The organism is Caldovatus aquaticus (assembly GCF_019458025.1).
Taxonomy (GTDB): Bacteria; Pseudomonadota; Alphaproteobacteria; order Acetobacterales; family Acetobacteraceae; genus Caldovatus; species Caldovatus aquaticus.
This window is the reverse complement of sequence record NZ_JAHZUY010000008.1, coordinates 1-90,565: the sequence shown is the minus strand read 5'-3', so window position 1 is coordinate 90,565 and position 90,565 is coordinate 1. Positions and strand designations below refer to the sequence as shown.

Below are 90,565 nucleotides of genomic sequence, written 5' to 3'. Positions count from 1 at the left end.
GTTGCCACCGCCTCGGGGGTGGCGCGGCCGCGGGGGCGCCCCCGCCGCCGCCCGCATGAGACGGGTCCAACGAGGGAAGACGACCATGCCCGACGGCAAGCCTCCGTTCCGCGCGGACCATGTCGGCAGCCTGCTGCGCCCGCCCGAGCTGCGCGAGGCCCGCGCCGCCCGCGCCGCCGGCCGGCTCGACGCCGCCGCCCTGCGCGCGATCGAGGACCGCTGCATCCGCGAGGCGATCGCCAGGCAGAGGGCGATCGGCCTCCGGGCCGTCACCGACGGCGAGTACCGCCGCGCCTTCTGGCATTTCGACTTCCTCGCCCGGCTCGGCGGCGTCGAGATGTACGAGGCCGAGCAGGGGATCCAGTTCAAGGGCGGCCAGACCAAGGCCTACGCCCTGAAGGTGACGGGCCCGATCCGCTACCTGCCCCACCCCTTCGTCGAGGACTTCCGGTTCGTCGCGGCGAATGCCGGCGACGCGGTGCCGAAGCAGACCATCCCCTCGCCCTCCGTCCTGCACTATCGCGGCGGGCGCAAGGCGGTGGACACCCACGCCTATCCCGACATGGAGGGGTTCTTCGCCGACCTCGGCGCCGCCTACGCCGAGGCGGTGCAGGACTTCGCGCGCGCCGGCTGCCGCTACCTCCAGCTCGACGAGGTGAACATCGCCTATCTCTGCGACCCCGAGCAGATCGCCATGCTCAAGGCGCGCGGCGAGGAGACGGAGGGGCTGCTCGATCGCTACGCGGCGCTGATCAACCGCGCGATCGCGGGGCGCCCGGCGGACATGGTGATCTCCATGCACCTCTGCCGGGGCAATTTCCGCTCCATGCACATCGCCTCCGGCGGCTACGACCCGGTGGCGGAGGTGCTGTTCAACGCCATCGACGTGGACGCCTACTTCATGGAGTACGACACCGAGCGTGCCGGCACCTTCGCCCCGCTGCGCTTCGTCCCCAAGGGCAAGACCGTCGTGCTCGGCCTGGTGACGAGCAAGACCGGCGCGCTCGAGGACAAGGACATGCTGAAGCGGCGGATCGACGAGGCGGCGAGGTACGTGCCGATCGAGCAGCTCGCGATCAGCCCGCAATGCGGCTTCGCCTCGACCGAGGAGGGCAACCTGCTGACGGTCGAGGAGCAGTGGGCGAAGCTCGCCCGCTGCGTCGAGGTGGCGCGCGAGGTCTGGGGCGGGGTCTGACCCGGGGCGCCGCCGCGCGCGCAAACCAAGCCGTCGCGGCGCGGCGCCCGCCGGCTGCGCGCCTCGGCCGCCGCCGGCCGCCCGGGGCGGGGGCGGATCGCATCGCGGCCCCGGTCGCGGCGCGCGCTCGCGGCGGCGCGATCCCGGGAACGCGCGGCCGTGCCGGCGGGTCCGCGCACGCCGGACTCGCCCCCGCCGCGGCCTGCGGGGTATCCTCGGGCACCCGAGCAGCGCCGCCGCGCGGCGGGCTGGCGCCTCCCGGGCCGTGCCAGGGCTCCTGCATCTTCCGGGGCGTCCCGATCGCACCTGCGGAGGGCCTGCCGAGTGTCACTCCTGGACGCGACACGCGCCGCCGCGAGGAGGGCAATCCCCCGAGGCCGCGCCGGGACGGGCGGCCCGCCGGGCGGCGAGGACGGAAGGCCACCCCCGCCCGCCGCCTTGCCGTCCCTTCGCCAGCGCCTGCTGGTTCTCGCCGCCCTGGCGCTGCTGCCGGCCTGGGGCTTCGCCGGCTTCGCCGCCTGGCGCTATGCGCGCGCCGAGCGGGCGCATCTCGAGCGTTCCGGCCGCGACGTCGCCCGCACGATCGCCGGCGCGGTGGACAGCGAGGTTGCCGCCCTCCGCGGCGCCCTGCGCGCGCTCGCCGCCTCGCCCGCGCTCGCCGCCGGCGACCTCGCGGCGTTCCGCCGGCAGGCCGAGAGGCTGCGGCCGGGCGAGCACGTCCAGGTCCTGCTCGCCGATCCCGCCGGCCGGCCGCTCCTCGACACGCGCCTGTCGGAAGGCGCAGCCCTGCCGCCGCGCATCGGCGATCCGGACCTGGTCCGGCGCGCCCTCGAGGGGGACGCGGTCGCGGTCTCGGGCGTGTTCCCGGGGCCGGCCTCCGGCAGCCCGGTCGTCGCGCTCGCCCTGCCGCTGCGCGACCCCGCCACCCGCGAGGCGCGCTACGTGCTGCTGGCCGGCACCGACGCGGTGCCCTACTGGTCGCCGCTCCTGCCCCGCGCCGGACTGCCGGAGGGCTGGATCGCCTCGATCGCGGACGCCGGCGGCACCATCCTGGCGCGCCATCCCGCGCCCGAACGGTATGTCGGCCTCCCCGTCCACCCGGACGCACTCGCCGCCGTCGCGGCGGGCGCGGCGCGCGAAGGGTGGGCCGCGGGGGCGAGCCGCGACGACCAGCGCGTCTATGTCGCCTACGCGCGGCTGAGCCAGGCGCCGTGGACCGCCCTCGTGGGCGTTCCCGGCGAGGCGGTGGACGGCGCGCTGCGGCGCGCGATGCTGCCTGTCCTGCTCGGCGGCGGCGCGCTGTTCGCGGTCACGCTGGCCAGTGCCGGCCTCGCCGGCACGCAGCTGGCGCGCTCGCTCGGCGGGCTCGCCGCCGCCGCCCGCGCGCTCGGCCGGGGCGAGACGCCCGGTCCCGGCGCCGCCGGACCGGCGCCGGTGCGCGAGGCGGCGCTCATCGCCGCCGCGCTCGCCGAGGCGGCGGCGGAGCGGCGCGCGCACGAGGCCGCGCTCGCCGCCGGCGAGGCGCGGCTCCGCGCCGTCATCGAGGCGGTGCCGGTCGGCGTGCTGATCGCCGCGGCGCCGGACGGGCGCATCGTCGCCGGCAACCCGCAGGCCGAGCGCATCCTGCGCCAGCCGATCCCGTCCTGGCCGAACGTGGACGCCTTCGGCGAGCGGATCGCCTTCCACGCCGACGGGCGGCCCGTCGCACCCGGGGAGTTCCCCCTCGCGCGAGTCCTGCGCGGGGGCGAGGCCGACGCCGCGCTCGAATGCCTCTACCGCCGCGGCGACGGCACCGACGCGTGGCTCCGCCTCGTCGCCGCGGCGATCCGCGACCGGGCGACGGGCGCGCTCACCGGCGCCGTCGCCGCCATCCTCGACGTTGACCGCGAGCGCCGCGCCGACGCCGCGCTGCGCGACCTGAACGTCTCGCTCGAGCGGCGCGCGGCGGCCCGGACCGCCGAGCGCGACCGCCTGTTCCAGCTCTCGCTCGACCTGTTCGGCGTGCTCGGCTTCGACGGCCGGATCCGCGAGACGAATCCCGCCTGGTCGGCGGCGCTCGGCATGACCGGGGAGGAACTGCGCGCCACCCCCTGCATGGAGCTCGTCCATCCGGAGGACCGCGCGGCGTCGCGCGCCCAGGTCGCCCGCCTCCTCGCCGGCGAGCGCGTCGAGTGGTTCGAGAACCGGGTGCGGCGCGCGCACGACGGGACGTGGCGCCGCTTCGTCTGGACCGCCGTGGCCGAGCCCCCGGGCGCCGAGGATCGGGTCTTCTACTGCGTCGGCCGCGACGTGACGGAGGAGCGGGCGCGCGAGGAGCAGCTCCGCCAGGCGCAGCGGATGGAGGCAGTGGGCCAGCTCACGGGCGGCGTCGCGCACGACTTCAACAACCTGCTGCACGTCATCTCGGCCAATCTCGAGCTGCTGCGCGACGCGGCCGAGGCCGCGGGCGAGCGCGCCCGGCGCCGCCACGCGGCGGCGCTGGATGCCGCCCGCCGCGGCGCCTCCCTCACGCGCCAGCTCCTCGCCTATGCCCGGCGCCAGCCGCTCGAGCCGCGCGCCTTCGACCCCGGGCGGCTGCTGCGCGAGACGGCGGAACTGCTGCGCCGCACCCTGGGCGAGACGATCCGGGTCGAGACCGTCGTCGAGGGCGGGCTGTGGCCCGCCTTCGCCGATCCGGGCCAGATGCAGAACGCCCTGATCAACCTCGCCGTCAACGCGCGCGACGCGATGCCCGAGGGCGGCACGCTGACGCTCGAGGCCTGCAACGCCTACCTCGACGACCGCTACGCCGCGGCGCATGCGGAGGTCGCGCCCGGCCAGTACGTCGTCTTCGCCGTCACCGACACCGGCACCGGCATGGCGCCCGAAGTCGCCGCGCGCGCCTTCGAGCCGTTCTTCACCACCAAGGAGGAGGGCAAGGGCACGGGGCTCGGCCTTGCGATGGTGTACGGCTTCGCCAAGCAGTCCGGCGGCCACGTCAAGCTCTACACGGAGGTCGGCCACGGCACCACGGCGAAGCTCTATCTGCCGCGCGCCCGCCCGGAAGCGAGGGTCGAGCCGGAGGCGGCGGCCGGGCCGGACGCGGCCGCGGCGGCAGAGGCGGCGAGGCGCGCCGGCGGGACGGCGGAAACCGTCCTCGTGGTGGAGGACGACCCCGCGGTGCGCGCCACGGTCTCCGAGATGCTGCGCGACCTCGGCTACCGGGTGCTGGCGGCGCCGGACGGCGCCGCCGCGCTGGCGCTGCTCGAGGGCGGCGCGCCGATCGCCGTCCTGTTCAGCGACGTCGTGATGCCCGGGCCGGTGCGCGCGCCGGAGCTGGCCCGGCGCGCGCGGGAGATGCGGCCCGGGATCGCGGTGCTGTTCACCTCCGGCTACACCGAGAACAGCATCGTCCATCAGGGGCGGCTCGATCCGGGCGTCCGGCTGCTGTCGAAGCCGTACGCGCGCGGCGACCTCGCGCTCCGGTTGCGCGCCGCCCTGGCGGAAGCGCGGGGCAGGACAGCGGCGGCGAGGGAGAGCGACGGCGCCTGAACCGTTCGGCTTCCCGAGGCGCCGCGATCGCAGAGGTGATGCCCGGCCCGGCGGCGGAAGGCTTGCGGTGGCCGCGGCGCGCGATGTATCCGACTCCGCGGGCATCCCGCCTCCCGGAAAGGCCGCCGCGTGAACCCGCCCCCGCGTCCGGAGCCCGCCTCCGCCGACGTGCCGCTCGAACGGGATGTCTTCCTGCGCCGGCTGCTGGGCGAGCTGGCCGGCACCCTGCAGGAGGTGGTCGGCATCGAGGAGGCGTCCGGCTACATCAGCGTCGTCGGCGCCGCGGTCGGCGAGCACATCAACGCCGCCTATCGCCGGGCGCTCTCCGTCGAGCGGCTTTCGCGCGAGCAGGTCTCCGCGGTCCTGGTTGACCTGAAGCGGCGCATCCGGGGCGACTTCTTCGTCGTCGAGGAGACCGAGGACCGCATCGTGCTCGGCAACCGCGCCTGCCCCTTCGGCGAGTTCGCGCGCGGGCGGCCCTCGCTCTGCATGATGACCTCCAACGTGTTCGGCCACATCGTGGCGCAGAACCTCGGCTACGCCGCCGTCGGCCTCGAGCGCACCATCGCCCGCGGCCACGACGGCTGCCGCGTCGTGATCCACCTGCGCGCGTCGGCCGACGTCCCGGACGATGCGCGCGAATATTTCCGGCGCGATGACCGGAGCGATTGAGGCGGGCATCGCCGCCGTCCTGCGCGCGCTGCCCGAGCCGGCGCTGGTGGTCGAGCCGGACGGGCGGATCGTCCTGGCCAACGCGGCGGCGGCCGCGTGCTTCGGGCCGGACCTGGCGGGGAGCGGCCAGGGGGGCGGCGCGCTGGCCGCCCTCTGTCCGGAGGACGACCCGGCCGTCCTCGAGCGCCTCCGCGCCTACCTCGACCGCTGCGCCGGGACGCGCGCGCCCCTGCCGGGCGGGCTGGCGCTGCGTCGCGCCGACGGCGCGGTGACGCGCTTCCGCTGCTCCGGCGCGCTGGTCGTGCCGCCCTCGCCCGAGGGCGGGACCCGACCGCGCCTCCTGCTCCGCTTGGTCCCGAGCGGCGACGAGCGCTTCGCGGCGCTGGCGAGCCAGCTGCGCGCGCTGCACGCCGAGATCCGCGCGCGCCGGCGCATCCAGGCCGCGCTCGAGGAGGCGCTGCGGGAGCGCGAGACGCTGGTGCGCGAGCTGCACCACCGGGTCAAGAACAGCCTGCACATGCTGTCCGGCATGCTCGGCGCGGCGCGGCGCGACGCCCAGGCGGCGGAGACGAAGGCGATCCTGGCCGAGGTCGAGAACCGGCTCGCCGCGATCGGGACGGTGCACCAGATGCTCTACGGCGCCGGCAGCCTGGTCGCCGTGCGCGCCGACGAGGTCGTCACGGCGCTCTGCCCGCTGGTCCTCCGCGCCCTCGGCGCCGACCGGCGCCGGGTCGAGGTCGAGGCGGCGCCGCTCGAGGTGCCGAACGACGTTGCCGTTCCGCTCGCCCTGATCCTCAACGAGCTGCTGACCAATGCGTTGAAGCATGGCGGGGGCGGGGTGACGCCCGGTGGCGTCCGCGTGCGTCTCGTGCTGCCGGACGGCGATGGCGGGGGGCTGGCGCTCGTGGTCGAGGATGACGGCCCCGGCTTCGCGCCGGCCGTGGCGGCCGGGCGGCGCGCCTCGGGCCTGGGGCTGGTCCACGGCCTGGTGCGCCAGCTCGGCGGCAGTTTCGTCGTGGAGTTCCGCTCCGGCAGCACCGGCGGCGGAGCGCGCTGCGTCGTCCGCCTCGGGGCGCGGCGGATGCGGTAGCGGGCGGCAGGGAGAACGCCCGGAGAAGGAGGGAAGGCCGGCATGACCATGCGGATGGGAGCGGCGGCCGGCGGCGCGTCCGGGACGGTTCCCGCCGGCGCCGCGGCGCGTCTGCCCGAGGGTGGCGGCCGGCCGCCGCCGAGGCAGGACCCGGACCGGGCGGCAGGCCCCGGCGCGGCGGGACGGGGGCGCGTGCTGATCGTCGAGGACGAGTATTTCGTCGCCCTCGCCAGCGAGGACACGCTGACGGAGGCCGGATTCGCCGTCGTCGGCGTCGCCGCGACGGCGGAGGACGCCGTGGCGATCGCCGCGGCGGAGCGGCCGGACATGGTTCTGATGGACATCCGGCTCGCCCCTGGCGGAGCGCGGGACGGGATCGACGCCGCCGCGGAGATCCTCGCCCGGTTCGGCATCCCGAGCCTGTTCGCCACCGCCTACGCGGACCTGCCGACGCGCAGCCGGGGCGAGCAGGCGGCGCGGCCGCTCGGCTGGCTGATCAAGCCGTACGCGGCAGAGGACCTGGTGGCCGCGGTGGCCGCCGCAGTGGCCGAGGCGCGCCGGCGGGGCGCCCCCTCCGGCCCTTCCCCGTAGAGCGGTCGCGGACGGCGGGAAACAGCCGGGAGCGCGAATCCGCTCGAGGGGCAAGGGCCGGAGCCTCTGCCGGGAGCCTGGCCGGTCGGAAACGGCTGCAGCGCGCGACCCGCCGTGGCTACCCGGGGCGCTGCGCGGTGTCGCCGGCCTCGCGCGGTCCGGCCGCTCCCTCCGTCGGCCGGACGGGGCTTCCGGCGGCGCGGGCGGCCCGCGCGAGGCCGGTCGCGACGGTGCGTCCGGCGCCGGACGCCGCCGGGGCCGGCGCCGGCCGGGGCGGTGGCGTCGCCGGGCCGCTGATCACGTCGAAATCGTAATCCGATCGGGGATGGTGCATGTCGGGCCTCCTGTCGGGGGCCGCCGCACCTCGCGGGCGATGCTTGGTCGGGTCAGGGGGAACGGGAACCGAAGACCGCCAGCGGGCTTGGCGGCTTCGGGATCGGCGTGGGGCGCGCGCGTCCTAGGCCGCCGGTGGGTACCGGCGGCGCCAAAATCGCGCGCTGCGGTCGCCGCGCCTGCGCGGCATCGTCCTGACCATGGCGCCAGATAAGCCCGCGCGGCGCCCCGAGGCAAGAGGCGGCCGCGGCCGGAGGACGCGGCGCGGGCGCCGGGCCGCCCTCAGTTCGGCGTGGCGCCGGCCTCGCGCACCACGGGGGCCCACTTCACCGTCTGCTCGCGGATGTGGCGGGCGAGATCCTCCGGCGTGCTGGGGGCCGGTTCGAGCCCGTGGCGGGCGAGGCTCGCCACGATCGCCGGATCGCGCAGCGCCTCGCCCATCGCCGCGTTGAGCCGCTCCACGATCGGCCGCGGCAGGCCGCGCGGGCCGAGCAGCGCGTACCAGTTCGCCAGCTCGTAGTCGGGCAGTCCCGCCGCCTCGGCGATGGTCGGCAGGTCGGGCACCAGCGCCGAGCGCCGCGCGGTCGGCACGGCGAGCGCCCGCAGCTTGCCGGCCTCGATGTGCGGCAGCGTCGTCGCCGCGGTGGCGATGGCGAAGTCCACCTTGCCGGAGAGGATGTCGGTGATGAGCTGGCCGCCGCCGCGATAGGGCACGTGGATGGTGCTGATGCCGGCGAGCCGGTCGAGCAGGGCGCCGCCGAGATGCCCGGCGCTGCCGACGCCGGAGGAGCCGTAGGCCAGCGTGCCCGGCCGCGCCTTCGCCGCGGCGATCAGCTCGGGGACGCTGCGCCAGGGCCGGTCGGACGGCACCACCAGGATGTTGAGCACGTCCACCGCCAGGCTGATGGGAGTGAGGTCCGTCTGCACGTTGAAGGGCAGCCGCTGCATCGCCGGATTGATCACCAGCGACGAGATGGTGCCCATGAGCAGTGTGTAGCCGTCGGGCGCGGCGCGCACGACCGCCTCGGTGGCGAGGCTGCCGCCGCCGCCGGGCCGGTTCTCGACGACGATCGGCTGGCCGAGGCTCGCCTGCAGGTGCGGCGCGAGGGTGCGCGTGGTGAGGTCGGTGCCGCCGCCGGCGACGAAACCGACGACGATGCGGATCGGGCGGCTGGGCCAGGCGGCGTCGTCGCTTCCCTGCGCCGCGGCGTCGCGGGGCGCGGCACAGGGAAGCGCGGCTGCGGCGGCACCGGCGGTGGCGATCACGCGGCGGCGGGCGATCATGGCGGTCCTCTCCTGCGGTGCGGATCCTTCGGGGCGAGCAATACTCTCCCCTCGCGCCGCCGGCGAGGGTGCGCGCGCCGTCGCAGAGCGAGGGCGGCGACGCGCCCTTGAACCCGCGCGAGAGGAGCGCGATGCCCGTGCATCGCGGCCCGGGTGGCGGCCGGCGCGCGGGGGTGTTCGTGTCGGCATCGCGCCGCGCCGTCGCCGTTGCGCGCTGGACGTCCGCTTTACCGCCATCGGGCGCGCGCAGAAGGGGGCGCCGCGCCCTTATTCTCCATGCGCGAATTCCGCCACTGGTCGTGCCCATCGCAGCGGAGGGATGCCGCAGGCGCTCATGCTCACGCTGCCGGGGCGGCGGGCCTTGCCTCCCTCGTCGGGGCCCTCGCCATCGACGACGGAGCGACCGGCCGCCCGTCTATCTCGCGCCCAGCGCCTGGGTGCCTGGGTCGAGGACGTGTCCTTCGCCTTCTGGCTCTGGCTGATCAAGGCGCTGCGTCCCGCCTGCATCGTCGAGCTCGGCACCCATTGGGCGTGTCCTACGCTGCCTTCTGCCACGCCGCGGAGCGCCTTCGCCTCGACACCCGCGCCTATGCGGTGGACACCCGGCGGGGGGACGCCCATGCGGGACATTACGGCGAGGAGGTGTTCGCTGCCGTCTCCGCGCTCAACGCGACGCGCTGGTTCGGCTTCTCCACCCTGGTCCGCGCCTAGCTCGACGCCGCGCGCGCAGTCCGCCGTCGGCGAGATCGAGCTGCTGCACATAGACGGGCTGCACACCTACGAGGCGGTCGCTCACGACTTCCGCGCCCGGCGCGACGCCGTCTCGCCCCGCCGCGGCGTGGCTCTGTTCCACGCCGCCGATGCGCGCGCGACTTCGGCGTCCGGCGGCTCTGGCGCGGGCTGGCGGAGCAGCATCCGCACTTCGAGTTCCACCACGGCTGCGGCCTCGGCGTGCTTGGCCTGGGCGACGACCTGCCGCCGGCGTTGACCGCGCTGTTCGATCTGCGGTTCCTGCCGGAGCGCGCGGACCGGCTGCGCGCGCTGTTCGCGGCGCGCGGCGCGGCGGTGCGCCAGGTCCAGACGCTTGCCGAGGCCGAGGCTCGGCTCGGCGAGGGCGGGGTGCCGGACGCGGCCGGCAACGGCGATGCCCAGCCCGCCGCGCAGGCTCTGCCGGAGCCGCGCACGGCGATGCCGCGGGCTCTGCAGAACGAGCGCGACGCGCTGGGAGCGCAGCTCGCGGCGACGCGCCGGCATCTCGATGCCGTGCTCGCTTCCACCAGCTGGCTCCTGACGGCGCCGCTGCCCGCGGCGGCGGAAGGCGCAGCGCCGCGTGCTCGCCTCGCGCGGCGCGTCGCGCGGTTCGCCGCCCTCGCCCGGGGCAGCCGGCTCGCGGGCGGACCCCGCGAAAGGCGGGTGCGGACGCGAGAGCCGAGATAGCCGCGCGAGGGAGCTCCGCCGCAGCGTCGCGGCCGCGTCCCGTTGCGGCGCTCGGCGCTATCGCGGGGCCGGCGGGCCCAGTCGCCGCCGGTCACGCGGCGCGCGCCGGCGCGCGACGAGCCGCTTTCGGCGCCGGGGTCCGGCTGGCGGTTGCCGGCAGCCCGTGCGGCCATCTTGTTCCTGGCCCGCCGCGAGCCCGCGGAGCGTTGTCGCCCGATCGCGCGCGACCACGGCACCGGGGTATCGCCTCGGTCGCGCGGAGCCGCCGCCCGGCCTGTGTCCCGGCCGGGCGCGATCCGCTCGATCGGGGCAGGGAAGCATCCGACGCCGCTCAGGCCCTCCCCAAATCCCCCTGGCTCGGCCCGGCCGGCTTCCGCGCCGGGCGCCATCACCGCCTTCTGCGGTCGCGCCGCGCGAAGAGGGCGGCTTCCCGCGCGCGATGACCACAACCGGGGCCGATCCCGCTGGGCCGGCGGCGTGCCCGGGACGCGCTCCCGCCCGTGGCCGCGCCGCGGCGGGCCGCTCGCCGCCTATCTCCGGCGCGCCGCCGCCTCCGCGACCGGTGCCTCCGGCCCGGCGATGCCGGCCGCGGCGAGCGCGCGGAGCACGATCCCTTCGGTGAGGAGCTGCGGCAGCGCCTCGGGCGCGCCGCCGCCGGCCGGATAGAGCAGGTAGAGCGGCACGCCCTCGCGCCCGTGCGCACGCAACAGGGCGCCGACCGCCGGATCGCCGCGCGTCCAGTCGGCCTTGAGGCAGGCGACGCGGCCGGCGGCGAAGGCCGCGCGCACCGCGGCGGCGCGCAGCGCCACGCGCTCATTGACCTGGCAACTGATGCACCAGGCGGCGGTGACGTTGACGAAGACCGGCCGCCCCTCGGCGCGCAGCGCGGCGAGGCGCGTCTCCGACCAGGGCTCGGCGCCGTCTCCCTCGGCCGGCTGCGCGGCGGCGGAGGCGGCCGGGGCCGTGCCCAGCCCGGGCAGCAGGGCGGCGGCCCCGAGCGCGGCAGCCAGGGCGAGCCCGGCGCCGAGGCGCCGGCCGCGCGTCCCGCCCGCACGCTGCGCCGCGCCGAGCGCCCAGGCGGCGAAGCCCACCAGCACGCCGCCGGCGAGCGCAGCCAGCACCCCGTCCGGCCCCGCCTGCTGCGCCAGAACCCAGACCAGCCAGGCAGCGGCGCCGAACATCGGGAAGGCGAGCCCCTGGCGCAGCCGCTCCATCCACGGCCCGGGCCGCGGCAGGGCGCGGGCCAGGGCCGGCGCCGCCGCCAGCACCACCGAGGGCGCGGCGAGGCCGAGGCCGAGGGCGAGGAACACCGCGAGCGTCGCCGTCGGCGCCATCGCCAGCGCCGCGCCGACGGCGGCGGCCATGAAGGGCGCGGTGCAGGGGGTGGCGAGCAGCACCGCCAGCACGCCGGTCGCGGCGCTGCCGAGGAGCGTGCCGCGGTGGCGCGCCGCGACCTCGCCCGCCGTGCCGGCCGCGGCCGCCACCGCCGTGCCGCCGTGGCCGAGCGCGAAGACGCCCGCGAGGTTGAGACCGACGGCGAGCATCAGCCAGGCCATGGCGGCGACGAAGGCCGGCGCGGTGAACTGGAAGCCCCACCCCGCCGCCGCCCCCGCCGCGCGCAGCGCGAGCAGCACGCCCCCGAGCGCCGCGAAGGCGGCAACGACACCGAGGGCATAGCCCAGCGCCTCGCGCCGCACCGCGCCTCGCGCCGCGCCGGCGAGGCGGGCCAGCCCCAGCGTCTTCATCGCCAGCACCGGGAAGACGCACGGCATCAGGTTGAGCAGCAGGCCGCCGAGCAGCGCCAGGCCGAGCGCCTGCCACAGCGCCAGCGCCGGCGGCGGGGCGGCGGGCGCGGCGGCCACGGGCGCCGCCAGGGCGAAGGCGGCGCGCCGGCCGCCGCCATCGGTGATCGCCAGCACGCCGGAGAGGGTCCCGGGCGGGGCGTCGGCGCTCTCGGCGCGGGTGAGGGCGAGGGCGAGCCCGCCCTCGCGCACGGCGAGGCGCTGCGGCGCGGCGTGGTCGAGCGCGCCGGGCGCCTCGGGGAAGAAGAACGCCTCGCGCACCGTGGCCGGCGACAGGCCGTGGCCGTCGAGGAGGAGCCGCGCCGCCCGGCCGGAGCCGGTCTCGACCCGGGCGGCCCAGGGCGCCGGGCGGGGCCGGGCCGCCTCGGCGGCGGCGAAGAGCGCAGCAAGGGCGGGATCGGGACGGGCCGCGGCCGCGACCGGGAGATCGAGGCGGAAGCGGCCGCTTTCCGGGATGCAGACGTGCTCGCAGACCAGCCAGGTGGCCTCGGCCTCGACCGGGAGGGAGGCGCCGGGGGCGAGCCCCGCCGGCGGGGTCACGCGCAGCGGCAGCAGGACCTCGCCCTGGTAGCCGAAATTCACCAGCGGACCGTAGGGGATGCGCTGCGGGGCGGGCCACTCGATCGGGCCGGCGGCGGCACCGGTGGGCAGGGCCAGCGCGATCTCGGGCGGTGCGCCGGCGTCGCCGGCGTTCTTCCAGTAGGTGTGCCAGCCGGGGGCGAGGCGCAGGCGCAGGCCGAGGCGGAAGGGCTCGCCCGGGGCGATCGCCTCGGTCTCCGCGACCAGGGTGGCGGTGGCGCGGGGGGAGGCGACGGGCGCGCTTTCGCGCCCCGCGGCGGGGGGCGGCGCGGCGGCGAGGGCGAGGAGCAGGGCCAGGGCGACGGCGAGGCGACGGCGCATCGTGGCGGAGAGAACGGGACGCGGGCCCCTCAAGGCAAGGGCCCCGTCGCGCGGGGCTGGCCTGCGCCGCGGCGGCCCCCGCCCGAACACGCGCCGGCTGGCGCCGCCGGCCGCTCAGCCTCCGCCCAGGAAATCGCGCGTCCAGGCGGCGTACCGCTCCTCCCGCATCAGGCGCGCCAGGAAGCCGGGCGGCGGCAGGCCGGGGAGGTCCGACGGCTTCACGCCGTCGCGCAGCGCCCGCAGCGTCGCGTGCACCGCCTGCGCCGCGGCGGCGATCGGCTGGTGCCCCTGCAGCGCGATCCGCACCCGGTGCGCGGCGAGCAGGGCGCGGTCGGCGAGCTCGCCCTCGACGCTGCCGAGGATGAGCGGCAGCCGCGTCGCCTCGGCGATCGCGGCGAGCTGCGCGCGGGTCCTCACGCCGGTGAAGAACAGCGCGTCGGCGCCGGCCGCCTCGTAGGCCCGGGCGCGGGCGATCGCCTCCTCGAGCCCCGCGATCTGCGCCGCGCCGGTGCGCGCGACGACGAGGAAGGCCGGGTCGTCGCGCGCGGCGAGGGCGGCGCGGATCTTGCCGAGCCCCTCCTCGCGCGGGACGAGCTGCGGCTTCGCGGCGCCGTAGGGCCGGGGCAGCAGCGTGTCCTCGATGGTGGCGGCGGCGATGCCGGCGGCCTCCACCTCCTGGACGGTGCGCATCGCGTTGAGCGCGTTGCCGTAGCCGTGGTCCGCGTCCACCAGCACCGGCAGGTCGGGCGCGGCGCGGCCGATGCGCCGGCACTGCTCGGCGAACTCCGTCAGCGTCACCAGGATCAGGTCGGGCGCGCCGAGCACCGCGAGCGAGGCGGTGGAGCCGGCGAACATGCCGAGCTCGAAGCCGATGTCCTCCGCGATGCGGGCCGAGAGCGGGTCGTACACCGAGGCGGGATGGAGGCACTCCGTGCCGGCGAGAAGCGCCCGCAGGCGGGCGCGGCGGCGGGTGGCGGCAGTGGTCATGGCGGCGGCGGGCCCCTGGCGATTCGGTTCGTGCGTCACTCTGCCGGAGGCGGGGAGGCGGGGCGAGGGAAGGGCGGAGCGGGTGTTTGGCGACGGGAGGGAGGCCGGGGCACGGGGAGTCGCGGGGCGGCGATCGGGACAGAAACGCTCCATGGCAGCGCAGGACAGGCCGCCATGCCCCGCCCGGCCCTCCCCGCCGTCCGCCGCACCGCCCCCCCTCCCCGGCCGCGCCGCGCCGGACTTCCTTGCCGTCCGCCACCTCGTAGTGCGCCGCGGCCGGCGGCTGGTGCCCGCCGGCCTGCTGCGGCCGGAGGGCGGCACGCTGCGCCGCGCCCGGCGAGCCGGCGCTGATGGTCCGGCGGCCGCTGCCGTTCCCCTGCCGCGACGGGCTCGGCAACGGGACCTTCGGCCTCGATCGCGCCGGCGCCGGCCGGCTCGCGGCGCGCCGGGGCGGGGCGGCGCCCGGTTGCGGCCCATGGCGCGCCCGGCGCGGTGGAGATCGAGGCGCGTGCGGCACGGCTGCGGGCCGCAGCGCGGTGCGGCGAGACGGACGGTTCCGCCGCCTGGCGGGAGGTGCTGGCGCTGCGGCGCGACGCGGCGCTGCGCGCGCTGGATGCGGCCCGCGCCGGGACGCCGCTCGCCCGCGCGTCCGGCCATCTCCGGAGCCCGGCGGTGGCGCGGCGCCGGCGCGAGGCGGCGTTCGTCGGCGTCCTCTCGCCCTCGCCCCAGCACATCGGGCACGAGCTGGCGCGCCTCGACGCGGCGGGGCGCTGAGCGCGGAAGGGCGCGTTCCCGTTGCGTCCCGCGTCGGGGCCGCGGGGCGGCCGGCCCTTGAACGCAGCGCTCGCGTTTGCGACAGAAGAGGCCCATGAGCGGCGAGGTCGTCCGATTCTTCCGGCCCGGGCCCGACGACACGATCTGGGCGGTGGTGGCCCGGGTGGGTAAGGCGAGCCGGGTCGCCGAGATCTATCCGAGCCGCGCCGCCGCCCTCGCCGACCGCGACTGGCGCGAACAGCAGGTGCGGGCCTATGCCGCCTTCCTGCGGAGCTGCCGGCGCCCCGTGCCCTGCTACAGCGTGGCGCCGATCCGGCGCGCGGACCTGCCGCGGCGCTGGCGGCCGCTGCCCGCGCTCGGCTTCCTCCAGGGCTGACCCGCGGGCCGCTTTCCGGACGCGGCCGGTGGCCGCGGGACGCGCACGGGGCCGCCTCAGGCGCCGCCGTGCACCACGCCGAGCTCCAGCGCGGCGCGGTGGAGCCTGGCGGCGAACTCCGCCTCCGGCCCGAGGTCGGGCGGCGGCGGCAGCGCCTTCATCGCGTCGAACAGCGCCGCGCTGGCCGGGATCAGCACCCCGCAGGTGACGGCGAACTGCGGGTCGGCCTCGGCGACACGCGCGGCGAAGGGGAGGCCCGGCCGGGCGACCAGGGCGAGGGTCTCGTCCATCAGCCGGACCGGCGCGGGCGCGTCCATCTCCTCGAGCACCACGCCGCCCTCGGGGTGCAGGTCGCGCACCTTGAACAGCGACAGGCGCGAGGCGCGCAGCGCGGCGAGCAGGCGGGCGCGGTCGGAGCCCGGCTCCGGCGCCGGGCGGAGATGCGCGGCGTAGCGGTCGATGCCGCGCGGCAGCCGCCCGGCCGCGGCGTAGAGGCCGAGGTCGTAGAGCAGCACCGCCGCCGCCTCGTGCGGCACCGCCGGCTGCCGCCCGTCCCACAGGCCGAGATAGCGGGCGTAGGCGAGGAGGCTCGGCCGCGGCACATGGGCGAGCGCCGCGGTCTGCATCTCCATTCGCAGCGCGGCGAGGCGTCGGTAGCGCTCGGCCGGCGACAGCGCGGGCGTGGCGGGGGAAGTGGCGGGGGAATCAGACGGCAGGGGGCGTCACTCCGAGGCGGCGCGCGGTGGCGAGGATCGAGTCCCAGGTGTCGCGCTGCAGCGGCACGCCGTTGGCGAGGCGTTCGGCCCGGGTGCGCGCCTCCGGTTCGCCGGGGAGGAGCACCTCGCCGCCCGGCGTGGCGGGGCGGCTCGCCTTGACCCAGTCCACATAGGCGCGGCCGGCGCGCTGGAATTCCTCCTCGGTGCCGAAATGCGCGGGCGAGAGGTAGATCGAGAGCATGCCGTTGGCGATCCGCCCGCGCTCCTTCACCGGGCCGCAGGGGCCGCCGCCGGTCAGCGCGCCGGCGAGCAGCTCGCACATCAGGGCGAGGCCCGAGCCCTTGTGCTCGCCGAAGGCGCGGATCGCGCCCCGGCCGTTGGCGGGGTTGCGCGGGCCGGTGCGCTCGTAGGGGCCGTAGAGCGTGTGCGGGTCGCCGGAGAGGCGCCCGTCCGGCTCGATCAGCGCGTCGGCGGGCAGCGGCTTGCCGCCGTTGGCGGCGACCAGGACCTTGCCCTCGGCGACCAGGGAGGTGGCGAAGTCGAGCACGACGGGACGGCCCGCGAGCGGGACGCCGATGGCGATGGGCGCGGTCGAGAAGCGCCGCTCCACCCCGCCGAAGGGGGCGACCAGGCAGGAGCCGGCGACGTTGACGAAGTGGATCGAGATCAGGCCGGCGGCGACGGCGCGCTCCGCGTAGTCGCCGACCCGGCCGATGTGGCCGGCGTTGCGCAGGCCGACGAGGCAGGTGCCGTGCCGCTGCGCCCGCTCGATGCCGAGCGCGACCGCCTGGGGGGCGACGGTCTGGCCGAAGCCGAACCTGCCGTCGAGGAGGAGGAAGGTGCCGCCGTCGGTGACGGTCTCGACCGTCCGGCCCTTCACGACGTAGCCGGATTCCAGCCACTCGACGTAGCGCGGCACGCGGGCGACGCCGTGGCTGTCGTGGCCGGCGAGGTTGGCGCCGAGGAGGTGGGCGGCGATGCGCCCGGCCTCGGCGGCATCGCAGCCGGCGGCGAGGAAGATGTCGCGCACCAGGGCTTCGAGGGTGGCGGCGGCGATCCGCGCCGGGGCGGCGTCAGTGTCCATGAACGAGCGATCCCGATTCCGTCACGCCGCGCGGGTTAGCAGGCCGCCGCGGCCGCGTCACCCCGCCGCCGCGCCGCGTTCAGGGCAGCGCCGCGATCCTGCGCGCCCCGGCCGCGAGGTGGCGCATGTAGGTCGGCGTCGTCAGCATCTCGGAGATGCAGACATGCGGCGGCAGGGTGGCGACGAACACCGCCATGGCGGCGATGTCCTCGGGCTGCAGCAGGCGCGCGAGCTCCTCGGGCGGCACCGGCTCGGGGCGCTGCTCGAGGATCGGGGTCGCGACCTCGCCCGGGCAGATGCAGGTGGAGCGGACGTTGTGGATGCCGTTCTCCTGGTTGATCGCCTCGGAGAGCGCGACCAGGCCGTGCTTGGCGGCGGTGTAGGCGGGGCCGGAGAGGAAGGAGACGCGCTTGCCCGCCATCGAGGCGATGTGGATGATCAGGCCCCCGCCCTTCGCCTTCATCCCCGGCAGCACCGCGACCGAGGTCATGAAGGGCGCGGTCAGGTTGCCCTCGATCATCATCCGGATCGCCTCCGGCGTGAGCTGGTGCAGGTAGCGCCGCTTCAGGTTCACGCCGGCGTTGTTGACCAGGATGTCGGGGGTGGTCCCGAGGGAGTCCGCGAAGGTTGCGAGCGCGCGCGCGATCTGCGCCGCGTCCGTCAGGTCGGCGGGCAGGACCAGCGCGCTGCCCGCGGGCATCATCTCCGCCGTCTCGCGCAGCGGCTGCTCGCGGCGGCCGGTGAGCGCGACGCGCGCGCCCTCGCGCGCGAAGGCGAGGGCGATGGCGCGGCCGATCCCGGAGCCGGCGCCGGTGACCCAGGCGGCCTTGCCCGCCAGCCGGTTCCCGCTCACAGGACGCGCCCGGACTGCGGATCGATCAGGTGCATCTGGTTGAGGTCGGCGGCGAGCGGCATCTTCCGCCCGAGCTCGACCGGCACCGCGGGGTCGAGCCGCGCCGTGACCTCGGTGCCGTCGAGGGAGAAGATCATCATCGTCTCCATCCCCATCGGCTCGATCACCTCCGGCGCCGCCTCGACGAGGGCGATGTTCGGGCGGTCGAGGTTCTTGGGCTCCGTCAGGTGCTCCGGACGCAGGCCGAACAGCACCTCGCGCCCGGCGAGCGGGGCGTAGCGCTGGGTGCGCTCGGCGGGGACGGGCAGGACGATCTCGCCGGGCAGGTGCAGGCGCAGCGCCCCGGCGCTGTTCTCGAGCCGCGCCGGGATCATGTTCATCGCCGGCGAGCCGATGAAGCCGGCGACGAAGCGCGTCGCCGGGCGGTGGTAGAGCTCCTGCGGCGTGCCGACCTGCTCGATGTTGCCCTGGTTCATCACCACCACGCGGTCGGCGAGCGTCATCGCCTCCACCTGGTCGTGGGTGACGTAGACGGTGGTGGTGCGCACCGTCTGGTGCACCTTCTTGATCTCGACGCGCATCTGCACGCGCAGCTTGGCGTCGAGGTTGGAGAGCGGCTCGTCGAACAGGAACACCTTGGGGTCGCGCACGATGGCGCGGCCCATGGCGACGCGCTGGCGCTGCCCGCCGGAGAGCGCCTTGGGCTTGCGGTCGAGCAGCTCGCCGATGTCGAGGATGCGCGCGGCGTTCTCCACCCGCCGGCGGATCTCGTCCTTCGGGAAGCGCCGCAGAGTCAGCCCGAAGGCCATGTTCTCGTACACCGTCATGTGCGGGTAGAGGGCGTAGTTCTGGAACACCATGGCGATGTCCCGGTCGCGCGGCGGGATGTCGTTGACCACCGTGCCGCCGATCGCGATCTCGCCGGCGGTGATGTCCTCGAGCCCCGCGATCATGCGCAGCGTCGTGGACTTGCCGCAGCCCGAGGGGCCGACCAGGACGACGAACTCGTGGTCGGCGATCTCGAGGTTTATGCCCTTCACCGCCTGGACGCCGCCTTCGTACTCCTTGACGACCTTGCGCAGCGATACCTGAGCCATCTTCGGACGGGATCCCCCCTCAGCCCTTGGTGGCGCCGGCGGTCAGGCCGGCGATGTAGTAGTCCATCAGGAAGGCGTACACGAGCAGCGGCGGCGCCGCGGCCATGAGCGCGCCGGCCATGATCTTGCCCCACTGGAAGGTGTCGCCGCGGATCAGGTCGGAAACGATGCCGACGGTCAGCACCATGTTCTCGGAGCTGACCAGGAAGGCCATCGGATAGAGGAACTGCGCCCAGGAGACGGTGAAGGCGAAGATCGTCGCCGCCAGGATGCCGGGCAGCGCCACCGGGATGAAGATCCTCCACAGCATCTGGAAGTGGTTGGCGCCGTCGATCAGCGCCGCCTCGTCCAGCTCCTTCGGGATCGAGCTGAAGTACCCGATCATGATCCAGGTGCAGAACGGCACCGTCAGCGTCGGGTAGATCAGGATCATCGCCAGCAGGTTGTTGTAGAGGCCGAGCCCGCCGATGATCTGGAACAGCGGGATGAACAGCAGCGTCTCCGGCACCAGGTAGGTGAGGAAGACGCCGGTGGCGAGCGTGGCGCTGCCCCAGAACCGCATGCGGGCGAGCGCGAAGGCGGCGAGCGTGCTGATCACCATGGTGACCGCCACCACGACCAGCGTCACGATCACCGAGTTGCGGAAGTGGAGGAGGTAGTTGCCCTGCTGCAGCAGCTCCCAGTAGTTCTCGAGGGTCGGGCGCCGCACGACCCAGGGGTTGCCGGAGAGATCGGCGATCTCGGCGCTGCTCTTGAGGCTCGTCACCAGCATGTGGAAGGGCGGCGTCAGGAAGAACAGCACGAACACCGCCAGCGCGACGTAGGCGCCGATCAGTGCCCAGCGCCGCTCGCGCCGGATGCTGCCGACCTTGCGGTAGGCGGGCGCGGCGGCGCCCGCGGTGGTGAGGGAGGCCCCGCTCATCCGGCCATCTCCTTGGAGCGGCGGGTGACGCCGCGCAGCACGAACACCGCGAACACCGCGAGGATCGGGAACATGAACAGCGACACCGCGGCGCCGAGCGGGATGTCGCCCGACTGGATGCCCACCTGGAAGGCGTAGGTGCCGAAGATGTGCGTCCTGTCCTGCGGCCCGCCGTTGGTGAGGATGCGCACGATGTCGAAGTTGGCGAAGGTGACGATCAGGCTGAACAGCACCGTGATGGCGATGATGTTCTTCATCATCGGCACCGTGACGTAGCGCAGCTTCTGCCAGCCCGTCGCGCCGTCGATCGCCGCCGCCTCGTAGAGCTGGTCCGGCACCGACTTCAGCGCCGCCAGGTACATGATCATGAAGAAGGGCGCGCCGTACCAGACGTTGACCAGGATCACCGCGAAGCGTGCCCATCCCGGCTCGCCGAGCCAGGCGATGGGCGGCGCGCCGATCCCCATCAGCATCCAGTTGATCGCCGAGTAGGTCGGGTCGAACAGCCACCACCAGGCGAGCGTCGAGATCGCCGGCGGGATCACCCAGGGCACCAGCAGCATGCCGCGCCACTTGCGCTGCCCCTTGGCCGGCAGCGCGTGCAGCACGTGGGCGAGGATGAAGCCGATCAGCGCCTTGGCGATCACCGCGCTGACGGCGAAGATCACGCTCTGCCAGACCACGAACTGGAAGGTCTCGCGCGTCAGCAGGAAGGCGAAATTGTCGAGGCCGACGAAGCGCGTCATGCGCTTGTTCAGCATCGAGAGGTAGATCGCGTAGAAGAAGGGATAGGCCACTAGCCCGCCGATCACCGCGAGCAGCGGCAGCGTCATCAGGAAGGCGAGCGTGGACCGCCGCCGGGCGATCCGCCGCAGCCTGCCTGGGCGGGACGGGGCGGCCGCGGCCGGGACCCCGGGCGCCGCGATGACGTTTCCACCGGTCATGCTTGCCTCCCTGGCCGCGCGATGCCTGATGCGCCCGGGGGCGGCTGCGCCCCCGGGCGGCATCGCGTCAGCCGCGCTTGTAGCCCTCGATCTCCTGCTCGGCCCAGGCGAGCACGCGCTCCATCGGCTCGTTGTTCTGCACCATGCGGGCGATCATCTTCGCCTGGATGCCCTGGTTGTACATCTGCACGGCGATCTCCGCCGGCGCAGGAGCGAAGGCGATGTTCGGCACCGCCTTATGGTGCGGACGAATGGGATAGTTATATACAGTGCCGAGCGGCGGCTCGACCTTCCGCCAGGTGTCGATGTCGTCGAACATGCTGGCGAAGGGCGGGATGTCGTAGCCGACCGAGGCGTCCACCAGCTTCTGCACCTGCTCGAGCTGCGTGAGGTGCTCGATCAGCGCCTTGGCCGCCGACTTGTTGCGGCTGAAGCTCCACAGGCCGTAGAAGTAGGGCAGGTGCGGAACGGGGTGGCTGACCGGGCCCGCCGGGCTCGGGAAGTGCCAGGTGTTGCGCGCCACTTCCGGCGCGTCGCGCCGCGCCACCGCCCAGGCCGAGGGCGGGTTGAAGATCAGCGCCGTGCGCCCGGCGATCAGCGCCCGGTTGTTGGTGGCGTCGTCCGCGGCGAACATCTCGCTCGGGATGTGCTGGAACAGGCGCTTCGCGTAGTCCAGCGCCTGCCGCACCTTGTCGTTGTTGCGCACGGTGATGTTGCCGCGCGCGTCCACCAGGTCGGCGCCGAAGCTGCGGAACATCGCGCCGATCCAGTCGGTAGCGTCGGTGAAGGTGCCGGCCGGCAGGGCGAAGGGGAACCCCGCCTCCTTGCACTTCTGCGCCGCGACCAGGAAGGTATCCCAGTTCCAGTTCTCGGCCCCGGGGCCGAGCCGGTTCTCGGCCGGGTACATCGCCTGCACGTCGATGCCGGCGTGCTGCTTCATCAGGTCGATGCGCGCGGCGGAGCCCTTGTACTGGGTCCCCGCGGTCTGCGGCACCGCCCGCCAGGTGCCGTTGATCTTCGCCAGGTACTCGGAGGCCTGGTTCACCGGGCCGTACTTCTGGATCAGCCGGCCCATCACGTCGTCCATCGGCTCGAGCAGCCGCTGCTGGTCGTGCACCTGCCAGGTGGGGAAGGAGAGGATGTCGTGCCCCTGCCGCGCCTGCGCCTCGGCGGCGATGGTCAGCAGGTTCTTGTTGCCGACCGAGGTGATGAAATCGAGGGTCACCTCGACCCGGTTCTTCTGCGCCCATTCGTTGACGATGGCGCGCATCGCGGCGTTGGCCGGCTCGCCCACCCAGTGGTCCCAGAAGCCGAGCGCCAGCCTGCCGCCCGCGGCCTGCCCGAGCACCGCGGGCGCCGCCAGGGTGGAGGCGGCGATGCCCGCCGCGCCGGCCCGCAAGACGCCGCGCCGCGTCGTTCCGCCGATCGCTGTCATTCTTGTCTGTCCTCCCAGAGGGGCCGTCGGCCCGGGTTAGCGCCGGAGGAAGTTAGGCGGCTGCGCACCCCCTTGGCAACCTGGTCCCCTCCGTTCCGCCGCCCCGCCCCACCTCTTGCCGGTCCTCGCGCCGGGAGGGACGATGCGCCGCATGAGCGATACCCACCGCTGCGACGCCATCGTGGTCGGCGCCGGGATCGCCGGCGCGACGGCGGCGGCGCATCTCGCGGAGACCCATCCGCGCCTCGTCCTCCTCGAGGCCGAGGACAGCGCGGGCTACCATTCCACCGGCCGTTCCGCCGCGCTCTGGATCCTCAACTACGGTCCGCCCGATGCGCGGGCGCTGAGCGCGGCGAGCCGCAGCTTCCTCGAATCCCCCCCGGCGGGCTTCAGCGCGGCGCCGCTGACGCGGCGCAGGGCCGTCGTCTTTCTCGCCCCGGAGTCGCAGCGCGCCCATCTCGCGGAGATGGTCGCCGCCGGCGAGGGCCTGGAATGGGTGGACCCGGCCGAGATCCGCGCCGCCGTGCCGGCGCTGCGCCCGGACTACGCCGTCGCCGCGGCGATCGAGCGCGACGCCTTCGACATCGACGTCGCCGCGCTGCACCAGGGCTTCCTGCGCCAGGCGCGCGCGCGCGGCGGCACCCTCGCGCTGCGCCAGCGCGCGGCCCGGATCGCGCGCACGGGCGGCGCGTGGCGGGTGGAGACCGGGGCCGGCGCCGTCTTCGCCGCGCCGCTCCTCGTCAACGCCGCCGGGGCCTGGGGCGACGCGGTGGCGCGCCTCGCCGGTCTCGCTCCGCTCGGGCTGCAGCCGAAGCGCCGCACGGCGCTGATCGTGGACCCCGGCCCCTACGACTGCGCCGACTGGCCGCTGCTCAACGACGCCGACCACACCTGGTACGTCCGCCCCGAGGCGCGGCGGAAGCTGCTCGTCAGCCCCGCCGACGAGACCGACACCGAGCCCTGCGACGCGCAGCCCGAGGAGCTCGACGTCGCGATCGCGATCGAGCGCATGCGGCAGGCGCTCGACATCCCGGTGACGCGGGTGGAGCACCGCTGGGCGGGCCTGCGCACCTTCACGCCGGATCGCAGCCTCGCCATCGGCGCCGGCGAGGCGGAGGGCTTCTTTTGGATGTGCGGCCAGGGCGGCTACGGCATCCAGACCGCGCCGGCGGCGGGGCGGCTGCTGGCGGCGCTGGCCACCGGGCGCGATCCGGGGCCGGAGCTGGCGCGCGTCGTGCCGCTGGTGGACCCGCGGCGGTTCGCGCGAGGCGGCGGCGCGCGCTGAGTCCTGCCCGCCGCGGCCTCCCCGGCCGCATCGGGGCGCGCGGCCGCTCCCGCGCGTGGCGGCCCGGCCGCCGCTCAACGCCCGTGGCGCGCCAGCGCGGGGATCATGCGCGCCGCCACGTCGTCGCGCCGCACCAGCGCATGCCAGAGCGTCGCCAGCACGTGCAGCGCCACGAGGCCGAGCATCGCGTTCGAAAGCACCTCATGGACCTCCTTGAGGCTGCGGCGAAGACCGAGGGGGGCGAGCGGCGTCGGGATCTCGAACAGGCCCAGGACCGGCAGCGGGCGGCGGCCCGCCATCGCGGCGAGCAGGCCGGTGAGGGGCAGCAGCAGCATCAGGGCGTAGAGCGCGAGATGCACGGCCGGCGCCAGGCGTTCCTCCCAGGCCGGCCCGGTGGGGACCGGCTCCGCCGCGGCCGGACCAGCCGGCCGCGGCCACCGGCGCGCCAGGGCACGCGGCAGCACCAGCGCCAGCACCGCGAGGCCGATCAGGGCGTGGCTACCGCTCAGCGTGACCTGCAGGAGCCCGCGGCCGACCTCGTCCATCACCTGCCCGAGCACCCAGGCGAGGCCGATCGCGGCGGCCATGGTCCAGTGCAGAGCGATGCTGAGGCGCGAGTAGCGTGGGGCCATCGGCGGGTCTTCTGCGCGCCGGGCGGGCGGGCCCGGCGCGCAGGGTTATGGCCCGAGTCGCAGGTGCGCCTCCTTGATGTGATGCAACCCCGTGTGACGTATTGTCACGGTGGCGGCGCGGCGGGCGCGCCCGCTACGCCGCCGGCGGCGGAGGGCTCGCCGGCCGCCCGCGCTCGCTGCAGGCCCAGGCATGGCCATGGACGAGGCCTTCGTCGTAGGGCTCCCCGGCCGGCGCGGCAGGCCTGAGGATCACCGGGGCGGGCCCGAGGCTTGGCCTCGCCTTCTCCCGCGCCCAGTCGTGGCCGTGCACCAGGCCCTCGTCGTAGCGGTCGTCCGCCATGGTCCGTCCTCCTCGGTGCCCGTGATGCGCGCGGCGCGGCGCTACTTCGCCGGCGCCGCGGCGTCGTGGAACTGCGCCGCCTCGGTCGAGTGGGCGAGCGCCGTCGTGCTCGACCGCCCGCCGCCGGCCGCGGTGGCGATGGCGTCGAAGTAGCCGACGCCGACCTCGCGCTGGTGGCGGACGGCGGTGAAGCCCTCGGCCTCGGCCGCGAACTCGGCCTGCTGCAGCTCGGAATAGGCGCCCATGCCGCGCTCCCTGTAGGCGCGGGCGAGCCTGAACATCGAGAGGTTCAGGCTGTGGAAGCCGGCCAGCGTGACGAACTGGAACTTGTAGCCCATCGCCGCGAGCTCGGGCTGGAAGCGCGTCGCCGCCTCGACGCCCATCTTGCGCTGCCAGTTGAAGCTCGGCGAGCAGTTGTAGGCGAGCATCTTGCCGGGGAACTCGCGGTGGATCGCCTCGGCGAAGTCGCGCGCGTCGTCGAGGTCGGGCTCCGAGGTCTCCCACCACAGCAGGTCGGCATAGGGCGCGTAGGCGAGGCTGCGGGCGATGGCGTACCGCTTGCCGACGCCGGGCCTGATGCGGAAGAAGCCCTCCGGCGTGCGCTCGCCGCTGAGGAAGGGGCGGTCGCGCTCGTCCACGTCGCTGGTAAGAAGCTGCGCGCTCTCCGCATCCGTGCGGCAGAGCAGCACGGTCGGCACGCCCTCGACGTCGGCGGCGAGGCGGGCGGCGTTGAGGGTGCGGATGTGCTGGGCGATGGGGACCAGCACCTTGCCGCCGAGATGGCCGCACTTCTTCTCGGAGGCGAGCTGGTCCTCGAAGTGCACGCCCGCGGCGCCGGCCTCGATCATCGCCCGCATCAGCTCGTAGGCGTTGAGCGTGCCGCCGAAGCCCGCCTCGGCGTCGGCGACGATCGGGGCCATCCAGTAGGTGTCGTCGCCCCTGCCCTCGAGGTGCGCGATCTGGTCGGCGCGGCGCAGCGCGTTGTTGATCCGCCGCACCACCGCCGGCACGGAGTCCACGGGGTAGAGCGACTGGTCGGGGTAGGTCGCGCAGGCGGTGTTGGCGTCCGCCGCCACCTGCCAGCCGGAGAGGTAGATCGCCTGCAGCCCGGCCTTCACCTGCTGCACGGCCTGCATGCCCGTGAGCGCGCCGAGCGTGGCGACGAAGGGCTCGGTGCGGAGCAGGTGCCACAGGCGCCGCGCGCCCATCTCCGCCAGGGTGTGGCGGATGCGGAAGGAGCCGGCGAGGCGCGCGACGTCGGCCGGGGTGTAGTCGCGGCGGATGCCGTCGAAGCGGCCGGGCTCGGGGTTGGGGAAGCCGCCGGCGGGGGTGCCGTCCGGGGCGTGGGCGGGGTTCGGGGCGGGGCGCATCCGCGGTCTCCGTGATGGCGTGCGGTGCGTGAAGAATTCACATTGCGGGTGCGAAGTTCAGCCCCAGATTCGGTCGCGATGCCGCAAGGCGGTAGAGGTTTTCACTGGCCTTCCCCGCGATCTGTAAAGGATGTGAAGATTGGCGCGCCCCCTCATCGGCCGCACCGTCCGCCGCCTGCGCCTCGAGCGCGGCCTGACGCAGCAGGCGCTCGCCGCCCGCCTCGGCATCTCGGCGAGCTACCTGAACCTGATCGAGCACGACCAGCGCGCCGTCACCGCCGCGCTGCTGATCAAGCTGACCGAGGCGCTGGGCGTGGACCTCGCCGCGCTCTCCGGCAGCGCGGAGCGCCAGCTCGAGGCCGGGCTGCGCGAGGTGCTCTCCGACCCGCTGCTCGGCGTCGAGGCGGTGCCGGAGGCCGAGGTGGCGGCGGCGGCGGCGAGCGCGCCGAACCTCGCGCGCGCCGTGCTCGCCCTCTACCGCGCCTGGCGCGTGGCGCGCGAGGACGCGAGCGGCATCGCCCTGCCCTCCGGCCGGCGCCTGCTGCTGCCGACCGAGGAGGCGCGCGACTTCTTCCACGAGCACGCCAACCACTTCCCGGCGCTGGAGGCGGCGGCGGAGGCGATCGGGCGCGAGCTCGGCGCGGCGCCGGCGGAGCTCAACCACGCCGTCGCCGAGCGGCTGCGCCGCCGCCACGGCCTCACCGTCGCCGTCGGCCCGCTGGAGGGGGCGCTGCGGCGCTACGACCCGGCGGCGCGCCGCCTCGCGCTCGCCGAGACGCTGCCGCGCGAGAGCCGCGGCTTCCACATGGCCTTCCAGCTCATGCTGCTCGAGGCGCGCGAGGCGGTGGAGGCGGTGCTGGCGCCGGCCGCGCCCTCGACGCCGGAGGCGGCGGCGCTGATCCGCATCGGGCTCCTCAACTACGCCGCCGCGGCGCTGCTGATGCCCTACGGCGCCTACCTCGCCGCCGCGCGGGCGCTGCGCCACGACGTCGAGGCGCTGGCGGCGCGCTTCGGCGTCAGCTTCGAGCAGGCCTGCCACCGGCTCTCGACCCTGCAGCGCGAGGGGGCGCGCGGCGTGCCCTTCTTCTTCCTGCGCGTCGATCCGGCGGGCAACGTGGACAAGCGCTTCTCGGCGGCGGGCTTCCCCTTCGCGCGCTTCGGCGGCTCCTGCCCGAAGTGGATCGTGCACCACGCCTTCGCCACGCCGGGCACGCTGCGCGTGCAGGTGGCGGCGCTGCCGGACGGGGCGGCCTTCCTCTGCTTCGCGCGCACCGTCCACGGCCCGGCGCCGCGCTGGGGCGAGCCGCCGCCGGTGCACGTGGTGGCGATGGGCTGCGACGTCGCCCGGGCGGGGGAGGTGGTGTACGCGGACGGGCTCGACCTGGCGCGCGCCGCGGTCGGCATCGGCCTGTCCTGCCGCCTGTGCGACCGGCCGGACTGCCGCAGCCGGGCCTTCCCGCCGCTGGCGCATCGCCTCGCCCTCGACCCGGCGGAGGAGGGGGCGGCGCCCTGGCGGTTCGAGGCGAAGCGGCGCTGAGCGGCGGACGCGGCGGGTCAGTGGGCGTGGCCGGCGGGCGCCGCCGCGGCAGGGCGCGGCGCCGGCCGCCGCGCTGCGGCCGTGGCGGCCGACCGGCGCGCGGGGGCGGCAGTCGGCGCGGGCGCCGCGGCCGGCGCCTCCGCCGCGTGGCCGCCGGCGTGGCCGGGCGCGGCGGCGTGCCCCTCCATGCCGTGGATCATGGAGGGATCCACGCGCACCGCCTCGGGATCGCCCGGATAGGCGGCGATCACGCGCCGCATCAGCGCGATCTCCTGGCTCTGGTCGGCGATGATGCCGACGTTCAGCCACTTCAGCACGCCGTTGCGCGCGTTCGGGTCCGCGTTGTAGGCGCGCGCCATGTCGAGCGCGGCCTGGTGGTGGATCGTCATCGCCTTGGCGAACTGCACGTCGCGCTCGGTCACCGGCCCGTCCGCCAGCGCCTCGGCGATGCCGGGCAGCGGCGCGCGTCGGAAGCCCCAGATCTGGCCGAGATTCTCAGTCGCCAGCGGCCGCAGCGCGAGCCGCACGAAGCCGAGGTCGGCGAGGCGCGGCCGCTCCTCGATCCGCCGCGCGATGTCGTCGAGCAGGGCGATCTCGTAGGCCTGGTTCTCGATGATCGCCTGGGCGAGGCGGCGGAGCACGGGCGAGGAGGCGTTCGGGTCGGCGAGATACGCCCGCGCCATGGTCAGCGCCCCGGCATGGTGCGCGCGCATCGCGGCGACGTAGCGGCGGTCGGCCTCGGCGGCGGCGCGCGCCGCCTCGGCCGGGTCGGCGCCGGGCGGCAGGATCAGCACGTCGAACCAGATGGAGGGGACGGGCGCGTCGCCCGGCGCGTATTCCCGCAGCGGGTCGGTGGCCTGGTCGGCGCGGGCGGGCGGGCCGGCGAGGGCGGCGAGCATGGCGGCGGCCGCGGCGAGGCCGGCGCGCCGGCGGCCCGGCGCGGCGGGGGAACGGGCGGCGGTCATGGCGGCGGTTCTCCGTCTCCGGACTTCGGCGGCTCCCCGGAAACGCCGGGAGCCGCGGGCGCCAGGACATGGCGGTTCCCACGGTGGGAAGGTCAAGGCCCGCTGCGGCTGACGCGGTGCGCGGCCTGCCCTAGCCTGGGCGCCGTGCGGAGGGGAGGAAGGCGCCGATGCTGACGGTCTGGGGCCGCAGGAATTCGATCAACGTCATCAAGGTGCTGTGGGGGCTGACCGAGCTCGGCCTGCCCTGCGAGCGCATTGACGCCGGCATGGCCTTCGGCCGCGTCAACGACCCGGACTACCGCGCGCTGAACCCGAACGGCCGCGTGCCGACGCTGGTGGACGGCGACTATGTGCTGTGGGAGTCGAACGCGATCCTGCGCTACCTCTGCATGCGGCACGGCGGGGCGAAGGGGCTCGCGCTCTATCCCGCCGACCCGGGGGCGCGGGCGAGCGTGGACCGCTGGCTCGACTGGCAGCTCTCGACGCTGAGCCCGGCGGAGCGGGGGCTGTTCTGGGGCATGGTGCGCACGCCGCCGGAGAAGCGCGATATGGCGCAGGTGCGGGCGGCGATGCAGGCGGCGGCGGAATGCTGGGCGATCCTCGAGGCGCAGCTCGCGCGGCACGGCGGGCCGTACGTGGAGGGGGCGGCGTTCACGCTCGCCGACATCGCGCTCGGCGCCTATGCGCGGCGCTGGTTCGGCGAGGAGGTGCGCATCGAGGGCATGCCGGAGTTCCCGGCGCTGCGCGCCTGGTACGAGCGGCTGGGCGAGCACGAGGGCTTCCGCCTCTGGCTGGGGCCGCGGCTGACGTAGGCGGAACGGCGGCCGGGGGCGCGGCGGGCGGGCCTCACCCCTCGAGCCGCGCCGGCAGCGACAGGAAGCCGCGGAACCGCGCCCGCCCGCCGCGCACCGGGGCGCCGTCCAGCGCGTAGCGCGGGAAGCGCTCGAGGAACATCGAGAGCGCGACGCGCGCCTCCAGCCGCGCCACCAGGAGGCCGGCGCAGATGTGCGCGCCGCCGCCGAAGCCGAGATGCGGGTTGGGCCTGCGCGCGACGTCCAGCCGGTCCGGGTCGGCGAACACCTCCGGGTCGCGGTTCGCCGCGCCGATGCAGAGCGTGATCAGCGCGCCCTCCGGCAGGTCCACCCCGCCGATCCGCGCCGGCCGCACCGCGCGCCGGTTGCCGAACTGGTTGGAGGACTGGAAGCGCAGGAACTCCTCCACCGTGCTCCGCATCAGCGCGGGGTCGGCGAGCAGGCGGGCGCGCTCGCCCGGCCATTCGCAGAGCAGGTGCAGCGCGTTGCCGATCAGGTTGGTGGTCGTCTCGTGCCCGGCGTTGAGGAGGAAGATGCAGTTGTGCAGCAGCTCGTGCGCGGTCAGGCGCTCGCCGGTCTCGGCCTCGCCCATGATCAGCCGCGTCAGCACGTCGCGCGCCGGGTCGCCGGGGCGGCGGCGCGCGGCGACGAGGGTCTCGAGCCAGGCGAGGAACTCGCGCACCGCCCGCTCGCCGCGTTCGCGCCGCTCCGGCGTCAGCACCGGCTCGAGCGCGCCGAGGATGGCGAGCGACCGGCCGCGCAGCGGCCCCCGTTCCTCCCGCGGCGCGTCGAGGAGGTTGCCGATCACCTCGACCGGGATGACGGCGGCGAAGTCCTCGATCAGGTCCACCCGGCCGCCGGGCTTCGCCGCCATCGCGTCGAGCAGCCGCGCGACCAGGGCGCGCAGCCCCGGCTCCATCGCCGCGACCGCGGGCGGGGAGAGGGCGCCGCCGATCAGGCGGCGGACGCGGGTGTGCAGCGGCGGGTCGTTGAAGACGAGGCTGGTGGTGTGGTGCTCGTAGAGCGGCCCGCCGCCGAACTTCGCCCCGAACTCCACCTTCTTGTCGGAGCTGAAGGTGGCGGTGTCGCGATACACGGCGGAGAGGTCGGCATGGCGGGTGAGGAACCAGGTCCCGTCGGGCAGCCGGTGCACCGGCGAGAGGCGCCGCAGCGCGCGGTAGGTCGGGAAGGGGTCCTCGTAGAACTCCGGCGGCAGGGCGCGCAGGTCGAAGCGGCGGACCAGCTCCGCCTCGTCCGGCGCGCCGGGGGCGGCGGCGCTCACGCCTTCACGTCCATCGCCTGCCGCAACCCGTCGGAGAGCAGGTTGAAGCAGATCGAGGTGACGAAGATGCAGGCGCCCGGCAGCACCGCGACCCAGGGCTGCACGTAGATCGCCGTGCGCAGCGTGTTCAGCATCAGGCCCCACTCGGGCTCCGGCGGCCTGGTGCCGAGGCCGAGGAAGGAGAGGCCGCTCGCCAGGATCATGCTCACGCTGATCAGGCTGGTCGCGTAGACGAAGATCGGGCCGAGCACGTTGCCGAGCACGTGCACCCGCACCACGGTGAAGGCTCCGGCGCCGGAGGCGCGCGCCGCGTCCACGAAGTCGAGGCTGCGCACCCCGGTCGTCACGCTCTCGGCGACGCGGATGATCGGCGGGATGAAGACCAGGGTCAGCGCCAGGATCGCGTTCAGGATGCCGGCCCCGAGCGCGCCCGAGATCGCCACCGCGAGCAGCACCGAGGGGAAGGCGTAGAACACGTCGGTCACGCGCATGATCGCCATGTTCACCTTGCCGCCGGCGTAGCCCGCCAGCACGCCGAGCGTGGTGCCGACGACGAAGGCGATCGCCACCGGCAGGATGCCCATGAACCAGGAGAGCCGCCCGCCATAGAGCAGCCGCGTCAGCATGTCGCGCCCGAGCTCGTCGGTGCCGAGCGGGTAGCCGGGCGTGCCGATCGCGCGCAGGCGGCGCAGCATGCTGCCCTGGTAGGGATCGTGCGGCGCGAGCAGCGGCGCGAAGAGGATGGCGAGCAGCATCGCGAGCAGGATCAGCGCGCAGGCGATCGTCACCGGATCGCGCCGCAGGCGCTTCCACACGCCCGCCCAGTAGCCCTGGGAGCGGACCGGCGCCTGCCGCGCCTGGACCGCGAGCTCGGCCTCGGCGGCGGTGGCGGGGCGGGTGGTCGTCGTCGTGCCCATCGGCGCCTCCCCCTCAGGCCCGCCGGATGCGCGGGTCGAGCGCCGTCTGCATCAGGTCCACCGCCAGGTTCAGCGCCACGAAGAACATGGCGAGCACCAGGATCGTGCCCTGCAGCACCGGCAGGTCGCGCTGGAAGATCGCGCTGTTGAGCAGCAGCCCCGTCCCCGGCCAGGAGAACACCGTCTCCACCAGGATCGAGCCGCCCATCAGGTAGCCGAGCTGCAGCCCCATCACGGCGAGGGTGTTGGGCGCCGCGTTCTTGACCACGTGCAGGAACACGCCCCGGCGCGTGAGCCCCTTGCCGCGCAGCGCGACGACGAATTCCTGGTTCATGATCTCGGCCACGATCCCGCGCACCGTGCGCGTCACGATCCCCATCGGGATCACCGAGAGCGTCACCGCCGGCAGCACCAGGTGCTGCACGTGCTCCCAGTCCCACGCCCAGTCCGACGAGCCGCCCGGTCCCGCGCCCATCGCGGGCAGCCAGTTGAGCTGCACCGAGAAGATCACCACCAGCACCATGCCGAGCCAGTAGTGCGGCACCGACACGCCCGCCACCGCCGCGCCCACCGCCACGCGGTCGAGCAGCGAGCCGCGGAAGGTGCCCGCCAGGCCGCCGAGGACGCAGCCCAGCGTGAAGCCGAGCAGCGCCGCCGCCACCGCCAGCGTCAGCGTGTTGCCGATCGCGGTCGACAGATCCGACCACACCGTCCGCCCCGTCGCCAGCGAGCGGCCGAGGTCGCCCTGCGCCACCTTCGCCAGCCAGATGCCGAACTGCACCGGCAGCGGCCGGTCGAGGCCGTAGTCGCGCCGCACCTGCTCCACCACCTCGCCCGGCGCGTCCGCCGGGACGATGGCGTTGATCGGGTCGCCCGGGGCGATCTGCACCAGCATGAAGCAGACGAAGCCCACCGCGAGGGCGATGGGCACGGCGTAGAGGATGCGGCGGATCAGGTAGCGGATCATCGGTCCCTCGATGGCCCCGGCGCGGCGCTCGGCGCGCCGCGCCGGCGGCCGCTGGTCACTGCTGGATGTAGGGGTAGCGCAGGTCCACGAACCAGTTCTGCGGCTGGACGTGGCCCCTGACGCGCGGGCTCATCGCACGCGGGCCGACGTCGTGGGCGATCCAGATGAACAGCGCCTCGTCCACGCCCGCGGCCTGCAGCCGCGCCAGCGCGGCGTCGCGCGCCTCCGGCTCGAAGGCGTTGCGCGCCTCGGCGACCAGACGGTCGAAGCGCGGGTCGTTGAAGTGGCCCCAGTTGTTGGAGACGGGGGGCGCCATCCTGCTGTCGTAGAACCGGACCAGCCCGAAGAACGGGTCCATCGCCGAGTAGGAGACGTTGATCGCGTGCGCCCCGCGCGCCGTTGCGTGCTGGCAGCCCTGGCGCCAGTTGGTGAACAGCGTGTTCCAGTCCACCACGTCGAACTCGACGTTGACGTGGAGCGAGCGGAGGTCCTGCTGGATGAACTCGTTCATCGCCAGCGGCTGCATCTGCCCCGAGCCGCTCGCGGAGATCTGCACCCGCAGGTTCAGCGGCCGCTGCGGGCCGTAGCCCGCCTCGGCGAGCAGCCGCCGCGCCTCCGCCTTGTCGGTGCGGATCCGGAAGGAGGGGTTGCCCCACCAGGGATGGCCGGGCGGCACCGTGCCCACCGCCGGCACCATCATGCCGTTGAGGAGCTGCTTCAGCCCCTCGCGGTCGATCGCGAGGTTCAGCGCCCGCCGCACGCGCACGTCGCGCAGCGGCGAATCGCCGACGAAGCAGGGCTGCCAGGGCCAGACGTGCGGCTGGACGTTCTGGAAGATCTGCATCCCCCGCGCGCGGAGCTGCGGCACCGCGTCCGGCGCCGGCGCCTCGATCCAGTCCACCTGGCCGGAGAGCAGCGCGGCGGTGCGGGCGTTCGGCTCGGGGATCGGCAGCAGGACGATGCGCTCGGCGCGCGCCTTGGGCTCGCCCCAGTAGTCCGGGTTGCGCACGTACTCGACCCGCTCGCGCGGCACGAAGCGGGCCATGCGGAAGGGGCCGGTGCCGGAGGGATTGGCGGCGAAGGCGTTCCAGGTGGCCTCGGCGGTCGGGTGCTGCTGGCGCAGCCGCTCCCAGTGCGCCGGCGAGGCCATGAACAGGTTGGTCAGGTTGATCGGCAGCAGGCTGTCGGGCTCGGAGGTGTAGAGCGCCACCGTGTGGTCGTCCACCTTCTCCGCCCGCCGCAGCGTCGGCATGCGCGTCGCGGTCAGGCCGACCTGGCGCGGGTCGTAGTGCGGCGCCTCGCGGTCGAGCACCTTGCGCACGTTCCACACCACGGCGTCGGCGTCGAACGCGGAGCCGTCGTGGAACCTCACCCCGCGGCGCAGGCGGAAGATCCAGCGCGTGCGGTCGTTCGGGTCCACGCTCCACTCGGTGGCGAGGCCGGGGATCACGGTCGAGGGCCGCTCGCCCTGCGACAGGTCCCACATGGTGAGGCTGTCGTAGAGCGGGATGCCGGTGAAGCGGTTGCCCTCGAAGCCCTGGTCCGGCTGGCCGTGGGTGAGGGGGATGTCGGCCGCGGTCATGCCGATGCGGATCGTGCCCTGGGCCCGGACGGGGCCGGGCGCGGTGGCGGCCGCGAGCAGCGGCAGGACGCCGAGGCAGGCGGAGAGCAGGAGGCGGCGGCGTGGGCTCATCTGCGAGGATCCTCCCGAGGGCCGGTGTCTTGCCGCGACGCAGCAAGGCCCATGCCGCGCCGGGGGAGGGCGGATGCTACACCACCGCAGCGGGGCTTTGCCCACCCCGTGGGCAGGGCTGCCCACCGATGCGGCGCGCGGCGCCGTCGCCCTTGCGGCGGCGGCCCGGGCGGGCGCCAATGGCCGGTCATGAAGCTCCTCCTGCTGAACGGCAACACCGATCCCGCCATCACCGGCCTGCTCATGGCGCGCGCGGCGGCGGCGCTGCCGCGCCTCGGCCTCGGCGGGGCGACGCTGGTGCCGGAGACGGCGCGCTTCGGCGCGCGGTACGTCGCGAGCCGGGCCGCCGCCGCGATCGCGGCCCATGCGGTGCTGGAGCGCATCGCCGAGCGCATCGGCCCGGCCAATCCGGACCGCTTCGCCGGCGTCCTGCTCGCCTGCTTCGGCGATCCCGGGCTCGAGGCGGCGCGGGAGCTCTGCCCCGTGCCGGTCGTCGGCATGGCGGAAGCGAGCCTGGCCGCCGCCCTGCGCGTGGCCGGGAACCGTCCGGTCGCGGTGCTGACCGGCGGCGCCGCGTGGGTGCCGATGCTCGAGGAATTCGCCCGGCTGCGCGGCCTCGGGCCGGAGCGGGTGCGCGTGCGGAGCGTGCCGCCGGCCGGGGACGCGATCGCGCGCGCTCCCGAACGCGCCCTGGCGATGCTCGCCGAGGCGGCGCGGGAGGCGGCGGAGGGGGCGGGCGCGGTGGTGCTGGGCGGCGCCGGCCTGGCGGGGCTGGCGGAGCGGATCGCGCCCCGCCTGCCCGGGGTGCCGCTCCTCGACAGCCTCGACTGCCTGCTGGCGGAGGGCGTGACGGCGGCGCGGCGGCCCGCGGATGGGACGCCGCCCCGCCCCGCCCCGGTCGCGACGACGGGGCTCTCGCCTGCCCTGGCGCGCGCGCTCGGCGCCGGCGCGCCCGGCGGGACACCGGCGCGCCAGGGTCCGGCAGCAGGTTGAGGAAAGGGCGGGGCGGGGGCCGTGTTCGGCGGCTCCCCTCCTCCCCGGCGCCCCTCCCGGCGCAAGCGGCTTCAGGCCGCGGCGCTTCGGCGACGCCGGGGGAGCGGCGCGTGCCGGCCTTCTCGACGCGCCGTTGCCCTCGCGCCGCCGCGCCGTGGCGGGCGGGCCGAGGGCGCGAGCGGATCGCGCATGGCGGGAAACGGCCGGGGGGCGCCTCCCCGCGCCAGACACGAATTTGGTTTTGGATCCGGTGCCTCGAGCGGCGTCGCGCGCCGACGGCTGGCGGCGCGGCGCGCGCCGCTTGCGGACAGGCCGCCTCGACCCGTCCGCCGGCCGCGGCACACCGCGGCGGCTCCGCGTGTCCCGGTCACGGGCCGGCCGCCTGCTCCGCCCGCGGCCGGCCCAGGGGCGCCGAGGAGGCGAGGGGGACTACCCCTCGCTCTCGTCCTCTTCCCCGCCGGCCTCCTCGACCGCGATCAGGAAGACGGCGAAGCCGTCGCGATCGCCCTCGGCCGCCTCGCCCTCGGCGATGGCCTGCGCGAAGGCCCGCTCCCAGCGGGAGGTCTCGTCGGGGGAGGCGTTCCGCACCGTGAGTTCGCTCTCGCCGTTCCAGACGGGGCGACCTGCCTCCTCGAGCTCCGCGAGATCCGGGGCGATGGCGGAAGTCACCAGCTTCTCCGCCCGGCCGAGGTTCTGCTGCGCGAGGACCGGAACGGGCCGTCCCTCGACGGCCAGGGTGAACAGAGGCATCAGGACAACTCCCATATCCAGGTTCCCGGGTGTCGTTCCGGCGCCCCGGGATCGCGCCGACGCGGCGGCGATGGTCCGGCATCCGTCCGACTCGGGGCGGGGGGGCGGTTCGCGCGCGGGGCAGTGCCGTTCCACGTCTCCGGGGGGCGCGTCCTTCCCTGGCCGTCGCCGCGTTTGGCCCCCGTCCGCCCGGAGCCAGTCCGCACGGGCTGGCCCCAGAGGAACCCGCGGCGCGGCCTCCGGTTGCGCCCCCGCTTGCCATTCCCCAGCCCGCGGCCCGTGCCGTGTCTTGTTCGGTCATGCTAGCGTCGCCGCCCGGCCGCCGCCCGGCCGCGCGGATCGCACCTCGCGGGCCGGCGTGAACGGGCGGGAGCGCGGATCCCCGCGACAGCCACCGGCCGCTGGCCGCCGCGGAAGCGGCCGCGCGGGGGGAACGGAAGGCGAAGGAGGGAGAGCGGGGCAGGGCCCGGCCCGCGCCTTTCCCGGCCGGCTGTGCGGCCCTCGCGCCCCGCTAGGGGGCGGCTCCGACCGGCCGCCCGGCCGCGGCGGCGATCTCGGCCAGCAGCCGGTCGTGCTGGCCGAGGTAGCGCGGCGAGAAATGGAACGGCTCGACGCGCCGCGCACCCGCCGCCCGCGCGATCTCGCCCGCGGCGCGCGTCGTCAGGTGCCGCCGTTCCGCGGCGAGCGCGGCGTCCGCGGCGGCGAAGGGCGCCTCGATGAACAGCGTGTCGGCTTCGCGCGCGAGCGCGACGGCGGCGGCGCGGTTCGCCGGGGTGTCGGCGAAGTCCGTCAGGTAGGCCACGCGCTGCCCGGGCGTGACGCTGACCAGGTCGCGGAGCGCGCCCAGCGGCAGGCGCGGCGCCGCGGCGGCCTCGGCGGCGCGGGCGAAGACCGGGACCGGATGGTCGTCCGGGCGCCCCTCGGCCACCGCCGCCTTCAGGCCGGCGAGCCAGGGCCCGGTGGGCAGGCCGCGCGCCTCCAGCCGGCTGCGCCAGACGTTCAGGTGCTCGGCCTCCTCGAGGGCGAAGCCGAGGCAGGGGGTGCCGTGATCGAGCACGGCGGCGCGCAGCCGCAGCCGGCCGAGGCGCAGCACGGTGCCGTCCGCCGCGGCCGGCAGGGGCGGCAGCGGTTCCGGCCGGAAGGCCCCGTGCAGCCGGAGGAGGGTGCGGGGCCAGGCGCCGGGGGCGGAACCCGTCACCTCGATCGCTTCGAAGACGAGGTCGTTGCCGATGCGGTCGGCGAGGTTCCAGGTGTAGGACTGCAGGCGGTGGTGGAGGCGCTGCGCGAAGCCCTCCGGCCCGACGACGGGCAGGCGCTTGGCGCGCCCGACCAGCAGCCGCAGCAGCCGGTCGAAATCCGCCCAGTGGTCCATGTGGGCATGCGAGATCGCGAGCAGGCCGACCCGCAGCAGATGGCGCGGGGCGAGGGCGGAGAGGTCGCCGCAGTCGAACAGCACCGCCTCGGGCAGGTGCAGGGCCTCGACGTAGAGGGCCGGGTCGCCGCCGCGTCCGTTCACGAGCCGCGGGTGCAGGGTGGGCCGCATCGGGCGGCAGGGGTGCCACGCCGGCGGCACGGCGTCGAGGCGGGGCGGCGCGGTCGTGCTGCGGCGCGTGCGGCCGCGGGATGCCTTGCGTGTCGGCGCGCCGCGCGCAGTGGCGCGCGCGGTGCTTGGCTGCGCTGCTCCACAACGGCGGGCCGCGGATGGCTGGAGCGGTCCGCGCGTGTGCCTCTACTCTGAGTGCGCCGGGGCCGCCGCGCTCTCCCGCCGAGCGGCCCGGCCGCGGCCGGCGCCGCAGGCCCGCGCCGCGGACCCACGCAGCCTGCGCGGAGGCCCGCCATGCCCGACTCTCCCGCACCCCGGCCCGCCGAGGACCGCGCCGGAATGCGGCGCCTGCACCGGCTGGACGAGGGGGAGGCGCTGGCGCCGCTGCTCGCCGCCGCCGCCCTGCCGCCGGAGATCGGCCGCCGCGTGCGCGAGCGGGCGCTCGCGCTGGTGCGGCAGGCGCGCGCGGCGCACCGGCAGGGCGCCGACGTCTCGGCCTTCCTCGCCGAGTTCGGCCTCGACACGCGCGAGGGCGTGGCGCTGCTCTGCCTCGCCGAGGCGCTGCTGCGCATTCCCGACGCCGCGACCCAGGACGCGCTGATCGAGGCCACGCTCGGCGAAGGCGACTGGCAGGCGCATCTCGGCCATGCCGACAGCCTGGCGGTGAACGCCTCGGCCTTCGCCTTCCTGCTCAGCGGGCGCGTGCTGCAGCTCGACGAGAGCCGCGCCGTGCCGGCGGCGATCGCGCGCGCGGTGCAGCGGCTCGGCGAGCCGGTGATCCGCGCCGCGCTGCGCCAGGGAATGCGGGTCCTGGCGCGCCAGTTCGTGATGGGGCGCACGATCGAGGAGGCGCTGGAGCGCGCCGCCGGCGCCGAGGGCCGGCGCTGGCGCTACTCCTTCGACATGCTCGGCGAGGCGGCGCGCACCGCCGCCGACGCCGAGCGCTACTTCGCCGCCTACCGCACCGCGATCGGCGCGGCCGGGCGGGCCTCCGCCGGGCTCGGCCCGGTCGCGGGGCACGGCGTCTCGGTCAAGCTCTCGGCCCTGCACCCGCGCTACGAGCCGCTGCAGGCCGACCGCTGCGTGCCGGCGCTGATCGGCGCCCTCGGCGCGCTGGCGCGCGAGGCGAAGGCGCAGGGGATCGGCCTCACGGTGGATGCGGAGGAGGCGGAGCGGCTGGAGATCTCGCTCGACATCCTCGAGGCGGTGCGCGGCGAGACGGCGCTCGCCGGCTGGGAGGGGCTCGGCCTCGCCGTGCAGGCCTACCAGAAGCGGGCGCCGGCGGTGCTGGAGTGGACCGCGGCGCTGGCGCGGCGGAGCGGCCACGCGATCCCGGTGCGGCTGGTGAAGGGCGCCTACTGGGACGCGGAGATCAAGCAGACCCAGGTGCAGGGGCTGCCCGACTATCCCGTGTTCACGCGCAAGGCGGCGACCGACGTCTCCTGGCTCGCCTGCGCGCGCCGGCTGCTCGAGCTGCGCGGCCTCCTGCGGCCCGCCTTCGCCACGCACAACGCGCTGAGCGTCGCCTACGTGCTCGAGCTCGCCGAGGGGCAGGAGATCGAGATGCAGCGCCTCTACGGCATGGGCGAGGCGCTCTATGCCCCGGTCGTGGCGCGCGGCGAGGCGCCGGTGCGCGTCTATGCGCCGGTCGGCTCGCACGAGGACCTGCTCGCCTACCTGGTGCGGCGGCTGCTCGAGAACGGCGCCAACACCTCCTTCGTCCACCGCCTGGTGGACCCCGAGGTGCCGGAGGAGGCGATCGTCGCCGATCCGGTGGCGGCCGCGCGCGCCGGGCCGCCGCGCCATCCGCGCATCCCGCTGCCGGCCGCGCTCTATCCGGACCGGCGCAACTCCCGGGGGCTCGACCTCGCCGATCCGGCGGTGCGCGAGCCGGCGCTCGCCGCCGTGCGCGCGGCGGCGGGGCGGCCGTGGAGCGATCCCGCGCTGCGCACGGGGACGCTGCGCGAGATCCGCAGCCCGGCCGACCGCGCGGCCCTGGTCGGCACGGTGTGGGAGGCCGGCCCCGCCGACCTCGACGCCGCGCTCGCCGCCGCCTCCGCCGCCTGGCGCGGCTGGGATGCGCTGGGCGGGGCGGCGCGCGCGGCGGTGCTCGAGCGCGCGGCCGATCTGATCGAGGCGCACCGCTTCGACTTCCTCGCCCTGCTCGCGCGCGAGGCCGGCAGGACGCTCGCCGACGGCAACGCCGAGGTGCGCGAGGCGGCCGATTTCTGCCGCTGGTACGCGGCCCGCGCGCGCGAGTGGTTCGGCCCGCCGCGCGAGCTGCCCGGCCCGACCGGGGAGCGCAACACCTGGGCGCTCGGCGGCCGCGGCGTCTTCGCCTGCATCTCGCCCTGGAACTTCCCGCTCGCGATCTTCACCGGCCAGGTCGCGGCGGCGCTCGCCGCCGGCAACGCCGTGGCGGCGAAGCCGGCGGAGCAGACGCCGCTGGTCGCCGCGCTCGCCGTGCGCCTGCTGCACGAGGCCGGCGTGCCGCCCGCGGTGCTGCACCTGCTGCCGGGCGAGGGGGCCACGGTCGGCGCGGCGCTGGTCGGCGATCCGCGCATCGCCGGCGTCGCCTTCACCGGCGGGACGGAGACGGCACAGCACATCGCGCGCGCCCTCGCCGCGCGCGGCGGGCCGATCGTGCCCTTCATCGCCGAGACCGGCGGGATCAACGCCATGGTGGTGGACAGCAGCGCGCTGCCCGAGCAGGTGGTCGCCGACGCGCTCGCCTCCGCCTTCAACTCGGCGGGGCAGCGCTGCTCGGCGCTGCGCCTCCTGTGCCTGCAGGAGGACATCGCCGACCGCGTGCTGGCGATGCTGGCCGGGGCGGCGGCGGAGCTGCGGCTGGGCGATCCGCTCGACCCCGCGACCGACATCGGCCCGGTGATCGGCGAGGCGGCGCGGGAGGAGCTGGAGGGGTGGTGCCGCGGCCTCGGGGCGCCGCCGCTGTTCGAGGTGCCGCTGCCCGCGGGGCTCGGGCGCGGCACCTTCTTCGCCCCGCGCGCCTATGCGCTGGAGTCCGCGCGGGCGCTGACGCGCGAGGTGTTCGGGCCGGTGCTGCACGTGGTGCGCTGGCGCAGCGGCGCGCTCGACCGGCTGCTCGACGACATCGCGGCGAACGGCTACGCGCTGACGCTCGGCGTGCACAGCCGGATCGCCTCCGTGCAGCGCCACGTCGCCGAGCGCCTCAGGGTCGGCAACACCTACGTCAACCGCAACCAGATCGGCGCCGTGGTCGGGGTGCAGCCCTTCGGCGGGCACGGCCTTTCCGGCACCGGGCCGAAGGCGGGCGGGCCGGTGACGCTGATCCGCTTCGCCACCGAGCTCGCGGTCAGCGTCAACACCGCCGCCGCCGGCGGCAACGCCGCGCTCCTGGCGATGGACGGGGAGGGCGGATAGGGCGGATCGCGGACGGCCGGGAACGGCCGGAAGCGCGAATCCGCCCGGCGGACGACGAGGCGGGGCCGCGGCTGCGCGCACGGCCGGGCGGAAACGGTTCCCGCGGGCGGCGCCGCGGCGTCAGCGCCGTTCGAAGTCCACCGCCTCGTCGGTCGGCAGGCCGAGCAGCAGCCGGCGCAGGCAGTCGAGGCCGAGCTCGGCGGCGCCGAGACGGATCCACTCGCGCCCGCCGAACAGCCGCGCCTCGCGCGCCACCGCCGCGCCCGCGGGCCCGGCGATGCCGACGCAGACGGCGCCGCCGAGCTCGCGGCGGTCCTCGCCGGGATCGAGGGCGATCAGCACGGCGAGCGCATGGCTCGCCCCGCTCGCGGCGGCGAGCGCGACGGCGGCGGTGTGGGCGGCGGCGGGCGTCACCCCCGGGGCGGCCGCGGCGGCAAGGCCGAGCGCGGCGCGCAGCGCGGCGAGGTCGGGCGCGATCACGCCGCGCCGGAACACGCCCTCGGCCGCGGGCAGGGCGGCGAGGCGCTCGGCGATGCGGCCCGCGGTCAGCGTCTCGGCCACGGCGAGCGTGCCGGAGCGGGCGGCGAGGGCGCCGAGCACCACGCCTTCGAGCGTGGCGTCGTCCTCGGCGATCAGGTAGTTGCCGAGGCGGCGGCGCACCTCGGCGATCACCGGCGCGAGCCGCGCCTCGGCCTCCGCCGCGTCGGCCCCGCGCGCCATCAGCTTGGTCTCGAGTTCGGGGTAGTGCGCCTGGAAGCCGAGCTTCACGCCGCCGCCCGGCCCCGCCAGCGCCTCCACCCCGGCGAGCATCTGGTCGGCGCGCGATTCGCCGATGCCGAAGGAGTGGAAGCGCTTGAGCCGCGTCGTCCCCGGCATGCCGCTCATCGCGAGCAGGCGCGGGATCACCTGCTCGTCCAGCATCCGCCGCATCTCGCGCGGCACGCCGGGGGTGAAGAAGAAGCGCGCGCCGCCGATCGCGAGGGCGAAGCCGCAGGCGGTGCCGATCGGGTTGTCGAGGACCTCCGCCCCCGCCGGCAGCATCGCCTGCTTGCGGTTGTTGGGCGGCATGGGGCGGTTGCGGCGGCGGTAGAACTCCTCCATGCGCGCGAGCCAGGGCTCGTGCAGCACGAGCTCCACCCCGGCGGCCTGGGCGGCGACCTCCTGCGACAGGTCGTCCACCGTCGGGCCGAGGCCGCCGTTGACGATCACCGCCTCGGCCCGCGCCGCGGCCTGGCGGAAGGCGGCGAGCAGCGCCGCGCGGTCGTCGCCGACCGTGGTGCCCCAGGAGGCGGAGAGGCCGACCTCCTCCAGCCGCCGGGCGATGTGGCTGTAGTTCGTGTTGACGGTCTTGCCGGTGAGGATCTCGTCGCCGGTGCAGAGGATCTCGATGCGCATCGGGGCGGTCCTCAGCGGCCGAGCGCGGCGCCGATGCCGGCGAGCAGCTCCATCTGCCGCTCCTGCTCGCCGGCGAAGCGCAGCACGAGGTGGCTGGCGCCGGCGGCGACGAAGCCCTGCAGCCAGTCGCGCGCGCCCGCGGGCGGGCCGGCGTAGCAGGCCTGCTTCTTGCGCATCGCGTCGGAGCGCTGGCCGTAGTAGCGGGCGAGGAAGGCGTCGAGCCGCGCCTCGGCCCGCGCCGCGTCCCGGTCCACGGCGAGCGTCAGGTAGGCGGCGCCGGTGAGCGCCTCCGGGGCGCGCCCGGCCTCGCGCGCGACGGCCTGCATCTGCGCCCAGGTGGCGGCGTAGTCGGCGGGGCTCGGCCCGTTCGGGAACCAGCCGTCGAAGTGGCGGCCGACGCGCCCGATCGTCGCCGGCACCGCGCCGGCGAGCCAGATCGGCGGGCCGCCCGGGCGGTGCGGGGTCGGGCCGAGCACCGCCTCGCGCACCGTCCAGCGGCCCTCCCAGTCCACCGGCTCGCCGCGCCAGAGCGCGCGGCAGAGGCGCAGGCCCTCGAGCATCCGCGCGGCGCGCTTCTCGAACGGCACGCCGGCGGCCGCGAATTCGGCGCGGATGTTCGGCACGTCGGAGCCGATGCCGACGCCGAGGATGAGACGGCCCTCGGCGATGCGGTCGAGGGTCGCGACCTGGTGCGCCAGCACCACCGGATTGCGCAGCGCCGGCAGCAGCACGGCGGTGCCGAGCGCGACGCGGCGCGTGCGCGCCGCCGCCGCCGCGAGCAGGGTCAGCGGCTCGTGCCGCGGGCGGGCCAGCAGCGAATCGCCGACCCAGACCGAGTCGTAGCCGAGCACCTCGGCGCGCTCGGCCAGCGCGAGCAGGGGCGCGGCCTCGTGCCGGCCCTCCATGACGCTCTCGCGCGTCGGCACGAGGTATCCGATGCGAATCGCCATGCAGTGCCTCCGGTCGGGACGGCCCGTCGCGCGGGCGCCGGATGCTTATGCCGCCGCGCGCTCCGGCGCCAGGGCGGCCCCCGCGGCGCGCCGCCGCGCGCCTCGCCGCGGCACGCCGTCGCCCGTCGGGAACCCGCGCGCCACCCCTGGCGGCGGCGCCGCGATGAGGCAGCATGCCGGGCATGGTGACCTCCCTCCTCGAGTCGCTCGGGCTCGGCGCGCTCTGGCCGTGGCGGGCGGCGTTCGTCGCCGGCCTGGCGGCGCTGGCCTGGGGGCTGGTCTTCCGCCTGGCCGGCGGCGGCCGGCGCGGATGGTCCGCCGCCGCCGCCGCGGTCGGCCTCTGCGCGGGCTGGCTGTCGGTGCTGCCGCCGGTCGCGGCCAGTCCGCGTCAGCTCGTCGAGCGCCTGCCGCTGCTGGTGCTCGCGGCCTTCGCTGGCGGCCTGGCGGTGGAGGCGCTGCGGTCGCTGTGGCCGCGGCTCGCCGCCGCGGTGCTTCCGGCGTGCGGCGTCCTCGCGATGCTCGGCTGCGGCTGGTGGATGGCCGGCGCGCCGGTGGCGCAGGCCGATCTCTGGCGCGCCGCGCCGGTCGCGGCCGGCGTCGCGGCCGGCGCCGGGCTCGCGCTGTGGCGGCTGCGCGATGCGTGGCGGGCGGCGGCGGTGGCGGCGGCGCTTGCGGCGGGGCTGTGGGCCGGCCGCGCGGCGGCCGGGCCGGGCGTGCTGCTGGCGGTGGCGGCCCTGCTGGCGTCGGCGGGGGCGGCGCTGGCGGTGCGCGCGGCGGATCTCGGCGTCGCCGCGCGCGGCACGCTGGCGCTCGGCCTCGCCGCGCTCGCCGCGCTGCCGGTGCTGGCGCGCGGGCGGGCGGCGGACTGGGCGGCAGCGGCGGCCCCGGCGCTGGCGATGCTGCTCGGCCCGGCCATCGGCGGGCGGCTGCCGGGGCGGCGCCTCGGGCCGGCGATCGGCTGGGTGGCGGCGGCCGCGCCGGCGGTCGTCGCCGCCGCCTTCGCCGCGTCCCGAATTCCTTGACAATGGCCTTGCGGCGACAGGTCGGGCGGACCTAGTTACGCGCATGCCGACGCCCTCCCTGGTGCGCTGGATGCTGCTCGGCCTGGGCGGCAGCGCCGTCCTCGCGGGGGCGTCCCTGCTGGCGCCGGATCTGCGGCGCGCCGTGACGGTGGCGCCCGACGCCGCGCTTGCGCCGCCGCCAGCGGCGCCGTCGGCACCGGACGCGGAAGCGCCTGCCGTGCCGCCGCAGATGGCGGCGCTCTCCTCTCCCGCGGCCGGGCCGGCGACGGCGAGCGGCGCGCCGGCCGAGGCTGCGCGTCCGGCGGCCGGTCCCGCCGCCGCGCTTGCGCCGTCCGGGCCGCGGCTCGGCGACCCGCCGCGGTTCGACGTGGTGCGCGTGGGCGCGCGCGGCATCGCGGTGATCGCCGGGCGCGCGCAGCCGGGCGCCGAGGTCGTGCTGTTCGACGACGAGCGCGAGATCGGGCGCACGCGCGCGGACGCCCGCGGCGAGTGGGTGATCCTGCCGGCCGACCCCTTGCGTCCGGGAAGCCACGCGTTGCGCCTGCGGGCGCGGCTCGCCGGCGAGGAGATGGCGGGTCCGGATACTCTCGTCGTCCTGGTGCCGGAGCCGCCTCCCCTCGTCGCGGCGGCGCCGGCGCCGCAGGGCGCGCCGGCGCCCGAGCGGGGGCCGCCGCTGGCGCCGCCGCCGGCGGGCGCTCCGGAGGCGCCGGCGATCGCTCCTTCCCTGCCGAATCCGCCGCCCAACTTCGCGGCACGCGACGGCGCGGCTGCCCCGGTCCGATCGGGCGATGCGGCGCCGGCGCCCGCCGGCCCTTCCGGGACTGCGACGGGGCCGGGCGCCTCCGGGCCCTCCGTCACGGCGGCGACGCCCTTCGCCGTGCTGCTGCCTCCGCCTGCGCCGCTGGCGGGCGCGCCGGGCGCCGGCGGCGCGGATGCGGCCGCGCCGCGCGTGCTGCAGGCGTCCTCGGGCGGGCCGGCGCCCGCCGGGCCTGCCGGGGCGCCGGCGCGGGCCGGCACCGGCGCGGCGCCTCGCCTGGCGCTGGAAGCGGTGGAATACGACGAGTCGGGCGCGATGCGCTTCAGCGGCACCGCGGCGCCGGGCGCGGCGGTGCGCCTCTACGTGGACCAGCGCCATGCCGGCGACGCGCGCGCCGACGCCGCCGGACGCTGGGCGTTCCTGATGACCGAGGCGCCGAGCTTCGGCGTCCACACCTTGCGGGTCGACCAGGTCGTCGCCGACGGCACGGTGGCGGCGCGCATCGAGCTGCCCTTCCAGCGGGATCGCGTTCCGCCCCCCGACCTCGCGCGGCGCGGCCGCGAGGCGGCGGCCGCGGCCGGCGGCGAGGCCGCGGGTGCCGGCGCCGCCGCGGGAGCCTCGCCTCCCGTCGCCCAGGCCGGCCGGATCATCGTGCAGCCGGGCCACAACCTCTGGCGCATCGCGCGCGAGACCTACGGCCGGGGCGTGCGCTACACGATCATCTACCAGGCCAACCGCGAGCAGATCCGCGATCCCGACCTGATCTACCCGGGCCAGATCTTCGCCCTGCCCGCGCCGGAGGCGGCCGTCTCCGCCGCCGGCCAGCCGGCGCCGGCGGAGTCGAGCCGGTCCAGGTAGGGGTCGAGGGCCAGGGCGAATCCCACCAGGGCGGCGATCAGGCCGGTCGCGGTGGCCGGCACGGCAAGGCGTGCCCTGGCCTCGAAGCGCACGCGATGGTCGGGGGTGAGGGCGACCCGCCAGCCCGGCGGCAGCGTCGGCCCGAGCGCGCCGAGCGCGGCGAAGGCCGCGCCGCGCCCGCCCGCGCCCGCCTCTGCCGTCGAGGGGATGCGCCCCGCGGTCGCGGCCAGCCGCAGCTCCCCGGGCCCCTCGAGCGAGGCCTCGCAGCGCCGGCCGCGCCAGGCGAAGCGCAGGCGCGGCGGGTGGCGATGCGGCGCCCGCGGCGCCAGCACGCCGTCCTCGCCGACGACGAACGGGCCCAGGGTCAGCGGGGCCGCGGCGGGCGGGGGAGCGGGGGAGCGCGGTTCCGCCGGCCGGGCCGGCGCGGCCGGCGGCGCATCTGCCGGGATCAGCATGGCGCCCAGGGTTGTCCGGTCCTGGTGAACGCACCATAACCGCCGCCCATGGCGCTCGGCGATTCCCTGCGGCTGGTGCTGGCCCCGCCGCATCCGGCCGGCCATCCCTTCCTCGCGATCGGCGCGGCGGCGATGCTGCTCGGCTGGCTGCTGCTCGGGGACTGGCTGGCCTGGCTCGGCCTCCTCTTCACCCTGTTCTGCCTCTACTTCTTCCGCGATCCGGAGCGGGTGCCGCCGCCGCGGCCGGGCGTGATCGTGGCGCCGGCGGACGGCAAGGTGGTCTCGATCGCGCCCGCCGCGCCGCCGCCCGAGCTCGGCCTCGGCGCGGCGCCGCGCTGGCGCGTGGCGATCTTCCTCTCCGTCTTCGACGTGCACGTGAACCGTGTGCCTGCCGACGGCACGGTGACGCGCATCGCCTACCGCCACGGCGCCTTCCTCAACGCGAGCCTGGACAAGGCCTCGGAGGAGAACGAGCGCAACGCCATCGCGATCGCGCTGCCCGACGGGCGCGACCTCGCGGTGGTGCAGATCGCGGGGCTGATCGCGCGGCGCATCGTCTGCGACCTGCACGAGGGCGAGGCGGTGCGGGCCGGGCAGCGCCTCGGCCTCATCCGCTTCGGCAGCCGCACCGACCTCTACCTGCCCGAGGGCGTGCGGCCGCTGGTCGCGGAGGGCCAGACCATGATCGGCGGCGAGACGGTGATCGCCGAACTCGCGCCCGGGCGGGGCGGGGAGGGCGCATGAGCGGCAACGGCGGCGGCGCCGGCGACCGCGGCGGCGAGGGGCGCGGCGCCGGGACGGAAGGACGCGGCGGCGTGCCCCTGCGCCTCGATGGCACCGCGGCCGAGGGCGTGCGCCGTGGCATCGGCATCCGCCGCCTGCGCCGCCGCCTGCGACCGCGCACCCGCCCGCGCTTCGAGGGGCAGAGCTTCAACCGCCTGATCCCGAACATCCTCACCCTGGTCGCGCTCTGCGCCGGGCTGACGGCGATCCGCTTCGCGCTGGAGGCGCGCTGGGAGCCGGCGGCGGGGCTGATCGTCTTCGCCGCGGCGCTCGACGGGCTCGACGGCCGGCTGGCGCGCCTGCTCAAGGGGACCACGCGCTTCGGGGCGGAGTTCGACAGCCTGGCGGACTTCCTCTCCTTCGGCGTGGCGCCGGCGCTGCTGATGTATCTCTGGACCATGCAGGAGGGGCGCGGCCTCGGCTTCGTCCCCTGCCTGCTGTTCGCGGTGTGCAGCGCGCTCCGGCTCGCCCGCTTCAACGCCGCGCTCGACGCCCCGGGACCGGTGCCGCTGACCGGGCCGCCGCCGAAGCCGGCCTATGCGCAGAGCTTCTTCACCGGCGTCCCGGCGCCGGCCGGGGCCGGGCTCGCGCTGTTCCCGCTGTTCGCGGCGCTCGCGCTCGGCGGGTGGGGGATGCCGGCGCTCGCCGAGGCGGTGCGGCATCCGGTCTTCGTCGGCCTGGTGCTGGTGGTGGTGGCGGCGCTCATGGTGAGCACCCTGCCGACCTGGAGCTTCAAGAACTTCAAGGTGCCGCGCGAGCTGGTGCTGCCGCTGCTGCTCGGCATCGGCCTCTACGCCGCCTTCCTGATCGCCGATCCCTGGGCGGCGATGGCGCTGGGTGGCCTGATCTACGGCGGCATGCTGCCCTTCTCGGTGCGCAGCTACCGGCGGCTGAAGCGCGAGGCGGAGGCGATGCTGGAGCCGGTCGTGGTCGTGGAGCGCGGCGCCGCGCCCTGAGGGCGGCGCCGGGGCGCGCGGCCCCGCTGCTTCGGGGCGGCTTCGGGAGGCGGCGGGCGGACGGCTGGCGTCGACGCCGGCGGCCGCAGGCGCGGCCTCGCGCGCCTCCTCGGGTCGCCTCGCGCAACCGCCGCCGTTCCTCGCCGCCGCGCCCGATCGCGAAAGCCTCGCGGGTGATGTCCGCGCCGGGGGGCGCCGCGACCGCGAGCGGATCGCGGACGGCGGCAGCCCCGGGGAGCGGGAACCGGCCGCAGCTGCCGTGGCACGGGGGCGGCGATCCGCGCGCCGGCGGCCCGTCCCCGCCGCCAGGCGGTTCGCGCCGTCCGCGATCGGCCCTACCGGCGCCGCGTCTCCACCACCACGCCCTCGCGCCGCAGCGCCTCGATCTCCGCCTCCGTGAAGCCGTGCCGCGCCAGCACCTCGCGCGCGTGCTCGCCGAAGCGGGGCGGCAGCGAGCGCGCCCCGCCCGGGGTGCGCGAGAGCTTGATCGGCGTGCCGAGCGCCCGGTACCAGCCGATCTCCGCCACCATCTCGCGGTGCGCCGTGTGCGGCGCGGCCATCGCCTCGTCCACGTGCAGCACCGGGCCGGCGGGGAGGCCGGCCTCGAGCATCCGCCGCGTCAGCTCGTGCCCGTCCTCCCCGGCGAAGCGGCGCTCCAGGATCTCGGTCAGCGCGGCGCGGTTGGCGACGCGCGCGCCGTTGGTGGCGAAGCGCGGGTCGCGCGCCACCTCCGGCATGCCGAGGAACTCGCACAGCCTGCGGAAGGCCGGATCGTTGCCGGCGGCGATGAAGATCTCGCAGGTCTTCGTGCGGAACTTGGAGTAGGGGACGAGGTTCGGGTGCGGGTTGCCGGTCGGCACCGGCCGCTTGCCGGAGAGGAAGTAGTTGGCGGCGTGCGGGTGCAGCAGCGCCATGCCGCAGTCGTGCAGCGTCATGTCGCAGAACTGGCCGCGGCCGGAGCGCTCGCGCTCGTGCAGCGCCATCAGGATGGCGATCGCGCTGTAGAGGCCGGTGGCGAGGTCCACCACCGGGTTGCCGAGCCGGGTCGGGCCGGAGGTCTCGGTGCCGTTGATGGACATCAGGCCGGTCATCGCCTGCAGGATGGCGTCGTAGCCGGGAAACCCGCCCAGGGGGCCGTCGGCGCCGAAGCCGGAGACGCGGCAGTGGATAAGGCGCGGGAAGCGCCGCGAGAGCACCTCCTCGTAGCCGAGGCCCCACTTCTCCATGCTGCCGGGCTTGAAGTTCTCGACCAGCACGTCGGCGCCCTCGAGCAGGCGCAGCAGCACCTCGCGCCCGGCGGGCTTCGAGAGGTCGAGGCCGACGCTGCGCTTGTTGCGGTTGACGCCGAGGAAGTAGCTGGCGTCGCCCTCGTGGAAGGGCGGGCCCCAGTCGCGCGTCTCGTCGCCCTGCGGCGGCTCGAGCTTGATCACCTCGGCGCCGTGGTCGGCGAGGATCATGGTGCAGTAGGGGCCGCCGAGCACGCGGGTGAGGTCGATCACCTTGAGCCCGGCGAGCGCGCCCGGGGACTTCGCGAGGCCCTTGCCCTGTGGGGCGGCGGCGGGAGGCGCGTCGGTCATGCGGCGGATTTCCTGTCGAACACGCGGGCGCAGAACTCGGGATAGGGCTCGAGCATCGTCTCGCGCACCGGGCCGCGCAGCAGGGCGAGTTCCTGTTCGGTCGGCTCGGGCGTGGGGGGCACGTGCGCGGGGATGTCGAAGTCGAAGCCGGTCGCGGCGCGGACGCTCTCCACCGTCTCGCCCGGGTGCAGGCTCAGCAGGGAGAAGCGCGCGCGCTCGGGGTGGAAGCGGAAGACGCAGCGCCCCGTCACCAGCGCCTGCGCCGTGCCGCGGCGGTACACGCCGGGCGGCGAGACGCCGGGGGCGGAGACGATGTCCACCCGCGGCACCAGCACGCGCGGGGAGTGCTCCTCGCGGAACAGGATGGTGCGCGGGGTGAGGAAGTACATGAGGGCGCTGCCGAAGCTGCCCGGGAAGCGCGCCTCGCGGCCCGGCCATTCGCCGGTGCCGATCAGGTTGATGTTCGCCTGCCCGTCGATCTGCCCGCCGCCGAGGAAGAACAGGTCTATGCGCCCCTGCCCGGCGAGGTCGAACAGCTCGCGCGAGCCCTCCGAGAACGGGTTGGCGGTGCGGCGCTGCTGCAGCGAGACGCGCAGGGGGTGGCCGAGCGCGCGCACCAGGAAGCAGGCGGCGGCCGGGATCGGCGAGGCGGCGCCGATCGCCACGTGCCGCGCGGGCGGCGCCTCGGGATCGAGGACCAGGCGGGCGATGGCGACGGCCAGCCGCTCCTCGGGGCGGATCGCGGCGGCGCTCATGCGGCGGCGGCCGCGGCGGAGGCGCCGGCGAGGACGTAGCGGGCGCAGTACTCGCGGAAGCCCTCCTCGGTGCGCGCGAGGCGGGCGTATTCGGCGAGGTGCGCCCCGTCCGGGGCGTAGGCGTCGAGCAGGCCGCAGGGCCAGGCGCCGCGCTCCGCGACCGCGACCGCCGCGACGTAGAGCGCGCTGATCACCCCGGGGGCGAGGCGCTCGTCCTCGAGCAGGTTGCCCGCGACGACGCGCTCGACGGTGACGAGGGAGCGCCGCGCGGCGTGGGCGGCGGTGGCGATCTCGCGCCGGCGGCCGACCCAGACGTTGCCCTCGGCGTCGGCCATGGCGGCGTGGAAGATCGCGATGTCGGGCCGCAGGGCGGGCAGCAGGACGATCGGGTCCTCCGCGCCGGGCGGGGCGAAGGGGTTGGGCGCGACCTTCCAGTCCGGGCGGTGGGCGAGGATGTCGCTGCCGATCAGGCCGCGCAGCGGCATGAAGGGAACGCCCTTCTCGGCCGCCTGCAGCATGGTGTGGATGGCGGGGCAGGTGGCGTCGCGCAGGCGCAGCGTGCCGGCGCGGACGGCGGCGGTGAAGCGGGGGGCGAAGCCGGCCTCGCCGAGGGTGACGGCGCTGGTCTCGACCTCGGCCACGCAGCCGGCGCCGATCAGGAGGTCCGCCGCGTAGCCGAGGATCGGCACGCCGAGCAGGCGCAGGCCGCGCGCGCCGCGGCGTACCAGGGCGCGGGCGAGGGCGGAGGCGGGCAGGGAGTAGTCCGGCGGCATCGCCACCAGCGCGCCGTCCGGCACCTCGGCGGCCAGGGCCTCCAGGCTGATCGGGGTCATGCGGGGGTCGCTCGTCGCCTCGTTCCGGGTCGGCGGTTTCTACGCCGGGCCGGCCGGGGCGCGAAGGGGCCGGGGCCGCGTGGCCGCCGCGGGCCTCGCCTGCGCGCGCCGCAAGCCGGCCCTCCCGCCGGGGACGGCCGGGCGGCCCGCTAGCCCAGGGTCGCCTCGGGCCGGTTCCGGAACACGATCGAATTGTGTATGAACGGCTTCGTTCGGAGCCTGCCCGGCCCTGGGGGACCCTGCATGGTAGCGCCCATCCTGTCCCGGTACCGTTCGGGCCTCGTCGCCGGCGTTCTCGCCCTGGCCCTGCCGGCGTCCGCGGCCACGGTCTCCACGTCCTGGGTGTCGCTGACCAGCAACAACCAGGAGGAATGCCTGGCGATCGGCCTCGCGGCGGTGCAGGCGCTGGGCTTCCGCGGCAGCGTCTCGGGCGACCGGCAGGCGGTGTTCGGCTGGCGCAACGACGAGACGCTGACCGTGCGCTGCATCGCCACGCACGAGCTCGCGGTCGTCTTCGCCTACACCCACGACCGCAATGCCGACAGCGGCCCGCTGGTCGAGCGGGTGGGCGCCTTCTACCGGGCCCGTGCCGCGGAGGCCGCCCGTGCCGCCGAGGAGCAGCGCTGGCTCTCGCTGCAGCAGCAGAGCCAGCGCGACGGCGACGGAAGGCGGGCCCGGCGCTGACGGCGCCGGCGGCGAGGGCGAGGAGCGCGAGGGCGAGCGGGGGCGCCGGCCGCGACCGAGGCGCGGCGGCGGCTGACGGGCCGGCTTGGCGGACGGGCGGCCGCACGGCCCCGCCCGCCCGTCGCCCCCCGGCCAGGACCCTGCCGCCGGGCGAGGCCGGGCGGCAGTCAGCCCAGGACCCGCGCCAGCAGCTCCGCGGTCCGCCCGTTGGCGATGGTCGCGGCGCGCGCGTCGTAGGAATGCCCGCCGACGCGCGCGAAGGCGTGGTCCACGCCCGGATAGACGTGCACCGTCACCAGCGGATGGCCCTTCAGGGCCTCGAGGATCGCCTTCTGCGCCTCGGGCGGGACGAACCGGTCCTTCTCGGCGATGTGCATCAGCAGCGGGGCGCGGATCGCCGGCGCCTTGTCGAGCATACCCTCGATGCCGACGCCGTAGTAGCTGATGTTGCAGTCGGCGTCGGACTCCACCGCCATGCGGTAGGCGAGCCGGCCGCCGAGGCAGAAGCCCATGGTCGCCGCCTTGCCGTTGGCGCCCGGCAGCCGGCGCGCGACGGCGAGCGTCGCCTTCAGGTCCTCGATCGCCTTGTCCTGGTCCAGGCCCTTCATCAGCGCGAAGGCGCGCTCCCACTGCTCCTGCCCGGCGTCGGGGTCGAGCTGCACGCCCGGCTGCTGGCGCCAGAACAGGTCGGGGGCGACGGCGAAGAAGCCCATCTCGGCGACCCAGTCGGAGAGGGCGCGCATGGTGCGGTTCACGCCGAAGATCTCCTGGATCATCACCACCGCGCCCGCCGGCTTCGTCTTCGGCTCGGCCAGGTAGGCCGCGAACTCGCCGCTGCCGTCGGCGGCGCTGATGCGGATCTCGGGCATCTCGCTCTCCTCTCGCTCTCCTCCCCGGCCGCCGCGCCTGCCGCGCGACGGTGGGGAGGGACATAGAGCCGATCGCGGACAGCGGGAACCGGCCGGGACCGGGGGCCGGCGCGGCCGGCGCCGGGCCCGAGGCTTCGCGCCGCGCCGAGCCGGCCCCGACCCGCGCGGCGCGCTGCCGCAGGGCCGGCCCCGCGGCGGGGAGCGCGGCGCCGGCGCGACGGCGCGCCGAAATGTGAAGCCGGCGCCCGGCCGGCCTTCCGGGCGGCGCCCCCGCGCGCGCTTCCCATATGTCTCGCGCGATGCGCCGTCCGACCGCCGCCCCGGCCCTCTGCCTCGCCGCGCTCGCGCCGCTGCTCGCCGCGGCGGCGGAACGGCTGCCGACGCCGCCGGACCTCGCGGCCGCGGGCTGGCAGGCGGGCGCCTGGCGCGGCATGCCCTCGGCGCGCTTCGGACCGCTTCCCCTGCGCCTGCAGGCCGGCGGAGCGACGGTGCTGCCCGGCGTGTGGCTGCACGCCGAACCGGGCGAGGGGGGCTTCGTCTGGCGGCCCTTGGCGGGCCGGCCGGCCTGCCTGAGCTGGCGCTGGCGCGTGGAGGAGGGGCCGCCGCCGACCGACCTCGCGCGGCGCGGCGGGGACGACCGCGCGATCTCGATCAGCGTCGGCTTCGACGGCTGGCCGCCCGGCGCCGGCGTCTGGGTCCGCACCCAGCACGCGGCGGCGCAGGCCCTGGCCGGCGACGGCGTGCCCCTGCCGCGCAGCGTGCTGACCTACGTCTGGGGCGGCAGCGGGCGCGAGCCGGGGCCGTTCTTCGCCAATCCCTGGCTCGGCGGCGTCGGCCGGGTGCGGGTGCTGCGGCCTGCGGGGGCGCCGCGCGGCGTCTGGGTGGAGGAGCGGGTGGACCTTGCCGCCGACTGGCGCCGCGCCTTCGGCGGGCAGGACCCGCCGCCGCTGGTGAAGATCACGATCGGCACCGATGCTGACGACACGCGGAGCCGGGTGCGCGCGGCGGTCGAGGACCTTCGCCTCGGCCCGTGCCGGTGAGCGGCCGGCGGCCCCGGCCGCCCGGCACGCGGGATCGTCGCCGGGTGATGCCGCCTGGCGGCGCGCCGCGCGGCCGGAGACGCGGCGGGAGGAGGACGAAACGCCGCCGCGGCGGCGCGTTGAGCACGACGCATGCGCCACACCCCGGGACGCCCGGCCGCCGCCGAGCCCGCGGCGAGCTTCGCCACCGACATCCCCGCCCGGCTCGACCGGCTGCCCTGGGACCGGTTCCAATGGCTCGTCTGCGTCGCGCTCGGCGTCACCTGGATCCTGGACGGGCTGGAGGTGACGCTGGTCGGCTCGCTCGCCGGGGCGATCCACGAGAGTCCGAGCCTGCGCCTCAGCGAGACCGAGGTCGGCCTGGCCGGCTCCGCCTACCTGGTCGGCGCGGTCGGCGAGGCGCTGCTGTTCGGCTGGCTGACCGACCGGCTGGGGCGGAAACGGCTCTTCACCGTGACGGTCGCGGTCTATCTGCTGGCGACGATCGCCACTGGCCTCTCCTGGGACTTCTGGTCCTTCGCGCTGTTCCGGCTGCTGACCGGCGCCGGGATCGGCGGCGAGTACGCGGCGGTGAACTCGGCGATCCAGGAGCTGATCCCGGCGCGCCGGCGGGGCACGACGGACCTCGCGATCAACGGCACCTTCTGGGCCGGGGCGGCGGCCGGCGCGGTGGCGGCGATCGTGGTGCTCGATGCGCGGGTGATGGATCCGGAGATCGGCTGGCGCGCGGCCTTCGTCGTCGGCGGCGCGCTGTCGGCTGTCGTGCTGGTGCTGCGCCGCTGGATCCCGGAGAGCCCGCGCTGGCTGATGACGCACGGGAGGCCGGAGGAGGCCGAGCGCATCGTCGCCGGCATCGAGGCCGGCGTCGCGGCGCGGCGCGGCGGGTCCCTGCCGCCGCCCGCCGGCGGCCCGATCCGCCTGCGTCCGCGCGGCCATATGACGATCGGCGAGGTGGTGCGCGCGATGTTCGGGCCGCACCGCGACCGCGCCGCGCTCGGCCTGACGCTGATGGCCTGCCAGGCCTTCTGCTACAACGGCGTCTTCTTCACCTACGCGCTGGTGCTGACGAAGTTCTACGGCATCCCCTCCGGCGACGTCGGCTGGTTCATGCTGCCCTCCGCGCTCGGCAACCTGGCGGGGCCTCTGCTCCTCGGGCCGCTCTTCGATTCCGTCGGGCGCAAGCCGATGATCACCGCGACCTACGCGGTCGCGGGGGTGCTGATGGCGGCGACGGGGCTGCCGTTCGCCTCCGGCCTGCTCTCGGCCTGGGCGCAGACGGCGTGCTGGACGGCGATCTTCTTCGTCGCCTCGGCGGCGGCGTCCGCGGCCTACCTGACGGTGGGCGAGAGCTTCCCGCTCGAGATGCGGGCGATGGGGATCGCGGTGTTCTACGCCTTCGGCACGGCGGCCGGCGGCGTGGTCGGTCCGGTGCTGTTCGGCGCCCTGATCGCGGCGGGCGAGCGGACGCACATCCTGTGGGGCTACCTGATCGCCGCGGCGCTGATGCTGGCGGCGGCGGCGGAGTGGCGGCTCGGCTTCGCGGCCGAGTGCCGGTCGCTGGAGAGCGTGGCGGCGCCGCTCTCCGCGGTGCCGGGGACGCATCCGGTGCCCTGAGGCGCGGCGTGCGGACACCCTCCCGCCGGCCGGCCGCGGGGCCTGCGGTCCTGCGGATTTCCTCAATCCCGGCAAAACCTTGCCACAGCCTTTCGCGGCGCGGGATGAGCCGCGCGAGGGATGCATGCGGGCCATGCGGGCGGTGCCGGCGCCGCCGGGGCACCCATCGCGTTATGCTGCGTCGCGACAGGATACGGGGAACAGGCGATGCCCGAAGTGACCATCGAGTTGCCCGAGGAGGTCGCGGAGGAGATCGCGCGGCGTGCGGCCGCCCTCGGCACCACGCCGTCGGTCTGGGTGCGCGAGGTGGTGCAGGACGTCGTCGCCGACCTGCCGGAGGATGAGCGGGACCCCGGGCCCGACGACTTCATCTGCCGCTGAGCGGCGGGCGGGACGAGGCCGGCGGCGGACCGACGTCCCGGAGGGCACGCCCGTCCGTCCGGGACATCCGGGCGCGGCTCCGCCTCCGCCCCGCTCGGCGCGGCGCGAGCGGTCCGCGCCGGAGCCCGGAACCGGATGCGCGGCCCGGAAGGCCGAGGCGGTGGGCGGCCGCTGCGCCCGACGCGCCGCGCCGGTGGGCCTCCCGGCCTGGCCGAGCGCCCCCTTCCTCGCGAGGACCGGGGTGCAGGAACGGCCCCGGCGGGCCCCGCCCGCCGCGGCCGCCTCGCGGGCCGGATCGTCGCCCAGCCCTAGATCTGCGCGTAGCTGCCGTTGCGCCAGACGTAGAACACGTAGTCCGGCACCGTCACGTCGCCCTTCTGGTCGAAGCTGATCGGCCCGAGCACGCTCTGCCACGGCCCGTCCGACTTCAGCGTCTGCGCCACGCGCCGCGGATCGGTCGCGCCGACCTTCCGCACCGCGTCGGCCCAGATCTGGATCGCCGCATAGGTGTAGAGGACGTAGCCCTCGGGATCGATGTTCCTCGCCCGGAAGCGTTGCACCACCTCCGCCGCCTGCGGGCGCCGGCGCGGGTCGGAGCTGAAGGTCATCAGCGTGCCCTCGCCGGCGGCGCCGGTGATCTGCCAGAACTCCTGCGTCACCAGCGCATCGCCGCCGATCAGCGTGACGTTCATCCCCTGCTCCTTCGCCTGGCGCAGGATCAGGCCGGCCTCGGTGTGGTAGCCGCCGATGTAGATGACCTCGATGTTGGCCGCGCGCAGGCGGCTGACCAGCGCGTTGTAGTCGCGCTCGCCGGCGGTGTAGGCGGCGTAGAGCGCCTCCTGCATGCCGGCGGCGTTCATCGCCTTCCTGGTCTCGTCGGCGAGGCCCTTCCCGTAGGCCGAGTTGTCGTGCAGGATCGCCACCCGCTTGCCGCGGAAATTCTCGGCGATGTAGCGCCCCGCCACCTGGCCCTGCTGGTCGTCGCGGCCGCACACCCGGAAGGTGTTCCACGAGCCCTCGTCGGTGTAGCGCGGATTGGTGCTCGCCGGGCTGATCTGCAGGATCCCCTCCTCGGCGTACACCTTGCTCGCCGGGATCGAGGAGCCGGAGCAGAAGTGCCCGGCGACGAACGGCACCCGCCGCGCCGCCATCTGGTTGGCGACGCTCACCGCCTGGCGCGGGTCGCACGCGTCGTCGCCGATCTCGAGCTGGAGCTGCCGGCCGAGGACGCCGCCGGCGGCATTGATGTCGGTCACCGCCTGCTCGCCGCCGGCGCGCATCTGCGCCCCGAACGAGGCGTACTGCCCGGTCATCGGCCCGACCGTGGCGATGCGGATCGGGCCCGCGGCGCCCTGTGCCCGGGCCCGGCCGGAAGCGAAGGCGCCCGAGGCGGCACCGATCAGCGCCGCGCCGAGCCACTGCCGTCGCGTCTGGATCATCCCTGCGTCTCCCTCTCTTCCCGTCGTCCGGCGGGCAGGCGGCGGCAGGCCGCCGCCGCGCCGTCACGGCCGCAACGGTAGGCGAGCCGGCGGCACCCGCGCCAGCCTCGTCGCGCCCGCCGCGTCCGCGCGCGCCGCGTCCGGTCACGCCCCGGCGATCGCGGCCGGCCGTCTCCCCGGCCGGGCCGCCGCGCGCGCGGGAACCCGCGCCGCGACGGCGGCGTTGCGCCGACGCACCGAGCTTCCGGAGGTGCCGCCATGACGCCCTTGCCGGCGGACGCGCCGGCGGACATCCGCCGGATCGAGGACCGCCTGCCCTTCCAGCGCCGGACCTGGCGCATCCAGCGCATCGGCTGGGCGGCGATGGCGCTGGTCGTCCTCGCCGCGCTGTCCGGCGCGACGGGGCGCGGCGGCCCGCTGGCCGAGGCCGAGACGGTCACGCCGGACGGCGCGCTCCGCATCCGCTACGAGCGCATGCAGCGCCTCGGCGCGCCGACCCTGCTGCGCCTCGAGGCCCGGGCCGGCGCCGCGAACCGGGACGGCGCGATCGAACTGCGCCTCGACCCCGCCTTCCTGCGGGACTGGCGGCTCCGGCCGGGCGTGCCGGTGCCCGAGGCCGCCGCCGCGGGGCCGGACGGGCTGCGCCTGCGCTTCCGCGCCGCGCCGGGCGCCGCACGGGTCGCCGTCATGCTGGAGCTGATGCCGGAGCGCGCCTTCCTGGTCGCGCGGCCCGCGATCGCGCTCGGCGACGGGCCGCCGGCGCGGCCGCTGATCCTGGTCTGGCCGTGAGGAGGCAGGGCGATGGAGACGGTCCCGCGCGCCGCCGCGATCTACCTGGTGCTGCCGGCGCTGTTCCGCCTCGCCGGCCGGCGCACGCTGCGCGAGATGACGGCGTTCGACTTCATCCTCCTCCTCATCATCGGCGAGGCGACGCAGCAGGCGCTGCTCGGGGACGACCTCTCGGTGACGACCGCGGCGGTGGCGGTGACGACGCTGATCGCGCTCGACATCGCGATGTCCCTGCTCGAGCAGCGCGCCGGCTTCCTCGAGCGGATGATCGATGGCGTGCCGACCGTCCTGGTGGCGGACGGCACGCCGCTGCGCGAGCGGATGCGGAGGGCCCGGCTGGACGAGCAGGACGTGATGGAGCGCGCCCGCGCCCTGCACGGTCTGGAGCGGATGGACCAGATCCGCTTCGCCGTGCTGGAGCCCGGCGGCGACATCACGATCATCCCGCGACGCGGGGCCGGGCGCGGCGAGGCGGGCGGCTGAGCCGCGGCCGCCGGGGGCGGCCCGCAGTCCTGCTTGGCGGCGCCGCGCAACCGCTGGTAGAGTGTCGGTGCCGCACCGAAGTTCTCTCCCTTGCGGAGCGCCGTCCCATGCCGTCGCGCCTGCGCCGCCCCGTCGCCGCCTTCACCGCCGCCACGCTGCTGCTCGCCGCCTGCACGACGCGGGAGATGCGGATCGGCGCCGACGACGGCTCCGATGCCTGCTACCAGCGCCGGGTCCAGCTCGACAGCACGGGCAATTTCTTCACCGAGGACATCGTCCGCGGCGCGGCGGTCGGCGCGGTCGGCGGGGCGATCCTCGGCGGGCTGATCGCCGCGGCGAGCGGCGCCCGGGGCGGCAACGTCGCGGCGGGCGCCGGGATCGGCGCGCTGGCCGGCGGCGCGGCGGGCGCCATGGGCGGCTATCTCGTGGCCCGGCAGCGCCAGGCGCGCGACCAGGCCGAGCTGACCGCGCTGATCGGCAACGACCTCGCGCGCGAGAACGCCGAGCTCGAGCGCGCGCAGCTCGCCTTCGACCTGCTGATGGACTGCCGTTTCCAGCAGGCCCAGGCGATCCGCGAGGCGCACCGCCGCGGCGCGCTGCCGACGGCGGCGGCCCAGGCCCAGCTCGCGCGGCTGCGCGAGCAGGCGCAGGCCGACGTCGCGCTGGCGCGGATGGTGAACCAGCGCATCGCGACGCGCGGGGCCGAGTTCGACACCGCGATCGCGACCATCGCGCCCGACGTGAAGGCCGACTACGAGACGCGCAAGGCCGTCGCCCAGCGCAGCGTGGTGAGCGCCCGGGCGCGCCAGCCGGTGGCGGTGCGCCTGCGCCCCGACCCGAACGCCCCGGAGATCGCCCGCATCGCGCCGAGCGAGCCGGTGCGCCTGCGCCCCGCGGCCGCGGGCTTCGCCAAGGTCGAGACCGAGTCCGGCCAGGTGGTGGGCTACGCGCCCGCGAGCGCCTTCGGCACGCGCGCCGGCGGCGCGCCGCTGCGCCTCGAGGCGCCCCCGGCGGCGCCGGCCGCCGCGGCCGCCACCGACGCGCGCTCCCTCGCCGCGAGCAACATCGCGCGGCGCGACAACTTCGCGGAGAGCGTGAGCACCGCCGAGACCGCGGTGCGCAGCGGCTTCGAGCTGGCGAGCTGAGCGCGCCGCAGCCGGTGCCGCGTGGCGGCGTGCTGGCGGCGTTGCGAGGGCGCTGCTAGCCTGCGGCCGGAAGCTGACGAGACGCGTGCGATGCGCACTGCCGAGCCGAGCCGGGATCCTTCCTCGCCCGCGCGGGCGGCCACCGGGCGGGGCGGCCGCGTCCGCCGCCCGGGAGCGCGCGCGGTCGCGGCATGAGCGGGAGCCGGGGCACGACCGGCCCATCGGAGGCGCCCGCCATGCCGGGCACGCGGCCGGGCGAGGCGCCGCGGCGCGCCGGTGCGGCGCAGGCGCGCCCGTCCCGGTCCGGATCTGCCGCCCTGACCCGCCGCGGCTGCCTGGCGCTGCCCGGCCTGCTGCTCGCCGGGGGGAGCGCGTCCGCGCCGCGGGCGCAGCCGCTCCCCGGCCCTGCCGCGTCGCCGTCCCCCCCGCCGCAGCCCTTCCTGCGGGTCGAGGCCGGGGCGCACACGGCGCCGGTGGCGCGCCTCGCCACCGATGCGGCGGGGCGGCTGCTCGCCAGCGTGTCGGACGACAAGACGCTGCGCCTGTGGTCGCTGCCCGAGGGGACGCCGCGCGCCGTGCTGCGCCCGCCGATCGGGCCGGAGGCGGAGGGCGAACTCTACGCCGTCGCGCTCTCGCCGGACGGCGCCCGCGCCTTCGCCGGGGGCTTCACCGCACGGGCCTGGGACGGCGCCTTCGCGATCTACGTCTTCGACACCGGGAGCGGACGGCTGGCGGCGCGGCTCGGCGGGCTGCCGGCACCGGTGGCGCATCTCGCCGTCGCACCGGACGGCAGCCGCTTCGCCGCGGCGCTCGGCGGGCGCGCCGGCGTGAAGGTGTGGGACGCGCGCAGCGGGCGCCTCCTCTTCGAGGACACCGCCTATGGCGCCCCGGCGCGCATGGTGGCCTTCGCCCCGGGCGGACGGCTCGCCGCCAGCGCCGCCGACGGGCGGGTGCGGATCTACGACGCCGAGGGGCGCAAGCTGGCCGAACGCGCCCCGCTGCCCGGCGCGCGGCCGTTCGGCATCGCCTGGTCGCCGGACGGGACGCTGCTCGCCGTCGGCTTCGAGGACCGGCTGCGGGTGGAGATCCTGGCGGCGGCCGACCTGCGCGCCGTGCTGGCCCCGGATGTCGCCGGGCTGCAGGGCGAGGGGCTGCCGGCGGTCGCCTGGGCCACCGACGGGCGCGGCGGGGTGCAGCTCCACGCCGCGGGCTATGCGCGGCGCGGCGGGGACGGCGTGGCCGGGACCCGGGGCGTCGCCGCCCCGCGCGACGGGCAGGCGCCGCCGGCCGAGGCGGGCCGGCAGCAGTTCGTCGTGCGGCGCTGGGCCGATTTCGGCCTCGGCCCGGCGCGCGACATCCCCGCCGCGCGCGATGCGATCGCGCATCTGCTGGCGCTGCCGCAGGGCGGGCTCGCCTTCGCCGCGGCCGATCCGGGCTGGGGGCGGATCGCCCCGGACGGCGCGCTGGCGCTCGCGCCGCGGCCGCCGGTCGGGGATTTCCGCAGCACCGGCGCCGCGCTCGCCGCCTCGCCGGATGCGCTGCGCGTGCGCTTCCGGCTGCGCGCCGACGCTCCGGCGCTCGTGTTCGACGCCGGCTGGGGCCGGCTCGAGTCCGCGCCGGCCGACGCGGCCGGCTTCGTCGCGGCGCGCACCGAGAGTGCGCGGCTGCCGCTCGCCGACTGGCGCAACGCCAACCGGCCGCGGCTCGGCGCGACGGCGCTGCCGCTCGGCGCCGGGGAGTTCGTGCGCAGCGCGGCGATCTCGGCCGGCGACGAGGTGATCCTGCTCGGCACCGACAACCACCTGCGGCTGTTCGACGCCGCCGGCCGTCTGCTCGACGCCGCGCCGACCTCGGGCGCCGTGTGGGGGCTGACCATCGTCGGCACCGTCGCGGTGGCGGCGCAGGGCGACGGGACGCTGCGCTGGTACGACCTGGCCGGCGGGCAGATCGCCGAGCGCGCGGCGCTGTTCGTGCATGCCGATGGCCGCCGCTGGGTGCTGTGGACGCCGGAGGGCCTGTTCGACCACGCGCCGGAGGGCGGGCAGGAGCTGGTCGGCGTGCACCTCAACAACGGCCGGGCGCAGACGCCGGAGTGGGCGAGCTTCGCCCAGGCCTACCGCGCGCTCTACGCGCCCGCCGCGGTGCGCGCGCGGCTCGCCGGCGACGCCGCGCCGGCGCGCGCGCGGCTCGCGGCGCTCGGCGAGGTGCGGGCGCGGATCGGCCGCGCGCCGGTGCTGCGGGGCGCCGCCGCCTGCGCGGTGACGGCGGAGGGCGCCTGCCTGCCGCTCGCCTGGGACGCGACCGTGCTGCCGGCGGAGGCAACCGCGCTCCGGCTTTCCTTCGTCGCCGAGGACCGCGGGCTCGGCCTCGGGCCGCTCGACGTGATGGTGAACGACCGCATCGCGGTGCGCGCGACGCCCGGCGCCGGGCCGACCGAGGTGGAGGTGCCGCTCGACCCCGGACCGAACCGCATCGTCACCCGGCTCTACGCCGAGGACCGCACGCTGTTCGCCGAGGGGCCGGCGCTCGCGCTGCGCCGCCCCAGCGATCCCGAGCCGCCGCCCGGCGCCGGGCGGCTGGTCGTGGTCGCGGTCGGCGTGGACCGCTATGCCGATCCGCGGCTCAACCTGCGCTTCGCGGTGGCGGACGCACGCAGCGTCGCCGAGACGCTGCAGGCATCGGCGCGCGGCCTGTTCCGCGACGTGTCGCTGACCCTGCTCGCGGACGCGGAGGCGACGCGCGAGGGCGTGCTCGCGGCGCTGGCGCGGGCGGCGGAGACGGTGCGGGCGGAGGACACCTTCGTGCTCTACCTCGCCGGCCACGGCGTGCTGACCGACACCGACCGGCGCTTCCTGTTCCTGCCCGCCGATGTCGGCGACGCCTCGGACTGGGAGGCGCTGCGCCGCGCCGCGCTCGACGAGGACACGCTGATCGCCGCGCTCGCGCGCGTCCGCGCGCGCGACGGCTTCCTGTTCATAGACACCTGCTATGCCGGCCAGGTGGCGGTGGACGCGCTCGCCGCGGTCGGCAACGAGACCGGGCGCTTCCTGCTCGCGGCCAGCACCAGCGTGCAGGAGGCGCTGGACAGCTACGACGACCGCAACGGCGTGTTCGCCTACGCGGTGCGCGAGGGGCTGCGCGGCCGGGCGGCGGTGGACGCGGAGGGGCGCGTCAGCGCGCTCGCGCTCGGCGAGTGGGTGACGCGGCGGGTGCCGCAGCTCGCGGCGGAGAAGCGGCACCGGCAGAACGCCGTGTTCCGCACCGCGCAGCGCGACCTCCGCAGCTTCCCGCTGGCGCTGGTGGCGCGGTGAGGGCGGCGTTCAGGGCGGCACCGCGACGCAGCCGCCGCCGCGGCGCGTGTAGCCGGCGACGCGGCCGCCCACGATCTCGAAGGTGACGCTGCAGGCGGGCGGGGGATAGACGTAGGCCGGCCCGCCGAGGGCGAGCCCGGTGCCGAAGAAGGTGCCGCGGCCCCAGCCGCCGTAGCCGAGGCCGAAGCCGAAGGCCGGCTCGACCTGCGCCGGACCGCGCGCGCCCAGCCGCTCGTACTGCAGGAAGCGCCGCCCGTCCGGGGTGCGGTACTCGCCGTCCGGGATGCCGATCGCGCGCACCAGCTCGGACTCCTCGAGCCCGACCAGCGCGTTCATCCGGGCGTCGAACCCGGCCTGGGTGGCGCAGGCGGCGAGGGCGAGGAGCGCGAGGGCGGCGGGGGCGCGGCGGCGTCTCATGGGCGCGATGTGGGGCGCGGACGCGGCGGCGCCAAGCGGCGGGCGGTCAGCGGCCCGTGCCGAGATAGGCGTCGCGCACCTCCTGGCGCGCCAGCAGCTCCGCCCCCGTCCCCTGCATCGTGATCCGGCCGGTGACCAGCACGTAGCCGCGATGCGCGAGGCGGAGCGCCAGGTTGGCGTTCTGCTCGACCAGCAGCACGGTGAGGCCGGTGCGCAGGTTGAGGTCGCGGATCGTGGCGAAGATCTGGCGCACCACGAGCGGGGCGAGGCCGAGCGAGGGCTCGTCGAGCAGCAGCAGCTTGGGGCGCGCCATCAGCGCGCGGCCGATGGCGAGCATCTGCTGCTCGCCGCCCGAGAGCGTGCCGCCGCGCTGGCCCTGGCGCTCGCGCAGGCGGGGGAAGAGGGCGAAGACGGCCTCGAGGTCCTCCGCCGGGTCGTGGCCCGCGACCTCGGCGCCCATCAGCAGGTTCTCGAGCACCGTCATGCGCGGGAAGACGCGCCGCCCCTCCGGCACCTGGGCGAGGCCGAGGCGCATGATCGCGTGCGTCGGCAGCGCCGTGATGTCGCGGCCGTCGAAGACGATCCGCCCCGCGTGCGCGCGCGGGGCGCCGCAGATCGTCATCAGCAGGGTGGACTTGCCGGCGCCGTTGGCGCCGATCAGGGTGACGATCTCGCCGCGCCCGACGTGCAGCGAGACGCCGCGCAGCGCCTCCACCGCGCCGTAGCGGGCGGAGACGCCGTCGAGGGAGAGCAGGGGCGCGGCGGGCGCGCTCACGCCGCGTCCTCCTCGCCCTCGTCGCCCTCGCCGAGATAGGCGGCGATCACCTTCGGGTCGGCGCGCACCTGCTCCGGCGTGCCGTCGGCGATCTTGCGCCCGTGGTCGAGCACCACCACGCGGTCGGAGATGCGCATCACCACCCCCATGTCGTGCTCGATCAGCAGGATCGAGCAGCCGCGCCCGCGCCCGGCGGCCTGCCCGTCGCGGATGGCGAGCAGCAGGGCGGAGAGCTCCTCCGACTCGCGCGGGTTGAGCCCGGCCGCCGGCTCGTCGAGGCAGAGGAGGATCGGCTCGGTGCACATCGCGCGCGCGATCTCGAGCCGCCGCTGCGCGCCGTAGGGGAGGGCGCCGGCGGGGTCGTCGGCGCGGTCGAGCAGGCCGGTCGCGTCCAGCCAGGCGCGGGCCTTCTCGATCGCGGCCCGCTCGGCGCGCGGGTAGCGGGAGAGGCCGAGGACCGCGCCGATGCCGAAGCCGGTCGCCGCCATCAGCGGCACGTGCTGGGCGACGAGCAGGTTCTCGAGCGCGGTCATGCCGGGGAAGAGGCGGGTGTTCTGGAAGGTGCGCGCCACCCCGGCGCGGGCGATGCGGTGGCCGGGCCGGCCCTGGAGTTCCGCGACCCCGCCCGCCGCGTCGCGCAGCAGGATCGCGCCGGCGGTCGGCCGGTAGAAGCCGGTGATGCAGTTGAACACCGTGGTCTTGCCGGCGCCGTTCGGCCCGATCAGCGCGGTGATGCGGCCGCGGTCGGCGGCGAAGCTCACCTGGTCCACGGCGAGCAGCCCGCCGAAGCGCATGGTCAGCTCGCGCACCTCGAGGATCAGGTCGCGGCCGGCCGGCGGCGCGGCGGCGTCCGCGCGGGCCTCAGCCATGCCCCTCTCCGACCAGCTCGCCGCTGATCGCGCGCTTGCGCCCGGTGAGCGTCACGGTCGGCGTGCGCGAGGCGACGAGGCCCCTCGGGCGCAGCACCATGATCGCCACCATCGCGGCGCCGAAGACCAGCATCCGCCACTCCTGCAGGTCGCGGAACAGCTCGAACCCGCCGATCATCACCAGCGCCGCGACGGCGACGCCGATCTGGCTGCCCATGCCGCCCAGCACGACGATGGCGAGGATGATCGCGCTCTCGATGAAGGTGAAGCTCTCGGGCGAGACGAAGGCCTGGCGGGTGGCGAAGAAGGCGCCGGCGAAGCCGCCGAACATGGCGCCGATCGCGAAGGCGGTGAGCTTCGTGACGGTGATGTTGATGCCCAGGGCGCGGCAGGCGATCTCGTCCTCGCGCAGCGCCTCCCAGGCGCGGCCCAGGGGCTGGCGGCGCAGGCGGATGCTGACCCAGTTGGTCAGCAGCGCAAGGCCGAGGATGAGGTAGTAGAGGAAGACGACGCGGTGCGAGGGGTCGGGCTCGATGCCGAAGAAGCCGGCGAAGGTGCCGGGCCCGCCGGACAGGGAGAAGGTGAGGCCGAAGAAGGTCGGGCGCGGGATGCCGCCGATGCCGTTCGGCCCGCCGGTGAGGCTCACCCAGTTGACCAGCAGGATGCGGATGATCTCGCCGAAGGCGAGGGTGACGATCGCGAGGTAGTCGCCGCGCAGCCGGAGCACGGGAAAGCCGAGCAGGACGCCCCAGAAGGCGGCGAGGATGCCGGCGAGCGGCAGGCAGAGCCAGAACGACCAGCCGAAGTGGGTGGCCAGCAGCGCGTAGGAATAGGCGCCGACCGCGTAGAAGGCGACGTAGCCGAGATCGAGCAGCCCGGCGAGGCCGACCACGATGTTGAGGCCCCAGCCGAGCATGACGTAGGTGAGGACGAGGATGCCGAGGTCGAGCTCGTAGCGGCCCGTGACCGCCGGGATGGCGAAGGCGCCGAGGTCCCAGGAGAAGGCGCCGAGCGGCAGCAGCACCGCGACGGCGAGCAGCAGCGGCGCGGCGAGCGCGCCGAGGCGGCGCAGCGGCGCCTCCCACCAGCCGGGGGCGGTGGAGGCGGTCGGCAGGCGGCGCTGCCCGCGCCAGGCGAGCAGCGCGAGCCGCGCGGCGAAGGCGAGGGCGACCAGGATGGCGACGTCGTCCCAGCGCTGGCGCAGGTAGAGCCCGCCCGCCGGCGCGACGTCGGTGCGCAGCCCGACCAGCGGCGCGAACAGGGCGAGCGCGACCAGCGCGGTGAGCGCGGCGTCCTTCAGCGCGGCGGGGCTCATACCTTCTCGACCTCCGCCCGGCCGAGCAGGCCGGTGGGCAGGAAGATCAGCGTCAGCGCGAGGATCGAGAAGGCGGCGACGTCCTTGTAGGGCGTGAGGTGCTGCGGCGCGTAGGCCTGCCAGGCGGTCTCGATCAGCCCGATCAGCAGGCCGCCGAGCACCGCGCCGGGCAGCGAGCCGATGCCCCCCAGCACCGCGGCGGTGAAGGCCTTCACCCCGGCGACGAAGCCGATGAAGAAGTCGATCACGCCGTAGAACAGGAGGTACATCGCGCCCGCCACCGCGGCGAGCGCGGCGCCGATCACGAAGGTCAGGCTGATCGTGCGGTCGGTATCTATGCCGAGCAGCGCCGCCATCTTCAGGTCCTGCTCGCAGGCGCGCATGGCGCGCCCAAGCGGGGTGCGGGTGACGAGCCAGGTGAGGGCGGCCAGCGCGCAGAGCGTGGTCAGCACGATGGTGATGCGGATCCAGGAGAGGGTCACCACCTCCTCGCCGAAGCGGGCGATCTCGATCCCGCCGGCGAGCACGGGCTCGATCGGCTTGACGCGCGCGCCCTGGCTGACCTGGACGTAGTTCTGCAGCAGGATGGACATGCCGATGGCGCTGATCAGCGGGGCGAGGCGGAAGCTGCCGCGCAGCGGGCGGTAGGCGATGCGCTCCACCGTCCAGCCGTGGAGCGCGGTGATCGCCATCGCGAACGGCAGCGCGAGCAGGAGCGCCGCCGGCCCCTCCAGCCCCGCCCCGGCGCCGAGCAGCAGCAGCGCGATCAGCGAGACGAAGGCGCCGATCATGAAGATGTCGCCATGGGCGAAGTTGATCATGCCGATGATGCCGTAGACCATCGTGTAGCCGACGGCGATCAGGCCGTAGATCATGCCGAGGCTGATGCCGTTGATCAGCTGCTGCAGCGCGTAGGAGGCCGACACGCGCGCGCTCTCCCTCTCCCGGCGGTGAAGCGTCCCGCGCCGACGCTAAGCCAGGCCGCGCCGGCCGCGAAGGGGATTCGCGCGGGGGAGGGCCGGGTTGGCGGGCGGGGCGACGGCGGCTAGCCTGCGCGCCCGGCCGCGCCGCGGCGCGGCGGTTGGAGGAGACACCGAGGATGAGCAGCGCCGGCGCCGCCCCGCCCACCGCCCAGGGCCGCTTCCCCCCGATCCCGCCCGAGCGCATGAGCCCCGAGCAGCGCGCCGTGGCGGAGGCGATCGCGAGCGGCCCGCGCGGCAGCCTGCGCGGCCCGTTCAACGCCCTGCTGCGCAGCCCGGTGCTCGCCGACCGCTTCCAGCGCCTCGGCGAGTACCTGCGCTTCCGCAGCGCGATCCCCCCGGCGCTCAACGAGCTCGCCATCCTCATCGCGGCGCGGGAATGGACGGCGCAGTACGAGTGGTACGCGCACCACCGCCTGGCGATGCAGGCCGGCCTGTCGCCCGCGATCGCCGAGGCGATCGCCCAAGGCCGGCGGCCGGAGGGGATGAGCGAGGACGAGGCCCTGGTCTACGACTTCTGCACCGAGCTGCACCGCACCCGCACCGTCTCCGACGCCACCTTCGAGCGCGCCAGGGCGCGCTTCGGCGAGCAGGGGGTGGTGGACCTGATCGGGGTCAGCGGCTACTACGTCGCGGTAGCGATGGTGCTGAACGTGGCGCAGGTGCCGCTGCCCGAGGGCGTGGCGCCGCCGCTCGCGCCGCTGCCGGGGCGATGAGCGACGGGGGCGGGCGCGTCCTGCGCCCCACCGACGCCTTCCGCTGGCCCGGCGGGGCGCGCGTCGGGATCATCTTCAACATCGCCTACGAGGGGTGGTCGGAGGGCCAGGCGCCCGGCATCGGGCCGATGGGCAATCCGCTCCGGCCCGGCGTGTTCGACAGCAACGCCGCCTCCTGGGCGCTCTACGGGCCGGTGAAGGGGATCTGGCGCGGGCTCGAGATCGCGGCACGCCACGGCCTCCGCCTCTCCGTGATGACCAACGGCGTGCTGGCGGAGAGGTGGCCCGAGACGGTGCGCGCGATCCACCGCGCCGGGCACGAGATCGTCGCCCACTCCTACAGTATGGACGTGATCCCGGCCTATCTCGACGAGGCGCGGCAGCGCGAGAACATCCGCCGCACCACCGGGCTGATCGGCGACCTCACCGGCGAGGCGCCGCGGGGCTGGATCAGCCCGCGCGGCACCGGCAGCGCCGTCCATGCGCGGCTGCTCGCCGAGGCCGGCTACCTGCACCACGGCGACTGCAACGACGACGACCTGCCGCATCTCGAGCTGCTCGGAGAGGGCGCGGAGATCGTCGGCGTGCCGCTGACGATGGACGTGAACGACCTCCCCAGCGCGGTCCGCTACGGCAACACCGCGCGCGCGATGCTGGAGGCGTTCGAGGACGCCTTCGCCGCGCTGCTCGGGCGCGAGACGCGGCCGGCGATGCTCGACGTGACGATCCACGCCCATGTGTACGGCCGCCCGGCCGGCGCCTGGGTGTTCGACGAGATCATGCGCCGTGTGCGCGCCGCGCCGGGGGTGTGGACCGGCACGCGGCTCGAGGCGGCGCGCCATCTGCTGGCGCAACGGCAGGCGCTGCGGCCCTCGCCCTGACGCCCCGCCCCCGCTTGACAGCGCCGGCGCGGGCTCCGCATCGTCGGCGCAAAGGCGAAATCGTGGGGAGGAGCGTCCATGCCGCAGCGCCTTTCGCGCCGCGCCGCGCTGGCCGCGGGGGCCGCGCTGTTCGCCGCTCCGCGCGCCGCCGCGGCGCAGGGCGGCTGGCCCGAGCGGGCCGTCACCATCGTCGTCTGCTTCCCGCCCGGCGGGGCGACCGACATCCTGGCGCGCATCGTCGCCCAGCCGCTCGGCGAGGCGCTCGGCAGGCCCGTGGTGGTGGAGAACCGCGGCGGGGCGGGCGGCAACATCGGCATGGGCCACGCCGCGCGCCAGGCGCCGGACGGCTACACCCTCCTTGCCACCTCCAGCGCCTATGTCGTCAACCCGAGCCTCTACCCCAACACGCCCTACGATCCGTTCCGCGACTTCGCGCCGATCGCCGAGCTCGGCGCGGCGCCGAACGTGATCGCGGTGCGGCCGGATTCGCCCTTCGCGAGCGTCGCCGACATCATCGCCCATGCGCGCGCCAACCCCGGCCGGCTGAACTACACCACCTCCGGCGTCGGCACGACGCCGCATCTCGCCGGCGAGGTGTTCAAGCTGCGCACCGGGATCGCGATGGAGCACGTGCCCTTCACCGGCGCCGGCCCGGCGACCCAGGCGGTGCTCGCCGGCACGGTGCCGATCTACTTCACCGCCTTCGGCTCGATCGGCCAGCAGGTGCGCGCGGGCCAGCTCCGCGTCCTGGCGCAGACCGGCGCGCAGCGCATGGAGGATCTCGCCGAGGTTCCGACCCTCGGCGAGCTCGGCATCCCCGACGCGGTGTCGGAGACCTTCCTCGCGCTGTTCGCGGTGGCCGGCACGCCGGCGCCGGTCGTCGCCCGGCTGGCGGAGGAGGTCGAGGCGATCCTGCGCCGCCCGGCGATCCGCGAGCGCTTCCGCCAGACCGGCACGCCGGTCACCGGCGGCGGCCCGGAGCGCCTGCGCGCCCGCGTCGCGCGCGAGGTGCCGATGTGGCGCGAGGTGATCCGGCAGGCCGGAATCCGCATCGGGTAGCGCGCGGCGCCCGCGCCCCCTGCCTGCTCAGGGCCGCTCGCGGCCGAGCACGACGGTGCCGCTGGCGCCGAACATGCCGCCCACGCCGTGGCAGACGCTGATGCGCACGTCCGGGACCTGCGCCGGCGCGGTGCCGCGCACCTGGCGCACGCTCTCGAGCAGGGCGAACATCCCGTACATGCCGGTGTGGGTGTAGCTGAGGCCGCCGCCGTTGGTGTTGACCGGCAGCCTGCCGCCGGGCGCGGTGTTGCGCTCCCAGACGAAGCGCGCGGCCTCGCCGCGCGGGACGAAGCCGAGGTCCTCGAGGCCGTAGAGGGGGAGGTGGGCGAAGGCGTCGTAGATCATCAGGTGGTCCACGTCCGCGTGCCGGATGCCGGCCGTGCGGAAGGCCTCCGCCCCGGCGACGCGGAAGGCGCGGGAGGAGGTGAAGTCCTGCATCTGGCTCACCATCGGCGTCTCGACGCTCTCGCCGGAGCCGAGGATGTACACCGGGCGGGTCGGGAAGTCCCTGGCGCGGTCCGCGCTCGTCAGGATCAGCGCGCCGCCGCCGTCGGTGACGAGGCAGCACTGCAGCAGGCGGAAGGGGTAGGCGATCATGCGCGAGTTCAGCACGTCCTCGACCGTGATCGGGTCGCGGTGCATGGCGCGCGGGTTCCTCGCCGCCCATTCGCGCTGGATCACGGCGACCATGGCGAGCTGCTCGTGCGTGACGCCGTAGGTCTTCATGTAGCGCAGCACCGGGATGGGGAACAGCGTCGGCGGACCCATCGGGCCGAAGGGCATCTCGAACTGGCCGGCAAGGCTGCCGGGTTCGACCAGGCGCGGCATCGCCGCGACGCGCGAGCGCCCGCTCTCGCCGTGCGTGATCAGCACGGTGGAGCAGTAGCCGGCGTGGATCGCCGCCGCCGCGTGGCGGACGTGCAGCAGGAAGGAGCAGCCGCCGACGCCGGTGCCGTCCACCCATCGCGGCGCGAGGCCGAGATAGTGCGCGATCATCTGCGGCCGCATCGGGCCGACGCAGGCGAGGCCGTCGATGTCCTTCGGCTGCAGCCCCGCATCCGCCATCGCGTTCAGCGCCGCGTCGGCGTGCAGGCCGATCTCGGAGAGGTGGGGGATGACGCCGAGCTCGGTGGTCTCGGCGGCGCCGACGATGGCGATGGCGCCGGGCGGGATCACCGCGCGGCCTCCCGCGCCGGACGGAACAGCGGCAGGGTGATGGCCTCGTCCAGCGGCACGAACACCACCTCGAGCGGCATGTCGAGCACCAGCGCCTCCGGCGTCTGCGGGCAGTCCACGATGTTGGTCATCATCCGCGGCCCCTCCTCCAGCTCGACCACGGCGATGGCGTAGGGCGGCGTGAAGCCGGGCACGGGGCGGTGGTGGATGACGTAGCTATGGAGGCGCGCGCGGCCGCTCGCCGCAAACACCTCCACCTTGCGCGAGCCGCAGGCCGGGCAGAAGGGGCGGGGCGGGAAGTAGGGCCTGGCGCAGCCGGTGCAGCGCTGCAGGCGCAGCTCGCCCGCGCGCGTGCCGTCCCAGAAGTGCTTCGTCTCGGGCGTGGGCTCGGGCCGCGCGCGGCCGGGCGGCAGGGTCATGGGCCAGGGGCTCCCGTCGGTGGCAGGGGCCTCACGCCGGGGCGGAGAGGCCGGCGCAGAGGAAGGGGACGATCTGCTCCACCGCCGTCTCGAAGTCGCCCGAGTCGCAGGCGCCGCGGGACATCACCTCGAGCCGGCCGGTGCGCAGCAGCGTGTAGCGGTAGGCGCCCATCATGAAGTAGAGGCGCCAGTAGAGCGTCTCCGGCGGCAGGTGCGGCAGGGCGCGGCGGAAGGCCTCGGTGTAGGCGAGGGTGGTGTCGTCGTAGACCTCGCTCAGCACCTCGCGCGCGATGTCGTCGGGCTCGGTGTGAAGGCGGGCGTGCATGCCCATGGTGGCGCGGCCCTCGGGCGTGCGGCCGTTCAGCATGAAGGGCGTGACGAAGGCGCGCACCAGCACCTCGAGCGGGATGTCGCCCGCGGGCCAGCGCGCCTTGGCTTCCGCGAGCGCGCGGCGGCGCGCCTCGGTCACCGGCTCGGCGCCGCGGCGGTAGGCGGCGATGTAGAGCTCGCGCTTGGAGCCGAAGTAGTAGTGGAGCTGGGCGAGGTTCACCCCCGCACGCTGCGCGATCGCCCGCGTCGAGGTGGCGGCATAGCCCTGCTCGGCGAACAGGGTCTGGGCGACGGCGAGGATGCGCTCGCGCACGCTCGGCGCCGCCTCGGTGCGCGCGCCTGTCCGCTCGTCCCGCAGGGCCTGCGGGCCCGGTGTCTCGTTCGGCCCCATGATCCGACGTTAGTCGGCACGATCGGGGGCGACAATGCGGCCCGCGCCCGTCCGTCTTCCCGCGGCGCCGCCCGGGCGCCGGACCGGGGTGCTTCCTGCGCGGGGAAGCTTGACAGCCGGGACGGAGCCGCCCGAACCTTGGTCGGACGCCCGATTGAGTCGAACGCGGCCGGGCCGGCACGCCCGGACGGGCCCCAGGGAGGACAGGACCGAGCATGAGCGCCGTCGCACGCAACCTCGCCGGGGGCGCCGCCGCCGCGCCGCAGCCGGATGCGCTCGCCCGCACCCGCGCGCTGCTGCCCGCGATCGAGGCCGCCGCGCCGCGCATCGAGGCGGAGCGCCGCCTGCCCGCCGACCTGCTCGCCGCGCTGCACGCGAACGGCCTGTTCCGCACCCTGCTGCCGCGCAGCCTCGGCGGCGACGAGCTGCCGCCGCACGAGTACGTGCGCATCACCGAGGCGATCGCCAGCGCCGACGCCTCGACCGCCTGGTGCATCGGCCAGGCCTCCGGCTGCTCCATGGCCGCGGCCTACATGAGGCCGGAGATCGCGCGCGAGATCTGGGGGCCGCCGGAGGCCGTCGTCGCCTGGGGGGCGCAGTACGGCGACGCGATCGCGGTGCCGGTGCCGGGCGGCTATCGCGTCACCGGCACCTGGCACTTCGCGAGCGGCGGCCATCACGCCACCTGGCTCGGCGGCCACTGCCACATCCGCGAGCCGGACGGCTCGCTCCGCCTCGGCGAGGACGGCGCGCCGATCGAGCGCACCATGATGTTCCCCGCCGCCATCGCGCCGCTCCGGGACGTCTGGCGCGTGGTCGGCCTGCGCGGCACCGGCAGCGACACCTATTCCGTCAAGGACCTGTTCGTGCCGGAGGAGTATTCGGTCGGGCGCGACCTGCCGGAGGAGCGCAGGCTGCCGAACCCGCTCTACAGGTTCACGGCGATGCACCTCTACTCCTCCGGCTTCGCCGGGGTGGCGCTCGGCATCGCGCGCGGCATGCTCGACGCGCTGATCGCGCTGGCGCGGGAGAAGACGCCGCGCGTCACCCGCCGCCTGCTGCGCGACAGCGAGGTGCTGCGCCACCAGATCGCCGAGTGCGAGGCCAAGCTGCGCTCGGCCCGCGCCTTCCTGCAGGAGGCGCTGCGCGAAGCGTGGGAGGAGGCCGAGAGCGGCGAGGAGCTGTCGCTCGAGAAGCGGGTGATGATCCGCCTCGCCTCCACCTCCGCCATCCACCGCGCCAAGGAGGTGGCGGAGGTCGCCTACCACGAGGCGGGGGCGACGGCGATCTTCGAGAGCAACCCGTTCGAGCGCCGCATGCGCGACATGCACGCGGCGGCGCAGCAGCTCCAGGGCCGCACCGCGCACCTCGAGCTGTGCGGCCAGTACTTCGTGGGGCTCAAGCCCCGCATGCGGTTCCTCTGACGCGAGGGGAGGGGGTCGAGGAATGGGCCTCAACGCGCTGAACCACTACACGATCCGGCCGGCGGACCTGGAGCGGACGAAGGACTTCTACGTCCAGGTCCTCGGCCTCGAGGTCGGCTACCGCCCGCCGCTCGCCTTTCCCGGCTACTGGCTCTACTGCGGCGGCCAGCCGACGGTGCACCTGATCGGCCCGCGCGCGCAGGACGAGGGCCGGCCGCCGCGCCGGCCGGGCGAGACCGGGCTGCTCGACCACATCGCCTTCTCCTGCACCGGGCTCGCGGAAGTGCGCGAGCGCCTGCGCCGGCACGCGGTGCCCTACGAGGAGCGCGTGATCCCGCGCGACCGGCAGACCCAGCTCTTCCTCCGCGACCCGGACGGCATCGCGGTCGAGCTGAACTTCCCGCCGGAGGAGACGACGGCGGCCTGAGCGCGGCGCCCGGCGGCGGCTATCCCTCCGTCGGGATCCCCGCCTGGCGGATCAGCTCGCGCCACATCGGCACCTCGCGCGCGACGCGCGCCGCGAGGCCGGCCGGACCGGCGGCGCGGATGCCGAAGCCCGCCGCCTGCAGCCGCGCGCGCGTCGCCGGCTCGTTCAGCGCGGCGACGGCCGCGCGCGCCAGGCGCTCGATGACCGGCGCCGGCGTGCCGGCGGGGGCGAACAGGCCCTGGAAGGTCTCGGAGACGAAGCCCGGGTAGCCCAGTTCCAGCATCGTCGGCACCTCCGGCAGGTCGGGCCAGCGCTGCTCCCCGGTGACGGCGAGCGCGCGCAGCGCGCCGGAGCGGATGTGCGGATGCGCCGGCGGCAGCGCCGTGACGCCGACCGGCGTGGTGCCGCCGAGCAGCGACTGGATCGCGAGCGCGGCGCTGTGGTGCGGGATCTGCACGAACGCGACGCCGGCGCGGATCTGCAGCAGCTCCGCCGTCAGATGCGGGGTCGAGCCGAGGCCGGGATTGGCGAGGTTGAGCTTCTCCGGCGTCGCCTTCGCCCTGGCGACCAGCTCCCCGATCGTGCGGATGCCGGACGCGGGATGCGCGAGGATGACGTTGGGCGAGGCGCCGAGCTCGGTGATCGGCGCGAAGTCGCGCACCGGATCGTAGCCCGGATTGCGGAACAGGCTGGCGTTGACGACGAAGCCGGTGGAGGCGACGAGCAGCGTGTGGCCGTCCGGCGGCTGGCGCGCGACATGGGCGACGCCGACATTGCCGCCGCCGCCCGCGCGGTTCTCCACCACCACGGGCTGGCCGAGCGCGGCGCCCAGGCCGTTGGCGACGACGCGGCCCATCACGTCGGTCGGCCCGCCCGGCGCGAAGGGGACGACGAGGCGCACCGGGCGGCTGGGATAGTCCGCGGCCGCCTGGGCACGCGCCCGGCGCGGCGGCGCCCCCGCGAGCGGCACGGCGCCGCCCGCGAGCAGCATGGCGACGGCGCGGCGGCGCGGGATTGCCGCGCCCCGGCGCGGCGACGGCGTGCCGGACATCGCTCGACGTTCCTCCCTGCGGCGTCCGTCGGTGGTGCGCGCCGTGCGTGCGGACGCTCGCGGCGAGGATGCGGAGCCGGCGCGATGCGAGTCAAGCGGACCCGCCCGGCCGGACTTGACCGGGCCGGTCCCGTGGCGCCTAGCCTGGGCGCGACCGGAGGAGGAGCGCCGACCATGGAGACCCTGCTGCCCCGCGCCGCCAAGGCCGCCATGCTGCTCAGGGCGCGCGGCGAGACGCTCGCCGTGGCGGAATCCTCGACCGGCGGGCTGATCGCCGCGGCGCTGCTCGCCCAGCCCGGCGCCTCGGCCTATTTCCGCGGCGGCGGCGTGATCTACACGCGCCAGGCGCGCGCCGGGCTGCTCGGCATCGGCGACGCCGACCTCGCCGGGTTCCGCCCTGCGACCGAGCGCTACGCGGCGCTGCTCGCGGAGCGCGTGCGCGAGCGGATCGCCGGCAGCCTCTGGGGCCTCGGCGAGACCGGCGCGGCGGGGCCGGAGGGCAATCGCTACGGCGACGCCGCGGGGCACTGCTGCATCGCCGTCGCCGGTCCGGACGGGACGCGCGCGATCACCCTTGCCTCCGGCAGCGCGGACCGGGAAGCGAACATGCGCCGTTTCGCAGCCGCCGCGCTCGACCTGCTGATCGAGGCGCTGGAGGCTGCGCCGCCGCGCGCCTAGCGCGGCGGCGGCGCGCACGGCGCGAAGGACCCGCCGCGCTCCGCGCCCTGCGCGCGCGGGGCCTGCCGCCGGACCGCGCGCGAAGACCCTGGCGCCGCGCCGCGGAGGGGTGTTCCATGGCGCCGGAAGCGACCCGGCGCGCCGCCACCGGCGCCGGCGCGGAGAGGCGGAAGTGCGGGGGCGCACGGCGCGCGGGAGCGGAGGGCATGGCGGCATCGCCCCTGTTCGACGGCACGAGAATCTTCCGGGACCGCGAGGAGGCCGGCGCCTGGCTCGCCGAGCGCCTGGTGCCCCTGGCCGCCGAGCGGCCGGTGGTGCTCGCTCTGCCGCGGGGCGGCGTGGCGGTGGCCGCGCCGATCGCCCGCGCCCTGGATGCGCCGCTCGCGCTGCTGCTGGTGCGCAAGCTCGGCGCCCCGGGCAACCCGGAGCTTGCGATCGGCGCCGTGGTGGACGGATCGCCGCCGCAGACCGTGCTGAACGAGGACATCATCGCCGCGCTCGGCGTGGACGAGGCGACGATCGAGCGCGAGCGGCAGCGCCAGCTCGCCGAGATCGAGCGCCGCCGCAAGGCGCTGTTCGGCCCGCACGGCGAAGGCGCGCCGCCTCCGCTCGCGGGCCGCGTCGCGATCGTGGTGGACGACGGCGTCGCCACCGGCGCGACCGCGAGGGCGGCGCTCGCCGCGCTGCGCCAGGCCGGGGTGGCGCGCGCGGTGCTGGCGGTGCCGGTGATCGCGGCCGACACCGCGGCGCGCCTCCGCGCCGAGGGGACGGAGATCGTGGCGCTGGCGGAGCCCGCCGAGCTCGGCGCGGTCGGCGCCTACTACCGCGACTTCCACCAGCTCGACGACGCCGAGGTGCTGGCGCTGCTGCAGGAGGCCGCGGCGGCGCGGCGGGGCTGAGGGATGCCGCGGCGGGCGCGGCCGGGAACGCCGCGCCGCGCGGTGCGCTGTGCACGGCAGGGAGCGAGAGGAGGGCGCCATGCCGTCGCGTCCGAAACGGAGCCGGGGCCAGCGCAGGACCGTCCGCCGCGTCATGCACGAGTTCAAGCACGGCGCGCTGCGGACGGCGCGCGGCAGACGCAAGGTCCGCGACCGGAAGCAGGCGATCGCCATCGCCCTGTGCGAGGCGGGCGCGTCGCGCGCGACGAGCCCGGCGCGCAACCGCCGCGGCCTGGCGCGGCCAAGGCGCGAGAGCGCCTCGGGGCCACGGCCATGGGACGCCGCCGCGCCGCCGCGGGGCCGACGCGGGCGGAGCTGTATGCGGAGGCCGCGCGGCGCGGCCTCCCCGGCCGCTCGCGCATGACCAAGGCGGAGCTGGAGCGGGCGCTGCGGCGGGTGCGCTGACGGCCGGACGGCGGCGAGCGTCGCCGTCGGGCGCGGCGGGGGAGACGGGCCGCGGCGCGCCGGCGGCCCGGCCCGGACGGCGCGTCCGCGCCGTCCTCAGGCGCCGCCGCGCGCCAGCACCTGCTCGGCGAGCGTCGCCCAGTAGCTCGCGCCGATCGGCAGGATGGCGTCGTTGAAGTCGTAGCGCGGGTGGTGGACCTGCGGGTCGTCCGGACCGCGGCCGCTGCCGAGCATGATGTAGCTGCCGGCCTTCGCCTCGAGCATGAAGGCGAAGTCCTCCCCGCCCATGGTCGGCTTCGGCATCGGCAGCACGCGCGCCTCGCCCTGCACGGCGCGGGCGGCGCGCACGGCGAGCTCGGTGCTGGCCGTCTCGTTCACCGTGGCGGGGTAGCAGCGGCGGAACTCCGCGGTCGCGGTCGCGCCGAAGGCGGCGGCGATGCCGGTGACGGTCTCCGTGAAGCGCCGCTCCAGCAGGTCGCCCGTCTCCTTCGTGAACCAGCGCGCCGTGCCGCGCATGCGCACCGTTTCGGGGATGACGTTGAAGGCGCCTCCGGCGGCGATGTGGCCGATGGTGATCACCCCCGCCTCGACCGGCTCGAGGTTGCGGGCGACGATGCTCTGCAGCGCCTGGACGATGGCGGCGGCGACCACCACCGGGTCGGTGCCGAGATGCGGCATCGCTCCGTGCGCGCCGCGCCCGGTGACGGTGGCCTCGAGGTTGGCGACCGCGGCCATGACCGGGCCGTCGCGCCAGAGGAAGGTGCCTTCCGGCGCGCCGGGCCAGTTGTGCAGGCCGAAGACGCGCTCCATCGGGAAGCGCTCGAACAGCCCTTCCTTCACCATCGCCTCGCCGCCGCCGAAATTCTCCTCCGCCGGCTGGAAGATGACGTAGACGGTGCCGTCGAAATTGCGCGTCTCGGCCAGGTACTTCGCGGCGCCGAGCAGCATCGCGGTGTGGCCGTCATGGCCGCAGGCATGCATCCGGCCGGGGTTGCGCGAGGCGTAGGGGAGGCCGGTCTCCTCCTCGATCGGCAGCGCGTCCATGTCGGCGCGCAGGCCGATGGCGCGGCCGGAGGCGCCGCCGTTGCCGCGGATCACGCCGACGACACCCGTCCGCGCGATGCCCGTCACCACCTCGTCGCAGCCGAACCGGCGCAGGCGCTCGGCGACGAGGGCGGAGGTGCGCGTCTCCTCGAAGCCGAGCTCCGGGTGGGCGTGCAGGTCGCGTCGCCACTCGGTCATCTCGGCGTGGAATTCGGCGATCCGGTTGATGATCGGCATCGGCGGCTGTCCCGGCTGCGGGCGCCTCCTCATTGGGGCCGGGCGAAGGTGCGCGCAAGCCCCTCCGCGAGCGGGATCGGGGCGATGCCGAGGGTGCGGCGCATCGGGCCGATGTCGAAGGCCTTGTCCTCGGTCAGGCGGCGGATCTCGTCGGGACGGATGCGCGGGACGCCGGGGAGCAGGCGCGTGAGCGGCGCGAGCGCCCGGAGCAGCCCGGCCGGCACCGGCAGGACGGGGGGCGGGCGCAGCCCCGCGGCGCGGGCGACGGCGGCGAGGAAGGCGCGGTAGGGCAGGGGTTCCGGCCCGGCGATCACGAGCGTCTCGGCGCGCCGCCAGGGACGGCGCAGGGCGGCGAGCAGGCAGCGCGTGACGTCGTCCTGGTGGATCGGCTGCACCAGGGCGCGGCCGCCGCCGGGCAGGGGGGCCACGGGCAGGCGGCGCAGCAGGGCGGCGAGGCGCTGCACGTTGTCCTCGCCCTCGGCGCCGTAGATCATCGTCGGGTGCAGCATCACGCCGGGGCGGTTGCCGGCGAGGAAGGCCGCCTCGCCCGCGCGCACGCCCTCGCCGTGCGCGTCCGGCCAGCGCGAGAAGCGGCGCGTCGAGCCCATCAGGACGAGGCTCGCCTCGGCCGGCGCGGCGGCGAGGATCGCGGCGGTCCAGCGGGCGTGGGCGCAGGAGACGACGCGCCGCGCGCCGGCGAGCGCGGCGCGCAGCCGCCCGGCATCGCGCAGGTCGGCGACGCGCGGCGTGGCGCCGAGGCCGAGGGCGGCCCACTTCGCCGCGTCGCGCACGACGGGGACGTAGGCCTCGCCGGCGGCGGCGAGGGCGCGGCAGAGCGCGGCGCCGGAGCGGCCGGAGGCGCCGACGACGGCGATCACGGCGGCGGTCAGCGCCCCTCCGGCCGCAGGAAGGCGAGATCCGCCCCCGCCGGCGCCTGCAGCACCTGCTCGTACACCAGCCGGTCCCAGCCGCGCGCCGGCGGCGGCGGCGGACGCCAGGCGGCGCGGCGGCGCGCCAGCTCGGCCTCGTCCACGAGCAGGTCGAGGCGGCGCTCGCGCACGCTGAGGCGGATCCGGTCGCCGGTCTCTGCCAGCGCCAGCGGGCCGCCCGCCGCCGCTTCGGGCGCCACGTGCAGGACGATGGTGCCGAAGGCGGTGCCGCTCATGCGGCAGTCGCTGATCCGCACCATGTCCTTCACGCCCGCGCGCGCGAGCTTGCGCGGGATCGGCAGGTAGCCCGCCTCCGGCATCCCGGCCGGCGTCCGCGGCCCGGCGTTCTTGAGCACGAGGATGTCGTGCGGCGTCACGTCCAGCGCCTCGTCGTCGATGCGCGCGGCGAGGTCCTCGAGCCCGTCGAACACGACGCAGCGGGCCTCGGTCTCGAACAGCGCGGGCGTCGCCGCGCTGCGCTTGAGGATCGCCCCCTCCGGGGCGAGCGAGCCGAACAGCGCGACGAGGCCGCCGACCGGGCTGACCGGCTCGGCCCGCGGGCGGATGATCGCGCGGTCGACGAAATCCGGGCCCTCGGCGATCCGCTCCGCGAGCGTGCGGCCGTAGAGGTCCCTGCAGGCGAGATGCAGCAGGTCGCGCAGTTCGCGCAGCAGCGCGCGCAGGCCGCCGGCGGCGTGGAAGTCCTCCATGTAGCCCTCGCCGGTGGGCTTGAGGTCCACCAGCACCGGCGTCTCCTCGGACAGCGCGTCGAGCCGGCGCAGGTCCACCGTCACGCCGCAGCGCCCGGCGACCGCCGCCAGGTGGATCAGGGCGTTGGTCGAGCCGCCGAGGGCGAGCAGCACGCGCAGCGCGTTCTCGACGCTCTCCGGCGTGACGAGCTCGCGCGGCCGCACCGGCTGCGCGATCAGCCGCACCGCGAGCGCGCCGGCCTCCTCGGCGAGGCGCAGCCGGTCGGCGTGCACCGCCGGCACGCTCGCCGCCTCGAGCGGCATGAAGCCGAGCGTCGCGGCGAGGCAGGCCATGGTGGAGGCGGTGCCCATCACGCCGCAGGTGCCGGCGGTGGTGGCGAGGTTGCCCTCGATCCGGCCGATCCGCGCCGCGTCCACCTCGCCCGCGCGGTAGCGCGCCCAGTAGCGCCGGCAGTCGGTGCAGGCGGAGAGCCGCTCGCCCTCGAACCGCGTCGCCAGCATCGGGCCGACGACGAGCTGCACCGCCGGGATGTCGGCGCTGACCGCGGCCATGAGCTGCGCCGGCACGGTCTTGTCGCAGCCGCCGACCAGGACGGCGGCATCCATCGGCTGCGCCTTCAGCAGCGCCTCCGTCTCCAGCGCCATCAGGTTGCGGTAGTGCATGGAGCAGGGGTGCAGGAAGGGCTCGCAGAGCGAGACGGTCGGGAAGGCGAGCGGCAGGCCGCCGGCGGCCAGCACGCCGCGCTTGACCGCCGCGATCAGCTCCGGCGCGGTGCGGTGGCAGTTGTTGAAGTCGCTGCCGGTGTCGGCGATGCCGACCACGGGCCGCTCCAGCATCGCCTGGGAATAGCCCATGGACTTGGCGAAGCTGCGGCGGAGGTAGAGCGCGAAGTCGCGGTCGCCGTAATTCGCGGCGTTGCGGCCGAGGCCGCGGGGCGGCTGGTCGTGGCTGCGGCTCGCCGGATCGTCCATGGCGCGGTCCCTCCTGTCGCGTCCAGCCTAGGCGGCCGCGGCCGGGGCGGGCAATGTGGTAACATCTTACCGCTGCCCGGAAGGCCGCGTCCGCGCTTGACCTTCCGGCGCGTCGCCGCCATAAGACGCGCCCGTTCCAGCAGTGTCCGAAACCATGCTCTCCACGCAGACCCGCTCGCTCAAGCCGGCGGAGGCGAAGAAGGACTGGGTGCTGATCGACGCCGACGGGCTCGTGCTCGGCCGGCTCGCCTCGCTCGTCGCCAACCGCCTTCGCGGCAAGCACAAGCCGCAATTCACCCCGCATGTGGACTGCGGCGACCACGTGATCGTCATCAACGCCCGCAAGGTGCGCGTCACCGGCAGGAAGGCGGAGCAGTCGGTGTTCTACTGGCACACCGGCTACCCCGGCGGCATCAAGGGCCGCACCCTCCGCCAGCGGCTGGAGAGCGCGCACCCGGAGCGCGTCATCGAGAAGGCGGTGGAGCGCATGATCACGCGCGGCCCGCTCGGCCGCCGCCAGATGCGCAACCTGCACGTCTATGCGGGCCCCGAGCATCCGCACGCCGGCAACCAGCCGAAGGTGCTCGACGTCGCCGCCCTGAACCGCAAGAACAAGGTGGCCTGACCGCATGTCCGAGCAGACCCGCACCCTCGCCGACCTCAAGGAGCTGGTCCAGGTCGCGACCCCGGCGGAGCAGGCGCCGCCGGTGCGCGAGCCGAAGCGCGACGCGCTCGGCCGCGCCTACGCCACGGGCCGGCGCAAGGACGCGGTCGCCCGCGTCTGGATCAAGCCGGGCAAGGGCCAGATCGTGATCAACGGCAAGCCGGCGGCGAAGTACTTCGCGAGGCCCGTGCTGCGGATGCTGATCACCCAGCCCTTCCTGGTCGCCGACCGCTACCAGCAGTTCGACGTGATGGCGACGGTCAGCGGCGGCGGCCTCTCCGGCCAGGCGGGCGCGGTGCGCCACGGCATCAGCCGCGCGCTGACCAACTACGAGCCGGAGCTGCGCACGATCCTCAAGAAGGCGGGCTTCCTCACCCGCGACCCGCGCGTGGTGGAGCGCAAGAAGTACGGCCGGCGCAAGGCGCGGCGCAGCTTCCAGTTCAGCAAGCGCTGACGGGCTCCCGTCCGCCCCGGCGGGCGGGGCCCCGCCCCGGCGCCGTGCCGGCCGGACGTGTCGTGTGCCGGCCGGGAGGCCGGCCATCGGAGGGGGCGGGCCCGCCGCGGTCCGCCCCCTCTTGCGCTCCGCCCCGCGCCGGGCGGCATGTGGGGGGCACGAAAGGAGGGCCAGAGGATGGCCAGGACCCCGACGGTGTTCATTGACGGCGAGGCCGGCACCACCGGCCTGCAGATCCGCGAGCGGCTGCGCGCCAACCCGCACCTCGCGCTGCGCTCGATCGCCCCGGAGCGCCGCAAGGACCCGGAGGCGCGCCGCGCCCTGATGGCCGAGGTGGACGTCGTCATCCTCTGCCTGCCCGACGCGGCGGCGAAGGAGAGCGCGGCGCTTGCCGCCTCGCTCGGCGAGCGCGCGCCGCGGCTGCTCGACGCCTCCACCGCGCACCGGGTGGACCCGGAGTGGGTGTACGGCCTGCCGGAACTCTCGCCCGAGCAGCCGGCGCGGATCGCCGCCGCGCGCCGCGTCTCCAACCCGGGCTGCTATCCGACCGGGGCGATCCTGCTGCTGCGCCCGCTGGTGGATGCGGGGATCCTGCCGCGCGACTACCCGGTGACGGTGAACGCCGTCTCCGGCTACTCCGGCGGCGGCAACGCCATGATCGCCGCCTACGAGGCCCGCACCGCGCCGGATTTCGAGTTCTACGGCCTCACCCTCGCGCACAAGCACGTGCCCGAGCTGCAGCTCTACGCCGGGCTGACGCGCCGCCCGATCTTCGTCCCCTCGGTCGGCGACTTCCGGCAGGGCATGATCGACTGCATCCCGCTGCACCTCGACACGCTGCCCGCCCGGCCGACGGCGAGGGACATCGAGGCGGTGCTCGCCGAGCGCTACCGCGGCTGCGCGTACGTGCGGGTGGTGCCGGCGGAGGCCGAAGGCCGGCTGGAGCCGCAGGCGCTGAACGGGACCAACCTGCTCGAGCTGCGCGTGCACGCCAACGAGGCGCACCGCCAGGCGGTGCTGACCGCGCGCTACGACAACCTCGGCAAGGGGGCCTCCGGCGCGGCGGTGCAGAACCTCGGCCTGATGCTGGGCGTGCCGGTCAACGCCACGCTGCCGGCGGCGGCCGGATAGGGGGCGGGGGGGGGATGGAGCGGGAGATGGAGCGGACCGCCGCGCCGGGCCGGACCGGCGTCTTCGGCACCCTGCTGCCGTTCGAGGGGCGCAGGCCGCGGGTCCATCCCGGCGCCTTCGTCGCGCCGACCGCGGTGCTGATCGGCGACGTCGAGATCGCGGAGGGCGCCAGCGTCTGGTACCACTGCGTGCTGCGCGGCGACACCAACTTCATCCGCGTCGGCCGCGGCAGCAACATCCAGGACGGCACCATCGTCCACGTCGCCGCCGGGCGCTTCCCCACCCTCATCGGCGCCGAGGTCACCATCGGCCACGCCGCGATCGTGCACGCCTGCACCCTGCAGGACCGCGCCTTCGTCGCCATGGGCGCGACCGTGCTCGACGGCGCGGTGATCGAGGAGGGCGGCGTGCTCGCCGCCGGCGGCCTGCTGCCGGCGGGCAAGCGCATCGGCCCGGGCGAGCTGTGGATGGGCGCCCCGGCCAGGCTCGTGCGGGTGCTCTCCGAGGAGGAACGCGCGGGCTTCGCCCGCACCGCCCCGCACTACCGGGAACTCGCCGGGCGGCACCGCGCCTCGCTGGCCGAGGGCTGATCCGGGCGGCGCGTCTTGCCGGCGGGGCGGGGGAGGCGCTAACCCCCGCCGGGATCATGCGCCGAAAGGACTGCGCGCCGGTATGACGTCGTTCCGCACCATCCCCGAGCTGCTGGCCGCGGGAGAGGCCTCCCGCCCCGCGATCCGCGCCCCGGAGGGGCGCCCGCCGCTCACCTATGCCGGGCTGCGCGACCTCGCCGAGCGCACCGTCGCCGCGCTCAACCGCCTCGGCGTCGGGCGCGGCGACCGCGTCGCGATCGTGCTGCCGAACGGGCCGGAGATGGCGGCCGCCTTCGTCGCCATCGCCTGCGGCGCCACCACCGCCCCCCTCAACCCCGCCTACCGCGACGAGGAATTCGAGTTCTACCTCTCCGACCTCGGCGCCCGGGCGCTGGTGATCGCGCAGGGGATGGAGAGCCCGGCGCGCGCGGTGGCGAAGCGGCTCGGCGTGCCGGTGCTCGACCTCGTCCCCGGCGCGGAGGCCGGCAGCTTCGCGCTGGAGGGCGCGACCGGCCGCGGCCGCGCCGAGCGCCCGGGGATGGCGGAGGCCGAGGACGTCGCGCTGGTGCTTCACACCTCCGGCACCACGGCGCGGCCGAAGATCGTGCCGCTGAGCCACGCCAACGTCGTCGCCTCGGCGCGCCACATCCGGGACACGCTGGCGCTGACGCCGGCGGACGCCTGCCTCAACATCATGCCGCTGTTCCACATCCACGGGCTGATGGCGGCGACCCTCGCCTCGCTCGCCGCCGGCGGCGCGGTGTGCTGCACGCCCGGCTTCAACGCGCTGCACTTCTTCCGCTGGCTCGATGCCGAGCGGCCGAGCTGGTACACCGCGGTGCCGACCATGCACCAGGCGATCCTCGCGCGCGCCCCGCGCAACGCCGAGATCATCGCCCGCGCCAGGCTGCGCTTCCTGCGCTCCTCCTCCGCCTCGCTGCCGGCGCAGGTGATGCGCGACCTGGAGGCGGCCTTCTCGGCGCCGGTCATCGAGTCCTACGGCATGACCGAGGCGGCGCACCAGATGGCCTCCAACCCGCTGCCGCCGCGCCCGCGCAAGCCGGGCCTCGTCGGCCTCCCCGCCGGGCCGGAGATCGCCATCATGGACGAGGCCGGCAACATCCTGCCGCAGGGCGCGGTCGGCGAGGTGGTGATCCGCGGCCCGAACGTCACGCGGGGCTACGAGGCGAACCCCGAGGCCAACGCCAAGGCCTTCACCAACGGCTGGTTCCGCACCGGCGACCAGGGCTGCTTCGACGCCGAGGGCTACCTCCAGCTCACCGGCCGGCTGAAGGAGCTGATCAAGCGCGGCGGCGAGCAGGTGAGCCCGCTCGAGGTGGACGGCGTGCTGTGCGAGCACCCGGCGGTGGCGCAGGCGCTCACCTTCGCCATCCCGCACCCGATGCTCGGCGAGGAGGTCGGCGCCGCGATCGTGCTGCGCGAGGGCATGGAGGCGACGGAGCGCGAGATCCGCGACTTCGTGGCGAAGCACCTCGCCGACTTCAAGGTGCCGCGGAAGATCGTCTTCCTGCCCGAGATCCCGAAGGGCGCGACCGGCAAGCTGCAGCGCATCGGGCTCGCCGAGAGGCTCGGGATCACGGCGTGAGCGGCCGGCGCGCGCGACGGCGGAAGGCGGCGGGACGCGGAAGGCGGAGCGGCGGCCCATGAGGATCTGCATCTTCGGCGCCGGGGCGATCGGCGGGCTGCTGGCGGCGCGGCTCGCGCAGAAGGCCGATGCGGAGGTCACCGTCATCGCCCGCGGCCCGCACCTCGCCGCCATGCAGGCGAACGGCCTGAAGCTGATCAGCGCGGGCGAGGAGATCGTGGTGCGGCCGCGCTGCGTCGCCAGCGCCGCGGAGGCGGGGCCGCAGGACTACGTCGTGGTCACGCTGAAGGCGCACTCGCTGCCCGCCGCCGCGCCGCAGATGCAGCCCCTGCTCGGTCCGGAGACGGCGATCGTCTCCGCCGTCAACGGCATTCCCTGGTGGTACTTCTACAAGCTCCCCGGCCCCTTCGAGGACCGGCGGGTCGAGAGCGTGGACCCGGGCGGGCGGCTGTGGGACCTGCTGCACCCCTCGCGCGCCATCGGCTGCATCGTCTACCCGGCGGCCGAGGTGGTCGCGCCCGGGGTGATCGAGCACACCTACGGCGACCGCTTCACCCTCGGCGAGCCGGACGGCAGCCGCAGCGCGCGCGCAGGCGCGCTCTCCGAGGCGCTGATCGCCGCCGGCTTCAAGGCGCCCATCCGCCCGCGCATCCGCGACGAGATCTGGGTCAAGCTCTGGGGCAACCTCGCCTTCAACCCGATCTCGGCGCTCACCACCGTGACGCTCGACGCGCTGATCGCCGACCCCGGCCAGCGCGGCGTGGCGCGCGCGATGATGCTCGAGGCGCAGGCGGTCGCCGAGAGGCTCGGCGTGCGCTTCGCCATCGACGTGGACAAGCGCATCGCCGGCGCGGCCGAGGTCGGCGCGCACAAGACCTCGATGCTGCAGGACCTCGAGCGCGGCCGGCCGATGGAGATCGACGCGCTGCTCGGCGCGGTGGTGGAACTCGCCGAGCTGGTGGGGGTGGAGGCGCCGACCTGCCGCACCGTCCTCGCCCTGGTCCGGGCCCGGGCGCGCGCCGCGGGGTGTTACCCGGGCTGAGGCGGCGCGGAGCGGCGCGATGATTGCGTCCGCGCGCCGACCGGGCCAATAAATTAAGGAACGGGACCCTCCGGAGACTCCGCCGATGCGATCCCTGCACGCCTGCGCCGTGATACTTCCGCTGCTGGCGGCCACCGCCGCGTGCAGCCTGCCGCCGGCGCCGAGCGCCAGCCTGCCGCCGGACGCCGTCGTCGGCGCGGGCGACCCGACGCGCTCGGCCATCTTCGGCACCGCCGCCGCCTTCGCCAGCCCGGCCGCGCTCGCCAACCGCCCGGCGGATGCGGCGCGCGCGATCGCCAATCTCGAGTACCTCGCGGTGGAGCTGCCCTACGGGCCGCGCTGGGCCGGGATCAGCCCGAACGTGGCGAGCGAGCTGGCGCTGGCGCGGAACGAGGCGCGCGCGGCGCTCGGCATCGCCCCCGGCGCGCCGCCCCAGGCGGTGATCGACCAGCTCTACGGCGTCTCGCGGGCGCTGCGCGCCGGGGACCAGGCCGCCGCGGAACGCCTGCTCAGCCCCGCCGTGTTCCAGGGCGGAGGCGCCGAGACGCTGCGCCGGCTCGCCTCGCTGCCGCCGCTGCCCCACGCGAACACCGCGGCCGTGCTCGCGCAGTTCGAGGTGCAGCGCCTCGACATGCTGGGCGACCGGCACGGTGGCCCCGGTGGCGGCGGCGCCTACCATTGAGGAGGCTCGCAGCGGCGCGGGGGCGGGCGGCGGCGGTCCTGCCGTCGCTGCTGCTGCTGGCCACGGCGGCGGGCTGCGCCTTGCCGCCTCCGCCTCCTTCTGCCGTCCTGCCGCCGGATGCGGTGCAGGGCGCCGGCGACCCGACCCGCGCCGCCATCCTGCACGCCGCGGACGCCTTCTCCAGCCCGGCGCGGCTCGCCGGCCGGCCGGAGGAGGCGGCGCGCGCCGTGGCCGAGGTCGAACACCTTGCCGTCGAGCTGTCCACCGGTCCGCGCTGGGTCGGGCTGTCGCCGCTCGCCGGCCTGCGCCTGCAGGAGGCGCGTGCGGAGCTGCGCGGCGTCCTCGGCATTCCGCCCGACGCGCCGCCCCAGGCGGTGATCGACCAGCTCTACGCCGCCAGCCGGGCCCTGCGGGCCGGGGACCCGGCGCGGGCCGCAGCGGCGCTCTCGCCGGCGGTCTTTCCCGCCGGCGGCAGCGCGACGCTGGCCCGGCTCGCGGCCCTGCCGCCGCTGCCGCGCACCGCCTCTGCCACTGCCTTCGCCTACCAGGAGATGGTGCGCAGCGACAGCGAGCGCCGGTTCGGCCCGGCGCGGTCGGTTCCCGAGAGGACGCCGCGATGACGGCGGCGGCCGGCGGCCGGCCGTCCCGGCCCGCCGCCCGCGCCTTCGCCGCCCTCCGGCCGGCGCGCCTGCCGCTCGCGGCGGTCGCCTGGCTGGCGCTCGGCGCGGCATGCGCCGAGCTGCGTGCTCCGCCGCCGGGCGAGGGGCTTCCGCCGCTGCTCTCGCCCGATCCGGGCGATCCGCTGCGCGGGACGGTCCGCGCCGCGGCCGCCGACTTCGCCGAGTCCGGCCGGGGCCTGGCGGGCCGGCCCCGCGAGGCGGCGCTGGCCGCGGCGCGGCTCGAATACCTCGCGGCCGCCGTCTCCGGCGACCCGCGCTTCGCGCCGATGCCGCCCGCGGCCGGCCTCGCGCTGCGCAACGCCCGCGCCGAGCTGCGCGCCGCGCTCGGCACGCGGGAGGACGCCGAGCCGCGCGCGGTGGTCGCCGCCCTTCTCGCCGCGGCGCGCGCGCTCGGCGCCGGCGACGCGGCGGCGGCGGCGCGCGCGCTTCCGCCGTCGCTGTTCCGGCCGGGCGGGGCGGAGACGCTGCGCCGCCTCGGCGAACTCGGCCCCCTGCCCGCGGCGATGCTCGCCACGCAGCAGGTGGCGCGGGAGATGGCGCGGCTCGACGCCGACCGGCGCTGGTTCGGCCCCGCCGCGACCGACGACGCGGAGGCGGGGGCGGGGCGGACCACCGTCGGCTTCGGCGAGACGAGCTACTGAGCGGGCGGCCGGCGTCCGGCAGGCGCGCCCGCGGGCCGGCGGCTCAGTCCGTGGCGATCACCTTCACGTAGCTGCCCGGGGCGTCCTCGATGGGCGGCAGGCCGCCGGCGCCGGGGATGCGCGCGGGAACCGTCTCCTTCGCGAGGGAGGTCACCCAGCGGTGCCAGTCCGGCCACCAGGAGCCGGCGAGCTCGGTGGCGCCGGCGAGCCAGTCCTCCGGGTCCGGCGGCAGCGCCTCGTTCACCCAGTGGCTGTACTTGCCCGCGTCCGGCGGGTTCACGACCCCCGCGATGTGGCCGGAGGCGGCGAGCACGAAGCGCTTCGGCCCCTGGTAGATCTGCGTCGCCCTGTAGCAGCTCTTCCACGGCGCGATGTGGTCCTCGCGCGTCGCCAGGATGTAGGTCGGCACCCGGATCTTGCGGAGGTCGAGCGGCACGCCGTCGAGCTCGATCGCGCCCGGCTTCACCAGGTCGTTCTGCTGGTACATGCGGCGCAGGTAGAAGCTGTGCATGCGCGCCGGCATGCGCGTCGAGTCGTCGTTCCAGTAGAGCAGGTCGAAGGGGAAGGGCTCCTGGCCGAGCAGGTAGTTGTTGACGACGAAGGACCAGATCAGGTCGTTCGCCCGCAGCATGTTGAAGGTGGTCGCCATCTCGCGGCCCTCGAGGTAGCCGCGCCTCTGCATCTTCTCCTCGAGCGACTGGAGCTGCTCCTCGTCTATGAAGACGCCGAGCTCGCCTGCCTCCTCGAAGTCCACCATGGTGGTGAAGAAGGTCGCGCTCTTGACGCGCGTGTCGCGCTTCGCCGCCATGTGGGCGAGAGTGCAGGCGAGCAGCGTGCCGCCGAGGCAGTAGCCGATCACGTTGAAGGCGCGCTCGCCCGTCGCCCGCTCGATCGCCTCCAGCGCGGCGTAGGGCCCCTCGCGCATGTAGTCGTCGAAGCCCTTCTCGGCGAGCCGCTCGTCCGGGTTGACCCAGGAGATCATGAACACCGTGTGGCCCTGCTGCACGGCCCAGCGGACGAAGCTGTTCTTCGGGCGCAGGTCGAGGATGTAGTACTTGTTGATCCAGGGCGGGATGATCAGCAGCGGGCGCTTCAGCACCTGTTCGGTGCTCGGCGCGTACTGGATCAGCTGCATCAGGTCGTTCTGGTAGATCACCTTGCCCGGCGTGACGGCGATGTTCTCGCCCACCTTGAACTTGGTGTCGTCCGTCATCCGGATCTTGAGCATCCCCTTGCCCCGCTCGAGGTCGGCGAGCAGGTTGGAGAGGCCGCGCAGCAGATTCTCGCCGCCCGTCTCGGCGGTCTTGCGCAGCACCTCGGGGTTGGTGAGCAGGAAGTTCGAGGGGCTCATCGCGTCCACGAACTGCCGCGTGTAGAAGTCCACCTTCTGCGCCGTCTTCGGGTCGAGCCCCTCGGCCTGGCGGACCACGGTCTGGAAGAAGCGGGCGGAGAGCAGGTAGGACTGGCGGATGAAGTCGAACACCTCGTTCTCGCGCCAGGCCTCGTCCTTGAAGCGCCGGTCGCCGGGATGCTCCTCGATCACCGGCTCCGCCGCCGTGTCGCCGAGCATCCGCCGCGCCGTGTTCTGCCAGAGGGTCAGGTAGTCCTGCCAGAATCCGATCTGCGCCTGCATCAGGCGGGAGGGGTTGGCCATCAGCCGCGCCGTCATCTCCATGAAGGCGCTGCCGATGCCGAGCGGGTCGGCGGCGGGGGCGGCGGCCGCGCCGTCCGACGCCTGCCGCCTAAGGAAGTCGGCGACGATGCGCTGTCCGCGCTCCGCCACCTCCGTCATGGTGCGCGCGACGAGCTTCGGGTCCGGCAGGCGGAAATGCGGTGGGGAGCCTCCGCTCGGGGAACTGGTCTCGGCCATCACGCTCTCTGTTCGGTGCGGGCAGGTGGGTTCGCTGCGGGAAGGGCCGCTTTCGCGGGCGACCGGATTCGGGCTACCCCAGGGGGACAGCGGACGGATGGGGAGGCGATGCTGCGCCCGAGGGTTCGATGCGACGGTTCGCCTGGCGAAGCTAGGGGCTGGCCCCCGGCCAATCAAGCGCCGCAGCCGGCGGGGGGGAGGGCGCGGGGCGCCGTCCTGCTCGCCGCCCTCGCGCTCGGCGGCTGCGGCGTGCTGCCCGACGAGATCAACCCGGTCGTCATCTGGAGCCACGCCACGGGGGCAAGCGCGGCGGACCGCCTGCCGCCGCCCCGTCTCGACGAGCCCTACCCGGACCTCGGCACGGTGCCGCCCCGGCCCGACCGGCCGGACCCGCAGGCGCGCGAGGCGCTGACCGCGGCGCTGGCGGCCGAGCGCGCGCGCGCGCGCGAGCCGCA

The 90,565-nt window shown here is 76.0% G+C and carries 84 protein-coding genes and 2 pseudogenes; 44 read left to right on the top strand and 42 right to left on the bottom strand.

The annotated features are described in order from the left end of the window. Nucleotides 1-85: 85 nt before the first annotated feature. The 5 genes from K1J50_RS05800 to K1J50_RS05780 all read left to right on the top strand — a co-directional run bounded on the left by K1J50_RS05800 (nucleotide 86) and on the right by K1J50_RS05780 (nucleotide 7,079). On the top strand, nucleotides 86-1,195 hold the full coding sequence (locus K1J50_RS05800) for a 5-methyltetrahydropteroyltriglutamate--homocysteine S-methyltransferase (protein WP_255574966.1): 1,110 nt from the start codon (nucleotides 86-88) through the stop codon (nucleotides 1,193-1,195). A 438-nt stretch (nucleotides 1,196-1,633) separates the two neighbouring features. Then, on the top strand, nucleotides 1,634-4,726 hold the full coding sequence (locus tag K1J50_RS05795) for a PAS domain S-box protein (RefSeq protein ID WP_220116624.1): 3,093 nt from the start codon (nucleotides 1,634-1,636) through the stop codon (nucleotides 4,724-4,726). 129 nt (nucleotides 4,727-4,855) lie between these two features. Then, nucleotides 4,856-5,398, top strand: a complete 543-nt coding sequence (locus K1J50_RS05790; RefSeq protein WP_220116622.1) for a methanogen output domain 1-containing protein — start codon at nucleotides 4,856-4,858, stop codon at nucleotides 5,396-5,398. Continuing rightward, nucleotides 5,382-6,488: a sensor histidine kinase gene (locus tag K1J50_RS05785; protein ID WP_220116620.1), complete on the top strand. Its 1,107-nt coding sequence runs from the start codon at nucleotides 5,382-5,384 to the stop codon at nucleotides 6,486-6,488. Before K1J50_RS05790 ends, K1J50_RS05785 begins: the two co-directional genes overlap by 17 nt. Before the next feature lie 192 nt (nucleotides 6,489-6,680). After that, nucleotides 6,681-7,079, top strand: coding sequence for a response regulator (locus K1J50_RS05780; RefSeq protein ID WP_220116618.1), 399 nt, complete (start codon nucleotides 6,681-6,683; stop codon nucleotides 7,077-7,079). 615 nt (nucleotides 7,080-7,694) lie between these two features. Here K1J50_RS05780 and K1J50_RS05775 read toward each other — a convergent pair. Then, the gene (locus K1J50_RS05775; protein WP_220116615.1) at nucleotides 7,695-8,696 is read right to left on the bottom strand and encodes a Bug family tripartite tricarboxylate transporter substrate binding protein; all 1,002 of its coding nucleotides are present in this window, start codon (nucleotides 8,694-8,696) and stop codon (nucleotides 7,695-7,697) included. 531 nt (nucleotides 8,697-9,227) lie between these two features. Here K1J50_RS05775 and K1J50_RS05770 point away from each other — a divergent pair. Next, nucleotides 9,228-9,407, top strand: coding sequence for a hypothetical protein (locus K1J50_RS05770; RefSeq protein ID WP_220116614.1), 180 nt, complete (start codon nucleotides 9,228-9,230; stop codon nucleotides 9,405-9,407). An 81-nt stretch (nucleotides 9,408-9,488) separates the two neighbouring features. Here the strand turns inward: K1J50_RS05770 and K1J50_RS05765 are convergent, their stop codons facing one another. The 3 genes from K1J50_RS05765 to K1J50_RS05755 form a co-directional block, all read right to left on the bottom strand. After that, a complete protein-coding gene (locus tag K1J50_RS05765; protein ID WP_220116613.1) occupies nucleotides 9,489-9,950 on the bottom strand; it encodes a hypothetical protein in 462 nt (153 codons plus the stop codon). Between the two features lie 713 nt (nucleotides 9,951-10,663). Further along, on the bottom strand, nucleotides 10,664-12,835 hold the full coding sequence (locus K1J50_RS05760) for a protein-disulfide reductase DsbD family protein (protein WP_220116612.1): 2,172 nt from the start codon (nucleotides 12,833-12,835) through the stop codon (nucleotides 10,664-10,666). Between the two features lie 114 nt (nucleotides 12,836-12,949). Continuing rightward, nucleotides 12,950-13,822, bottom strand: coding sequence for an isocitrate lyase/PEP mutase family protein (locus tag K1J50_RS05755; protein WP_220116611.1), 873 nt, complete (start codon nucleotides 13,820-13,822; stop codon nucleotides 12,950-12,952). A gap of 492 nt (nucleotides 13,823-14,314) precedes the next feature. Here K1J50_RS05755 and K1J50_RS05750 point away from each other — a divergent pair, with 492 nt between their 5' ends. After that, on the top strand, nucleotides 14,315-14,596 hold the full coding sequence (locus K1J50_RS05750; protein WP_220116610.1) for a hypothetical protein: 282 nt from the start codon (nucleotides 14,315-14,317) through the stop codon (nucleotides 14,594-14,596). Nucleotides 14,597-14,690: 94 nt separating this feature from the next. Beyond that, entirely contained in the window at nucleotides 14,691-14,972 is a 282-nt protein-coding gene (locus K1J50_RS05745) for a hypothetical protein (RefSeq protein WP_220116609.1), read from the top strand. A 56-nt stretch (nucleotides 14,973-15,028) separates the two neighbouring features. Here K1J50_RS05745 and K1J50_RS05740 read toward each other — a convergent pair whose 3' ends face one another. From K1J50_RS05740 to K1J50_RS05710, 7 genes are all read right to left on the bottom strand, one after another. After that, nucleotides 15,029-15,604, bottom strand: a complete 576-nt coding sequence (locus tag K1J50_RS05740; RefSeq protein WP_220116608.1) for a hypothetical protein — start codon at nucleotides 15,602-15,604, stop codon at nucleotides 15,029-15,031. 73 nt (nucleotides 15,605-15,677) lie between these two features. Beyond that, nucleotides 15,678-16,772 (bottom strand): malate/lactate/ureidoglycolate dehydrogenase, encoded by a 1,095-nt coding sequence (locus K1J50_RS05735; RefSeq protein WP_220116607.1) that lies wholly within the window; start codon nucleotides 16,770-16,772, stop codon nucleotides 15,678-15,680. 79 nt (nucleotides 16,773-16,851) lie between these two features. Further along, the gene (locus tag K1J50_RS05730) at nucleotides 16,852-17,625 is read right to left on the bottom strand and encodes an SDR family oxidoreductase (RefSeq protein ID WP_369413527.1); all 774 of its coding nucleotides are present in this window, start codon (nucleotides 17,623-17,625) and stop codon (nucleotides 16,852-16,854) included. After that, nucleotides 17,622-18,722 (bottom strand): ABC transporter ATP-binding protein, encoded by a 1,101-nt coding sequence (locus tag K1J50_RS05725; RefSeq protein ID WP_220116606.1) that lies wholly within the window; start codon nucleotides 18,720-18,722, stop codon nucleotides 17,622-17,624. Before K1J50_RS05725 ends, K1J50_RS05730 begins: the two co-directional genes overlap by 4 nt. Nucleotides 18,723-18,741: 19 nt before the next feature. After that, nucleotides 18,742-19,644, bottom strand: coding sequence for a carbohydrate ABC transporter permease (locus K1J50_RS05720; protein WP_220116604.1), 903 nt, complete (start codon nucleotides 19,642-19,644; stop codon nucleotides 18,742-18,744). Continuing rightward, nucleotides 19,641-20,588, bottom strand: a complete 948-nt coding sequence (locus K1J50_RS05715; protein ID WP_220116602.1) for a carbohydrate ABC transporter permease — start codon at nucleotides 20,586-20,588, stop codon at nucleotides 19,641-19,643. The genes K1J50_RS05720 and K1J50_RS05715 overlap by 4 nt, the downstream gene beginning before the upstream one ends. A gap of 67 nt (nucleotides 20,589-20,655) precedes the next feature. Then, on the bottom strand, nucleotides 20,656-22,023 hold the full coding sequence (locus K1J50_RS05710; protein ID WP_220116601.1) for an ABC transporter substrate-binding protein: 1,368 nt from the start codon (nucleotides 22,021-22,023) through the stop codon (nucleotides 20,656-20,658). Nucleotides 22,024-22,174: 151 nt separating this feature from the next. Between K1J50_RS05710 and K1J50_RS05705 the strand changes: the two genes are divergently transcribed. Beyond that, a complete protein-coding gene (locus tag K1J50_RS05705; RefSeq protein ID WP_255574965.1) occupies nucleotides 22,175-23,308 on the top strand; it encodes an NAD(P)/FAD-dependent oxidoreductase in 1,134 nt (377 codons plus the stop codon). 74 nt (nucleotides 23,309-23,382) lie between these two features. On the opposite strand, the gene K1J50_RS05700 is transcribed toward K1J50_RS05705, so the two are convergent. The 3 genes from K1J50_RS05700 to aceA all read right to left on the bottom strand — a co-directional run bounded on the left by K1J50_RS05700 (nucleotide 23,383) and on the right by aceA (nucleotide 25,650). After that, on the bottom strand, nucleotides 23,383-23,940 hold the full coding sequence (locus tag K1J50_RS05700) for a cytochrome b (protein WP_220116599.1): 558 nt from the start codon (nucleotides 23,938-23,940) through the stop codon (nucleotides 23,383-23,385). A 133-nt stretch (nucleotides 23,941-24,073) separates the two neighbouring features. Next, complete coding sequence (locus K1J50_RS05695; RefSeq protein ID WP_220116598.1) at nucleotides 24,074-24,280, bottom strand: hypothetical protein; 207 nt, start codon at nucleotides 24,278-24,280, stop codon at nucleotides 24,074-24,076. A gap of 41 nt (nucleotides 24,281-24,321) precedes the next feature. Then, nucleotides 24,322-25,650, bottom strand: a complete 1,329-nt coding sequence (gene aceA / locus K1J50_RS05690) for an isocitrate lyase (protein WP_220116597.1) — start codon at nucleotides 25,648-25,650, stop codon at nucleotides 24,322-24,324. A 139-nt stretch (nucleotides 25,651-25,789) separates the two neighbouring features. On the opposite strand from aceA, the gene K1J50_RS05685 reads away from it, so the two are divergent. After that, entirely contained in the window at nucleotides 25,790-27,187 is a 1,398-nt protein-coding gene (locus K1J50_RS05685; protein ID WP_220116595.1) for a helix-turn-helix domain-containing protein, read from the top strand. A 17-nt stretch (nucleotides 27,188-27,204) separates the two neighbouring features. Here the strand turns inward: K1J50_RS05685 and K1J50_RS05680 are convergent, their stop codons facing one another. Continuing rightward, nucleotides 27,205-28,152 (bottom strand): DUF305 domain-containing protein, encoded by a 948-nt coding sequence (locus tag K1J50_RS05680; RefSeq protein ID WP_220116593.1) that lies wholly within the window; start codon nucleotides 28,150-28,152, stop codon nucleotides 27,205-27,207. A 167-nt stretch (nucleotides 28,153-28,319) separates the two neighbouring features. On the opposite strand from K1J50_RS05680, the gene K1J50_RS05675 reads away from it, so the two are divergent. Further along, nucleotides 28,320-28,964, top strand: coding sequence for a glutathione S-transferase family protein (locus tag K1J50_RS05675; protein WP_220116586.1), 645 nt, complete (start codon nucleotides 28,320-28,322; stop codon nucleotides 28,962-28,964). 34 nt (nucleotides 28,965-28,998) lie between these two features. Here the strand turns inward: K1J50_RS05675 and K1J50_RS05670 are convergent, their stop codons facing one another. Genes K1J50_RS05670 through K1J50_RS05655 form a run of 4 tightly spaced genes read right to left on the bottom strand, consistent with a single transcriptional unit; the run spans nucleotide 28,999 to nucleotide 33,823 of the window. Beyond that, nucleotides 28,999-30,246 carry a cytochrome P450 gene (locus K1J50_RS05670; RefSeq protein ID WP_220116584.1) on the bottom strand — a complete coding sequence of 416 codons (1,248 nt, stop codon included), beginning with the start codon at nucleotides 30,244-30,246 and terminating at the stop codon, nucleotides 28,999-29,001. Then, nucleotides 30,243-31,163 carry an ABC transporter permease gene (locus tag K1J50_RS05665; protein ID WP_220116580.1) on the bottom strand — a complete coding sequence of 307 codons (921 nt, stop codon included), beginning with the start codon at nucleotides 31,161-31,163 and terminating at the stop codon, nucleotides 30,243-30,245. The genes K1J50_RS05670 and K1J50_RS05665 overlap by 4 nt, the downstream gene beginning before the upstream one ends. 13 nt (nucleotides 31,164-31,176) lie before the next feature. Further along, a complete protein-coding gene (locus K1J50_RS05660; RefSeq protein ID WP_220116578.1) occupies nucleotides 31,177-32,130 on the bottom strand; it encodes an ABC transporter permease in 954 nt (317 codons plus the stop codon). A gap of 55 nt (nucleotides 32,131-32,185) precedes the next feature. Continuing rightward, nucleotides 32,186-33,823, bottom strand: a complete 1,638-nt coding sequence (locus tag K1J50_RS05655) for an ABC transporter substrate-binding protein (protein WP_220116576.1) — start codon at nucleotides 33,821-33,823, stop codon at nucleotides 32,186-32,188. 189 nt (nucleotides 33,824-34,012) lie between these two features. On the opposite strand from K1J50_RS05655, the gene K1J50_RS05650 reads away from it, so the two are divergent. Further along, on the top strand, nucleotides 34,013-34,816 hold the full coding sequence (locus K1J50_RS05650; RefSeq protein WP_220116574.1) for an aspartate/glutamate racemase family protein: 804 nt from the start codon (nucleotides 34,013-34,015) through the stop codon (nucleotides 34,814-34,816). A 429-nt stretch (nucleotides 34,817-35,245) separates the two neighbouring features. Here K1J50_RS05650 and K1J50_RS05645 read toward each other — a convergent pair whose 3' ends face one another. Then, on the bottom strand, nucleotides 35,246-35,566 hold the full coding sequence (locus K1J50_RS05645) for a hypothetical protein (protein WP_220116572.1): 321 nt from the start codon (nucleotides 35,564-35,566) through the stop codon (nucleotides 35,246-35,248). Nucleotides 35,567-36,077: 511 nt separating this feature from the next. Then, on the bottom strand, nucleotides 36,078-37,109 hold the full coding sequence (locus K1J50_RS05640; protein WP_220116564.1) for an MBL fold metallo-hydrolase: 1,032 nt from the start codon (nucleotides 37,107-37,109) through the stop codon (nucleotides 36,078-36,080). Nucleotides 37,110-37,403: 294 nt separating this feature from the next. On the opposite strand from K1J50_RS05640, the gene putA reads away from it, so the two are divergent. Next, the gene (gene putA, locus K1J50_RS05635) at nucleotides 37,404-40,511 is read left to right on the top strand and encodes a bifunctional proline dehydrogenase/L-glutamate gamma-semialdehyde dehydrogenase PutA (RefSeq protein ID WP_255574964.1); all 3,108 of its coding nucleotides are present in this window, start codon (nucleotides 37,404-37,406) and stop codon (nucleotides 40,509-40,511) included. 120 nt (nucleotides 40,512-40,631) lie between these two features. On the opposite strand, the gene K1J50_RS05630 is transcribed toward putA, so the two are convergent. Together K1J50_RS05630 and K1J50_RS05625 are read right to left on the bottom strand one after the other, a co-directional pair. Beyond that, nucleotides 40,632-41,906 (bottom strand): CinA family nicotinamide mononucleotide deamidase-related protein, encoded by a 1,275-nt coding sequence (locus K1J50_RS05630; protein WP_220116560.1) that lies wholly within the window; start codon nucleotides 41,904-41,906, stop codon nucleotides 40,632-40,634. An 11-nt stretch (nucleotides 41,907-41,917) separates the two neighbouring features. Beyond that, entirely contained in the window at nucleotides 41,918-42,856 is a 939-nt protein-coding gene (locus K1J50_RS05625; protein ID WP_220116558.1) for an LLM class flavin-dependent oxidoreductase, read from the bottom strand. 182 nt (nucleotides 42,857-43,038) lie between these two features. Between K1J50_RS05625 and K1J50_RS05620 the strand changes: the two genes are divergently transcribed. Further along, entirely contained in the window at nucleotides 43,039-43,878 is an 840-nt protein-coding gene (locus tag K1J50_RS05620; protein WP_220116554.1) for a hypothetical protein, read from the top strand. A 43-nt stretch (nucleotides 43,879-43,921) separates the two neighbouring features. Continuing rightward, complete coding sequence (locus tag K1J50_RS05615; RefSeq protein WP_255574963.1) at nucleotides 43,922-45,493, top strand: LysM peptidoglycan-binding domain-containing protein; 1,572 nt, start codon at nucleotides 43,922-43,924, stop codon at nucleotides 45,491-45,493. On the opposite strand, the gene K1J50_RS05610 is transcribed toward K1J50_RS05615, so the two are convergent. Beyond that, nucleotides 45,400-45,948 carry a hypothetical protein gene (locus K1J50_RS05610; protein ID WP_220116552.1) on the bottom strand — a complete coding sequence of 183 codons (549 nt, stop codon included), beginning with the start codon at nucleotides 45,946-45,948 and terminating at the stop codon, nucleotides 45,400-45,402. The two genes, K1J50_RS05615 and K1J50_RS05610, sit on opposite strands and share 94 nt — an antisense overlap. Before the next feature lie 48 nt (nucleotides 45,949-45,996). Between K1J50_RS05610 and K1J50_RS05605 the strand changes: the two genes are divergently transcribed. Further along, nucleotides 45,997-46,692: a phosphatidylserine decarboxylase gene (locus K1J50_RS05605; protein WP_220116550.1), complete on the top strand. Its 696-nt coding sequence runs from the start codon at nucleotides 45,997-45,999 to the stop codon at nucleotides 46,690-46,692. Further along, a complete protein-coding gene (locus tag K1J50_RS05600; protein WP_220116549.1) occupies nucleotides 46,689-47,687 on the top strand; it encodes a CDP-alcohol phosphatidyltransferase family protein in 999 nt (332 codons plus the stop codon). Before K1J50_RS05605 ends, K1J50_RS05600 begins: the two co-directional genes overlap by 4 nt. A 335-nt stretch (nucleotides 47,688-48,022) precedes the next feature. On the opposite strand, the gene K1J50_RS05595 is transcribed toward K1J50_RS05600, so the two are convergent. The 3 genes from K1J50_RS05595 to K1J50_RS05585 are packed head-to-tail and all read right to left on the bottom strand — an operon-like array spanning nucleotide 48,023 to nucleotide 50,852. Continuing rightward, entirely contained in the window at nucleotides 48,023-49,264 is a 1,242-nt protein-coding gene (locus tag K1J50_RS05595) for a CaiB/BaiF CoA transferase family protein (RefSeq protein ID WP_220116547.1), read from the bottom strand. Then, nucleotides 49,261-50,019, bottom strand: coding sequence for a CoA-transferase (locus K1J50_RS05590; RefSeq protein WP_220116545.1), 759 nt, complete (start codon nucleotides 50,017-50,019; stop codon nucleotides 49,261-49,263). The genes K1J50_RS05595 and K1J50_RS05590 overlap by 4 nt, the downstream gene beginning before the upstream one ends. Next, the gene (locus tag K1J50_RS05585; RefSeq protein WP_220116543.1) at nucleotides 50,016-50,852 is read right to left on the bottom strand and encodes a CoA transferase subunit A; all 837 of its coding nucleotides are present in this window, start codon (nucleotides 50,850-50,852) and stop codon (nucleotides 50,016-50,018) included. Before K1J50_RS05585 ends, K1J50_RS05590 begins: the two co-directional genes overlap by 4 nt. A 243-nt stretch (nucleotides 50,853-51,095) precedes the next feature. Here K1J50_RS05585 and K1J50_RS05580 point away from each other — a divergent pair, with 243 nt between their 5' ends. After that, a complete protein-coding gene (locus tag K1J50_RS05580) occupies nucleotides 51,096-51,536 on the top strand; it encodes a hypothetical protein (protein ID WP_220116541.1) in 441 nt (146 codons plus the stop codon). A gap of 167 nt (nucleotides 51,537-51,703) precedes the next feature. On the opposite strand, the gene K1J50_RS05575 is transcribed toward K1J50_RS05580, so the two are convergent. Continuing rightward, on the bottom strand, nucleotides 51,704-52,405 hold the full coding sequence (locus K1J50_RS05575; RefSeq protein ID WP_220116539.1) for a dienelactone hydrolase family protein: 702 nt from the start codon (nucleotides 52,403-52,405) through the stop codon (nucleotides 51,704-51,706). A gap of 299 nt (nucleotides 52,406-52,704) precedes the next feature. Between K1J50_RS05575 and K1J50_RS05570 the strand changes: the two genes are divergently transcribed. From K1J50_RS05570 to K1J50_RS05560, 3 genes are all read left to right on the top strand, one after another. Further along, on the top strand, nucleotides 52,705-53,445 hold the full coding sequence (locus K1J50_RS05570; protein ID WP_220116537.1) for a DUF3047 domain-containing protein: 741 nt from the start codon (nucleotides 52,705-52,707) through the stop codon (nucleotides 53,443-53,445). A gap of 132 nt (nucleotides 53,446-53,577) precedes the next feature. Further along, nucleotides 53,578-55,059 carry an MFS transporter gene (locus K1J50_RS05565; RefSeq protein WP_220116536.1) on the top strand — a complete coding sequence of 494 codons (1,482 nt, stop codon included), beginning with the start codon at nucleotides 53,578-53,580 and terminating at the stop codon, nucleotides 55,057-55,059. Nucleotides 55,060-55,266: 207 nt separating this feature from the next. After that, nucleotides 55,267-55,440, top strand: coding sequence for a hypothetical protein (locus K1J50_RS05560; RefSeq protein ID WP_220116535.1), 174 nt, complete (start codon nucleotides 55,267-55,269; stop codon nucleotides 55,438-55,440). Between the two features lie 308 nt (nucleotides 55,441-55,748). Here the strand turns inward: K1J50_RS05560 and K1J50_RS05555 are convergent, their stop codons facing one another. After that, nucleotides 55,749-56,879, bottom strand: coding sequence for a branched-chain amino acid ABC transporter substrate-binding protein (locus K1J50_RS05555; protein WP_220116534.1), 1,131 nt, complete (start codon nucleotides 56,877-56,879; stop codon nucleotides 55,749-55,751). A 258-nt stretch (nucleotides 56,880-57,137) separates the two neighbouring features. On the opposite strand from K1J50_RS05555, the gene K1J50_RS05550 reads away from it, so the two are divergent. The 4 genes from K1J50_RS05550 (at nucleotide 57,138) to K1J50_RS05535 (ending at nucleotide 62,607) form a co-directional block, all read left to right on the top strand. Continuing rightward, nucleotides 57,138-57,668, top strand: a complete 531-nt coding sequence (locus tag K1J50_RS05550; protein ID WP_220116533.1) for a hypothetical protein — start codon at nucleotides 57,138-57,140, stop codon at nucleotides 57,666-57,668. A 12-nt stretch (nucleotides 57,669-57,680) separates the two neighbouring features. Beyond that, nucleotides 57,681-58,151 (top strand): DUF421 domain-containing protein, encoded by a 471-nt coding sequence (locus K1J50_RS05545; protein WP_220116527.1) that lies wholly within the window; start codon nucleotides 57,681-57,683, stop codon nucleotides 58,149-58,151. A gap of 107 nt (nucleotides 58,152-58,258) precedes the next feature. Further along, nucleotides 58,259-59,296 (top strand): hypothetical protein, encoded by a 1,038-nt coding sequence (locus K1J50_RS05540; RefSeq protein WP_220116525.1) that lies wholly within the window; start codon nucleotides 58,259-58,261, stop codon nucleotides 59,294-59,296. Between the two features lie 236 nt (nucleotides 59,297-59,532). After that, nucleotides 59,533-62,607, top strand: a complete 3,075-nt coding sequence (locus tag K1J50_RS05535; RefSeq protein ID WP_220116524.1) for a caspase family protein — start codon at nucleotides 59,533-59,535, stop codon at nucleotides 62,605-62,607. A gap of 9 nt (nucleotides 62,608-62,616) precedes the next feature. On the opposite strand, the gene K1J50_RS05530 is transcribed toward K1J50_RS05535, so the two are convergent. The 5 genes from K1J50_RS05530 to K1J50_RS05510 are packed head-to-tail and all read right to left on the bottom strand — an operon-like array spanning nucleotide 62,617 to nucleotide 66,909. After that, the gene (locus tag K1J50_RS05530; RefSeq protein WP_220116523.1) at nucleotides 62,617-63,024 is read right to left on the bottom strand and encodes a hypothetical protein; all 408 of its coding nucleotides are present in this window, start codon (nucleotides 63,022-63,024) and stop codon (nucleotides 62,617-62,619) included. 46 nt (nucleotides 63,025-63,070) lie between these two features. Continuing rightward, the gene (locus tag K1J50_RS05525; RefSeq protein WP_456304551.1) at nucleotides 63,071-63,799 is read right to left on the bottom strand and encodes an ABC transporter ATP-binding protein; all 729 of its coding nucleotides are present in this window, start codon (nucleotides 63,797-63,799) and stop codon (nucleotides 63,071-63,073) included. Beyond that, nucleotides 63,796-64,668, bottom strand: coding sequence for an ABC transporter ATP-binding protein (locus tag K1J50_RS05520; protein ID WP_220116522.1), 873 nt, complete (start codon nucleotides 64,666-64,668; stop codon nucleotides 63,796-63,798). Before K1J50_RS05520 ends, K1J50_RS05525 begins: the two co-directional genes overlap by 4 nt. After that, nucleotides 64,661-65,983 (bottom strand): high-affinity branched-chain amino acid ABC transporter permease LivM, encoded by a 1,323-nt coding sequence (gene livM / locus K1J50_RS05515; protein WP_220116521.1) that lies wholly within the window; start codon nucleotides 65,981-65,983, stop codon nucleotides 64,661-64,663. Before livM ends, K1J50_RS05520 begins: the two co-directional genes overlap by 8 nt. After that, on the bottom strand, nucleotides 65,980-66,909 hold the full coding sequence (locus K1J50_RS05510) for an ABC transporter permease subunit (protein WP_220116519.1): 930 nt from the start codon (nucleotides 66,907-66,909) through the stop codon (nucleotides 65,980-65,982). Before K1J50_RS05510 ends, livM begins: the two co-directional genes overlap by 4 nt. A gap of 173 nt (nucleotides 66,910-67,082) precedes the next feature. Between K1J50_RS05510 and K1J50_RS05505 the strand changes: the two genes are divergently transcribed. From K1J50_RS05505 to K1J50_RS05495, 3 genes are all read left to right on the top strand, one after another. After that, nucleotides 67,083-67,679, top strand: a complete 597-nt coding sequence (locus K1J50_RS05505) for a carboxymuconolactone decarboxylase family protein (RefSeq protein ID WP_220116510.1) — start codon at nucleotides 67,083-67,085, stop codon at nucleotides 67,677-67,679. Further along, nucleotides 67,676-68,560 carry a polysaccharide deacetylase family protein gene (locus tag K1J50_RS05500; protein WP_220116508.1) on the top strand — a complete coding sequence of 295 codons (885 nt, stop codon included), beginning with the start codon at nucleotides 67,676-67,678 and terminating at the stop codon, nucleotides 68,558-68,560. The genes K1J50_RS05505 and K1J50_RS05500 overlap by 4 nt, the downstream gene beginning before the upstream one ends. A 78-nt stretch (nucleotides 68,561-68,638) precedes the next feature. Beyond that, nucleotides 68,639-69,619, top strand: a complete 981-nt coding sequence (locus tag K1J50_RS05495) for a Bug family tripartite tricarboxylate transporter substrate binding protein (RefSeq protein WP_220116507.1) — start codon at nucleotides 68,639-68,641, stop codon at nucleotides 69,617-69,619. A 27-nt stretch (nucleotides 69,620-69,646) separates the two neighbouring features. Here the strand turns inward: K1J50_RS05495 and K1J50_RS05490 are convergent, their stop codons facing one another. The 3 genes from K1J50_RS05490 to K1J50_RS05480 are packed head-to-tail and all read right to left on the bottom strand — an operon-like array spanning nucleotide 69,647 to nucleotide 71,857. Next, nucleotides 69,647-70,795 (bottom strand): thiolase C-terminal domain-containing protein, encoded by a 1,149-nt coding sequence (locus tag K1J50_RS05490; RefSeq protein WP_255574962.1) that lies wholly within the window; start codon nucleotides 70,793-70,795, stop codon nucleotides 69,647-69,649. Continuing rightward, a complete protein-coding gene (locus tag K1J50_RS05485; protein WP_220116506.1) occupies nucleotides 70,792-71,214 on the bottom strand; it encodes a Zn-ribbon domain-containing OB-fold protein in 423 nt (140 codons plus the stop codon). Before K1J50_RS05485 ends, K1J50_RS05490 begins: the two co-directional genes overlap by 4 nt. Before the next feature lie 31 nt (nucleotides 71,215-71,245). Further along, the gene (locus K1J50_RS05480; protein ID WP_220116505.1) at nucleotides 71,246-71,857 is read right to left on the bottom strand and encodes a TetR/AcrR family transcriptional regulator; all 612 of its coding nucleotides are present in this window, start codon (nucleotides 71,855-71,857) and stop codon (nucleotides 71,246-71,248) included. A gap of 293 nt (nucleotides 71,858-72,150) precedes the next feature. Between K1J50_RS05480 and K1J50_RS05475 the strand changes: the two genes are divergently transcribed. Then, nucleotides 72,151-73,359, top strand: a complete 1,209-nt coding sequence (locus K1J50_RS05475; protein WP_220116503.1) for an acyl-CoA dehydrogenase family protein — start codon at nucleotides 72,151-72,153, stop codon at nucleotides 73,357-73,359. A 22-nt stretch (nucleotides 73,360-73,381) separates the two neighbouring features. After that, on the top strand, nucleotides 73,382-73,786 hold the full coding sequence (locus K1J50_RS05470; protein WP_220116501.1) for a VOC family protein: 405 nt from the start codon (nucleotides 73,382-73,384) through the stop codon (nucleotides 73,784-73,786). 19 nt (nucleotides 73,787-73,805) lie between these two features. Here the strand turns inward: K1J50_RS05470 and K1J50_RS05465 are convergent, their stop codons facing one another. Then, a complete protein-coding gene (locus tag K1J50_RS05465) occupies nucleotides 73,806-74,837 on the bottom strand; it encodes a Bug family tripartite tricarboxylate transporter substrate binding protein (RefSeq protein ID WP_220116499.1) in 1,032 nt (343 codons plus the stop codon). A gap of 174 nt (nucleotides 74,838-75,011) precedes the next feature. Between K1J50_RS05465 and K1J50_RS05460 the strand changes: the two genes are divergently transcribed. The 4 genes and pseudogenes from K1J50_RS05460 (at nucleotide 75,012) to K1J50_RS18985 (ending at nucleotide 76,858) form a co-directional block, all read left to right on the top strand. Then, complete coding sequence (locus tag K1J50_RS05460) at nucleotides 75,012-75,515, top strand: CinA family protein (protein ID WP_220116497.1); 504 nt, start codon at nucleotides 75,012-75,014, stop codon at nucleotides 75,513-75,515. 206 nt (nucleotides 75,516-75,721) lie between these two features. After that, nucleotides 75,722-76,414 carry a phosphoribosyltransferase gene (locus K1J50_RS05455; protein WP_220116492.1) on the top strand — a complete coding sequence of 231 codons (693 nt, stop codon included), beginning with the start codon at nucleotides 75,722-75,724 and terminating at the stop codon, nucleotides 76,412-76,414. Between the two features lie 79 nt (nucleotides 76,415-76,493). Next, a pseudogene (locus K1J50_RS19540) lies at nucleotides 76,494-76,637 on the top strand (DUF6496 domain-containing protein); the annotation flags it as partial. 89 nt (nucleotides 76,638-76,726) lie between these two features. Further along, on the top strand, nucleotides 76,727-76,858 hold the full coding sequence (locus K1J50_RS18985; protein ID WP_255574960.1) for a hypothetical protein: 132 nt from the start codon (nucleotides 76,727-76,729) through the stop codon (nucleotides 76,856-76,858). Nucleotides 76,859-76,954: 96 nt separating this feature from the next. On the opposite strand, the gene K1J50_RS05445 is transcribed toward K1J50_RS18985, so the two are convergent. Genes K1J50_RS05445 through K1J50_RS05435 form a run of 3 tightly spaced genes read right to left on the bottom strand, consistent with a single transcriptional unit; the run spans nucleotide 76,955 to nucleotide 80,750 of the window. Then, nucleotides 76,955-78,139: a M20 aminoacylase family protein gene (locus K1J50_RS05445; protein WP_220116488.1), complete on the bottom strand. Its 1,185-nt coding sequence runs from the start codon at nucleotides 78,137-78,139 to the stop codon at nucleotides 76,955-76,957. Nucleotides 78,140-78,168: 29 nt separating this feature from the next. Then, on the bottom strand, nucleotides 78,169-79,017 hold the full coding sequence (locus K1J50_RS05440; protein WP_369413526.1) for an SDR family oxidoreductase: 849 nt from the start codon (nucleotides 79,015-79,017) through the stop codon (nucleotides 78,169-78,171). An 8-nt stretch (nucleotides 79,018-79,025) separates the two neighbouring features. Then, nucleotides 79,026-80,750: a dihydroxy-acid dehydratase gene (locus K1J50_RS05435; protein ID WP_220116483.1), complete on the bottom strand. Its 1,725-nt coding sequence runs from the start codon at nucleotides 80,748-80,750 to the stop codon at nucleotides 79,026-79,028. 154 nt (nucleotides 80,751-80,904) lie between these two features. Here K1J50_RS05435 and rplM point away from each other — a divergent pair, with 154 nt between their 5' ends. The 9 genes from rplM to K1J50_RS05390 all read left to right on the top strand — a co-directional run bounded on the left by rplM (nucleotide 80,905) and on the right by K1J50_RS05390 (nucleotide 88,240). After that, the gene (gene rplM, locus K1J50_RS05430; protein ID WP_220116481.1) at nucleotides 80,905-81,375 is read left to right on the top strand and encodes a 50S ribosomal protein L13; all 471 of its coding nucleotides are present in this window, start codon (nucleotides 80,905-80,907) and stop codon (nucleotides 81,373-81,375) included. Between the two features lie 4 nt (nucleotides 81,376-81,379). After that, a complete protein-coding gene (gene rpsI, locus K1J50_RS05425; RefSeq protein WP_220116479.1) occupies nucleotides 81,380-81,868 on the top strand; it encodes a 30S ribosomal protein S9 in 489 nt (162 codons plus the stop codon). Between the two features lie 177 nt (nucleotides 81,869-82,045). After that, on the top strand, nucleotides 82,046-82,999 hold the full coding sequence (gene argC / locus K1J50_RS05420) for an N-acetyl-gamma-glutamyl-phosphate reductase (protein ID WP_220116477.1): 954 nt from the start codon (nucleotides 82,046-82,048) through the stop codon (nucleotides 82,997-82,999). Between the two features lie 26 nt (nucleotides 83,000-83,025). Continuing rightward, complete coding sequence (locus K1J50_RS05415; RefSeq protein ID WP_220116474.1) at nucleotides 83,026-83,589, top strand: gamma carbonic anhydrase family protein; 564 nt, start codon at nucleotides 83,026-83,028, stop codon at nucleotides 83,587-83,589. An 82-nt stretch (nucleotides 83,590-83,671) separates the two neighbouring features. Continuing rightward, nucleotides 83,672-85,195 (top strand): acyl--CoA ligase, encoded by a 1,524-nt coding sequence (locus K1J50_RS05410; RefSeq protein ID WP_220116473.1) that lies wholly within the window; start codon nucleotides 83,672-83,674, stop codon nucleotides 85,193-85,195. A gap of 58 nt (nucleotides 85,196-85,253) precedes the next feature. After that, on the top strand, nucleotides 85,254-86,237 hold the full coding sequence (locus K1J50_RS05405) for a 2-dehydropantoate 2-reductase (protein WP_220116472.1): 984 nt from the start codon (nucleotides 85,254-85,256) through the stop codon (nucleotides 86,235-86,237). An 85-nt stretch (nucleotides 86,238-86,322) separates the two neighbouring features. Beyond that, the gene (locus tag K1J50_RS05400) at nucleotides 86,323-86,919 is read left to right on the top strand and encodes a hypothetical protein (RefSeq protein WP_220116471.1); all 597 of its coding nucleotides are present in this window, start codon (nucleotides 86,323-86,325) and stop codon (nucleotides 86,917-86,919) included. Continuing rightward, nucleotides 86,916-87,539, top strand: coding sequence for a hypothetical protein (locus K1J50_RS05395; protein ID WP_220116470.1), 624 nt, complete (start codon nucleotides 86,916-86,918; stop codon nucleotides 87,537-87,539). The genes K1J50_RS05400 and K1J50_RS05395 overlap by 4 nt, the downstream gene beginning before the upstream one ends. Beyond that, nucleotides 87,536-88,240: a hypothetical protein gene (locus K1J50_RS05390; protein ID WP_220116469.1), complete on the top strand. Its 705-nt coding sequence runs from the start codon at nucleotides 87,536-87,538 to the stop codon at nucleotides 88,238-88,240. Before K1J50_RS05395 ends, K1J50_RS05390 begins: the two co-directional genes overlap by 4 nt. Nucleotides 88,241-88,283: 43 nt before the next feature. Here the strand turns inward: K1J50_RS05390 and K1J50_RS05385 are convergent, their stop codons facing one another. Beyond that, a complete protein-coding gene (locus K1J50_RS05385) occupies nucleotides 88,284-90,110 on the bottom strand; it encodes a PHA/PHB synthase family protein (RefSeq protein WP_220116468.1) in 1,827 nt (608 codons plus the stop codon). A 249-nt stretch (nucleotides 90,111-90,359) separates the two neighbouring features. Here K1J50_RS05385 and K1J50_RS05380 point away from each other — a divergent pair. Continuing rightward, nucleotides 90,360-90,565, top strand: a pseudogene (locus K1J50_RS05380) (hypothetical protein); the annotation flags it as partial.

What these genes read in the sequence shown, in the direction of transcription:
- K1J50_RS05800 (WP_255574966.1), top strand. Translation starts at nt 86, where the DNA reads ATGCCCGACGGCAAGCCTCCGTTCCGCGCGGACCATGTCGGCAGCCTG.
- K1J50_RS05785 (WP_220116620.1), top strand. Translation starts at nt 5,382, where the DNA reads ATGACCGGAGCGATTGAGGCGGGCATCGCCGCCGTCCTGCGCGCGCTG.
- K1J50_RS05775 (WP_220116615.1), bottom strand. Translation starts at nt 8,696, where the DNA reads ATGATCGCCCGCCGCCGCGTGATCGCCACCGCCGGTGCCGCCGCAGCC.
- K1J50_RS05765 (WP_220116613.1), bottom strand. Translation starts at nt 9,950, where the DNA reads ATGCCGGCGCGTCGCCGCGAGCTGCGCTCCCAGCGCGTCGCGCTCGTT.
- K1J50_RS05760 (WP_220116612.1), bottom strand. Translation starts at nt 12,835, where the DNA reads ATGCGCCGTCGCCTCGCCGTCGCCCTGGCCCTGCTCCTCGCCCTCGCC.
- K1J50_RS05755 (WP_220116611.1), bottom strand. Translation starts at nt 13,822, where the DNA reads ATGACCACTGCCGCCACCCGCCGCCGCGCCCGCCTGCGGGCGCTTCTC.
- K1J50_RS05745 (WP_220116609.1), top strand. Translation starts at nt 14,691, where the DNA reads ATGAGCGGCGAGGTCGTCCGATTCTTCCGGCCCGGGCCCGACGACACG.
- K1J50_RS05740 (WP_220116608.1), bottom strand. Translation starts at nt 15,604, where the DNA reads ATGGAGATGCAGACCGCGGCGCTCGCCCATGTGCCGCGGCCGAGCCTC.
- K1J50_RS05735 (WP_220116607.1), bottom strand. Translation starts at nt 16,772, where the DNA reads ATGGACACTGACGCCGCCCCGGCGCGGATCGCCGCCGCCACCCTCGAA.
- K1J50_RS05725 (WP_220116606.1), bottom strand. Translation starts at nt 18,722, where the DNA reads ATGGCTCAGGTATCGCTGCGCAAGGTCGTCAAGGAGTACGAAGGCGGC.
- K1J50_RS05720 (WP_220116604.1), bottom strand. Translation starts at nt 19,644, where the DNA reads ATGAGCGGGGCCTCCCTCACCACCGCGGGCGCCGCCGCGCCCGCCTAC.
- K1J50_RS05715 (WP_220116602.1), bottom strand. Translation starts at nt 20,588, where the DNA reads ATGACCGGTGGAAACGTCATCGCGGCGCCCGGGGTCCCGGCCGCGGCC.
- K1J50_RS05710 (WP_220116601.1), bottom strand. Translation starts at nt 22,023, where the DNA reads ATGACAGCGATCGGCGGAACGACGCGGCGCGGCGTCTTGCGGGCCGGC.
- K1J50_RS05705 (WP_255574965.1), top strand. Translation starts at nt 22,175, where the DNA reads ATGAGCGATACCCACCGCTGCGACGCCATCGTGGTCGGCGCCGGGATC.
- K1J50_RS05700 (WP_220116599.1), bottom strand. Translation starts at nt 23,940, where the DNA reads ATGGCCCCACGCTACTCGCGCCTCAGCATCGCTCTGCACTGGACCATG.
- K1J50_RS05695 (WP_220116598.1), bottom strand. Translation starts at nt 24,280, where the DNA reads ATGGCGGACGACCGCTACGACGAGGGCCTGGTGCACGGCCACGACTGG.
- aceA (WP_220116597.1), bottom strand. Translation starts at nt 25,650, where the DNA reads ATGCGCCCCGCCCCGAACCCCGCCCACGCCCCGGACGGCACCCCCGCC.
- K1J50_RS05680 (WP_220116593.1), bottom strand. Translation starts at nt 28,152, where the DNA reads ATGACCGCCGCCCGTTCCCCCGCCGCGCCGGGCCGCCGGCGCGCCGGC.
- K1J50_RS05675 (WP_220116586.1), top strand. Translation starts at nt 28,320, where the DNA reads ATGCTGACGGTCTGGGGCCGCAGGAATTCGATCAACGTCATCAAGGTG.
- K1J50_RS05665 (WP_220116580.1), bottom strand. Translation starts at nt 31,163, where the DNA reads ATGGGCACGACGACGACCACCCGCCCCGCCACCGCCGCCGAGGCCGAG.
- K1J50_RS05660 (WP_220116578.1), bottom strand. Translation starts at nt 32,130, where the DNA reads ATGATCCGCTACCTGATCCGCCGCATCCTCTACGCCGTGCCCATCGCC.
- K1J50_RS05655 (WP_220116576.1), bottom strand. Translation starts at nt 33,823, where the DNA reads ATGAGCCCACGCCGCCGCCTCCTGCTCTCCGCCTGCCTCGGCGTCCTG.
- K1J50_RS05650 (WP_220116574.1), top strand. Translation starts at nt 34,013, where the DNA reads ATGAAGCTCCTCCTGCTGAACGGCAACACCGATCCCGCCATCACCGGC.
- K1J50_RS05645 (WP_220116572.1), bottom strand. Translation starts at nt 35,566, where the DNA reads ATGCCTCTGTTCACCCTGGCCGTCGAGGGACGGCCCGTTCCGGTCCTC.
- K1J50_RS05640 (WP_220116564.1), bottom strand. Translation starts at nt 37,109, where the DNA reads ATGCGGCCCACCCTGCACCCGCGGCTCGTGAACGGACGCGGCGGCGAC.
- putA (WP_255574964.1), top strand. Translation starts at nt 37,404, where the DNA reads ATGCCCGACTCTCCCGCACCCCGGCCCGCCGAGGACCGCGCCGGAATG.
- K1J50_RS05630 (WP_220116560.1), bottom strand. Translation starts at nt 41,906, where the DNA reads ATGCGCATCGAGATCCTCTGCACCGGCGACGAGATCCTCACCGGCAAG.
- K1J50_RS05625 (WP_220116558.1), bottom strand. Translation starts at nt 42,856, where the DNA reads ATGGCGATTCGCATCGGATACCTCGTGCCGACGCGCGAGAGCGTCATG.
- K1J50_RS05620 (WP_220116554.1), top strand. Translation starts at nt 43,039, where the DNA reads ATGGTGACCTCCCTCCTCGAGTCGCTCGGGCTCGGCGCGCTCTGGCCG.
- K1J50_RS05615 (WP_255574963.1), top strand. Translation starts at nt 43,922, where the DNA reads ATGCCGACGCCCTCCCTGGTGCGCTGGATGCTGCTCGGCCTGGGCGGC.
- K1J50_RS05610 (WP_220116552.1), bottom strand. Translation starts at nt 45,948, where the DNA reads ATGCTGATCCCGGCAGATGCGCCGCCGGCCGCGCCGGCCCGGCCGGCG.
- K1J50_RS05605 (WP_220116550.1), top strand. Translation starts at nt 45,997, where the DNA reads ATGGCGCTCGGCGATTCCCTGCGGCTGGTGCTGGCCCCGCCGCATCCG.
- K1J50_RS05600 (WP_220116549.1), top strand. Translation starts at nt 46,689, where the DNA reads ATGAGCGGCAACGGCGGCGGCGCCGGCGACCGCGGCGGCGAGGGGCGC.
- K1J50_RS05595 (WP_220116547.1), bottom strand. Translation starts at nt 49,264, where the DNA reads ATGACCGACGCGCCTCCCGCCGCCGCCCCACAGGGCAAGGGCCTCGCG.
- K1J50_RS05590 (WP_220116545.1), bottom strand. Translation starts at nt 50,019, where the DNA reads ATGAGCGCCGCCGCGATCCGCCCCGAGGAGCGGCTGGCCGTCGCCATC.
- K1J50_RS05585 (WP_220116543.1), bottom strand. Translation starts at nt 50,852, where the DNA reads ATGACCCCGATCAGCCTGGAGGCCCTGGCCGCCGAGGTGCCGGACGGC.
- K1J50_RS05580 (WP_220116541.1), top strand. Translation starts at nt 51,096, where the DNA reads ATGGTAGCGCCCATCCTGTCCCGGTACCGTTCGGGCCTCGTCGCCGGC.
- K1J50_RS05575 (WP_220116539.1), bottom strand. Translation starts at nt 52,405, where the DNA reads ATGCCCGAGATCCGCATCAGCGCCGCCGACGGCAGCGGCGAGTTCGCG.
- K1J50_RS05570 (WP_220116537.1), top strand. Translation starts at nt 52,705, where the DNA reads ATGCGCCGTCCGACCGCCGCCCCGGCCCTCTGCCTCGCCGCGCTCGCG.
- K1J50_RS05565 (WP_220116536.1), top strand. Translation starts at nt 53,578, where the DNA reads ATGCGCCACACCCCGGGACGCCCGGCCGCCGCCGAGCCCGCGGCGAGC.
- K1J50_RS05560 (WP_220116535.1), top strand. Translation starts at nt 55,267, where the DNA reads ATGCCCGAAGTGACCATCGAGTTGCCCGAGGAGGTCGCGGAGGAGATC.
- K1J50_RS05555 (WP_220116534.1), bottom strand. Translation starts at nt 56,879, where the DNA reads ATGATCCAGACGCGACGGCAGTGGCTCGGCGCGGCGCTGATCGGTGCC.
- K1J50_RS05550 (WP_220116533.1), top strand. Translation starts at nt 57,138, where the DNA reads ATGACGCCCTTGCCGGCGGACGCGCCGGCGGACATCCGCCGGATCGAG.
- K1J50_RS05545 (WP_220116527.1), top strand. Translation starts at nt 57,681, where the DNA reads ATGGAGACGGTCCCGCGCGCCGCCGCGATCTACCTGGTGCTGCCGGCG.
- K1J50_RS05540 (WP_220116525.1), top strand. Translation starts at nt 58,259, where the DNA reads ATGCCGTCGCGCCTGCGCCGCCCCGTCGCCGCCTTCACCGCCGCCACG.
- K1J50_RS05535 (WP_220116524.1), top strand. Translation starts at nt 59,533, where the DNA reads ATGCCGGGCACGCGGCCGGGCGAGGCGCCGCGGCGCGCCGGTGCGGCG.
- K1J50_RS05530 (WP_220116523.1), bottom strand. Translation starts at nt 63,024, where the DNA reads ATGAGACGCCGCCGCGCCCCCGCCGCCCTCGCGCTCCTCGCCCTCGCC.
- K1J50_RS05520 (WP_220116522.1), bottom strand. Translation starts at nt 64,668, where the DNA reads ATGGCTGAGGCCCGCGCGGACGCCGCCGCGCCGCCGGCCGGCCGCGAC.
- livM (WP_220116521.1), bottom strand. Translation starts at nt 65,983, where the DNA reads ATGAGCCCCGCCGCGCTGAAGGACGCCGCGCTCACCGCGCTGGTCGCG.
- K1J50_RS05505 (WP_220116510.1), top strand. Translation starts at nt 67,083, where the DNA reads ATGAGCAGCGCCGGCGCCGCCCCGCCCACCGCCCAGGGCCGCTTCCCC.
- K1J50_RS05500 (WP_220116508.1), top strand. Translation starts at nt 67,676, where the DNA reads ATGAGCGACGGGGGCGGGCGCGTCCTGCGCCCCACCGACGCCTTCCGC.
- K1J50_RS05495 (WP_220116507.1), top strand. Translation starts at nt 68,639, where the DNA reads ATGCCGCAGCGCCTTTCGCGCCGCGCCGCGCTGGCCGCGGGGGCCGCG.
- K1J50_RS05485 (WP_220116506.1), bottom strand. Translation starts at nt 71,214, where the DNA reads ATGACCCTGCCGCCCGGCCGCGCGCGGCCCGAGCCCACGCCCGAGACG.
- K1J50_RS05475 (WP_220116503.1), top strand. Translation starts at nt 72,151, where the DNA reads ATGAGCGCCGTCGCACGCAACCTCGCCGGGGGCGCCGCCGCCGCGCCG.
- K1J50_RS05470 (WP_220116501.1), top strand. Translation starts at nt 73,382, where the DNA reads ATGGGCCTCAACGCGCTGAACCACTACACGATCCGGCCGGCGGACCTG.
- K1J50_RS05465 (WP_220116499.1), bottom strand. Translation starts at nt 74,837, where the DNA reads ATGTCCGGCACGCCGTCGCCGCGCCGGGGCGCGGCAATCCCGCGCCGC.
- K1J50_RS05460 (WP_220116497.1), top strand. Translation starts at nt 75,012, where the DNA reads ATGGAGACCCTGCTGCCCCGCGCCGCCAAGGCCGCCATGCTGCTCAGG.
- K1J50_RS05455 (WP_220116492.1), top strand. Translation starts at nt 75,722, where the DNA reads ATGGCGGCATCGCCCCTGTTCGACGGCACGAGAATCTTCCGGGACCGC.
- K1J50_RS18985 (WP_255574960.1), top strand. Translation starts at nt 76,727, where the DNA reads ATGGGACGCCGCCGCGCCGCCGCGGGGCCGACGCGGGCGGAGCTGTAT.
- K1J50_RS05445 (WP_220116488.1), bottom strand. Translation starts at nt 78,139, where the DNA reads ATGCCGATCATCAACCGGATCGCCGAATTCCACGCCGAGATGACCGAG.
- K1J50_RS05435 (WP_220116483.1), bottom strand. Translation starts at nt 80,750, where the DNA reads ATGGACGATCCGGCGAGCCGCAGCCACGACCAGCCGCCCCGCGGCCTC.
- rplM (WP_220116481.1), top strand. Translation starts at nt 80,905, where the DNA reads ATGCTCTCCACGCAGACCCGCTCGCTCAAGCCGGCGGAGGCGAAGAAG.
- rpsI (WP_220116479.1), top strand. Translation starts at nt 81,380, where the DNA reads ATGTCCGAGCAGACCCGCACCCTCGCCGACCTCAAGGAGCTGGTCCAG.
- argC (WP_220116477.1), top strand. Translation starts at nt 82,046, where the DNA reads ATGGCCAGGACCCCGACGGTGTTCATTGACGGCGAGGCCGGCACCACC.
- K1J50_RS05415 (WP_220116474.1), top strand. Translation starts at nt 83,026, where the DNA reads ATGGAGCGGACCGCCGCGCCGGGCCGGACCGGCGTCTTCGGCACCCTG.
- K1J50_RS05410 (WP_220116473.1), top strand. Translation starts at nt 83,672, where the DNA reads ATGACGTCGTTCCGCACCATCCCCGAGCTGCTGGCCGCGGGAGAGGCC.
- K1J50_RS05405 (WP_220116472.1), top strand. Translation starts at nt 85,254, where the DNA reads ATGAGGATCTGCATCTTCGGCGCCGGGGCGATCGGCGGGCTGCTGGCG.
- K1J50_RS05400 (WP_220116471.1), top strand. Translation starts at nt 86,323, where the DNA reads ATGCGATCCCTGCACGCCTGCGCCGTGATACTTCCGCTGCTGGCGGCC.
- K1J50_RS05390 (WP_220116469.1), top strand. Translation starts at nt 87,536, where the DNA reads ATGACGGCGGCGGCCGGCGGCCGGCCGTCCCGGCCCGCCGCCCGCGCC.
- K1J50_RS05385 (WP_220116468.1), bottom strand. Translation starts at nt 90,110, where the DNA reads ATGGCCGAGACCAGTTCCCCGAGCGGAGGCTCCCCACCGCATTTCCGC.